We start from the raw sequence: 115,343 nt of genomic DNA on the forward strand, positions 1-115,343 counted from the left end.
AGCTCTTGGAGCGCCGGCCCTCGGCGGACATGCGCGCCGGCTGGAGCGCGGTGAAGATGCTGGAGCGAGCCATGGTGTGACCTCTTCCTTCTCGGTGTGGTGGGGCGCGTCAGCGCCGGGGTGACGTCAGGGGGAGCGTCAGTTGGAACGGCTGCGCGAGCGGCCGCTGCGCGAGCGGTTGCGCCGCTTCTTGCGACGGCGACGACGCTTGCGGTCGTCGGAGCTCTTGGAGCGCCGGCCCTCGGCGGACATGCGCGCCGGCTGGAGCGCGGTGAAGATGCTGGAGCGAGCCATGGTGCGACCTCTTCCTTCTCGGTGCCCGGGACCTCCCCGGGCTGTGAGAAGAACTCTGACCGTCGTGTGTGAGGTCCCTGTGAGACCCGGATGAGGGCTCTCTCATGGACGTTCGGAGGTGGTGGGAAACTGGCGACGTGCCCCGCGCCGAGCTCGACAAGCAGCCCGCAGACGTCCAGAAGATGTTCGACGCCGTCGCCCGGCGCTACGACCTGACGAACGACGTCCTGTCCCTGGGCCAGGACCGCCGCTGGCGCCGCGCGGTCACCGACGCGGTCGACCCCCGGCCCGGGGAGCGCGTGCTCGACCTCGCCGCCGGCACCGGCACCTCGAGCGTCCCGTTCGCCGCCGCCGGGTCGTACGTCGTCCCGTGCGACTTCTCGCTCGGCATGCTCGCCGAGGGCAAGCGGGCCCGCCCGGGCCTGCCGTTCGCCGCGGGTGACGCCACCCGGCTGCCGTTCGCCGACGACACCTTCGACGCGGTGACGATCTCCTTCGGCCTGCGCAACGTGGTCGACCCGCACGCCGGCCTCGCCGAGATGCGTCGCGTGACCCGGCCCGGCGGTCGGATCGTGGTCTGCGAGTTCAGCCACCCCACGTGGACGCCGTTCCGCACCGTCTACATCGAGTACCTGATGCGTGCACTGCCGTCGGTCGCGCGGGCGGTCTCCTCTGCCCCCGACGCCTACGTCTACCTGGCCGAGTCGATCCGGGCCTGGCCCGACCAGGCCGAGCTCGCGGGCTGGCTCGCCGAGGCCGGGTGGGGCGCCGTCGAGTGGCTGGACCTCTCCGGCGGCATCGTCGCCCTGCACCGCGCCCGCGCCTGAATTAGCCAACACCGCCGTGCGGAAAATCCGCAGGTCAGACCGGGAATAAGGGGCCCCCGCCCCGGGTCGCGAGTGCCCCGGACGCGGCGTAGGGTGAGCCCCGCACCACTTCGTGAAGGTGTTCACAAGGTCACAAACACCCTCGATCCGGCGGGACTCCCCAGCGGTCACGAGGGGTACCGCAGGTGGGTCCGAGGAGGGATCGAGGATGGAGCTCTACACACCCGTCCTGGTGCTGGCGGCGCTCGCCGCGGGGTTCGCAGTCTTCTCCGTGGTGATCACCAGCGTCACGGGGCCGGCGCGCTACAACCGGGTGCGCCTGGACTCGTACGAGTGCGGCATCGAACCGACCCCGCAGCCCCTGGGCGGCGGCCGGATCCCGGTGAAGTACTACACGGTGGCGATGACCTTCATCATCTTCGACGTCGAGATCATGTTCCTGGTCCCGTGGGCGGTCTACTTCGACCAGCTCTCGTGGTTCGGCCTGCTCGCCGTCGTCCTGTTCCTCTTCAACATCACGATCGCCTACGCCTACGAGTGGCGTCGGGGCGGTCTCGACTGGGACTGAGAAGTCCCGAGGGAGAGACACCATGGGACTCGAGGAGAAGCTCCCCAGCGGAGTGCTGCTCACGACCGTCGAGGGCGTGGCCGGCTACATGCGCAAGGCCTCGTTCTGGCCCGCGACCTTCGGGTTGGCGTGCTGCGCGATCGAGATGATGACGTCGGGCGGCCCGAAGTACGACCTCGCCCGCTACGGCATGGAGGTCTTCCGCGCGAGCCCGCGCCAGGCCGACCTGATGATCGTCGCCGGCCGCGTGAGCCAGAAGATGGCCCCCGTCCTGCGCCAGATCTACGACCAGATGGCCGAGCCCAAGTGGGTGCTCGCGATGGGCGTGTGCGCCAGCTCCGGCGGCATGTTCAACAACTACGCGATCGTGCAGGGCGTCGACCACGTCGTCCCCGTCGACATGTACCTCCCCGGCTGCCCGCCGCGGCCCGAAATGCTCATCGACGCGATCCTCAAGCTGCACGACCAGGTGCAGCACAAGAAGTTCGGCCCGCACCGCGCGGCCGAGGTCACCGAGCTCGAGACGGCGGCGCTGAACGCGGTGCCGACCGGGGACCAGCGGGGCCTGCTGCGATGACGAGCCAGACCCCCGAGGACAAGGGCGGGCAGGCCCCCGACCAGCGGGCCACCGCCCAGACCCCCGAGAACGCGCCCAGCACGGTCAGCGACCGCGAGGGCTCGGTCGAGTCCCACCCCGGCGCCGGCGAGGTCGACACCACCCGCCGCGTCGAGCACGTCGGAACCCGCGTCGGCATGTTCGGCGTCCGCGGCTCCGGCGACACCTCGGGGTACGGCGGCCTCGTCCAGGCCACGATCCTCCCCGGCGCCGCGCAGCGGCCGTTCGGCGGCTGGTTCGACGAGGCGTACGACGCCCTGGCCGCCGCGTGGACGGCCGGCCCGCTGGAGCAGGCCGTCCCCCACGTGGTGATCCACCGCGGCGAGCTGACGCTGCACGTGCACCGCGACCACCTGCTCGAGGTCGCCCGGCTGATGCGCGACGACGCACGGCTGCGGTTCGAGCTGTGCTCCGGCGTGAGCGGCGTGCACTACCCGCAGGACGCCGGCGCCGAGCTGCACGTGGTGGTCCACCTGCTGTCGATGACGCACAACCGCCGGCTGCGCCTCGAGGTCACCTGCCACGACGCCGACCCGCACGTGCCGAGCATCGTGCCGGTGTACCCGACCGCGGACTGGCACGAGCGCGAGACCTACGACATGTTCGGCGTGATCTTCGACGGCCACCCGTCGCTCACGCGGATCCTCATGCCGGACGACTGGCCCGGCCACCCCCAGCGGAAGGACTACCCCCTCGGGGGGATCCCCGTGGAGTACAAGGGCGGCACCGTCCCGCCGCCCGACCAGCGGAGGGCCTACAACTGATGACCACCGAGCAGCAGGACATCTTCGCCGAGCCCGGCGCCGCGCCCGAGGAGGGCCGGGTCTTCACCGTCACCGGCCAGGACTGGGACGAGATCGCCGCCTCGCTGTCGAACGACGACGACGAGATCGCCGAGCGCGTCGTCGTCAACATGGGTCCGCAGCACCCGTCCACCCACGGCGTGCTGCGCCTCATCCTCGAGCTGGAGGGCGAGACGGTCACCGAGGCCCGCGCGGGCATCGGCTACCTCCACACCGGCATCGAGAAGAACATGGAGTACCGGACCTGGGTCCAGGGCGTCACGTTCTGCACCCGGATGGACTACCTCTCGCCGTTCTACAACGAGATGACCTACTCCCTCGGGGTCGAGCGGCTGCTCGACATCGAGGACCAGATCCCCGAGCGCGCCCAGGTCATCCGCGTGATGATGCTCGAGCTGAACCGCGTCTCCTCCCACCTCGTGGCCATCGCCACCGGCGGCATGGAGATCGGCGCGCTCACCGTCATGACCTGCGGGTTCCGCGAGCGCGAGCTGGTCCTCGACCTGTTCGAGCTGATCACGGGCCTGCGGATGAACCACGCCTACATCCGTCCCGGCGGCGTCGCGCAGGACCTCCCGCACAACGCCCTCGACGAGCTGCGCGACTTCCTGCCGCTGATGCGCAAGCGCCTCACCGAGTACGCCGCCCTGTGCAACGCGAACCCGATCTTCCGCGCCCGCCTCGACGGCGTCGGCCACCTCGACCTCGAGGCGTGCCTCGCGCTCGGCGTGACCGGTCCGGCGCTGCGGTCCACGGGCTACCCCTGGGACCTGCGCAAGACCCAGCCGGTGTCGGGCTACGAGACGTACGACTTCGACGTGCAGACCTGGGACACCGCCGACTCCTACGGCCGCTTCCGCATCCGGCTCGCCGAGATGCACGAGTCGCTGCGCATCGTCGAGCAGTGCATGGGCCGCCTGGAGAAGTCCGAGGGCGCCCCGGTCATGGTCGCCGACAAGAAGATCGCCTGGCCCAGCCAGCTCGCGATCGGCAGCGACGGCATGGGCAACAGCCTCGACCACATCCGCCACATCATGGGCGAGTCGATGGAGGCGCTGATCCACCACTTCAAGCTCGTCACCGAGGGGTTCCGGGTCCCGCCCGGCCAGGCCTACGTGCCGCTGGAGTCCCCGCGCGGCGAGCTCGGCTGCCACCTCGTCTCCGACGGCGGCACCCGGCCGGCGCGGGCGCACTTCCGCGACCCGTCGTTCGTGAACCTGCAGGCCACGGGCCTGATGAGCGAGGGCGGCATGGTCTCCGACGTCATCGTCGCCATCGCGTCCATCGACCCCGTCATGGGAGGCGTCGACCGATGACCCAGCAGCAGTCGAGGCAGGTGCAGACCCCGCCGATCAGCGAGGACGTCCGCGCCGAGCTCGTCGAGATCGGCACGCGCTACCCGCAGGCCCGCTCCGGCCTGCTCCCGATGCTTCACCTCGTGCAGAGCGTGCAGGGGCGCGTCACCGCCGAGGGCATCGAAGCCTGCGCCGAGGTGCTCGGGCTGTCGACCGCCGAGGTGTCGGGGGTCGCGACCTTCTACACGATGTACAAGCGCCGCCCGGTCGGCGACTACCACGTCGGGGTGTGCACCAACACGCTCTGCGCGGTGATGGGCGGCGACGAGATCTTCGAGCGCCTCAAGGACCACCTGGACGTCGGCAACGACGAGACCACCGAGCCCGTCGACGGGCTGAAGGACATCACCCTCGAGCACGTCGAGTGCAACGCGGCCTGCGACTACGCGCCGGTCGTGATGGTCAACTGGGAGTTCATGGACCATCAGACCCCGGAGTCCGCGGTCCAGCTGGTCGACGACCTGCGGCAGGGCAACGAGGTCCGTTCCACCCGCGGGCCCCGCATCTGCACCTTCCGCCAGGCCGAGCGCGTGCTCGCCGGCTTCCCCGACGGCCTCGCCGACGAGGGTCCCTCCGCGGGGATCGCGTCCCTGAACGGCCTGCAGCTCGCCCAGCTCAACGGCTGGGGCCCGCCGCCCGGACGCGTCGGCACCGACGCCGACCGCGCCCAGGCCGTGGCCGACCAGGACCGCGCGGCCGCCCAGGCCACCGCGGAGGACGGTCAGGAAGGTGCCGCGGCGACCCAGGCGTCGCCCGCCGGCACGAAGCACGACGACGCACCCGGCACCGGAGACGAGGCCCAGTGAGCACCACCAGCGAGCCCACCACGCAGCACCCCGAGATCGACCCCCTGACCCCGGTCCTGTCCGCGGACTGGGGCGAGAAGCGCAGCTGGACCCGCGCGGTCTACGAGACCGGCGGCGGGTACGACGCGCTGCGCCGCGGCCTGCGGGAGATGACCCCCGAGCAGGTCCTGACGGAGGTCAAGGAGTCCGGCCTCCGCGGTCGCGGCGGCGCCGGGTTCCCCACCGGCATGAAGTGGGGCTTCATCCCACAGGAGAACCCGAACCCGAAGTACCTCGTCGTCAACGCCGACGAGTCGGAGCCGGGCACCTGCAAGGACACCCCGCTCATGATGGCGAGTCCCCACCTGCTGGTGGAGGGCGTCATCCTCGCCTCCTACGCCATCAACGCCCACCACGCCTTCATCTACGTGCGCGGCGAGATCCTCCACGTCGTACGACGCCTGCAGCAGGCCGTCGCCGAGGCCTACGAGGCCGGCTACCTCGGCCGGGACATCCTCGGCACGGGCTACGACCTCGAGGTCGTCGTCCACGCCGGCGCCGGGGCGTACATCTGCGGCGAGGAGACCGCGCTCCTCGACTCCCTCGAGGGACGCCGCGGCCAGCCCCGCCTGCGCCCGCCGTTCCCGGCGGTCGCCGGTCTCTACGCCAGCCCGACGGTGATCAACAACGTCGAGTCCATCGCGTCGGTGCCGGGCATCGTCCGTCACGGCGCCGAGTGGTTCGCCTCGATGGGCACCGAGAAGTCGAAGGGCTACGTCCTGTACTCGCTGTCCGGCCACGTCCGCGAGCCCGGCCAGTTCGAGGCGCCCCTCGGCATCACGCTGCGCGAGCTGATCGACATGGCCGGCGGCATCCGCGAGGGCCACGAGCTCAAGTTCTGGACGCCGGGCGGCTCGTCCACCCCGATCCTCACCGCGGAGCACCTCGACGTGCCCCTCGACTACGAGGCCGTCGGCGCCGCCGGGTCGATGCTCGGCACGCGCGCGCTGCAGGTCTTCGACGAGACCACCTCGGTGGTCCGGGCCGTGCTGCGGTGGACCGAGTTCTACAAGCACGAGTCGTGCGGCAAGTGCACCCCGTGCCGCGAGGGCACCTGGTGGCTCGTCCAGACCCTCAAGCGCCTCGAGGCCGGCCAGGGCGAGGAGGGCGACATCGAGAAGCTCGTCGACCTCTGCGACAACATCCTCGGCCGGTCGTTCTGCGCCCTCGGGGACGGCGCCACGAGCCCCATCACCTCGGCGATCGAGCACTTCCGCGGGGAGTTCGAGGCCGGCATGCACACCCCGGCGTGGGAGCTGTTCCCCTACCGCGCCTCGTCCGTCTTCGCCCCGGAGGTCACCCCGGCATGACCGCGACCCAGCAGCCCGGCAAGGGCGCCGTCGAGAAGAGCGACCTCGTCACCGTCACCATCGACGGCGTCGAGACGTCCGTGCCGAAGGACACCCTGGTGATCCGCGCCGCGGAGCAGGTCGGCGTCCAGATCCCCCGGTTCTGCGACCACCCCCTGCTCGCCCCCGTGGGCGCGTGCCGCCAGTGCCTGGTCGAGGTGCCCGACGCGGGCAACGGCCGGGGCATGCCGAAGCCGCAGGCGTCCTGCACCCTGCAGGTCGCCGAGGGCATGGTCGTCGAGACCCAGGCCACCAACGCGAAGGCCGACAAGGCGCAGCAGGGCGTGATGGAGCTGCTGCTCATCAACCACCCGCTCGACTGCCCCGTCTGCGACAAGGGCGGCGAGTGCCCCCTGCAGAACCAGGCGATGTCGAACGGCCGCGGGGAGTCCCGGTTCGAGGGCGTCAAGCGCACCTTCCCCAAGCCGATCAACATCTCCGCCCAGGTGCTGCTCGACCGCGAGCGCTGCGTGCTCTGCGCCCGCTGCACGCGGTTCTCCGAGCAGATCGCCGGCGACCCGTTCATCGCGCTGATCGAGCGCGGCGCCCTGCAGCAGGTCGGGATCTACGAGAAGCAGCCCTTCGAGTCGTACTTCTCGGGCAACACCATCCAGATCTGCCCGGTGGGCGCGCTGACCAGCGCCGACTACCGCTTCCGCTCGCGCCCCTTCGACCTCGTCTCCACCCCGGGCGTCGGCGAGCACGACGCCTGCGGCGCCGCGATCCGGATCGACCACCGCCGCGGCAAGGTGATGCGCCGCCTGTCGGGCAACGACCCCGAGGTCAACGAGGAGTGGATCACCGATAAGGACCGCTTCGCGTTCCACTACGCGCGCGGCGACGACCGGCTGACCCACCCGCGCGTCCGCGACGCCGAGACCGGTGCGCTGCGTCCCGCCTCGTGGCCCGAGGCGTTCGCCGTCGCCGCCCGCGGCCTGGCCGCCGCGAGGGCGGCGGGCGGGGTCGGCGTCCTGCCCGGTGGTCGGCTGACCGCCGAGGACGCCTACGCGTACGCGACCTTCGCCCGTGTCGCCCTCGGCACGCACGACGTCGACTTCCGGGCCCGCCCCCACTCGAAGGAGGAGGCGGAGTTCCTCGCCGCCCACGTGGTGCTCGGCGGACCCGACACCACCCGCGGCGGCCGCGGCGCGACGTACGCCGACCTCGAGGGCGCCTCGACCGTCGTCCTCGCCGGCCTCGAGCCGGAGGACGAGGCGGGCACGATCTTCCTGCGCCTGCGCAAGGCCGCCCGCAAGGGCACGCAGGTCGTCGCCGTCGCCCCCTGGACGACGCGGGGCCTGGCCAAGACGCACGGCCGCCTGGTCCGCACCGCCCCGGGCGAGGAGGCCCGGGCGCTGCAGACGCTGGTCGGCAGCGGCGAGGCCGTCCTCGACCACCGCTCGGTGATCCTCGTCGGCGAGCGCCTCGGCACGGTCCCGGGTGCGCTCAGCGCGGCCGCCGACCTGGCCCGCGCCCACGGGGCGAAGCTCGCCTGGGTGCCCCGGCGCGCCGGTGACCGCGGCGCGGTCGAGGCCGGGTGCCTGCCCAACCTGCTGCCCGGCGGCCGTCCCGTCGGCGACGCCGCCGCCCGCGTCGACGCCGCCGCCGAGTGGGGGATCGACTCCCTGCCCGAGACGCCCGGCCGCGACGGCGACGCGATCGTCGCCGCCCTGCTCGACGGGACCCTCGGCGGTCTCGTCGTCGGCGGGGTGGACCCCGACGACACCGCCGACCCCGCGGCGTTCCGCGCGGCCCTCGACGCGGCGTCGTTCGTGGTCGCCCTGGAGCTGCGTGAGACCGACGTGACCCGCGCCGCTGACGTCGTCCTCCCCGTCGCCCCGACGACCGACAAGGCCGGCACGTTCGTGTCGTGGGAGGGCCGCACCCGGCCCTTCGAGGCGGTCTTCACCGCGCCGGGCTCCCTGCCCGACGCCCGGGTGCTCGCGGGGATCGCCGAGGAGCTCGGCCGTCCGCTCGGCTTCCGGCAGACCGTCGAGGCCCGTGCCCGGATGCAGCAGATGGGCGCCTGGGACGGCCCGCTGGCGACGATGTCGGTGCACCGCCCGGCCGCGCCGCTGACCGCGGACCAGCGCTCCGCCCCCTCGGGGAGCCTCCGGATGCGGCTCGCGACCTGGAAGCCGATGCTCGACCTCGGCTCGATGCAGGACAACGAGAAGCACCTGCGCGCCACCGCCCGCACCCCGGTCGCGCGGCTGCCCCACGACGTGGCGGCCGCCCTCGGGGACCACGTGACCCTCACCGGCGACCGCGGGTCCATCGACCTGCCCGTCGAGGGCGCCGACCTGCCCGACGGCGTCGTGTGGGTGCCGTCGCGGTCCACCGGACGCGGCGTGCTGGCCGACCTGGCCTCGCCGGGGGCCACTGTCGTGGTGAAGGGAGCTGTCGTGGAGGGTGACCTGTCGTGACCGACCTCTCGGCCTTCGGCCAGGACCCCTGGTGGCTCGTCGGCATCAAGGCCGTCCTGATCTTCGTCGTCCTCGTGCTCCTCACCCTGTTCAACATCTGGTGGGAGCGCCGGGTCGTGGCGCGCATGCAGCACCGCATCGGCCCCAACGTGCACGGGCCGTTCGGCCTGCTGCAGTCGCTGGCCGACGGCGTGAAGCTCGCGCTGAAGGAGGACATCATCCCGAAGGCGGCCGACAAGGTCGTCTTCATCCTCGCCCCGGTGCTGACCGTGGTGCCGGCGTTCGTGACCTTCTCGGTCATCCCGTTCGGCCCCGAGGTGTCCGTCCCCTTCACCGACATCACGACCCCGCTGCAGCTGACCGACATGCCGGTCGCCGTGCTGTTCATGATGGCGATCGCCTCGATCGGCATCTACGGCATCGTGCTGGGCGGCTGGAGCTCCGGGTCGACGTACTCGCTGCTCGGCGGCCTGCGCTCGAGCGCCCAGATGATCTCCTACGAGGTCTCGATGGGCCTCGCGCTCGTCACGGTGTTCCTGTACGCCGGGTCGGTCTCCACCTCGGAGATCGTGGCCGCGCAGGAGAACATCTGGTTCGGCATCGTCCTGCTGCCCTCGTTCGTGATCTACGTGATCTCGATGGTCGGCGAGGTCAACCGCGCGCCGTTCGACCTCCCCGAGGCCGAGGGCGAGCTGGTCGGCGGCTTCCACACCGAGTACAGCTCGCTGAAGTTCGCGCTGTTCTTCCTCGCCGAGTACATCAACATGGCGACGGTCTCCGCGATCGCGACCACGCTGTTCCTCGGCGGCTGGCGTGCGCCGTTCGGGCTGGGCACGCTGTTCCCGTCGCTGAACGAGGGCTACTGGCCCGTGCTGTGGTTCTTCGGCAAGGTCCTGGCCTTCATCTTCATGTTCATCTGGCTGCGCGGGTCGCTGCCGCGGATGCGCTACGACCAGTTCATGAACTTCGGCTGGAAGGTCCTCATCCCGATCGCCCTGGGCTGGACCGTCATGGTCGCGGTCATCCGCATGGTCACCCTGGAGGGCGGCATCGACCGCCAGTACCTCTACATCGGGTTCGCCGTGCTGGCCGCGGTCTTCGTCGCGTTGTTCTTCCTCGGCGGCGACGACAAGGCCGACGCGAAGGACGCGGAGGACGCCGAGCCGGTGATCGGCCCCGACGCCGGCGGCACCAGCCGCGGCGCCCCGGGGCAGGGCCGTTTCCCCGCCCCGCCGATGCCGAAGGGCGGCGCCGTCCGCGGCTCCGCGAAGGACCTGAGCTTCCCGGGGTCCTCCCGCACCACCCGCGGCACCGCGACCACGAGCTCCACCCCGGGCTCCACCACGACCTCCGAGAAGAAGGACTGAGATGGCCACCCTCCGTGACCAGGTCGCCGGCTTCGGCGTCACCTTCAGGACGATGTTCAAGAAGGTCGTCACCGAGCAGTACCCGTTCCAGAAGGAGCCGACGGCACCCCGCTTCCACGGCCGCCACCAGCTGAACCGCTGGCCCGACGGCCTGGAGAAGTGCATCGGGTGCGAGCTGTGCGCCTGGGCCTGCCCGGCGGACGCGATCTACGTCGAGGGCGCCTCGAACGACGACGCCTCCGGGGAGCGCTTCAGCCCCGGCGAGCGCTACGGCCGCGTCTACCAGATCAACTACCTGCGCTGCATCCTGTGCGGGCTGTGCATCGAGGCGTGCCCGACGCGTGCGCTGACGATGACCAACGAGTACGAGCTGGCCGACGACAACCGCGCGGACCTCATCTACGAGAAGTCCGACCTCCTCGCCCCGCTGCTGCCCGGCATGGAGCAGCCGCCGCACCCGATGCGTCTCGGCGACGACGAGGGCGACTACTACCGCGGAGCGACCCGGCCCCCGGCCTCGGGGTCGGAGAAGGTGGACGAGAAGCAGGAGCCGGTGACGTGATCGCGTTCTGGGTGCTGGCACCGATCATGGTGCTGGCCGCGCTGGGGGTGCTGTTCGTCCGCAAGGCCGTCCACGCCGCCCTGCTGCTGGCCGTCGTGATGATCAGCCTCGCGTGCCTGTACGCCGTGCTCGAGGCGCCGTTCCTCTTCGCGGTGCAGATCATCGTCTACACCGGCGCGATCATGATGCTGTTCCTGTTCGTGCTGATGCTGGTCGGCGTCGACTCCAGCGACTCGGTCGTGGAGACGATCCGCGGCCACCGCGTCACCGCGACGGTGCTCGGGGTGCTGTTCGCCGGCGTCCTCGCCGTCGGGCTGGGCCAGGTCTCCCTCGCCCCGGCCGTCGGGCTGACCGAGGCGAACGCCGACGGCAACATCGAGGGCATCGCGGCGATCCTGTTCTCCGACTACGTCCTGATCTTCGAGGCCACCGCGGCCCTGCTGGTCACCGCCGCGCTCGGCGCGATGGTGCTGGCCCACCGCGAGCGGATCGAGCCGAAGGCCACCCAGGCCGACCTGGCGTCGCGCCGCATGGCGGCGTACGCCGACCGCGGGGAGCACATCGCCCCGCTGCCCGCGCCCGGCGTGTACGCCCGGCACAACGCCGTGGACACCCCGGCGCTCCTGCCGGACGGCAGCCCCGCCCCGACCTCGGTGTCGCGGGTCCTCACCGCGCGTGGCACCGTACGGTCCGCGCCCGACATGGCCGACGACATCGACGCCGTCCGCCGGCAGATGTCGGGCCGCGCCGAGCCGGAGACCGACACCAGCCGCGAGGCGGTGCAGGGCGACGGGGTCCCCGGTGACTCCCAGCGCCCGGACAGGGGAGGGGAGTCGTCGTGACGCCGTACATCGTGCTCTCGGCGATCCTCTTCGCCATCGGGGCCGCGGGCGTGCTGATCCGCCGCAACGCGATCGTGGTGTTCATGTGCGTCGAGCTGATGCTCAACGCCTCGAACCTGGCGCTGGTGAGTTTCGCTCGGCAGAACGGCAACCTCGAGGGGCAGGTCGCGGCGTTCTTCGTCATGGTCGTGGCCGCCGCCGAGGTCGTCGTCGGGCTCGCGATCATCATGACCATCTTCCGGACCCGTCGCTCGGCCTCGGTCGACGACGCGAGCCTGCTGAAGTACTGAGGTAGCACTGATGAGCTTCGTGTCCGTGGCCGCGGCCGGTCCCCTGTCCATGGCCGCCTCCGGCGGCGAGGGGATCCCCGTCGTCGACCCCCTCCAGGCGACCGGCGCCTTCTCGCTGATGTGGCTGCTCATCGCGCTGCCGCTGGCCGGCGCGGTGGTCCTGCTGCTCGGCGGCCGGGCGACCGACAAGTGGGGCCACCTGCTCGGCACGGCGACGTCGTTCGCCTCGTTCGGGCTCGGGATCTACCTGTTCGTCGAGATGCTCGGCCTGTCCGAGGAGGAGCGCCAGCACGGCCTGCGGCTCTTCGACTGGATCACGGCCGGCAGCTTCACGGTCGGCTTCGACCTCCTGCTCGACCCGCTGTCGATCCTCTTCGTGCTGCTCATCACCGGCGTCGGCTCGCTGATCCACCTCTACTCCATCGGCTACATGGCGCACGACGACCGGCGGCGCCGGTTCTTCGCGTACCTGAACCTCTTCGTCGCGGCGATGCTGATGCTCGTGCTCGCGGGCGACTTCCTCGGCCTGTTCCTCGGCTGGGAGGGCGTCGGCCTGGCGTCGTACCTGCTGATCGGGTTCTGGCAGCACAAGCCCTCGGCGGCCGCGGCGGCGAAGAAGGCGTTCGTCATCAACCGCGTCGGCGACATGGGCCTCTCGCTCGCGATCATGCTGATGTTCGTCACGTTCGGGACGAGCTCCTTCGCCGGCGTCTCCGCCGTCGCGGGCGAGGCGAGCGAGGCCACGCTGACCACCATCGGGCTGCTGCTGCTCCTCGGTGCCTGCGGCAAGTCGGCCCAGGTGCCGCTCCAGGCGTGGCTGCTGGACGCGATGGAGGGCCCCACCCCGGTCTCCGCGCTGATCCACGCCGCCACGATGGTCACCGCGGGCGTCTACCTCGTGGTCCGCGCGAACTTCATCTTCGAGAACGCCCCGATCGCCCAGACCGTCGTGGTCGTCGTCGCCTGCGTGACCCTGATCTGGGGCGCGGTCATCGGCTGTGCGCGCGACGACATCAAGAAGGTCCTCGCCGGCTCGACCATGAGCCAGATCGGCTACATGATGCTCGCCGCCGGCCTCGGCACCGCGGGTTACGCGTACGCGATCTTCCACCTCATCACTCACGGCTTCTTCAAGGCCAACATGTTCCTCGGCGCCGGCTCGGTGATGCACGGCATGGACGACGAGGTCGACATGCGCAGGTACGGCGCCCTGAGCCGCGCCATGCCGATCACGTTCGTCACCTTCGGCCTCGGCTACCTGGCGATCATCGGCTTCCCGTTCTTCTCCGGGTTCTTCTCGAAGGACCGGATCATCGAGACCGCGCTGCTGGAGAACCCGGTCGCCGGGGTCGCGGCGCTCATCGGGGCGGGCGTCACCGGCTTCTACATGACCCGGTTGATGCTGATGACCTACTTCACGAACAAGCGCTGGGCGGAGAAGGCCCACCCGCACGAGTCGCCCGCGACGATGACGACGCCGCTGGTCGTGCTCGCGGCGCTCTCGGTGTTCGGCGGCGTGCTGATCCTCAGCGACTGGATCAAGTACTGGCTGGCACCCGTCGTCGGCGAGGCCGAGGAGCACTCGATGCCGGTGCCGCCGATCGTGTTCTCGATCGTCATCACCGTGGTCGTCGCGATCGGCGTGGCCCTGGCGTTCTTCCTGGTCGGCCGCCGCGACGTGCCCCGCGAGGCGCCGACGGACGTGTCCCCGCTGACGCGGGCGGCCCGCGCCGACCTGTACGGCGACGCCATCAACGAGGGCCTCGTGGTCGGACCGGGCCGGGTCCTGGTCGAGGGGGTCACCCTCACCGACGCGAAGGTCGTGGACGGCCTGGTCGAGGGCGGCTCCTACGGGATCGGCGGCCTGTCGGGCCGTCTGCGCCGGCTGCAGAACGGCTTCGTCCGCTCGTACGCCGCCGCGGTCCTGCTGGGCGTGCTCGTCGTCGTCGGCGTCCTGCTGGTGGTGGCGCTGGCATGACCGCACCCGCACCCGCACCCCTGACGGCACCCACCCCCACCACCACGACGCAGCGAGAGGACGAGCGATGAGCAGCGCCGCCCCCTGGCTCACGATCCTGATCCTGGTGCCCCTCGTGGGCGCCGTGGCCACCGCCGTCCTGCCCCGTGGGGCGCGCCGCGAGAGCGGCACGCTGCCCCGCGTGGTCGGCCTCGGCTTCTCGCTGGTCACCCTCGGCCTCGCCGTCGCGCTCGGGCTGAGCTTCGACAACACCGGGGGGATGCAGTTCTCCGAGACCTACGAGTGGATCGGCGCCTTCGGGGCCAGCTACGCCGTGGGGCTCGACGGGCTCGGCCTCGTCCTGCTGCTGCTGACGACGCTGCTCGTCCCGGTGGTGCTGGTCGCCTCCTGGGACAGCGTCGGTGGCGCCGACGGACGCAGCCCCCACGCCTTCGTCGGCTGGGTCCTGGCCCTCGAGGCGGCGGCGGTCGCCGTCTTCCTCGCGCAGGACGTCTTCTTCTTCTACGTCGTCTTCGAGGCGACGCTGATCCCCGCGTACTTCCTCATCGGCGGCTTCGGCCGCCCCGGCGCCGCCCGCGCCGCGGTGAAGTTCCTGGTCTTCCAGCTCGTCGGCGGCCTGATCCTGCTGGGCGGCGTCATCGGCCTGTACGTCGAGTCGGCGTCCGCAGGCGACCCGTCGTACCTGGTGAGCGACCTCGCCGGCCTGGACCTGACGACCGGCGCGGAGCGGTGGCTGTTCGTCGCCTTCTTCGTAGCGTTCGCGATCAAGGCGCCGATGTTCCCGGTCCACACCTGGCTGGCGGACACCACCGAGAAGGCCACCCCGGGCACGAGCGTGCTGTTGGTCTGCGTGCTCGACAAGATCGGCACCTACGGGATGATCCGCTTCTGCCTGGGGCTCTTCCCCGAGGCGTCGCAGTGGGCCACCCCGGTCGTGGTGATCGCCGCGCTCGTCTCGATCGTGTACGGCGCGCTGCTCGCCATCGGCACCGACGACCTGATGCGCCTGATCGGCCTGACCTCGCTGTCGCACTTCGGCTTCATCGTGCTGGGCATCTTCGTGCTCAACACCCAGGGCGGCACCGGCTCGATCCTCTACATGCTCAACCACGGCCTCGCGACCGCGGCGCTCTTCCTGGTCGGCGGCTACCTCGTCCGACGGCGGGGGACCAGCCTCATCAGCGAGCTCGGCGGCGTCGAGAAGTCCGCACCGGTCCTCGCCGGGCTGCTCCTGGTGGCCGGCCTCGCGACCCTCGGCCTGCCCGGCCTGTCGACGTTCGTCTCCGAGTTCCTCGTGCTGGTGGGCGCCTTCGTCTACGCCCCCTGGGCGGGCGTGGTCGCGGTGACCGCCATCGTGCTGGCCGCGATCTACGTGCTCTGGGCCTACCAGCGCACGATGACCGGGCCGTCGCCGGTGGCGGGCGCCGCCGCGGACGCGGTGACCCCCGACCTCACGCGCCGCGAGATCGGCGCGGTCGCCCCGCTCGTGCTCCTCATGGTCCTGCTCGGCTTCTACCCGATGCCGGCGCTGGACGTGATCAACCCGTTCGTCGAGGACACGCTCGCGCAGGTCGGCGTGGTCGACGACGCACCGACAGTGCCGGCGGACACCGCCGGTGAAGGGACCGAGTGATGGAGTTCTCCGCCCCCCAGATCGCCCACGAGGTGCTGTGGCCGGCGTACGTCGTCTTCGGCGCCGCCCTGCTCGGCGTCCTCGGTGAGGCTTTCCTGCCCCGCCGCCGACGCTTCGTCGGCCAGGTGGCCATCGCCACCCTCGGGCTGATCGGCGGCCTCGTCGGGACCGCCCTCGTCGCCCTGGACCTCCCGTCGGTCGGCTCCGACGACGTGGCGGCGTACGGCGTCACGACCGTCGGCGACACCGTCGCCCTCGACGGCCCCACGATGTTCCTCTGGGGCCTCGTGCTGCTCCTCGGCCTCGGTGGTGTCGGCCTCTTCGCCGAGCGCCGGCTCGAGTCGGGCCTGTCGGCGTTCGCCGGCCAGGCCGCGGCGCTGCCGGGCACCGAGGCGGAGCGCAAGGCCTCGACCGAGGGGCTCGACCACACCGAGGTCTACCCGCTGCTGATGTTCGCCGTGGTCGGCATGATGCTGTTCCCCGCCGCGAACGACCTGCTGACGCTCTTCGTCGCCCTCGAGGTCCTCTCGCTGCCGCTGTACCTGCTGTGCGGCCTGTCGCGTCGTCGCCGCCTGCTCAGCCAGGAGGCGGCCATGAAGTACTTCCTGCTCGGCGCCTTCTCGTCCGGGTTCGTCATCTACGGCATCGCCCTGGTCTACGGCTTCTCCGGCTCGATGTCGTACGCCGCGGTCACCGAGGCCGTGCGCGCGGGCGACTCCGGGTCGGTGCTGCTGCTGACCGGGCTCGGGATGATCACGGTCGGCATGCTCTTCAAGGTCGGCGCCGTGCCGTTCCACGCCTGGACGCCGGACGTCTACCAGGGCGCCCCGACCGCGGTCACCGCGTTCATGTCGGCGGCGACGAAGGTGGCCGCCTTCGGCGCCACGCTGCGGCTGTTCTACGTGGCCTTCGGCTCCGAGCGCTGGACGTGGCAGCCCATGCTGTGGGTCGTCGCGATCATCACGATGCTGGTCGGCGCCGTCCTCGCGGTGTCGCAGACCGACGTGAAGCGGATGCTCGCCTACAGCTCGATCGCGCACACCGGGTTCATCCTGACCGGCCTCATCGGCCTGCGCGACACGGCCGAGGTCGGCCCCGCGGAGATCACGTCCCTGCAGGCCGTGCTCTTCTACCTGGTCACCTACTCGTTCGCGACGCTCGGCGCGTTCGCGCTGGTCGGCGTCGTCCGTGACGACTCCGGCGAGGTCACCGCCATGGCCCGCTGGGCCGGGCTGGGCCGGCGGTCGCCGGTCGTGGCGGGTGTCTTCGCGCTGTTCCTGCTCTCGATGGCGGGCATCCCGCTCACCGCGGGCTTCGTCGGCAAGTGGGCGGTCTTCGCGGTCGCCGTCTCGGCCGGCGCCTGGCCCGTCGTCGTGGTGGCCCTGGCGAGCAGCATGATCGCGGTCTTCTTCTACGTCCGCGTGATCCTGCTGATGTACTTCACCGCCGACCCCGACCCCTCGAAGGCCGGCTCGGCCGACGTCGGTGTGGGCGGGGACGCGGCGCTGGCGGGTGCGTCGTCCTCGACCGAGGCGGAGCGCGGCACCGTCACGGTGCGCTCGCGGGCCCGGGTCGCGGACGCCGTCCGCGTCGAGACGCCGTCGCTGGCCACCGTCGTCGTGATCGCGGTCTGCGTGGGCGTGACCGTCCTCCTCGGCGTGATGCCCGGACCGGTGCTCGACCTGGCCGGGTCCGTGGGTACCTTCATCCGGTGACCACGAGCGCCTCGCAGGAGCTCGCGCTGCCGGTCCTCGACGCGGAGCTCGCCTCCCGTCTGGGGGCACGCATGCAGCGCGTGGAGACGCTGCTCGCCGGGCACGTGCAGGGCCGCGCGCCGTTCGTCACCGAGGCGGCCAGCCACCTGCTGCGGGCGGGCGGCAAGCGGCTGCGCCCGCTGCTGGTCCTGCTGACCGCGGAGACGGGGGAGACGCCCGACTCCGACGACGTCCTCGTCGCCGCGTGCGTCGTCGAGCTGACCCACCTGGCGTCGCTGTACCACGACGACGTCATGGACGAGGCCGACCTGCGGCGCGGTGCGGACGCCGCCCACGCCCGCTGGGGCAACCACGTCGCGATCCTCACCGGCGACTTCCTGTTCTCGAAGTCGTCCGAGCTGACCGCGGTGCTCGGTGCCGACGCGGTGGGCATCCAGGCGCGGACGTTCACGCGGCTCGTCGAGGGCCAGATCCTCGAGACGGTCGCCCCGGGGCCCGACGAGGACCCGGTCGAGCACCACCTCGAGGTCCTCGCCGGCAAGACCGGCTCGCTGATCGCCACCTCCGCCGAGTACGGCACGATCTTCGGCGGTGCGAGCCCGGAGGTGCGCGCCGCGCTGACGGCGTACGGCGAGATCGTGGGGGTGGCCTTCCAGCTCTCCGACGACATCCTCGACATCGCCTCCGACGCCTCGGAGTCCGGCAAGACGCCCGGCACGGACCTGCGTGAGGGCGTGCCGACGCTGCCGATCCTGCTCGCGCAGGCCTCCACCGACCCGGCCGACGCCCGCCTGCAGGAGCTGCTCGCCTCCGACCTCGCCGACGACGTCCCCCACGCCGAGGCCCTGGCGCTGCTGCGGGCCCACCCGGCGATGGACGAGGCCCGGCGGTACGTCGTCGCCCGCGCGGCCGAGGCGAAGGAGCTCCTCACCGCCCTGGACGCCGGACCCGTCCGCGACGCCCTCGAGACCTTCGCCGACATCGTCGCCACCCGCTCCGCCTGAGGCTGCTTCCGGGATCTCGTGGCTCGGCCGTGGCCGGCCTCGCACCTCGATCTCCGGGGTGTCGTCCGGTGGTCGAGGTGCGACGAGCGCCAGCGAGGAGCCTCGAGACCCGGTGGGTTGCCGTCGGGTCCGTCGCGGGATCTCGTGGCTCGGCCGTGGCCGGCCTCGCACCTCGATCTCCGGGGTGTCGTCCGGTGGTCGAGGTGCGACGAGCGCCAGCGAGGAGCCTCGAGACCCGGTGGGCTGCCGTCGGGTCCGTCGCGGGATCTCGTGGCTCGGCCGTGGCCGGCCTCGCACCTCGATCTCCGGGGTCTCACCGGGTCTCGAGGCTAGGGCCCGGCGGCCCTCACACCCCGACCGGCGTGGTGGGCCGGACGCGCCGGAGCCCGGCCCCGCTGGGTGCGGGGCCGGGCTCCGGGTCAGGGGTGGTGCGGGTCAGGCCTTGCGGTAGGCGACCGCCACCGACGGGCGGGGGAAGTCGTCAGTGTGGGGCCAGGTGCTGCCGGGGGTCTCGAACGACGCGTCGTCGAGCTCGCCCGGGTGCTGGACGGCGACGAACAGCGACTTGTCGTCGGCCGTGATGAGCGGGCCGCAGGCCTCCGCGCCGCGGGGCACGGAGAGGAACTGCTGCACGTTGCCCCGCTGGGCGCCCTGCGTCGGCACCCGGAAGATCCCGTCGTTGCTGCCCAGCGCGTTGCCGTCGGTGGAGACCCACAGGTTGCCGGCGCTGTCGAAGGCGACGTTGTCGGGGCAGCTGATCGGGCTGACCTGCGACTTGTCGAAGCCGCCGAAGTAGGTCTCCTGCGCCTCCGGGTCGCCGCAGACGAGGAAGAGCTTCCAGCGGAACGTGGTGGCGGTGTGGTCGCCACGGGTGGCGATCATCTCGAGCACGTAGCCGTTGTTGTTGCCGGCGGTGGGGGTCAGCTCGCCGTTGACCGAGTCCTTGGTCATGGACGTCCCGACCGGGTTGGCCTCGTCGACCGCGAAGGTCGTGCCGCGCCGCGAGTTGTTCGTCAGGGCGGCGTACACGCGGCCGGTGACGAGGTTGGGCTCGACGTCCTCGGGACGGTCCATCCGCGTCGGGCCGTCTCCGGCCTCGGTCGTGGCGCGGTCGGAGGCGAGGCGGGTGTCGATGAGGACGTCGGCGAGCTCCATGCCCTCCACGAAGGACTCGGTGTCCGAGGCCAGCGGGATCCAGGTGCCGGTGCCGTCGCAGTCGGCGTTGGTGGTGGCGTCGTACCCGTTGCCCTCGAGGCGGGCGACGTAGAGCGTGCCCTCGGTCAGCAGCGACAGGTTGCGGCGGCGGGCGTTCGCGCCGGTGCCCTTCGCGACGGTCCGCTTCGAGACGAACTTGTAGAGGTAGTCGCCGCGCTCGTCGTCGCCCATGTAGGCGACGGCGTGGCCGTCCTTGCTGAGGATGATGTTGGCGCCCTCGTGCTTGAAGCGGCCCAGCATCGTGTGCTTGCGGGGGGTGCTCTCCGGGTCGGAGGGGTCGACCTCGACGACCCAGCCGAAGCGGAACGGCTCGTTGGGCTCCTTCGCCAGGTCGAAGCGGTCCTTCACCGTGTACCAGCCGCGGGAGCCGGCGGCGGCGAGGCCGTAGCGGGCGTACGACGCGGCGTACTCGGAGCTCGGCGTGCCCTCGGTGCCGAAGTACTGGTTGAAGTTCTCCTCGCCCGACAGCACCGTGCCCCAGGGGGTCATGCCGCCGGAGCAGTTGTTCAGGGTGCCGAGCACGGTGCGACCGTCGGGGTCGTCGGTGGTGCGGAGGCGCTCGGTGCCCGCGGCGGGACCAGTCACCTCGAACGCGGTGTCGAGGTGGATGCGGCGGTTCAGCGGGGCGAAGCGGGGCTGGACCCGCAGCCACGAACCGGCGACCTGGCCGCGCTTGATCTCAACCACGGACATGCCGTGGTTGTACATCGAGATCTCCTTCTTGGCCTCGTCGTCGTAGGAGGCGGGGAACATGATGTCGTCGGAGGTGTACTCGTGGTTGACCACGAGCAGGGACTTCTTCGCGGCGGTCGGGTGGGGCAGCACGCCGACGTAGTCGCAGTTGTAGCCGAACTGCTGACGGGCGGCGTCCGGCGTCATGTTCTGCGGGTCGAACCGCGGGGCGCCGCGCAGGACCGGGTCGCCCCAGCGGATGACGACGTCGCGGCGGAAGCCGTCCGGCACGACGAGCGCGTCGCGCGTGTTGGGCGGCACCGTCGTGAACGACGTCGTCGACAGGTCGGCGGTGGGGGGCGCGGCCGCGAGGGGCGAGGCCGCACCGGGTGCCGCGGCGGCGGGACGCAGCGCGCCCCCGCCGAGGACCATGGCCCCGGCTCCGGCGGCCGCGGCGCCCTTGAGGACGGAGCGACGCTGCACGACCTTCGCGATCTCGTCGCGGATGTGGCCGTGGTCGGTGCGGTTGGGCTCGGGCTTGAAGCAGGCGTCACCGCAGCGGTTGCGACAGGTCATGGCGCTCCGCGAGGACCGCTGCTCGTAGCCGATCGCGGTGATCGGCAGCGGGGTGCGGTGGAGGGGGGTGGTCGTCATGCGAGGAGTACTCCCGTGATCGAGGGGGTCGACGCCGTGACGCTAGGTCGCCCCGGTGAGCGTGAGGGGGTCTGCACGTGACGACGCGGTGAACGGGCCCCGGTCACGCCGTCCGAGCGCCGACCCGGGACCAGCGCTAGCAGGACCCCTCGGGGACGACGGGACGTCGGCGCGACCGGTGCCGGTGGCCCAGCGTCTCGGCCGTCAGCAGGACCAGGGCCAGCCAGACCAGGCCGAACCCGATCCACCGCTCGGCGGGCATGTCCTCGCCGAACACGAAGAGGCCGAGGAGGAACTGCAGGGTGGGGGCGACGTACTGCAGCAGGCCGATGGTGACCAGCGGGACCCGGGTGGCGGCGGCGCCGAAGCAGAGCAGGGGGACGGCGGTGACCAGCCCGGCGGAGGCGAGCAGCAGGGCGTGGACCGGGCCCTCCGTGCCGAACGTCGACGCGCCGGTGATGACGAGCCACCCGACGTACCCGCCGGCGAGGGGGGCCAGCGCCAGCGACTCGAAGGTCAGGCCCTCGATGGCCCCGACCCCGGCGAGCTTGCGGACCAGCCCGTAGGTGCCGAACGAGCAGGCGAGGGTGAGCGAGACCCAGGGGGGCCGTCCGTAGTCGAGGGTCAGCAGCAGCACGGCGACCCCGGCGAAGGCCAGCGCGGCCCACTGCAGCGACCGCAGGCGCTCACGCAGGACGAGGACACCGATCAGGACGGTCACCAGGGGGTTGATGAAGTAGCCCAGGGAGACCTCGATGACGCGGCCGTTGGTGGTGCCCCAGATGAAGACGCCCCAGTTGACGGCGATCACGCAGGCGGCGACCAGCAGCAGGCCCACCTGACGCCGGTCGCGCAGGATCCGGCGCAGCGACGACACCTTCCGCAGCCCGACGAGCAGCAGCACCATGGTCAGCGCGGACCACAGCACGCGGTGGGCGAGGAGCTCGACGGCCCCGGCGGGCGCCAGCAGCGGGAAGTAGAGGGGGAACGCACCCCACATGGCGTACGCAGCGAGCCCGAGGAGGAAGCCGCGCCGCAGCTCGACCGGGTCGGTGCCGGCGGCCGAGGCGTCCGGGGCCGTGCGCGGGATGCCGGTCACCAGACGAGCATAGGAATCCGCACCTTCGGTGTTTCGGGTGGGGCGGATGTGGGAAAGTCATGCGCGTCCCGCTTTGTCTTGCAACGGAGGAACGAATGAAGCGTCTGATCACCGCGGCCGTCTCGACCGCACTGCTCGGTCTCGCCCCGCTGGCCCTCACCTCGTCGGCCTCGGCCGACTCGATCGCCCCTGCTCCCAGCGTGTCCGCGCCGGCGGCCGGCGACGCCGACGTGCAGGCCAAGCAGCGCCGGAAGGTGACCGCTCGCGGCAAGGAGAAGAGCAGCGGGCTGTTCCTCACCGGCCGGGTGACCCCGAACTACCCGAACAGCGAGGTCCTCATCAAGCGCAGCTCGCGGGCGAGGAGCGGCTACAAGGTCTACAACCGCGTGAAGACCAACGACAACGGCTACTACAGCTCCAAGGTCGTCGCCCCGGCGCGCACGGGCCGGAAGTTCTACTACTTCGCCCAGGTCAAGCCGCGCGGCAACTACACCGGCGACAAGTCGCAGGTCCTGGTCGCCACCCGCGGCTGACCGACGCACGGTCGCACCGACGCACGAGGCCCCCACCGCATCGCGGTGGGGGCCTCGTCGTGTCGCGGGCGAGGCGTCGCTCAGACGACGGTCCAGGTGTCGCCGCCGCCGATGAGCGCGGACAGCCGCTCGTCGCGGCCGCCGGTGCGCTCGCCCTGGGCGAGGGTGACCTGGGCGCGCGCCTGGTCGTCGTACGTCGGGCGCTCGACGCTGCGGAAGATGCCGATCGGGGCGCGGTGCAGGTAGCCCGCGTCCGTGAGCCGGCTGATCGCGAACGCCGTCGTCGGGTCGTCGGCGTGGGCGTCGTGGACCAGCAGGTCGGAGGCGTCGACGTCGGAGACCTCGACCACCTCGACGCCGCCGGAGGCGCTGCGGACGAGGCCCTTGGGGCCGAGACCGTCCTCGCCGGGGGTGCCGAACCGGATGGCCTCGCCGTGGACGAGCGGGATGATCGCCTCGTCCTTGGTGTCGCGGTCCTTGATCGCGTCGAACGCGCCGTCGTTGAAGATCGGGCAGTTCTGGTAGATCTCCACCAGCGACGTGCCGCGGTGCGCGGCCGCCGCGGACAGCACCGCGGTGAGGTGCTTGCGGTCCGAGTCGATCGTGCGGGCCACGAAGGTGCCCTCGGCGCCCAGCGCCAGCGAGATCGGGTTGAACGGGTGGTCCACCGAGCCCATCGGCGTCGACTTCGTGACCTTGCCGGCCTCGGAGGTGGGGGAGTACTGGCCCTTCGTCAGGCCGTAGATCCGGTTGTTGAACAGCAGGATCGTCATGTTCACGTTGCGGCGCAGCGCGTGGATGAGGTGGTTGCCGCCAATCGACAGCGCGTCGCCGTCCCCGGTGACGACCCAGACCGACAGGTCCTCACGGGCCGTCGCCAGGCCCGTGGCGATCGCGGGCGCACGGCCGTGGATGGAGTGCATCCCGTAGGTGTCGAGGTAGTACGGGAAGCGGCTGGAGCAGCCGATGCCGGAGACGAACGCGATGTTCTCGCGGCGCAGCCCGAGGTCGGGCAGGAAGGACTGCACCGCCTTGAGCACGGCGTAGTCGCCACAGCCGGGGCACCAGCGCACCTCCTGGTCGGAGGTGAACTCCTTGCCGGTCTGCTTGGGGGCGTCCGCGTCGAGCGCGGGGACGCCGTCGGTGCCGGTGCGGGTGGGGAACCCCAGGTCGGTGGTGCTCATCGGGTCGCACTCTCCTTCGAGGAGGTCTCGTGGTCGCGCGTGACGTGGCCGACGCCGGACAGGTCGAGCTCGACGCCGTCGACCGAGGAGACGAGCTCACCGATCGCCTCGGCGAGCTCGGCGGCCTTGAGCGGCAGCCCGCGCACGTGGTTGTAGCCGATGGCGTCGACGAGGTACTTCGCGCGCAGCAGCGTCGACAGCTGTCCGAGGTTCATCTCGGGCACCAGCACGCGGTCGTAGCGGCCGAGGATCTCGCCGAGGTCCTTCGGGAACGGGTTGAGGTGACGCAGGTGCACCTGCGCGACGTGGCCGCCGGCCCGGCGTACCCGACGGCAGGCGGCGCCGATCGGGCCGTACGTCGAGCCCCAGCCGACGACCAGCACGCGGGCCTGGCCGGTGGGGTCGTCGACCTCCAGCGGGGGCAGCGAGTCGGCGACACGGTCGACCTTCGCCTGGCGGGTGCGGACCATGAAGTCGTGGTTCGCCGGGTCGTAGGAGATGTTGCCGTGCCCGTCGCCCTTCTCGAGACCGCCGATGCGGTGCTCGAGGCCGGCGGTGCCGGGGATCGCCCACGGACGGGCCAGCGTCTCGGCGTCCCGCAGGTACGGCATGAAGGCGTCGCCCTCGTTGGGGCCGGTCGCGAAGGCGGGGTCGATGACGGGCAGGTCGTCGACCTCGGGGACGCGCCACGGCTCGGAGCCGTTGGCGATCATCCCGTCGCTCAGCAGCAGCACCGGGGTGCGGTAGGTGATCGCGATCCGGGCCGCCTCGATCGCGGCGTCGAAGCAGTCACCCGGGGACTGCGGCGCGACGACCGGCACGGGCGACTCGCCGTTGCGGCCGTACATCGCCTGCAGCAGGTCGGCCTGCTCGGTCTTCGTGGGCAGCCCCGTCGAGGGGCCGCCGCGCTGGACGTCGATGACGAGCAGCGGCAGCTCGGTCATCACGGCCAGCCCGATGGTCTCGGACTTGAGCGCGAGGCCGGGGCCGGAGGTGGTGGTGACGCCGAGCTGGCCGGCGAAGGAGGCGCCGAGGGCGGCGCCGACGCCGGCGATCTCGTCCTCGGCCTGGTACGTCGTCACGCCGAGGTCCTTGTGCTTGCTGAGCTCGTGCAGCACGTCGGAGGCCGGAGTGATCGGGTAGGAGCCGAGGAACACCGGGAGGCCGGACTGCACGCCGGCGGCGACGAGACCGTAGGCGAGCGCGAGGTTGCCGGTGATGTTGCGGTAGGTGCCCGGCGCCATCGGGGCGGGCTTGACCTCGTAGGAGACGACGAACGCCTCGGTGGTCTCCCCGAAGTTCCAGCCGGTGCGGAACGCCGTGATGTTGGCGTCGCGGATGTCGGGGACCTTCGCGAAGCGCTTGGCGAGGAACTCCTCGGTGCCCTCGGTGGGGCGGCCGTACATCCAGGACACGAGGCCGAGCGCGAACATGTTCTTCGCGCGGGCGGCGTCCTTGCGCGACAGCCCGAACTCCTTGACCGCCGCGACCGTCATGCCGGTCAGGTCGACGGTGTGGACGGCGTACTCCGCGAGGTCGTCGCCGTCGAGCGGGTTGTCGGTGTAGCCGGCCTTCGTGAGGTTCCGCGCGGTGAAGTCGTGGGTGTCGACGATGACGGTGGCGCCCTTCGGCAGGTCGCCGAGGTTGGCGCGCAGCGCGGCCGGGTTCATCGCCACCAGCACGTCCGGGGCGTCGCCCGGGGTGAGGATGTCGTGGTCCGCGAAGTGCACCTGGAACGACGAGACGCCGTGCAGCGTGCCCTGGGGCGCGCGGATCTCGGCCGGGAAGTTCGGCAGCGTCGACAGGTCGTTGCCGAACGAGGCGGACTCGGAGGTGAACCGGTCACCGGTGAGCTGCATGCCGTCACCGGAGTCGCCGGCGAACCGGATGATGACGCGGTCGAGTTGCTTGACCTGCTTGGCGGATGCCACGGGGCTCCCTGTCGTTGACGTGCCTGACTGATCCACGATAACGACACGGGGGCGTGACCTAATCCCGACGACGGCCCGTGGACGTCGAGGACCGGGTGAGGCTGGTCACGTGACCCCCCTCGGGGCGCCGCCCCGGCCGCGGTCAGCGGTAGTTGGTGAACTGCACCGCGAAGTCGTAGTCCTGCTCCTTGACCAGCGCCTGCACGGCCTGGAGGTCGTCGCGCTTCTTCGAGCTGACGCGCAGCTCGTCGCCCTGGATCTGCGCCTTGACGCCCTTGGGGCCCTCGTCGCGGATGAGCTTGGAGACCTTCTTCGCGTCCTCGGAGGAGATGCCCTCCTTGAGCGCGATGCCGATCTTCGACTGCTGGCCCGAGGGGCGGGGGTCGCCGGCGTCGAGGATCTTGAGGCTCTGGCCGCGCTTGACGAGCTTGCCCTGGAAGACGTCCAGTACGGCGGTGGCGCGGTCGTCGGCGGAGGCGGTGATCTCGATGGCCTCCTCGCCCTTCCACTCGATGGTGGCGCCGGTGCCCTTGAAGTCGTAGCGGGTCGCGATCTCCTTGGCGGTCTGGCTCAGCGCGTTGTCGACCTCCTGGCGGTCGATCTTGCTCACGATGTCGAACGAGGAGTCGGCCACGGGTGCCTCCAGAGGGTCGGGTGCGGGTTGGGAGCGTGCGGAACGGCTGCGCTATTGTCTCGGGGCGTCGGAGTACCACTCAACACGGTCCCCGATCATCCCCGGCAGGTTGCCCGAGCGGCCAAAGGGAGCTGACTGTAAATCAGCCGGCACAGCCTTCGTTGGTTCGAATCCAACACCTGCCACATCCGGCCCCCGACCTGCAGCGATGCGGGTCGGGGGCTGATTTGTCGGGGCCTGGTCCGTCGGTGCCGGCCGTGTCTCGCGAGCGGCTACGGAGCCGTCGACCGCAGCTCCGCGACGTACTCGGCGAGCGGGTCCAGTCCGGCGCTCTCGCGGCGTTCGTCGACGTCGGCCCGGTCCTCGATGGGGGTGCGCGGGATCCAGCGCCCCGAGCGGGTCAGTGACCACTGGGTGCCGTAGAGCTGCGGCTCGCCGTCCGCGACGCGCACCCGGTCGGTGAGGTAGGCCAGGTCCCCCTCGGAGGCGTCCCCGGCCTCGACCGCGGCCTGCAGCAGCTCCAGACCCCGGCGCTGCAGCTCCGGGTCGAGGTCGGCGTGCTGCACGATCGTCCAGGCTGCGGTGGATCCCCGCCTGCCCACCAGGCTCCAGCCCGGCCAGCCGTGCTCGTCGAGCACCTCGGCGATCCGGGCCTGGTTGCTCGCGTCGACCTCGTCGATGCGCGGCACCTCGTCGGCGGTCATGCCGTCCGGCGGTGGTCCGCCGCGCACGGCCTGGTCGAGGGCCGCGCGACGCAGGAGGTCCTCGCGGAGCTCGACGTCCGGCTCGACGTCCGGCTCGGCGTCCGCCGCCGACCCGACGGAGTGGCTCGGCGGCACCTGCTCGTCGGGGGCCCTGGCCGAGCAGCCGACGAGGGTGAGCGCGACGACGAGCGTCATGACCCCGTAGCCCTCACGCATGGTCGACCACCCGTCGTCCCTCCGCGACGCACGGTACCGGGGTCGAGGGGCCGGTGGCGTCGGTCAGCCGCGCCCGGCGAAGAGCTGCGCGAGGGTGCCGTCGGCGCACTCGCAGGCGTGGAGGGCCCACGTGGCACCCTCGTCCTCGGCCTCGGTCCAGCTGGCCACCGCGCCGTCGCGCGAGCTCTGCTTGCCCATGCTGAGCTCGACCGCGAGGGAGACCTCGACGTGGATCTCGGCGGGGGTGCCCCAGTACTCGAACGCCGCGCCCATGACGGCGTCGACGGCGCTCGCGGTGGTGTCGAACGTGGGCCGACGGGTCGGGTAGGGCAGGACGTGGTCGCCGCCCACCTCGTGCGGGACGTCGCCGATCTTGGACTCGGTGACGTGGAAGTGCATGGCCCTCACTTCCATCCTGGCTGGCTGCCCCATCGCTGCGCCGCGGCGCGGGACCTTGTCTGTAGGTGCCCACCGCCGTCGCTCGTAGACGGGGGTGGGTCCGCCGGGCTCGTCGTGGCCCGGGTCGCGCCGCGGGTCAGCCTAGATCAGCGGGGCCCCCGTGGTCGGGCGCCGGTGGTCGGGCGGCTGGCGCGCCGGATCGCCACCTGCGCCCGGGTCCGCTAAAGTCGTCAAAGTCAGTGGTGTTTGATGGATTGGAGCCCGGGCATGCGAACCGTCTCGATCGTCGGCGGGGGCGCCAGCGGCACCCTCACCGCCGCGAACCTCCTGCGGATGAGCCGCGGCACCGACCTGCGGGTCGTCCTCCACGAGCGTGCGGCCGCCGTCGGGCAGGGGCTCGCCTACAGCACCACCGACGAGCGTCACCTCCTCAACGTGCGCACCCGTGACATGAGCGGTCTCGCCGACGAGCCCGGCCACCTCGTGGCGTGGGCCGAGCGCCACGGCCACCCGGCCGACCCCATCGGCTTCCTGCCCCGGGCGACGTACGCGCTGTACCTGCGCGACCTGCTCACCGACCTCGACGACGGCCGGCTGGAACGCCGTCGCGAGGACGTGACCGACGTCGAGCCCCGCGACGGCGGTGGGTACGCCGTCCACGGCAGCGAGGGCGTCACCGACGCCGACGCGGTGGTGCTCGCCTACGGCAACCTGCCCTCCGGCACCCTCGCGGTCGACGGGCGCCCCCTCCCGGACGCCGGGTGGCACCTGCCCAGCGCGTGGGACGTCGGCGCGCTGCGGTCGCTGCCCGCCGACGCCCGCGTCGTCCTCGTCGGCAGCGGGCTCACCGCGGTCGACGCCGCGGTGACCCTGCTCGGCGACGAGCCCGGCCGTGAGGTGTGGATGGTGAGCCGGACCGGGATGGTCCCGCACCGCCACCTCCCGCTGCCGTGCTCCACGAGCTGGGTGCGCCCGATCTCGGACGACGCGTGCACCGCCGACATCTACGCCGCGCACGTGCGGGAGCAGGTGGACCGCGCGGCCGCCTCCGGGGTCTGCTGGCGCTCGGTCATCGACGGCATGCGGGGCCTCACGCAGCGGCTGTGGCAGCGCCTCGACGTCACGGAGCGGCGCCGCTTCCTCGCCGAGCACGCCCGCGACTGGGAGGTGGCGCGCCACCGCATGGCCCCCGAGGTCGCTGCCGCGATCCAGGGCTTCCGGGCCACCGGACGCCTGCACGTCCTGGGCGGCGGCCTCGCCGCGGTCGAGGACCACGGCGACGCCGCGGGGGTCACCCTCGCCGACGGGACGGCCGTCGACGCCGACGCGGTCGTGAACTGCACCGGCCCCTGTCCGGACCTCGACCGCACGGACATGCCGCTGGCGGTGCGGCTGCGCGAGCGCGGGCTGCTGAGGCGGGACCCGCTCGGCCTCGGTGCACACTGCGAGCCCGACGGCCGCGTCGTCGACGCCTCCGGCGAGGTCCGCGAGGACCTGCTCGTGGTCGGCCCGCCCCGCAAGGGGGCGCTGTGGGAGACCACCGCCGTGCCGGAGATCCGGGCGCAGGCCGCGGACCTCGCGGCCCGGCTGGCCGACGGTGCGGGCGTCGTACGACGACCCGACCTGGCGCGTCGCTGATCCTCGCGCCGGCCCGTTCGGTCCCGGCGGCAGAATGTCGGGCATGAGCGCCGCGCAGGACACCCCGACCGTCTGGACGCCCTCGGGCGAGTGGACCGACATCGCCTACGAGACCACCGACGACGGGATCGCCAAGATCACGATCTGCCGCCCGGAGGTCCACAACGCCTTCCGGCCGCAGACCCTCGTCGAGATCTCCCACGCCCTCGAGCTGGCGCGGGAGGACGAGTCGGTGGGCGCGATCATCCTCACCGGGCAGGGGGAGAAGGCGTTCTGCTCCGGCGGTGACCAGCGGGTGCGCGGCGACTCCGGCTACAAGCTGGACGAGGGCGCCACCGGACGCTTCCACGTCACCGACCTGCACGTCGCGATGCGTCGTTGCCCCAAGCCGATCGTGGCGATGGTGGCCGGCTGGGCGATCGGCGGCGGGCACGTGCTCCACCTGGTCTGCGACCTCACCATCGCTGCCGACAACGCCCGCTTCGGGCAGGTCGGGCCCCGCGTCGGGTCCTTCGACGGCGGGTACGGCGCCGGTCTGCTCGCCGACCTCGTGGGGCCGAAGAAGGCCAAGGAGATCTGGTTCCTCTGCCGCCAGTACGACGCCGCCGAGGCCGAGCGGATGGGCCTGGTGAACACCGTGGTCCCGCTCGCGGAGCTCGAGGCCACCACCGTGGCGTGGTGCCGCGAGATGCTCGCCCTCTCGCCGTGGGCGCTGCGGCTCTACAAGCTCAGCGTCAACGCCCACGAGGACGGGTACGCCGGCATCCAGCAGCTCGCCCACGACGCGAACCTGCTCTTCTACGGCAACCCCGAGGCCCAGGAGGGCCGCAACGCGTTCCGCGAGAAGCGCACCCCCGACTTCGGGCAGTTCCCGCGCCGTCCGTGACCACCCTCGAGATCGTGCTGCTGGTCGCGGTGGGCGGCCTCGGGGCCTCCACCGCGACGTTCGCCGGGCTGTGGCTGGGTGCCCGGCGCAGCCGTCGGGTGCTCCGGGCCCGCCTCGAGGCGCTGTCGGAGGGTCGCCGTCGGCGCCGCCGCGTGCCGTCGCCGCAGGAGACGGTGAAGGCGGTCTGGGAGACCGCGTCGCTGGTGCGTGAGCGGGGCGTGACGGGAGCGCTGCGCAGCTCGGTCGAGGAGCTCGCCGACTGGGCCCGGGTGGAGCGGCCCGACCTGGTGCGCATGGCCGCCCACGACGGCACCGTGACCATCCTGTTCTCCGACCTCGTCGGGTCCACCGAGCTGAACTCCGAGCTCGGCGACCGGGCCTTCGTCCGGCTGCTCGCCCGTCACGACCGCGTCGTCCGACGCTGTGTCGAGCGTCAGGACGGCCACGTCGTGAAGACGCAGGGCGACGGCTTCATGGTCTGCTTCGCGACCGGTCCGCAGGCGGTGCGCTGCGCGGTCGCCGTCCAGGAGGCCCACACGCGCGGACGCGCGGCCGACCTCGCCGTCCGCATCGGCATCCACCGCGGCGACGTCGTCCACCGGATGGGTGACATCTTCGGCCGCAACGTCGCGCAGGCCGCCCGCGTGGCGGGCGTGGCGGAGGGCGGAGAGGTGCTGGTCACCGACGCGGTCGTCGAGACGCTCTCGGACGACGACGTCGCCCTCGCCGAGCCCCGCACGGCCGAGCTCAAGGGGCTGTCCGGCCGCCACGCCCTCCACCCCGTCCTCTGGGGCCCGGACCGCGACCGGGAGCGCACCCCGCGCGAGCTCACCCCCTGACGCCGAGTCGGCAGATCTGCGCAGCTGCACGGCGTCGAGTCGGCACGTCTGCGCAGCTGTACGGCGTCGAGTCGGCACGTCTGCGCAGCTGTACGGCGACTCGGCGGCCTAGCCGACGACCCGTCCCGCGACCTCCCCGAGGGTGAGGCGGCCGCCGGTGGCCGACGGGGCGGAGTAGCGCAGCACGACCTCCTCGCCGTCCTCGAGCCAGGTCCGGCCGGCCGCGGAGCCGTCCGCGCCCGGCCGTGGGCGCGTGCCGTCCGCGGTGAGCTCCAGCAGCGAGCCGACCTGGTCCGGCACCGGGCCGCTGATGGTGCCGGAGGCGAAGAGGTCCCCGGTCCGCAGCGCCGCCCCGTTCGAGGTCAGGTGCGCGAGCATCTGCCCCGGCGACCAGTACGTCGACGCGTACGGCGGTCGCGAGACCACCACGCCGTCCACCTCGACCTCGACGGCGAGGTCGAGCCCGACGGCGGCGTCCGCGCCCGCGGCGTGCGCGAGGTGGGGGAGCGGCGCGGGGGACTGACCCGGCAGCGGCACCCAGGCGGCGTCCAGCGCCGCCAGCGGCGTGACCCAGGCCGACACCGAGGTGGCGAACGACTTGCCGAGGAAGGGACCGAGTGGCCGGTACTCCCACGACTGCACGTCCCGCGCCGACCAGTCGTTGAGACCGACCACGCCGAACACGTGCTCGGCGAGGGCGTCCGGAGCCACCGTCGACCCGGGGGCCGAGGGTGCGCCGACGACGAAGCCGAGCTCCGCCTCGAGGTCCAGCCTCCGGCTCGGTGCGTACGACGGCCGCTCGCCGCCGGCCTCCACCTGCTGGCCCCACGGGCGGGCGACCGGGGTCCCGGAGACCACGACCGAGCCGGCGCGGCCGTGGTAGCCGACCGGCAGGTGGCGCCAGTTCGGCAGCAGCGGCTCGGCGTCCGGCCGGAAGAGCCGGCCGACGCCGGCGGCGTGGTGCTCGGAGCAGTAGAAGTCGACGTAGTCGGCGACCTCGAACGGCAGGTGCAGCGTGGCCGACGACAGCGGCAGCAGCTCGAAGTCGTCGTCGCGGACCAGTGCGCTGACCTCCTCGCGCGCCTCCGCCCACGCCCCCGGGCCAAGGGCCATGAACGGGTTGAGCGACGGTGCGGCGAAGTGCTCGCGGCCGGTCTCGAAGGCCAGGTCCAGCACGCCGTCGCCGAGCCGCACCCCGACCCGCGGCGGCGTGCCGGGGGTCGAGAAGACGCCGTAGGGGAGGTGGTCCGGTCCGAAGTCGCTCATGCGAGGCCCTCCAGGTGGGTGACCGCCGCGACGGTGTCGTCGGTCAGCCAGGACAGGACGAAGCGCCGGCCGACCGCCGCGTCCCCCGGGTCCCCCCACAACCGGGCGGCGACCAGGACGGCGTCCGCTGCCTGGGCGGGCGTCCCGGACACCAGCGAGACCGGTACCTCCCGGTCCAGTGCCGCGTCCAGCCACCCCTCGAGCGCGGACAGGTCCGCCGGGAGCACGGCCACCGCCTCCAGCACCGCCAGCTCGTCGAGGGCGGCCAGGCCCGCGGGGGTCGGTGGACCGTCGACGGGGAGCCGCACGTGCACCCGGGCCCCGTCCGGCAGCGGGGCCGCGTCGAGCGCGGCGGCGACCCGGCGGGCGTTGCCGGCGGGGTCGGCGGCGTCCCGGAGAGCCGTGTCGAGAGCGCCGAGCGACAGCCCGCGCCGCTCGGCGAGCGCCACCGGACCGGCCACCTGCGCGGCACCGCCGGTGAGGACCACCCGCAGCGGACCCGCCCCCTCGGCCACCGAGGGCAGGTCGGTGTCGCGCACCGCCCGCAGCCCGACGTACGGGGTGTCGAGAGGCGGCGAGGCCGCGGGGCGGAGGTCGTCGAGGAAGCCGTGCCAGGTGCTCACGGCACCAACCTGCCACGCCGGAGGCCTTGTGTCGGGCGTCACACCCTCCTTACGGTTCTCCCGCCGTCCCCCGCCGACCGTTCGGTCGGAAAAACGGTGTCGCGTGACGACGCGGCCGCCCCCCTGATCTCGGAACCGACTCGGAGACCCTGCATGAGCCGTACCTCGCCCACCCCTGCCAAGACACCCGTCACCCGCGAGGAGCGGAAGGTCCTCGTCGGCACCCTCGCCGGCACCACGATCGAGTGGTACGACTTCTTCATCTACGCCCAGGCCGCGACGCTGGTCCTGGCACCGCTGTTCATCGAGCCGATGGTGACCGACAACCCCGGCCTCGGCACGCTCGTCTCGCTGGCCACGATCGGCATCAGCTTCCTGTTCCGCCCGCTCGGCGCGATCGTCGCCGGCCGGTACGGCGACCGGCTGGGCCGCAAGAAGATGCTCGTGCTGACCCTGCTGCTGATGGGCGCCTCGACGGTCGCGATCGGCCTGCTGCCGACGTACGCCTCGATCGGGGTCGCAGCGCCGATCCTGCTGATCCTCTTCCGTGTCGTGCAGGGCTTCTCGGCCGGCGGCGAGTGGGGGGGTGCCGCCCTGATGTCGGTCGAGCACGCCCCGGTGCACAAGCGGGGCCTGTTCGGCGCCTACCCGCAGATCGGCGTCCCCTGCGGCCTGATCCTGGCCACCGGCATCCTGCTGCTGATCACGAACATCACCACCCCCGAGCAGTTCCTGGCCTGGGGCTGGCGCGTGCCGTTCCTGCTGTCGATCGTGCTGATCGTCATCGGCTACCTGATCCGCCGCTCCGTCGAGGAGAGCCCGGTGTTCGCCGAGCTGCTCCAGCGCCGCCGGGAGTCCTCGGCCCCGCTCGCCGAGCTCTTCCGCCACCACACCCGCACGGTGATCCTGACCGCGCTCGTGTTCGTGTCCACCAACGCCGCCGGCTACCTCGTCATCGCCTACTTCATCGGCTACGGGACGACGGCCCTCGGCTTCGGCCAGGTCCCCGTGCTCGCCTCGATCGTCATCGCCTCGGCCGTCTGGCTGCCGACGACGCTGGGCGGGGGTGCGCTGTCGGACCGCATCGGCCGCGTGCGCACGTTCCAGATCGGCCTCGCCCTCACCTTCGTGTGGTTCATCCCGATGTTCTGGCTCATGGACAACGGCGGCGTCGTCACCTTCTGCGTCGTCATCTGCCTCCTCAACGTGGGCCTGGGCCTGAGCTACGGCCCGATGACCGCCCTGTTCGCCGAGCTGTTCCCCGCCCGCGTCCGCTACTCCGGGGTCTCCATCGGCTACGCGCTCGGCGCCGTCCTCGGCGGTGCGTTCGCGCCGCTGATCTCGGAGCTCCTCGTGCAGCGCACCGACACCGGCGTCTCCATCGCGGTCTACATGATGGTGCTGACCGCCATCTCGTTCGTCGCCGTGACGATGGTGGGGGAGACCCGCGGCACCGACCTCGGCGTCGACGCCGACGACACCCCGACCGCGGAGCGCACCCCCGCCTGACGCCGACCCGGCGACGTGCCGACTCCAGGGCCCGCCGTCAGCCGCCGTGGGTCGGGAAGTCGGGACGACGCCGCTCGAGGAAGGCCGCCTGCCCCTCGGCGAACGCGCTGCCCGCGAGCAGGCGCACCTGCGCCTGCTTCTCGGCCTCCAGCACGTCGTCCAGGTCGCGGTGGCCGGCGTCGAGGACCGCGCGGGTCGCGGCCAGGGCGTCGCGGGAGTACGCCGCGAGCCCGGTCGCCACCTCCACGGAGCGTTGCAGAGCCTCCCCGTCGGTGACGACCTCGTCGACCAGCCCGGCGCCCAGCGCCTCGGCGGCGTCGAGGGTGCGGGCCGTCAGCAGCAGCGCCCGGGCGCGGCCGGGGCCCACGCGGCGGGGGAGGGTGTGCAGCAGCCCGGTGTCCGCGGTGAGGCCGATCTTCACGAACGACGCCGCGTAGCGCGCGCCGGCACCCGAGACGACGACGTCGCACGCGCAGGCCAGCGCGAGCCCCAGGCCGTGGGCCCCGCCCTCGACAGCGGCCACGACCGGCACCCGGCCGCGCACCAGTCGACGGGCGAGATCGTTGACCAGACCCAGTCGGACGTTCGCGACCTCGCGGTCGGGGGACATCGAGGCGATGTCGCCGCCGGCGGAGAAGACCGGTCCCGCGCCGGTCAGGACGAGCGCCCGCACCGACTCGTCGGACTCGACTGCGGCCAGGGCCGCCAGCAGCTCCCGACGGTCGTCGAGGTCGAGGGCGTTGCGTCGGGCAGGTCGGTCCATGGTCACGACCCGGACGGCGCCGACGTCCTCGGTCCGGACGGCGGGACCGGCGGCGGTCGCCCCGCTCACGCGCCGCGCACCATCTGGTTCGCGATGATGACCCGCTGGATCTCGCTCGTGCCCTCGTACAGGCGGAAGAGGCGCGCGTCGCGGTAGAAGCGCTCGGCAGGGACCGAGCGCATGTAGCCCAGACCGCCGTGGATCTGGACGGCGCGGTCGGCGACGCGGCCCACCATCTCGGAGCAGAAGAGCTTGCAGCTCGACGGCGCGAGGCGCCGGTCGCTGCCGTCGTCCCAGGCGCGGGCGCCCTCGATGACCATGGCGCGGCCGGCGTACGTCTCGGCCTGGGAGTCGGCCAGCATCCCCTGCACGAGCTGGAAGTCGGACAGGTGCGTCCCGCCCTGGGTCGCGGTCGTCGCGTGTGTGAGGGACTCGTGGACGAGGCGCTGTGCGAGGCCCACGCAGAGCGCCGCGATGTGCAGCCGGCCCTTGGCGAGCGAGCGCATCGCGGTGCTGAAGCCCTCCCCCTCCACCTCGCCGACCAGGTGGTCGGCAGGGACCCTCACGCCGTCGAGGGCGACCTCGCAGGTGGTGGTGCCCCGCTGGCCCATCTTGGCGTCCTTGGGGCCGAGGGTGATGCCCTCGGCGTCGGTGGGTACGACGAAGACCGAGATGCCCTTGCCGGGTGCGGCGTCGGGGTCGGTCCGCGCGAACACCATGAGCAGGTCGGCGTCGCCGGCGTTCGTGATGTAGCGCTTCTGGCCGTGCAGGACGTAGTCGTCCCCGTCGCGGACGGCTCGGGTGCGCAGCCGGCTCGGGTCCGACCCGGCCTCCGCCTCGGTCAGGGCGAAGGAGGCGACCTGCTCGCCGGTCGCGAGCGCGGGCAGCCACCGCTCGCGCTGCCGCTGGGTGCCGGCGTTGACGAGCACCTGGCCGGCGATGCCGTTGTTCGTCCCGAACATCGAGCGGAACGACGGGGTCGTCCACCCCAGCTCGAGCACGAGCCGGACCTCCTCGGACATGCTCAGGCCCAGGCCGCCGTACTCCTCGGGGATGGCGAAGCCGAACAGCCCCATCTCCTTGGCCTGCTCGCGCAGACGGGCCGGGATCGTGTCGGTCTCCTCGATCTCGTCCTCGGCGGGCACGACCTCCTTGCGCACGAACGTGCGGACGGCGTCGAGGACGGCCTCGAACTCCTCGCTGAGTGCTCCGGCGGGGGCTGCGGTGCTCTGGGTCACGGTGGTGGGTCCTCTCTCAGGCGGTGGCGGGCTCGGGGACGCCGACGGCGCCGGTCGCGGCGAGGGCGTCGAGGTCCCCGTCGAGGCCGACCTCGGCCAGCAGGGCGGCGGTGTGGGCGCCGAGGGCGGGCACGGCACCCATCGGCAGCTCGACGTCGCCGAAGGTCATGGGAGGCAGCACGCCGCGGACGGTGGCGCCCGGGATCTCGACGTCCCGCCACCGGTCGCGCTCCGCGAGCTGGGGGTGGGCGACCAGGCCGGCCACGTCGTTGAGGCGTGCGGCCGCGACCCCGGCGGCGGCCAGGCGGTCGTCGAGCGTCGCGGTGTCGAGGGTGCGGGTGAGCGAGGCGACGACGCCGTCGCACTCCTGGCGGTGGGTGACACGAGCCATGTTGGTGGCGAAGCGGGGGTCGTCGACGAGGTCGGGTCGGTCGAACACCTCGGTGACGAGCGCGCGCCAGCCGCGGTCGTTCTGCACCCCGACGAGCAGCTCGCCGTCCGCCGTCGGGTAGGCGTCGTACGGCGCGATCGCGGCGTGGGACAGGCCCATGCGGGGGACCTGGCGCCCGGCGTACATCTGCAGGTACATCGGGTGACCGAGCCACTCGGCCGTCGCGTCGAACATCGACACGTCCAGCGTCGCGCCCTCCCCGGTGCGCTCGCGACGCAGCAGGGCCGCCAGCACCGCCTGGACGGTGTACGTCGCCGCGGCGATGTCCGCGGTCGGGATGCCGGTCTTGGTGGCCGTCGTCGGGGTCCCCGTCACCGACACCAGGCCGGTCTCGGCCTGCACGAGCATGTCGTAGGCCTTGCGGTCGCGACGGGGCCCGGCGGTGCCGTACCCGGTGATGGAGGCGTGGACGAGCCGGGGGTCGGCCGCGCGGAGCTCGTCGGCGCCGAGACCGAGGCGGGCGGCCGCGCCCGGGGCGAGGTTCTGCACGCACACGTCGGCGCGCGCGACGAGCCGCCGGACGACGTCCCGGCCGGCGGGGGTCTTCAGGTCGACCGCGAGCGACTCCTTGCCCCGGTTCAGCCAGACGAAGTGGCTGGCCTCGCCGTGGACCGCGTCGTCGTAGTGGCGTGCGAAGTCGCCCTCGCCGACGCGCTCGACCTTGACGACCCGGGCGCCCAGGTCCGCGAGGTGACGGGTGGCCAGGGGGGCGGCGACCGCCTGCTCGAGCGCGACGACGGTCGTGCCGGCGAGGGGCAGGCTCGAGGGGGACGACGGAGCGACGGGCGGCATGACCCTCAGGATGCGCGGAGCCATTGGGTCGCGTCCAATACCCAATACGTCGCCGATCGTTGCCACAGGTGCAACAATCCGGGATGGAGATCGCACAGCTGCGGGCCTTCCTCGCCGTGGCCGAGGAGCTGCACTTCGGACGCGCCGCCGAGCGCCTGCACGTGGCGCAACCGCCCCTGAGCCGCACGGTGAAGCAGCTCGAGAGGGACCTCGGCGCCCAGCTGTTCGACCGCACCACGCGGCGGGTCCGGCTCACGACCGCCGGCGAGGCCCTGCTCGGTCCCGCCCGGGACGTGCTCGAGGGCTGCCGCATCGCCCGCTCCGCCGTCGAGACCGCCGGGCAGGGGGAGACCGGCCGGGTCGCGCTGGGCTTCGCGGGCCCGTCGTCCTACCTGCTGGTGGGCCAGCTCGGCCGCCTCGTGCGGCAGCGCCACCCCGGCATCGAGCTCAGCCTGCAGTCCACGACGTACGCCTACGAGGGGCTGCGCCAGGTGATCGCGGGGGAGCTCGACCTCGCCATCGTCCGCTGGGAGCGCGAGCCGCCCGGCATCGAGCACCGGGTGGTCGCGGCCGAGCACTACGTGCTCGTCGTCCCCGAGGGCCACCGGCTCGCGGGCCGGGAGTGGGCGAGCATGGCCGACTGTCGTGCGGAGCCCTTCGTGTCGCTGCCGGCCGACCCCGGCTCCAGCGTCCGCGACGCGTTCCTGCGGACGGCGTACGAGGCGGGCTTCGCCCCCGACGTCGTCCAGGTCGCCCCGGACTCCTGGACGATCATGGCGCTCGTCGCGGCCGGGGTCGGGATCACGTTCACCATCGACACCGCCCTCGCCGGGGTGCGCCAGGAGGGCATCGCGGTCGTGCGGCTCGAGGAGGGACGGGAGCCGGCGTACTGCCGGATCTGCTGGCGCCGGGGCGACGACAACCCGGCGTTGCGCGAGGTGCTGCGCGCCTCGGAGGAGGCCCTGCCGACCCCGCCGGGCGCCTGATCCCGACGAGGGAGCCGTCCCCGCGCCGCCGGGTTTGTTGCACCTGAAGCGCCTGATCAGGACGCATTGATCCGCTGAGAGGAACAATCAGGGCCGGAACAGGTATTGGCCCCCGGCCTCGGGGTGGCGGCACAGTGACGGGGACCACACCGAGGAGGTCCCCATGCCCGCGTCCCCCCGACGCCCCGCCCGAGCCGTCGCAGCAGCGGCCGCGGCCGGCTGCCTGGCGCTCGCCGGCTGCGCGTCGCCGAGCTCGATCGCCGCCAACGGCCTGCCCGAGCAGATGGTGTGGGCCACCTACGGCACCGGCACCTCGACGTACGCCGACGTCGCCGCCGTCTCCGACGCCATCACCACGAACGAGGGCACGCCCGTCCGCGTCATCACCTCCGACACCGCGATCGGCCGGATGGCGCCGCTCAAGGAGGGCCCGGCCCAGTTCGCCCGGACCGGTGACGAGTACATCTTCGGCTTCGAGGGCAGCTACGACTTCACCACGGAGCGCTGGGGCCCCCAGGACGTGCGCGTCGTCTGGGCCCCGATCGCCCCCCACGGGCTGATGGTCCTGGAGGAGTCCGGGATCGACAGCTTCGAGGACCTGCGGGGCGCCAAGTTCCCCGACATCATCGCCAACCCGTCGGTCAACGAGAAGCTCGACGGCTTCCTGGCCTACGGGGGCCTGACCCGCGACGACGTCGAGACCGTCCCCGTCGCGTACGGCGACCAGACCGCCGCGCTGCAGTCGGGAGCGATCGACGTGCAGTTCCAGCAGGTCTACGGCTCCTCCCTGTACGAGCTCGACGCCACGGACCCCGTGCAGTGGCTCGACATGACCGAGACCGACCCCGAGCGCATCGAGGCGCTGACCGAGATCGCCCCGTCCATCGAGATCGGCGAGTTCTCCGGCGCCGCGGGCCAGGAGGAGGGAGAGTCCGCCCACGGGATGCTCTACTCCGTCCCCGTCGTGACCTACGCCGACACCGACCCCGACGTCGTGTACCGCCTCGTCCGGGCGATCGCCGACAACTACCCCGACTACGCGGACGTCACCGCCACCACCGAGGCATGGGCCGCCGAGAAGGTCTGGCACGCGCCGAAGCAGGTCCCCTTCCACGAGGGCCTGGTGCGGTTCCTCGAGGAGGAGGGCTACTGGACCGAGCAGGCCGAGGAGGTCAACGACGACCTCGTCGAGCGCGGCGAGACGCTGCGCGAGCGTTGGCCCGAGGTCCTCGAGGACACCGACCCCGACGACCTCGACGACGCCTGGTCACAGGTCCGCGCCGAGGTCCCCGCTCCCGAGCCGATCGAGCAGGAGGGCGCCCGATGAGCGCACCCACCACACCCCCACGCGCCGATGCCGACGCCGACGCCCGGGGGGCAGCCCACGACGAGGAGGTCCCCGGCGGCCCCACGGCGGCACCGGAGGCCGCGGCGCCGTCCCGGGTCACGGGACCCTGGCGGGCCCTCGTCATCGCGCTGACCCTCGTCGGTCTGGCCGTCACCGTCAGCCAGACCTTCTTCGTCAACCCCTTCGGCGGGACGCTGCTGGCCAACCAGTACCTGTACGTCGTCCTGGCCTGCTTCCTGCCGATCGTCTTCCTCTCCTTCCCGGCCACGAGCCGGCACGGCCAGGACCGCGTGCCGGCGTACGACGCCGCGCTCGCCGCCGTCGCCGTGGTGGTCTGCGGCTACTTCGCCGTCCACGCCGAGCTGATGCTCACCGAGGGCTGGGACTACGTCTCCCCGGGCCTCGCGCTGGTGGCGGCCTTCGTGCTCTGGGTCCTCGTGCTCGACGTCCTGCGCCGGACGGCGGGGGTCGTGGTCACCGTCATCGCCGGCCTCTTCTCCGTCTACCCGCTGTTCGCCGGCGGCGTGCCGATCGGCTTCCTCGAGGGGATCCAGTACGACCTGCCCGGCGTGGCCCGCAAGCACGCGATGGGCGTCGAGTCGATCCTCGGGCTGCCGCTGTCGACGGCCGCCTCGATCCTCATCGGCTTCCTGGTCTTCGGCGTCGTGCTGCAGCGCACGGGCGGCGCGGCGTTCTTCCACGACTTCGCGCGGTCGGTCTTCGGCACGGCCCGCGGCGGACCCGCGAAGGTCTCCGTCGTCTCGTCGGCCTCGATGGGCATGATGAGCGGCAGCGCGGTCTCCAACGTGCTCACCACCGGCCCGATGACGATCCCGGCGATGAAGCGGTCCGGCTTCTCCGGCGAGTACGCCGCCGGCGTTGAGGCCACCGCGTCCTCCGGCGGTTCCATCACCCCGCCCATCATGGGCACCGCCGCGTTCCTGATGGTCGCCTTCATCGGCGTCCCCTACGGCGAGATCGCCCTCGCCGCGGCGATCCCCGCCCTCCTCTACTACATCGGCATCTACACCCAGGTCGACGCCTACGCGGCCCGACAGCGGCTGCGGGGCGATCTCCGGGCCGACCTGCCCCGACTCGGCGCGACCCTGCGCGTCGGGTGGCCGTACCTCGTCGCGCTGGCGGTGCTGCTCTACCTGCTCGTCGCCGTCGGCAACGAGGCCCAGGCGCCGTTCTGGGTCGTGGCCGGCCTGCTCGCCTTCGCGCTGCTGCGCCCCTCGGGCCGGATGAGCCTGGGCGACCTCGCCGACACCGTCGCCCACGTGGGGCGGACGCTGGCCGAGATCCTCGGCATCATCGCCGGGGTCGGCCTCATCATCGGCGGCCTGTCGATGACCGGGGTCTCGCTCTCCCTGGCCCGCGAGCTCGTCAACGCCGTCGGCGGGTCACTGGCGCTGATCCTGATCGCCGGCGCCGTCACGTCGTTCGTGCTCGGCATGGGCATGACCGTCTCGGCCGTCTACGTGCTGCTCGCCATCGTCATGGCGCCCGCCCTGGTCGCGCTCGGCATCGACCCCATCGCCGCGCACCTGTTCGTCATCTACTGGGCCACCGTCTCCTACATCACCCCGCCGGTGGCGCTGGCGTCGTTCGCTGCGGCCGGCATCGCCGGCACCAGACCCATGCGCACCTCGGTGGTCGCGATGCGGCTGGGGATGGTCAAGTACGTCATCCCCTTCTGCTTCGCGCTCAACCCGGCCCTGGTCGCCCAGGCGCCCTGGCCGCAGGTGCTCACCACGCTGGTCTTCGCGATCGTCGGCGTCGTCGTCATGGCCGCCTGCTTCGAGGGGTACGCCGTGGGTGTCGGCCGGGTGCTGCCGACCTGGATCCGGGTGCTCGGGGTCCCCGCCGGTTTCGCGATCCTCCTGCCGGAGCTCACCACGAGCCTGCTCGGCCTCGCGGTCGCGGCCGGCCTCGCCGTCGCCGCGCGCCTCACCGGGGGACGGGTCGACGAGCCCGCCGCCCCGGTCGCGCAGGAGGTGCCGGCGTGACGCTGACCGACCTCGCGAGCGCGGTCCGCGAGCACGTCGAGGACGGGATGACCGTCGCGCTGGAGGGCTTCGGCCACCTCATCCCGTACGCGGCGGGCCACGAGATCATCCGGCAGCGACGGCGCGACCTGACGCTGTGCCGGATGACGCCGGACCTGCTCTACGACCAGATGATCGCCGCGGGGTGCGCCCGCCGGCTCGTCGCCTCCTTCTTCGCCTCCGGCTCCGCCGGCGGGCTGCACGAGATCCGCCGCCGCGTCGAGCACCACGACCCCGAGCCGCTCGAGGTCGAGGAGTACAGCCACTACGGCATGGTGTGCCGCTACACCGCCGGCGCCTCCGGCCTGCCCTTCATGCCGCTGCGCTCGTACGCCGGGTCCGACCTGCCCCGCCTGAACCCCCGGATCCGCCGGGTCGCCGACCCGTACGGCGGTCCCGACGTCCACGTGGTGCCCGCGCTGCGCCCGGACGTGGCCTTCCTCCACGCCCAGCGAGCCGACGCGGACGGCAACGTGCAGATGTGGGGGATCCTCGGCGCGCAGCAGGAGGTCGCGTACGCCTCGCGGCGCGTCGTCGTGACGGTGGAGGAGGTGGTGCCGTCCGAGGTCGTCCGCGCCGACCCGAACCGCACCGTGATCCCCGCGCACGCGGTCGACGCCGTCGTCGAGTGCCCCGGCGGCGCGTACCCGTCGTACGCCCAGGGGCACTACGACCGCGACAACCTCTTCTACCGCGACTGGACGGCGATCTCCCGCGACCCGGCGCGCCTCGCCGCCTGGCTCACCGAGTGGGTCCACGACCTGCCGGACCGGGCGGCGTACCTGGAGCGGCTGGGCGCCGAGCGCTGGGCGAGCGTCGGGGTCGACCCCCGGCCGTCCGGCGAGGTCGACTACGGCGCCCGCCGCGTCCCGGCCGGCCTCGGTGACCGGGCCGGCGACCTGACGGGCGAGGTGGTGGGCGGATGACCGCCGTGGACACCGGCCTCTCCGACGTGGCCGTCGACAGCACCGAGTTCCTCGCCGTCGTCGCGGCCCGGGAGCTCGCCGGCGCCCGCCGCGTCTTCGCCGGCGTCGGGCTGCCGACCCTCGCGGTCGACCTCGCCCGGCGCACCCACAGCCCGGACATCGACCTCGTCTACGAGTCCGGCGTCACCGGGGCCGCCCCCGAGGCGATGGCCGAGGGCATCGCGGACTCGGTGCTCGTCTCGGGCGCGGCCTCCGTGGTGTCCATCGGGGCGCTGTTCGGCTACGTCCTGCAGGGCGGCCACGTCGACGTCGGCTTCCTCGGTGCGGCCCAGGTCGACCGCTGGGGCAGCCTGAACACCAGCCTGATCGGCGACTGGGAGCGTCCGACGGTGCGGCTCCCGGGCGGGGGAGGCGCACCCGAGATCATCGCCAACGCGGGCCGCTGCGTGGTCGTGATGCGACGCCACGACCCCGGCGCGCTCCCGGCAGCGCTGGACTTCTGCACCTCGCCCAGCCCGGCCCGGGCGCACGCCGAGGACCCGCGCCTCGTGCCGCCCGGCCACGGCCTGGCCACCCTCATCACCCCGCTGGGCGTGCTGCGCCGGCCCGACCCGCTGGGCGAGCTCGAGCTGGCCCAGGTCCACCCCGGCGTCCGCGTCGACGACGTGCTCGCGGCCACCGGGTGGCCCCTGCGGGTGGCGGAGGACCTCACCGAGACGCCGCGACCCGCGGCGTCCGACGTCCGGCTGCTCCGCGAGGAGATCGACACCGTGCGGCTCTACCTGCGGTGAGCGACCCGCAGGTGGCGCCCGGGAGGACGGCGTACGTCGTGCTGCTCGCCAGCACGAGCCTCGGGACCCTGACCAGCACCGTCGTGACCGCGCCGGTCAACGTGATCGCCGACGGTGTGGGCGCGAGCGCCGCGGGGATCGTGGTCGCGGTCAGCGCCTTCACGGTGGCGATGGTCGTGCTCTCACCGGTGGCCGGCTGGCTCTGCGAGCGGTACGGCGCCCGCCGGGTGCTGGCTGCCTCGCTGCTCCTGATGCTGCTCGCCGGGCTCGGCGCCTCCACCTCGACCTCGCTGGCGCAGCTCGTGGTGTGGCGGGCGCTGCAGGGCGTCGCGTGCTCCGCGACCCCGCCGGCGGTGCAGCAGGTCCTCGGCGCGCTCTGGCCCGGACGACGTCCACAGGCGATGGCGGCCTGGGCGTCCGCCGTCGGCGTCGGCCAGGCGGTGGGTCCGCCACTCGGTGGTGCGATCGCCGACCTCCTCGGCTGGCGGGCGGTGTTCTGGGTCCACGGACTGCTGAGCGTCCTGCTCGCGGTGCTCATCCGCTGGCGGGTGCCCGACGTGCCCCCCGGCCGCCCCCCGATGCACGTCGCGGGGATGGCGACCCTCGTCGTCGGGGTCGGGACGCTCGCGGTCGCCGTGACCTGGGCCGGCCAGGGCGGCGCGCCGGTCCTGCTGGTCCCCCTCGGGGCCGTGGGCGCCGCCGCGCTGGTCGCCCACGCCCTGGTGGCTCGGCGGAGCCCCCGCGCGCTGGTGCCGCCCCGGCTGCTGGTCGAGCGCCGCTACCTCCGGTCGACCGCGGCCGCCGGGGCCGTGATGGCGACCCTGGGCGTGGTCGTCGTCGCCACCCCCCTCCACCTCGGACGCGACTGGGACCTCGGACCCGGCCCCATCGGCCTGGTGATGCTGTCCCTGGCGGGGTCGATGGCGCTGCTGGCGCCCCTGACCACCCGGCTGGGACGCCGCGCGCCCCGCGCCGCGCTCGCGGTGTCGGCGCTGGCCCTGCTCCTCGGCGTCGCGGCCGTCGGCGCCGTCGGCAGGGTCGACTACCGCCCGGCCGCCCTCGTCGCCACCGTCGTCGTCCTCGTCCTGACCGGCGCCGCGATCGGCGCCGTGCAGTCGCGGGCCGCGCTGGGCGTGATGCGGTCCGAGGTCGCGGCGACGCCGTCGGCGGGCGCCGCCCTGGGGATCCACAACACGGTCCGCTTCGGCGGTCTCGCGACCGGCTACGCCTGGGTGGCGCTCACCTGGCCCACCGGCGAGCTCGCGCTGGTCCACCTCGGGCCCGTCGTCCTGCTGCTCGGGCTGCTCGCGCTCCTCGCCGGGCGGCCCGCCGCCCCGCCGCCGGCCGAGCGCCGCACGACCCCTGCCGCCCCGTCACCCGTCACCACCACCACCCGAGGAGAGTCATGACCCTGCTGGACCGTCGTACCGCTGTCGTCACCGGAGGGGCCCAGGGCATCGGCCTCGCCATCGCCCAGGCCTTCGTCGAGGCCGGCGCCCGCGTCGTGCTGGCCGACCTGGACGGCGCCGCGGCCGAGACCGCCGCCGAGGGCCTCAACGCTTCCGCTGGGCGGGAGGTGGCGCTCGGGGTCGCCTGCGACGTGGTGCAGGCTGACGCCGTGGAGTCGGCGTTCGCGACCGCCGCGTCCACGTTCGGCAGCCTGGACGTCGTCGTCAACAACGCGGGCATCACCCGTGACGCGACCATGCGGACCATGACCGAGGAGGCGTTCGACCAGGTGATGGCGGTCCACGTGAAGGGCTGCTGGAACGGCACCCGGCTCGCCGCCGCCCGGATGCGGGAGGCGAGGTCGGGGTCGATCGTCAACATCTCCTCGCTGTCCGGCAAGGTCGGCATGGTGGGGCAGACGAATACTCGGCCGCCAAGGCCGGGATCGTCGGCCTCACGAAGGCCGCCGCGAAGGAGATGGCACACCACGGTGTGCGGGTGAACGCGATCCAACCGGGCCTGATCCGCTCGGCGATGACCGAGGCCATGCCCCAGAAGGCCTGGGACGCCAAGATGGCCGAGATCCCGATGCAGCGGGCGGGCGAGCCCGCAGAGGTCGCCTCGGTCGCGCTGTTCTACGCCTCGTCCCTGTCGTCGTACATGACCGGCACCGTCGCCGAGGTCACCGGCGGGCGGTTCATGTGAGCCGCCGCTTCCCCACCACCAGGAGGACAACCAGATGAACCAGCTGCGCGAGGCCGTGATCTGCGAGCCCGTCCGCACCCCCGTCGGCCGGTACGGCGGCTCCCTCAAGGCGCTGTCCGCGGCGGAGCTCGGCGTCGTCGCCCTCAAGGGCCTGCTCGAGCGGACCGGGATCGACGCCGACGCCGTCGACGACGTCGTCCTCGGCAACTGCTACCCGACCATGGAGGCGCCGGCCATCGGCCGTGTCGTCGCCCTGGACGCCGGTCTCCCGATCACCACCGGGGGCTACCAGCTCGACCGCCGCTGCGGTTCCGGGCTGCAGGCCGTCCTCAACGCCGCGATGAGCGTCCAGACCGGCGGCGCCGACGTCGTGGTCGCCGGTGGGGCGGAGTCGATGAGCAACGCCTCCTTCTACTCCCTCGACATGCGGTGGGGCGGCGCCCGGACGGGTGTCCGGATGCACGACGCGCTCGCCCGAGGCCGCACGACCGCCGGCGGCGAGGGCTTCCCGGTGCCCGGCGGCATGCTGGAGACGGCCGAGAACGTGCGCCGGGAGTACGGCATCGGACGCGAGGAGCAGGACCGCCTGGCCGTGCAGTCGCACGCCCGCGCGGTCGCGGCCCAGGAGGCCGGGATCCTGGGCGAGGAGATCGTCCCCGTCACGATCGCCTCGCGGAAGGGCGACGCCGTCGTCGACCGCGACGAGCACCCCCGTGCCGACACCACGATGGAGTCGCTCGCGGGGTTGCGTCCCATCCTCGGCAAGGACGACGACGGCGCCACCGTGACGGCCGGGAACGCCTCCGGCCAGAACGACGCCGCCGCCCTGTGCCTCGTCACGACCCCCGAGCGCGCCGAGCAGCTCGGCCTGACCCCGTTGGTCCGTCTCGTGAGCTGGGCGGTCGCGGGCGTCCCGCCCGCCACGATGGGGATCGGCCCGGTCCCGGCCACCGCCGCGGCCCTCGGCCGCGCCGGGCTCACCCTCGCCGACATGGACCTGATCGAGCTCAACGAGGCCTTCGCCGCCCAGGCGCTGGCCGTGATGCGCGACTGGGACTTCACCGAGGCCGACCACGAGCGCACCAACGTCCACGGCTCGGGCATCTCCCTGGGTCACCCCGTGGGTGCCACGGGGGCGCGCATGCTCGGCACCCTGGCCCGCGAGCTGGGCCGCCGGGAGGCCCGCTACGGCCTCGAGACGATGTGCATCGGCGGCGGCCAGGGCCTCGCCGCGATCTTCGAGCGGGTCTCCTGATGCGGCGGTTCGTGAGCGTCGAGGAGATCGAGGGCGCCGTCGGCGAGGCGCTGGGGACCACCGACTGGGTCGAGGTCGACCAAGCGCGCGTCGACGCGTTCGCCGACCTCACGGGCGACCACCAGTGGATCCACGTCGACCGCGAGCGCGCCGCCGCGTCGGCGTTCGGCGGGACGATCGTGCACGGCTACCTGACCCAGTCGATGATCCCGGCCTTCAGCACGTCGCTGTACGCCGTGGAGGCCGGCTCCGCCCGGCTCAACTACGGCTCGGAGAAGGTGCGCTTCCCGGCCCCCCTGCCGACCGGGTCGCGCATCCGGGCGAGCGCGGAGTTCGTCGACGTCACCACCGGCGGTGCCGGGACCCGGGTCACGACCCGGTGGACGGTGGAGCGCGAGGGCGGGGACAGACCGGTGTGCGTCGCGGAGGTCGTCACGCTCGTCGTGCCCTGACGGCCCTCGGCCACGGGCTCAGCCGTCGGACAGCTCGACCCCGAGCAGGTGGTGACCCAGGGTCTTGCCGTGACCGTCCAGGCCGAGCGAGCCGGTCACCCCTCCTCCCAGCACGCCGGCCAGGGTGAGGACCAGGGCGGGCAGGTCGGGCAGGACCTGCCGCGACACCCGGTCGGCCGCGAGCCCGAACCGGGCCGCCACCGTCGCCTCGGTCAGCTCCGCGCGGAGCCGACCGAGGTCGGCCGGGTCCCGCGGCAGCACGGCCAGGATCAGGGTGTCGCCCTTGTCGCCGGCGCGGACGTCGGCGAGGTCGTCGAGCGTGGTCATGGCACCTCCGTGATCTCGACCTGCGGGGTGACCAGCGTGCGGGGGAGCAGGCAGGAGCGGACCGAGACCTGCGAGGTCGCGCCCGACCGGGCGCCGCCGCCCCCGGCCGGACCGTTCGTGTAGAGCGACTCGACCTCGTGGCCGACCAGCAGGGCGAGCTCCTCCTCCCCGACACGGGCGGCGACCCGCAGGCGCACCTCCTGCGCGTCCTCGGCGGGCACCGCGAGGCCGCGGAACGCCGCACCGGCGCCGATGAGCTCGATCCCGACGTCGTCCGGGTCGAGGCCGTGCAGGTCGGTGAGGCGCTCGAGGACGATGTCGCCGGCCAGTCGTGCGCGCGCGAGGCAGCGTGGGCCCGCGTAGCTGATCTGGCCCTCGCCGACCCAGCCGCCGTCGTGGCCGAGGGTGACCTTGAGGCTGTCCGGACGTGGCCGGCCGGTCGCCCCGGAGGCGCTCACCCTGTCCGGCCCCACGTCGAGAAGGCGGACGCCCGAGAAGTCGGCGACCACGTCGGGGGTGAGGTAGCCCGCGGGGTCGCCGACCTCGTACAGCAGCTGCTCGCGGCAGGTCCGCCGGTCGAGCAGGCCACCGCTGCGGGCCAGCTTGCCGAGCAGGACGGCACCGTCGGGCGTCACGTCCGCGAAGGGGAACCCCAGGCGGGCCATGCCGGGCACCGGCTTGGTGACGGGGTCCGCGAAGTAGCCCCCGGTGAGCTGTCCGGCGCACTCGAGCAGGTGTCCGACCATCGTGGCGGTGCCCATGGCCTCCCAGTCGTCGGCACCCCAGCCGTGCTCGTGCCGCAGGGCGGCGAGGTACAGCGAGGGGTCGGCGACCCGGCCGGTGATCACCACGTCCGCGCCCTCCGCCAGGGCCTGGGTGATCGGCTCGTGGCCGAGGTAGGCGTTCGCGGACAGGGGGACCGGGCCCGAGGAGACCGGAGCGCCCGTCTCCCAGACCAGGGGGTCCTCGGCCAGGACGGCGTCGAGGACGTCGTCCCCGGTCACCACGGCCACCCTGAGGCCGTGCAGCCCGAGGTCCGCGGCGACGGCGACGGCCAGGTCCCCGGCGGCGAGCGGGTTGGCGGCGCCGCTGTTGGTGATGATCGTCGTCCCGTGCTGCCGGCACGCCGGGAGCACGGCGCGCAGACGGGCGGACAGCATCGGGTCGAAGCCGGTCCGGGGGTCGGCGCGCCGCCGGGCCTGCCCGGCGGCGACGGTGCGCTCCCCGAGGCACTCGAAGACCAGGTAGTCGAGCGCGCCGTGGGTGGCGAGCTCGACGGCGGGATCGATCCGGTCGCCGGCGAAGCCTGCGCCCGCGCCGAGCCGCACGGAGGGGCCCGAGGAGGCGCTCATGCCCACAGCCTGACCGCCCCGGTCAGCGCCGCCACGGCCAGCATGACCAGGCTGAGCAGCCAGACGTAGCCGATCAGGTGCCGGATGTGTCGTCCGATGTCCACGCCCGCGAGCCCGGTCAACAGGTAGAAGCTGCCGGTCAGCGGACTGATCGGGAACCCGACCGTCTCCTGGCCGACCAGTGACGCCCGGGCGATGTCGACGTCCGCGACGCCGAACTCGGCGCCGACCCCCATGAGCACGGGGAGCACGGCGAAGTAGTAGGCGTCCGGGCCGAAGAGCAGGCTCAGGGGAACCCCCAGCACGCCGACGATCAACGGGAGCGCCGGTCCGGCCGCGTCCGGGACCACGCTGGCCGCCGACTCCGCCATCGCGGTGACCATCCCGGTGGCGTCGAGGATCCCGAGGAAGACGCCGGCGGCGAGCAGGGTCGAGGCCATGAGCATGGCCCCCTCCGCGTGGGCCTGGATGCGCGCCGTCTGCTGGCTGATCCCTGGGTAGTTGACGAGCAGCGCCACGATCGCCCCGAGGACGAACACCACCTCGGGGGTCGCCACGGCGGCGACGAGCAGGCCGATCAGCACGACCGTGAGCGCGGCGTTGAACCAGAACAACCGAGGACGCCGCAGCGCGGCCTCCTCCGCGCTGAGCGTGACCGGCCCGGCCCCCGGGCCCTGTGACGCGTCCCCGGCGTCGGACCCGGGCGCGCTCCCCGCCGCGGACCCACCGGCACCGCCGGCAGCGGCGGCCACGGTCTCGGGTGCGCGTGAGAGCCGGCGCGACTCCTTGCGGCCCAGCAGGAAGGCGATCAGCAGGGCGGCCACCACGCCGGCCACCTGCGCGGGGATGAGCGGGACCCAGAGCTCGTTCGCGTCCGTGCCGGTGGTCGTCGCCGCGCGGGCGGTCGGACCACCCCACGGGAGCAGGTTCATCACCCCGGCGCCCATCCCCACGCAGGCGGTGAGGGTCACCCGGGACATGCCGAGCCGGTCGAAGAGCGGCATCATCGCCGGGATCGTGATGAGGAAGGTCGTGGCACCGGCCCCGTCCAGGTGGGCCACGCAGGCGAGGGCCGTCGTGGCGACGCAGACCGTCGCCGGGGTGTCACCCGCGAGCGAGACGATGCGCCGGATGATCGGGTCGAAGAGGCCCGCGTCCCGCATCACGCCGAAGTAGACGATCGCGAACACGAACATCGTCGTCACCCCGGCGACCCCGGTCAGGCCGGTGGTGACCGCCTCGCTGACCTCGGTCGGCGTGAACCCCGCCAGCAGGGCCGCGAGGATCGGGACGCCGGCCAGCGCCACGACGGCGGCGATACGACGCGTCAGCAGCAGGACGAGGATGACGGCGATCGTGAGGAATCCGGCGAGAGCGAGCATGCGGACGAGTGTGATCGCCGTCATATGCGCAGGTCCAACATCATCAGGGCCTAGATTGATGTCCCATGGCTATAGACGTGGGTGTCCGGCACCTCCGCGCCGTGGTGGCCGTGGCCGACGCCGGATCCTTCACCGCCGCGGCCGCGCGTCTCGGCATGACGCAGCCCTCCCTGAGCCGGTCGGTGGCGGAGGCGGAGCGCCGCACCGGCGTGCGCATGTTCGACCGCAGCACCCGACGCGTCCGCCTCACCGCCGACGGGGCGCCGATCGTCGACGTGGCCCGCCACGCCGTCGCCGAGTTCGACCGCGCGCTCGCGCACGTCGAGGGCTACCTCGCGGGTGCTCGGGGGACCGTGGTCGTCGGCGCCCTGCCGTCCCTCGCCGCCACCCTGCTGCCTGCCGTCGTGGCCAGCTTCCGCCCCGCGCACCCGGACGTGGACCTGCAGGTCCGTGACGGTCTGGCAGGCGAGGTCACCGACCGTCTGCGGGCGGGCGCCGTGGACCTCGCCCTGCTCGGTGGGGGCGGTGACCTGCGGTCGCTCGACGTCGTCCCCGTGGCGGACGAGTCCTTCGCCTGCGTCTTCGGCGGTGACCACCCCTTCGTCGCGCGGCCGCCCCGCGGCCTGGCGGACCTGGCGGGGCAACCGTTCGTGCACTTCGACGAGACCTCCTCGATCCGCCACCACGTCGACCGGGTGCTCGGCGAGGCGGGGGTCACGACCGGCGTCGTGACCCAGGCCCGCAACATCACCTCCGTCGCCGGACTGGTCGCCGCGGGGGTCGGGGCCTCCCTCGTCCCCGGCCTGGTGCTGCCACTGACCGGCTTCGCCGGCCTGCGGCACCGGTGGCTCGAGGACGCCGGTCGACGGCGTGTGCACCTCGTCCGCTCGCCGTCGCGGCCCCTGTCGCCGGCCGCGCGGGCCCTCGTCGAGGTGATCGAGGGTGCCCGGTCCCGGGGGATCGACCTCCCCGAGGGATGTCGCTGGGCCACACACTGAGCGCCGACCGCCGGGGCCGCCGTCTGCTCCGGGCCCTGACGGGGCACCTGCGGGGTGGTTGCCACCTAGGGGAGGATGAAGGACATGGCGAGACGAGCACCGACCCAGGACGTCGACGAGACCGAGCTGAAGGTCGGGAGTCCCAGCCGCAGCGCGGCCGGGGTGAAGGCCGTCGCGGTCTCGATGAAGCTGGCCTGGGAGCAGATGGGGGTCACGCGCACGGCGCGCACCCTGCTGAAGCTCAACCAGGTCGGCGGCTTCGACTGCCAGGGCTGCGCGTGGCCCGACCCCGCGCCCGGCCACCGGCACCCCGCGGAGTTCTGCGAGAACGGTGCGAAGGCCGTCGCCGAGGAGGCGACCGTCCGGCGCGTGGGGCCGGAGTTCTTCGCCGAGCACTCCATGGACTCGCTCAAGGGGCGCAGCGACTACTGGCTCGGCCAGCAGGGCCGCATCACCCAGCCCATGGTCTACCGCGAGGGCGCGACCCACTACGAGCCCATCAGCTGGGACGGCGCCTTCGGGATCATCGCCGAGGAGCTGAACGCGCTCGACAGCCCCGACGAGGCCGTCTTCTACACCTCGGGGAAGACCTCCAACGAGGCCGCGTTCGTCTACCAGCTGTTCGTCCGGGCGCTCGGGACGAACAACCTCCCCGACTGCTCCAACATGTGCCACGAGTCGACGTCCGTGGCCCTCGCGGAGTCGATCGGCATCGGCAAGGGCTCGGTCCACCTGACCGACATCCACACCGCCGACCTCATCGTGATCGCCGGGCAGAACCCCGGCACGAACCACCCCCGCATGCTCTCCGCGCTGGAGATCGCCAAGCAGAACGGCGCGAAGATCATCGACATCAACCCGCTGCAGGAGGCGGGGCTGGTGCGGTTCAAGAACCCCCAGAGCGTCAAGGGCGTCGTCGGCGGCGGCACCGGGATCTCCGACCTGCACCTGCCGGTGCGGGTCAACGGCGACCTCGCGCTCTACCAGGCCATCGGTGCGCTGCTGCTCGAGTGGGACGCCATCGACCACGAGTTCGTGGAGCGCCACACGGTCGGCTACGAGGACTGGGCCGCCACGGCCCGCGCGCTCGACTGGGACGCCGTACGCCGCGCCACCGGGCTCGAGCGCAGCCAGATCGAGGATGCCGCGCGGATGATCGCCGACTCCTCGGCGACCGTGCACTGCTGGGCGATGGGCGTGACCCAGCACCGCAACGCGGTGGCGACCATCAAGGAGATCACCAACGTCGCGCTCATCCGTGGCGACATCGGGAAGCCCGGCGCCGGCCTGTGCCCCGTGCGCGGCCACTCGAACGTCCAGGGCGACCGCACGATGGGCATCTGGGAGCGGTCCCCGGACCACTTCCTCGACGCCATCCGCGACGAGTTCGGCTTCGAGCCGCCCCGCGAGCACGGCTTCGACACCGTCGCCGCGATCGGCGCGCTGCGCGACGGCAAGGCCCGGACGTTCTTCGGCATGGGCGGCAACTTCGTCTCCGCCGTCCCCGACACCGAGGTGGTCGAGGAGGCCATGGCGAAGGCGTCGCTGACCGTGCACGTCTCGACCAAGCTCAACCGGTCGCACGTGACCCACGGCCGGACCGCGCTGATCCTGCCGTCGCTCGGTCGCTCGGAGAAGGACCACACCGGCGGCACCGAGCAGCGGGTCACCGTCGAGGACTCGATGTCCGCGGTGCACGCCTCCAAGGGCCCGCTGAAGCCCGCGTCGCCGCACCTCAAGAGCGAGGTCGACATCGTCTGCTCGATGGCGGAGGCGACCCTGAAGGGCCGCCACGACATCCCGTGGCACGAGTTCCGGTCCGACTACACGACCATCCGCCACCGCATCGCCCGGGTCGTGCCCGGCGCGGCGGCGTACGCCGAGAAGGTCGACCAGCCCGGTGGCTTCACGCTGCCGCACCCGCCGCGCGACACCCGTGACTTCCCGACCGCGGAGGGCAAGGCCGTCATCGTGGCGAACGAGACCGACATGCTGCACGTGCCGGAGGGGCGGCTGCTGATGCAGACGCTGCGCAGCCACGACCAGTTCAACACCACGATCTACGGCCTGGACGACCGCTACCGCGGCATCCACCACGGCCGCCGCGTGGTGTTCGTGCACCCCGACGACATCACCGCCCTGGGGCTCTCCGAGGGCCAGTACGTCGACCTGGTCAGCGAGTGGACGGACCCCGACGACGCGTCGGCGGAGGTCTGCTACCGCAAGGCGCCCCTGTTCCGCGTCGTCGGCTACGAGCAGCCCCGCGGCTGCGCGGCGGCGTACTACCCGGAGACGAACCCGCTGATCCCGCTGGACTCGAAGGCGCTGCGCAGCAACTGCCCGACGTCGAAGTCGGTCATCGTGCGGCTCGTGCCGACCGACGAGGTGCCGGTCGAGGGTGGCGAGTCGGCGTACCTCACGGGCTACGGCCGCGTCGAGGGCGCCGGCGACCACGGCGGCGACGCCCAGAAGTCGTACGTGCAGCCGAACCAGCTGAGCTGACCGACCCGGGGAGGGCACGGCCGTGAGCAACCTCGACACGCGTCCCGACGAGGTGGTCTGCGCCAGCGGCGGCGCGGACCTGGAGGTCCTCACCCCGCGCGAGGTGCCGCTCGGGGGACCGCGGGCGATGCGGGTGCGCCGGACGCTCCCGCAGCGCTCGCGGTCGCTGATCGGCGCCTGGTGCTTCGTCGACCACTACGGACCCGACGACGTGGCCGACACCGGCGGCATGGTGGTGCCCCCGCACCCCCACACGGGCCTCTCGACGGTGTCCTGGCTGTTCACCGGCGAGATCCAGCACCGCGACTCGGCGGGCCACGCGGCGCTCGTGCGGCCGGGCGAGCTGAACCTCATGACCGCCGGGCACGGCATCAGCCACTCCGAGGTCTCCACCGAGGGCACCGACGTGCTCCACGGGGTCCAGCTGTGGCTGGCGCTGCCCGACGCCGCGCGGGACGGTGAGCCCGGCTTCGTGCACCACGCGCCCCCGGCCGTCGAGCGCGACGGCCTGACCGCCCGGGTCTTCCTCGGCTCGCTGCTGGGGGAGACCTCCCCGGTCGGGACCCACACGCCGCTGCTCGGCGCCGAGCTGCTCCTCGCCGCCGGTGCCCGTGTCGTCCTGGACGTCGACGCGTCGTACGAGCACGGGGTGCTGGTCGACACCGGGTCCGTCTCGGCCGCCGGGGCCCCGCTCGCCGCGAACGACCTCGGCTACCTCGCCCCCGGCCGCTCCACGCTGGAGCTCGTCGCCGGCGACGAGCCCGCGCGGCTCCTGCTGCTCGGTGGACCGCCGTTCGGCGAGGAGATCGTCATGTGGTGGAACTTCGTCGGCCGCACCCACGAGGAGGTCGTCGCCTACCGCGAGGTCTGGCAGTCCCAGCTCGTCGACGGCACCCAGCACGACGGCCGCTTCGGTGTCGTCGCCGACGAGCCCCTCGCCCCCCTCCCCGCCCCCGAGCTCCCCAACGCCCGCCTCCGCACGCGGTCCTAGGGGCCGAGTCGGCACGTCTGCGCAGCTCTCCGGGGTCGAGTCGGCAGTAACGTGCGCCGAGACCGGGTACGTCGGCCGCTCGCTGCCGCTTCTGCTCGCCGGCTCACCCGGCGTGCAGACCAACCCTCCCTGACCGGTTGTCCCGCCGTTCCGCGCCACTCCTCCCGATCGCCGAGTCGGCAGGAGCCGCCCTCGCTCGCCAAGGCTCGCTCGGTGCGTTCCAGCCGACTCGGCTCGTGGTGCCGCTCGACGCGGTCCTTCTTCTCACCGGGTGCCGCCCGGGGCGGGCGGTCCGTCCACCGGGGATGATGGGCGGGTGGACGCGGTGGTGGGGGAGGACGGGGTCGCGCGGTGCGTGTGGGCGGCGACGCCCGGGGAGATGCGGGACTACCACGACACCGAGTGGGGCGTGCCGGTCACCGGCGAGTCCGCGCTGTTCGAGCGGCTGACCCTCGAGGCGTTCCAGTCGGGGCTGTCGTGGGCGATCATCCTGCGCAAGCGCCCGGCCTTCCGGGAGGCGTTCGCCGGCTTCGACGTCGACGAGGTCGCCGGCTGGGGCGAGCCCGAGGCCGGGCGGCTGCTGGCGGACGCCGGCATCGTCCGCAACCGGGCCAAGATCGAGGCCACCCTCGCCAACGCCCGCGCCGCCGTGGACCTGCGCCCCGACGGTGGACTCGAGGCCCTCGTCGAGCAGCACCGCCCGCCGCCGGAGCGGCAGCCGGCGCCGCGGACCCTCGAGGAGGTCCCCACCACGTCCGAGGAGTCCACCGCCCTCAGCAAGGCCCTCAAGAAGCGCGGGTTCCGCTTCGTCGGCCCCACCACCATGCACGCGCTGATGGAGGCGCTCGGCGTGGTGGACACCCACCTGACCGGCTGCCACCGCCGCGGCGTGGCAGCGTACGGCGGATGAGCGACGCAGCAGCCGGCCCGCCGGTCCACGCCTTCAGCGACGACGCCCTCGGCACCCACGACGCGGTCGGGCTGGCCGCCGAGATCGCGGCGCGGCGGGTGTCGGTGCCCGAGGTCGTCGAGGCCGCGATCGCCCGCAGCGACGGCGTCGCCGCGCAGCTCGGCGGCATCGCCCACCCGGCGTACGACGAGGCGCGGCGGCTCGCCCGCGACCCTGCCGGCGGGTTCTTCGCCGGGGTCCCGTTCTGGGTCAAGGACAACGCCGACCTGGCCGGCAGCCCCACCATGGAGGGCACCGACGCCTGGGATCCCGAGCCCGCCCGCGGCGACGGCGACTACGCCCGCATGGCCCGCGCCACCGGCCTGCTCCCGCTCGGCAAGAGCCAGCTCAGCGAGTTCGGCTTCTCCGCCTCCGCCGAACACCCCCGCCTCGGGCCGGTCCGCAACCCGTGGGACCCGACCCGCACCGCCGGGGCGTCGTCCGCCGGTGCCGCGGTCATGGTCGCCACGGGGGCCGTCCCGCTGGCCCACGCGAACGACGGCGGCGGGTCGATCCGGATCCCCGCCTCGTGCTGCGGCCTCGTCGGGCTCAAGCCCACCCGCGGCCGCCTCGCCCAGGACAAGGCCCTGCGCGAGATGCCGGTGCGGATCGTCCACGACGGCGTCCTGAGCCGCACCGTCCGCGACACCGCGGCGTTCTACCGGGAGGCCGAGAAGGTCTACCGCGACCTGGCGCTGCCCCCGGTCGGCGACATCACCCGCCCCGCCCACGCGAGACTGCGGGTCGCGCTGGTCACCGAGAGCCCCGCCGGTCCCGTCGACGACGAGGTGCTGCGCCTGACCCACGAGACGGCGGCGACCCTGGAGCGGCTCGGCCACCACGTCGAGCCCGCCGTCGCGCCCGTGCCCGACAGCTTCGTCGACGACTTCCTCGCCTACTGGGCGTTCCTCGCCCTCGCCTCCCTGGGCCGCGGGCCGCGCGCCCACGGCCCGTCCTGGGACGCCGACCGCCTGGACGCCCTCACCCACCACCTCGCCCGCTACGCCAAGCGGCACCTCCCGAGGCTCCCGTTGGCGATCGCCCGGCTCCGGGCCTCCCGCCGGCGCAGCGCCCGCTTCCTGTCCTCGTACGACGTCGTCCTGACGCCGACGCTGGCCCACCCGACGCCGCCGGTCGGCCACCTCGACCCGACCCAGGACGGCGCGCTCGTCCTCGAGCGGCTGCTGGCCTGGGTGGGCTTCACGCCGCTGCAGAACGCGACCGGCGACCCGGCCCTGTCCCTGCCGCTGGCCCGGACCTCCGAGGGTCTCCCGGTGGGCATGATGCTCAGCGCGGGAGCCGGTCGTGAGGCCCTGCTCCTGGAGCTCGGCTACGAGCTGGAGGAGGCCGTCGGCTGGCCGTCGACGGCGTCCTGACGGGCCCGGGGAGCGCAGGTCGGAGGCCGATTTCGCAGCCCTCCGACCCCGTGTGTATCGTTCTTCCGCGTTGCCCCTTTAGCTCAGTCGGCAGAGCGTCTCCATGGTAAGGAGAAGGTCTACGGTTCGATTCCGTAAAGGGGCTCTGGGTGGGAGCCGTCGACGACGGCCAGTCCACATGCCCATGGCGGGGTAGCTCAGGTGGTTAGAGCACACGACTCATAATCGTGGTGTCGCGGGTTCGAGTCCCGCCTCCGCTACCACCCTCCTAGCACCATCCGATCCAGTTCCGACCAGAGGACACTCACGTGGCCAGCAAGAGCTCCGACGTCCGCCCGAAGATCACTCTCGCCTGCGTGGAGTGCAAGGAGCGGAACTACATCACCAAGAAGAACCGGCGCAACGACCCGGACCGTCTGGAGATGAAGAAGTTCTGCCCGCGCTGCCGCACGCACACGGCGCACCGCGAGACGCGCTGACGCAGCCACCGGCTCAGCGCACGACGACACCGCACGAGGCGGCCGCCCCACTCCGGGGCGGTCGCCTCGTCGCACGTCCGGCGGATAGGTTGAGGGACATGGCACTCACGGACGACCTCGTCGGTCGCACCTATGCGCCGACGGCGCCGTACGAGGTGACCGCGGTGAAGGTGCGCGAGTTCACCGCCGCCACGCAGGGCGAGGTCCCGGACGCCGACCGCGACGCCCCGGCCATCGCGCCGACGTTCCCGATCGTGCTGGCCTTCGACGCGATGAACGCGTTCCTCGCCGCCGAGGGCATCGACCTGGCGCGGATCGTGCACGGCGACCAGGGCTTCCGCTACGACCGCCCCGTCCGCATCGGCGACCGCCTGGTCGCGACCCTCGAGGTGGCCTCCGCCCGCCGGGTGCGCGACATGGACATCATCGGCACCTCCAGCGTGATCACCGACGCGGACGGCGAGCGCGTCCTGGTCGCGACCGCCACCCTCATCCACCGCGGAGGCGACGCATGAACCCCGGCGACGAGCTCAGCCCCCGCACGTTCACGATCACCCGGGCCGACCTGGTCCGGTACGCCGGCGCCAGCGGCGACCTCAACCAGATCCACTGGTCCGACCGGGTCGCGACCGCGGTCGGGCTGGACGGCGTCATCGCCCACGGCATGCTCACCCTCGGCCTCGTGGGCCGCGCGGTCACCGACTGGACGGACGACGCCGAGGTGGTCGAGCTGGCCGCCAAGTTCACGGCTCCCGTCGCGGTGCCGGACGACGACGACGGGGTCGAGATCGTCGTCGCCGGCACCGTGAAGGGCGTGGAGGACGGGCTGACCACCCTCGCGCTCGTCGTCACGTGCGGGGACAAGAAGGTGCTGGGCAACCCCCGGGCGGTCGTGCGTGCCTGAGCCCCGGCTCGCGGACCGGACCACGCTGCGCCTCGGCGGGCCCGCCCGCCGCTGGGTGACGGCCACGACCACCGACGCCCTGGTCGAGACCGTCGCGGACGCCGACGAGCGCGACGAGCCCGTCCTGGTGCTCGGCGGCGGCAGCAACCTCGTCGTCGCCGACGACGGGTTCGACGGTCTGGTCGTCGAGGTCGCGACCACCGGCGTCCGCACCGACACCGACCCCACCGGCGCGCCGTCCACCGACCCGGCCTGCGGAGGCGAGCTCGTCACCGTGGCGGCGGGGGAGGACTGGGACGCCCTCTGCGCCCGCGCCGTCGCCTCCGGGTGGGTGGGCATCGAGGCCCTCTCCGGCATCCCCGGCTCGGTCGGCGCCACCCCGGTGCAGAACGTCGGCGCCTACGGCCAGGAGGTCGCGCAGACGATCTGGAGCGTCGCCACCTGGGACCGCCTCGAGCGGCGCCGCCGGACGCTCGCCGCCGCCGACTGCGGCTTCGGTTACCGCGACAGCCGCTTCAAGCGCGAGCCCGGCCGCTGGGTCGTGCTCGAGGTGACCTTCCAGCTGCGCCGCGGCGACGTGGGCACCCCCGTCCGGTACGCCGAGCTGGCCCGCACCCTCGGCGTCGACGAGGGCGCGCGTGCGCCGCTGGCCGCGGTCCGCGACGCCGTCCTCGGCCTCCGCCGCGGCAAGGGCATGGTGCTCGACGACACCGACCCCGACACCTGGAGCGCCGGTTCGTTCTTCACCAACCCGGTCCTCGCCGACGACGCCGCGGCGCGACTGCCCGAGGACGCCCCGCGGTGGCCCGTCGAGGGCGGCGGCGTGAAGACGTCCGCGGCCTGGCTGATCCAGCACGCCGGCTTCGACCGCGGCCACGGGCTCGACCGGCCCGACGCCCACGTCGGGCTGTCGACCAAGCACACCCTGGCGCTGACGAACCGGGGCGGCGCCACCGCCGACGAGCTGCTCGCGCTCGCCCGCGAGGTCCGCGACGGCGTCGAGGCGGCGTACGGCGTCCGGCTGGTCAACGAGCCGGTCCTCGTCGGCTGCACGCTGTAGGCGGGCCAGCCGGTCTGGACCTGCTGGCCCGGCGGTCCGGGGCTGCCTACGCTCCGGACGCATGACCCCCTCCCGTGTCCGCCGCAGGGTCCTCGCGCCCCTCTGCCCCGTCGTCCTCACCGCCCTGCTGGTGAGCCCCTCGGCGGTCGCCGTCGCCGCCGAGGACGTCCGTGGCACCGAGGTCCCCGGTGCGTCGACCCGGGCCGAGGCCCTGGACGCCTACCGCACCGTGCAGGACGCCATCGCGGTCCCGGCCGGGTGGACCGGGTCGGTCGACGGCTGCCGGGTCGGCACCGAGTCGGCGGAGTCGAAGGCGGCCACGCTCGCGAGCATCAACGCGCTCCGGTCGATGGTCGACGCGGCGCCGGTGCGGCTCGACGCCGACCTCGACCGCAAGGCGCTCGCCGCCGCGCTGATGATGCGCGCCGAGGGCAACCTCAGCCACGACCCCGGTGAGGACTGGGCCTGCTGGAGCGACGAGGGAGACGAGGCTGCCGGTAACTCCAACCTGTTCCTCGGCTACTCCGGCGCCCAGGCGATGGAGGGCTTCGTCGACGACTCGGGCATCGACTCCCTCGGCCACCGGCGGTGGCTCCTCAACCCGGGAGCCCGGACGTTCGGCACGGGCTCGACCGGCTCGACCAACGCCCTCTGGGTCTTCGGCCCCGGCTCGGTGACCCCGCCCGAGCGCACCACCGTGGCGTGGCCGCCCGCCGGCTACGTGGCCGAGCCGTGGGTCTTCCAGGAGTGGTCGCTCGAGATCATCGAGGCCGACCTCACGGGCCTGGACCGCGCCCGCGTCGAGGTGAGCATCGACGGGGAGCCGACCGCGGTCACCCGGGTGCAGCCGATCGACAGCTACTACACCATCGGCAGCGGCCTGCAGTGGCGCGTGCCGGCCGCCTCCTCGCTCCCGGGTGGCGACCACGACGTCACCGTCACCGTCAGCGGCATCACCGTCGACGGCGACAGCACGCCGATCACCTGGAGCACCACGGTGGTCGACCCGGACGGCGGCGACCCGCCGCCGGTCGTCGACCCGCCGAGCTTCACCTCCCGGCCCACCGTGAAGCCCGCCCGCGGCAGCACCGGCGCCGTGGGCCCCGGCACGAAGCTGGTGGCCCGGTGGGGCGTGGAGGGCTCCGACGGCGAGACCGTGACCTGGACCCGCGACGGGCGGGCGATGAGCGGCGCCACCGGCAGGTCGTACGTCGTCCGCCGCGCCGACCGCGGCCACGCCCTGCGCGCCGTCGTGGTCGCCACCGGCGAGGGCGGCACCGCGACGAAGCGCTCGAACGTCGTCCGCGTGGGCTGAGCGGCCTCGGACGGTCAGGCGCTGAAGGCGAGCCCCGCGAAGAACAGGAAGAACAGGACGACCCCGATCACGCCCAGCGCCAGCAGCACGGTGCCGATGATCCCCATGACGTACCCGGCCTGTGCCTCGCCGCGACCCGAGTACTGACCGGGGTTGGCGTCGATCTCCTTCATCGCCCTCGAGCCGGTCACCCACGCGAAGGGGGAGACGAGGACGGGCAGACCGCAGAAGAAGAAGCCGCCCAGGCCGATGAGGCCGAGGACCAGGGCGGTGGTGGACGACGGGTGCTTGGGCGGCAGCCCGTAGCCGTAGCCCTGCTGGCCGTACGGCGACGGCTGGTACCCCGCGCCGTACTGGGGCTGCTGGCCGTAACCCTGGCCGTAACCCTGCTGGTACGGCGACTGGTCGTACGACGGCTGGTCGCCCGGCTTGGACAGGTTCGGTCGGTCGCCGGACGGCGGCTGCTGGTCGCTCATGGCCTCATTCTGACTCGTGGTGCCGGTCGGACGCTGTCGCCTGTTCAGGTGGAGGAGAGCACGCCGAGGAAGCCGGCGAACAGGCCGATGACCAGGATCACGTACAGCAGGACGAAGAGGGACCCGAGCACGAGCAGGACGGTGCCGACGATCCCCATGACGTAGCCGGCCTGGGCGTCGCCGCGCCCGCCGAGCGTGCCGCCGGAGGCGTCGATCTCCCGCACGGCCCGGCCGCCCGTCACCCAGGCCCACGGCGCGACGACGAGGGGGAGCCCGCACATCAGGCCGCCGCCGAGCGCGACGATGCCGAGCACCATCGCCGTCGTCGCCGACGGGTGCTTCGGTGGCAGGGGGTGCCCCGGGGCGAACCCCGGCCCGGGGGGACCGGGGTACGCCGGTGGGCCGAAGCCCGGCTGCTGGAAGGGCTGCTGGTACGGCACCTGCTCGTACGGCGACTGCGGGTACGGCCTGGTCCGCCGGTCGTCCTTGGCCAGGGTCGGCCGGTCGTCGGGCGGTGGCTGCGAGTCGTTCACGGGGACGTCCTCCTCGGGTGCGGGACCGGGCTCACGGGCTCGCGACCCAGTAGACGAGCGCCGCCACCAGGAGGGCCAGCACCGCGGACCCCAGGGACCCGAGCACGAGGCCGGCGACCGCGGCCCCGCGGCCGGTGAGGGCACCGCCGGAGGCGTCGATCTCCCGGACCACGCGGCGTCCGGTGAGGACCGCGACGGGCGCGGCGAGCAGCGGCACGTAGCAGAGGACCCCGCCGGCGAGGCCGATGACGCCCAGGGTGAGGGCGACCGACGCCGAGGGGTGCTGCACCGGGACGGCGGCGGGCGTCGACAACGGCCCGCGGTGCGGTCCGGCCGGGAACGGCGGGTACGACAGCGGCAGCGGGGAGCCGTCCACGGCGCCCCAGGGGTAGCTCTCGTACGGCGACGGGCCGGACGACGGCGCCGGCTCGTCCCGGGCCCGGTCCGACCGGCGGTCGGACGCGTCGAGCTCACGCCACCGCTCGGAGGGGTCCAGGTCGCTCACGTCGGGGAGTGTGCCTCCTCGGCGGCGGGCGAAACCTCCCACGCGTCCACCTCGGCGAGCAGGCGGGTGCGCAGGTCGTCGGGCATGCGGGCGGCGCGGATGGACATGCGTCCCAGCTCGGCGAGGGTGGCGTCGTCGAGGTCGTGGGCGGCGCGCATCGTGGCGTACTGCGCCGCGAGGCGGGACCCGAACAGCAGGGGGTCGTCGGCCCCGAGCGCGACGGTCGCCCCGGCGGCCAGCAGCTGCGGCAGGGGCACCGTCCCGAGGTCCGGGTAGACCCCCAGCGCCACGTTCGACGTGGGGCAGACCTCGAAGGCCACCCCGGCGGACACGGCGCGGTCCAGCAGCGCGGGGTCCTCGGTGGCCCGGACCCCGTGGCCGAGGCGGTCGGCGTGGAGCTCGTCGAGGCAGGTGCGCACCGAGGCCGGTCCGAGCAGCTCGCCGCCGTGGGGCAGCAGGGCCAGCCCGGCGCGCTCCGCGATGGCGAAGGCGCGGGAGAAGTCGGAGGTGCTGCCGCGGCGCTCGTCGTTCGACAGGCCGAAGCCGACGACGCCCTGCCCGGCGTACGCCGCCGCGAGGCGCGCCAGCGTCCGCGCGTCGAGGGGGTGACGGGTGCGGTTGGCGGCGATGACGACGGCGACCGGGAGGCCGGTGGCGGCGGTGGTGTCGGCCGCGGCGTCGAGCACCAGGTCGGTGAACGCGGTGATCCCGCCGAAGCGGGCGGCGTACCCGCTCGGGTCGACCTGGATCTCCAGCCAGCGCCCGCCGTCGGCGACGTCGTCCTCGGCCGCCTCCCGGACCAGCCGGCGGACGTCGTCGGGGGTGCGCAGCACCGACCGCGCCACGTCGTAGAGGCGCTGGAAGCGGAACCAGCCCTTCTCGTCGGCCGCCGACAGCTGCGGGGGCCACGCGGAGACGAGCGAGTCCGGCAGGTGGATCCCGTCGCGCGCCGCCAGCTCGAGCAGGGTGCCGTGCCGCATCGACCCGGTGAAGTGCAGGTGGAGGTGGGCCTTGGGCAGCGTGTCGAGCCGGCGGCGCGGCGGGCTGTCGGTCACGGGCTCGACTCAGCCCGCCAGCTTCTCGGCCGCCGCGAGCCGGGCGCAGACGCAGAAGGCCTCCATCGCCTCGACGACCGACGGCAGCGACGGGAAGGTGGGGGCGAGGCGGATGTTGCGGTCCTCGGGGTCCCGGCCGTACGGAAAGGCCGAGCCGGCGGGGGTCAGGGCGACGCCGGCGTCCTTCGCCAGGGCGATGACGCGGCTCGCGGTGCCGGGCAGGACGTCGACGCTGACGAAGTAGCCGCCGAGGGGGCGGGTCCACTCCGCGATGCCCAGCCCGCCGAGCTGCTCGCCGAGCACGCGGTCGACCTCGGCGAACTTCGGCGCCACCAGGTCGCGGTGCTTCGCCATGTGGTCGCGGACGCCCTGCGCGGAGCCGAACAGCTGCGCGTGGCGCAGGTGGTTGACCTTGTCGGGCCCGATGGCGCCCTGGCCGAGGTGGTGCAGGTACCACTCGACGGTCGCGGGGGAGCCGGCGAGGAAGCCGACCCCGGCGCCCGCCCAGCTGATCTTCGAGGTCGAGGCGAACATCACGACCCGCTCGGGGTTGCCGGCCGCGGCCGCCGCGGCGAGGAGGTCGGCGCTGGCGACCTCGTCGTCGGTGAGGTGGTGCAGGGCGTAGGCGTTGTCCCACAGCACGGTGAAGTCGGGCGCGGCGGTCGGCATCGCGGCGAGCCGGTCGGCCGTCGCCTGGGAGACGACGGTGCCCGTCGGGTTCGCGTACGTCGGGACCACCCACATGCCCTTCACGGACGGGTCGTCGGCGACGAGCCGCTCGACGACGTCCATGTCGGGGCCCTCGTCGGTCTGGGGGACGGCGACCATGTCGATGCCGAACCAGTCCAGGAGGGTGAAGTGGCGGTCGTAGCCGGGGGAGGGGCACAGGAAGGTGACGCGCTCCTCGCGTCCCCAGGGGCGCTCGCTGGTCGGGCCGCCCTTGATCCACAGGTCGGCGAGGACCTCGCGCATCAGGACCAGGCTCGAGTTGCCCGAGGCGACGAGCTGCGCGGTCGGGACGCCGAGCAGCTCCGCGAAGATGGAGCGCAGGTCGGCGAGGCCGGCCAGCCCGCCGTAGTTGCGGACGTCCGTGCCGGACGAGTCCTTCGTGGCGCTCGGCAGGCCCAGCAGGCCGTCGGCGAGGTCGAGCTGCTCCGGCGCGGGCTTGCCGCGCGTGAGGTCGAGGGACAGTCCCTTCGCGGCGAGGGCGTCGTACGCCGCGCGGGCGTCGTCACGGAAGGCGGCGAGCGCCTCGGGGGAGCGGTCGGTGAGGGCGGGGGTCTCGGCGGTCACGGGCCCATCGTCGCACCGTCGCCGAGGCCGGTTCGACTTGGTCCGAGCGCCCCCGTACAGTAAGGGTTTGGTGTCCGAGGGACGGGGATGCAGCGCGCTGCGAACCCCCCAGGACCCGGAGGGCACTAGCTCAACTGGCAGAGCATCGGTCTCCAAAACCGAAGGTTGGGGGTTCAAGTCCCTCGTGCCCTGCGACACGACGACGAAGCGGAAGGTGGACGAGCGTGGCCGACAGCAGCGCAGTGCGCAGCTCCCGGGACGACTCGCGCGGTGACGGCCCCGGAGGCAAGCGCACCGACCCGATCACCTTCCTGAAGCAGGTCGTCGCCGAGCTCCGCAAGGTGGTGTGGCCGACCCAGCAGCAGCTGGTCACCTACTTCATCGTGGTGATGGTCTTCGTGCTCTTCATGATCGCGTTGGTCTCGGTGCTGGACCTCGCCTTCGGGCAGCTGGTCTTCGAGATCTTCGCGCGCGACGGCTCCTAGCCGCCCCCGCACCCACACCACCGGGGCCAGGCCCCACACCCGATCAGATCCGAGGTAGCACAGCCGTGTCCGAGCAGTACGACGCAGACGTCGAGACCGACGAGTCCGAGGCCGACGAGGCCGAGGCCCAGGTCATCACGGACCCCGAGAGCCCGGACGGCGCCGAGTCGACCACCATCGTGGAGCCGATCGAGCCGCTGGAGCCCCTTGAGGACGTCGAGACCGAGACCGTCGAGGACGCCGTCGGCGGTGACTCCGACGACGACTCCGACGACGAGGAGGCCGGTCCCGAGGACCCCCTCGAGGCCTTCCGCCGCGAGCTGTGGGCCAAGCCCGGTGACTGGTTCGTCGTGCACACCTACTCCGGCATGGAGAACAGGGTCCGCGCGAACCTCGAGAACCGGATCATCTCCCTCAACATGGAGGAGCTGATCCACGAGATCGTCGTGCCGACCGAGACGGTCGCCGAGATCAAGAACGGCCAGCGCAAGATGGTCCGCCGCACGGTGCTCCCCGGCTACGTCCTGGTCCGCATGGACCTGACCGACGAGTCCTGGTCCGCCGTCCGCCACACCCCGTCCGTGACGGGCTTCGTGGGCCACAGCCACCAGCCGGTGCCGCTGAGCATGAGCGAGGTCGAGAACATGCTCGCCCCCGCCGTCCTCGCCGCCGCCGAGTCCGAGGCCGCCGCCGCGGGTCAGGGCTCCGGCTCGGGCTCGGGTGGCTCCGCCACGACCGCGCGCAAGCCGGCCATCGAGGTCGCCGACTTCGACGTCCAGGACTCCGTCATGGTCGTCGACGGCCCGTTCGCCACGCTCCACGCGACGATCACCGAGATCAACGCGGAGTCGCAGCGGGTCAAGGCGCTCGTCGAGATCTTCGGCCGGGAGACCCCGGTCGAGCTGAGCTTCAACCAGATTCAAAAGGTCTGAGCGACTTTCCCGAGCCTGCGAGGGAAAGTTCGGCGAAGAGGTCGAGGAGCGTCGACGCAGCCAGGAGCTTGCGACGGGCTGCGTGACGCGTCTCGAGACCCGGTGAGGCGAGAAGCATCCCGGGGAATCGCCCGAAGCACAGGCGTCCGGCACCATAGGACGCTGCACGAAGGAAACCGTGGCAGGGGCACCCGCCCCGACATGACCACACGAGAGAGAGGGCGACATGCCTAGCAAGAAGAAGGTCGCTGCGCTGGTCAAGGTGCAGCTCCAGGCCGGTGCTGCGACGCCGGCTCCGCCGGTCGGTACCGCGCTCGGTCCGCACGGCGTGAACATCATGGAGTTCTGCAAGGCGTACAACGCCCAGACGGAGTCCATGCGCGGCAACGTGATCCCCGTCGAGATCACCATCTTCGAGGACCGTTCGTTCACGTTCGTCACGAAGACCCCGCCGGCCGCCGAGCTGATCAAGAAGGCCGCCGGTCTCGCGAAGGGCTCCAGCACGCCGCACACCGACAAGGTCGGCAAGCTGACGAAGGACCAGGTCCGCGAGATCGCGACGACCAAGCTCCCCGACCTCAACGCCAACGACGTCGAGGGCGCCATGAAGATCGTCGAGGGGACCGCCCGCTCCATGGGCGTCACCACCGAGTGATCTCCACCCCCTAGCTCCACCCCCAGCTCAGATCCGCACGACCGTGGGAGAGCCACGCGCTGGCTCACGCACCACGCCGTCCAGGAGGGACGTTTCCTATGCAGCGCAGCAAGACCTACCGGGCCGCCGTCGAGACCTACGACCGCGACGCCATCCACTCGCCGTACTCCGCGATCGCGATCGCGAAGGACGTGGCCAAGAAGAAGTTCGACGAGACCGTCGACGTCGTCATGCGTCTCGGGGTCGACCCCCGCAAGGCCGACCAGATGGTCCGCGGCACGGTCAACCTGCCCCACGGCACCGGCAAGACCGCCCGCGTGCTCGTCTTCGCGAACGCCGAGAAGGCCGACGCCGCCCGTGAGGCCGGCGCCGACTTCGTCGGTGGCGACGACATGATCGAGAAGGTCAACGGCGGCTGGCTCGACTTCGACGCCGTCGTCGCGACTCCCGACATGATGGGCAAGGTCGGTCGCCTCGGCCGCGTGCTCGGCCCCCGCGGCCTCATGCCGAACCCGAAGACCGGCACCGTGACCCCCGACGTCGCGAAGGCCGTGTCCGACATCAAGGGCGGCAAGATCGAGTTCCGGGTCGACCGCCACTCGAACCTGCACTTCATCATCGGCAAGGCGTCGTTCGACCAGGCCCAGCTGGCCGAGAACTACGCCGCCGCCCTCGAGGAGGTGCTGCGGCTCAAGCCGGCCAGCTCCAAGGGCCGCTACATCCGCAAGATCACGGTGTCGACGACCATGGGCCCCGGCGTCCAGGTCGACCCGAACCGCACCAAGGACGTGGCGTCGGCCGACGAGACCGACTGACCCTCACCTCCCGCACGTCGTACGACGGCCCGCCCCGACCCCGTGGCGGGCCGTTCGTCGTCCTGACAGCGTCGGAGATCGACGTGCGAGGCCGGCCACGGCCGAGCCACGAGATCCGGTGAGGGGCGGGGCCGGCGTTCGTGGCGCGGGGTCTCGTGGCTCCTCGCCAGGGCTCGGAGCGCCTCGACCTCCGGGGGTGGGGAGATCGAGGTGCGAGGCCGGCCACGGCCGAGCCACCAGATCCGGTGAGGGGCGGGGCCGGCGTTCGTGGCTCGGGGTCTCGTGGCTCCTCGCCGGGGCTCGGAGCGCCTCGACCTCCGGGGGCTGCGGAGATCGAGGTGCGAGGCCGGCCACGGCCGAGCCACGAGATCCGGCGAGGGCCGTTCGTCGTCGCGGGTTCTGCCGGTGGTCTCGACGACACGGACCCGCCGGCGCGGGTCTGCTGCTCGACCGGCGGTGGGGCTGGGCGTTCGTGGCGCGGGGTCTCGTGGCTCCTCGCCGGGGCTCGGAGCGCCTCGACCTCCGGGGGTTGCGGAGATGGAGGTGCGGGGCCGGCCGCGGCCGAGCCACGAGATCCGGCGAGCGACGTTCGTCAATGCGGCTGTCCCACGGTGGTCTCGACGACGCGGACCCGCCGGCGCGGGTCTGCTGCCCGACCAGCGGAGCTGGGGGACCGTCCGATTTGGCCCGCCCCGCACCACGCCCGTACTGTTGTCCGCTGTAGCCGAAGACCGCCGGTCGGCCGCCCCGCGAGGGGAGGCCCGAAGGCCCCGGGAGACCGGGCGACCCGCGCAGGTGACACCGAGTGAGTGGCGCTCCGCGCCGTACGCCCTGTGCACCTGCACGGGGCGTTCTGCATTCTCACGGGTCCTCCGCCGGGCGGGACGCGGCCGGGTACGGGCAGCCGCCCGCACCTCACGCACCGACCACGACGAAGGAGACCCATGGCGCGAGCTGACAAGGACGCCGCGGTCGCCGAGATCACCGACTCGTTCACCAACGCCTCCGGCGCTGTGCTGACCGAGTACCGGGGTCTCGACGTCAAGCAGCTGCAGGATCTGCGCCGCGCGCTGGGCGACAACGCCAGCTACGCGGTCGTGAAGAACACCCTCGCCAAGATCGCCGCCAACCGCGCGGGGATCCAGGGGTTCGACGACCTCCTCACCGGCCCGACCGCCATCGCCTTCATCAGCGGTGACGTCGTCGAGGCCGCCAAGGGCCTGCGCGACTTCGCGAAGGCCAACCCGGCCCTCGTGATCAAGGGCGGGATCCTGGACGGCAACCCCGTGGACGCTGCCGAGGTGGCCAAGCTGGCCGACCTCGAGTCCCGCGAGGTGCTCCTGGGCAAGATGGCCGGCGCGATGCTGGCCTCGCTGTCCCAGGCCGTCTACCTGCTCAACGCCCCGATCTCCCAGATGGCCCGGCTCGCCGGGGCGCTGGAGGCGAAGGCGACCGAGGACCCGTCGGTCCTCGCGGGCGGAGCCGGTACGCCGGCCGAGGAGCCCGCCGAGCAGCCCGCCGAGGAGCCGGCCGCCGAGGCGACCAGCGACGACAGCGACAGCAGCAGCGACGACAGCGACACCGGGGCCGAGTCCACCGAGGCCTGAGCACCACCCCCACCCACACCACGCACCACCCACGGAAGGAAGCCACCATGGCCAAGCTCTCCACCGCAGACCTCCTCGACTCCTTCAAGGAGATGACCCTTCTCGAGCTCAGCGAGTTCGTGAAGGAGTTCGAGGAGACCTTCGGCGTCACCGCCGCCGCTCCGGTCGCCGCCGCCCCCGCCGCCGGCGCTCCCGCCGCCGGCGCCGAGGCCGCTGCCGAGCAGGACGAGTTCGACGTCGTCCTCGAGGCCGCCGGTGACAAGAAGATCAACGTCATCAAGGAGGTGCGCGCCCTGACCTCCCTCGGCCTGAAGGAGGCCAAGGACCTCGTCGAGTCGGCCCCCAAGCCGATCCTCGAGAAGGTCGCGAAGGACGTCGCCGAGAAGGCCAAGGAGTCCCTCGAGGGCGCCGGCGCCACCGTCACCCTCAAGTGACGCACGCCGGCCACGGCCGGCACTGACACACCGCGCACGAGGGCGGTCACCCCATCGGGGTGACCGCCCTCGTCGTGCGTCCGGACCACGTGAGCGCCCGGGCGCACGTCGCGTCGATGCTCGTGACGCACGTCACGGATCACGGCTCGGCCTCACTCGGTGACTGCCTGTTTACTCACTGGTAACCCGACCACTAGCATTCACCGGCGGACCAGGGTGAGACGGACGTAACCTTGCGCCGTTCGTCACGTTGAAGCATCGGCCGGTTCGGGGGTCCCGGGGATGTCGACCGGGACGACGACGCGCACAGAGAGGGGGACCGGATGGGTGTCGAGATCGCAGTCGAGGGACTGACGAAGTCGTTCGGCAAGCAGCTGATCTGGGGTGACGTCACCCTGACGATCCCCGCCGGCGAGATCTGCGTGATGCTCGGTCCCTCCGGGACGGGCAAGTCCGTGTTCCTCAAGGCCCTCATCGGCCTGCTGAAGCCCGACCGGGGCTCCATCGTCATCGAGGGCACCGACATCGCGACCTGCAAGGAGCGCGACCTCTACGAGATCCGCAAGCTCTTCGGCGTCCTGTTCCAGGACGGCGCGATGTTCGGGTCCATGAACCTGTACGACAACGTCGCCTTCCCGCTGCGCGAGCACACGAAGAAGACCGAGTCCGAGGTCCGCGACGTCGTCATGGAGAAGATGGACCTCGTCGGCCTGCTCGGCTCCGAGGACAAGCTCCCCGGCGAGATCTCCGGCGGCATGCGCAAGCGCGCCGGCCTGGCCCGCGCGCTGGTGCTGGACCCCGAGATCGTGCTCTTCGACGAGCCGGACTCCGGGCTCGACCCGGTCCGCACCGCGTTCCTCAACCAGCTCATCGTCGACCTGAACGCGCAGATCGACGCGACGTTCCTCATCGTCACCCACGACATCAACACCGCCCGGACGGTCCCGGACAACATCGGCCTGCTCTACCACAAGCACCTCGCCATGTTCGGGCCCCGCGAGATGCTGCTGAGCTCCGAGGAGCCGGTGGTCCGGCAGTTCCTGAACGCCCAGCGCGTCGGCCCGATCGGCATGTCCGAGGAGAAGGACGCCGACGAGCTGGAGGCCGAGAAGGACCAGGAGCTCCCGCCCCTGCCTCCCATCCCGCTCCAGATCGAGCCCTCCAACGGCATCCCGCGGCGGAGCCAGCGCGAGCCCGGGGGCTGGTGCCGTGACAACGGCATCACGCCGCCGCCCGGGTCGTTCGAGGACGAGAACGCAGCGGTGGGGGCCTGAGGGTGGCGAGCAGCCTCAACTCCAAGGTCCTCGCCCCGATCGGCACCGCGGGCGGGCTCTTCGCCTTCGGCCTGGACGTCGGGCGCCAGCTGTTCCGGCGACCCTTCCAGTTCCGTGAGTTCCTCACGCAGGCGTGGTTCATCGCGTCCGTGACGATCATCCCCACGGCTCTCGTGGCGATCCCGTTCGGCGCGGTCATCTCGCTGCAGATCGGCAGCCTGATCCAGCAGTTCGGTGCACAGTCGTTCACGGGGTCGGCCTCGGTGCTCGCCGTCGTCCGCAACGCAGGCCCCATCGCCACCGCCCTGCTGATCTCCGGCGCCGCCGGCTCCGCGATCGCCGCGGACCTCGGCGCGCGGAAGATCCGCGAGGAGCTCGACGCGATGATGGTGCTGGGCATCGACCCCATCCAGCGACTCGTGGTGCCCCGCGTGCTGGCCTGCATGCTGATCGCCGTCTTCCTCAACGGCCTGGTCAGCGTCGTCGGCGTGGCCGGCGGCTACGTCTTCAACGTCATCCTCCAGGGCGGCACGCCCGGCGCCTACCTGGCGAGCTTCACCGCGCTCGCCCAGCTCGCCGACGTGTGGCAGGGGATGATCAAGGCCCTCATCTTCGGCCTCATCGCGGCGATCGTGGCCTGCTACATGGGCATGAACGCCGGTGGTGGCCCGAAGGGCGTCGGTGACGCGGTGAACCAGTCCGTCGTCATCACCTTCATGCTCCTGTTCGTCGTCAACTTCTCCATGAGCGCCATCTACTTCCAGCTCGTTCCACCGAAGACGGGCTAGCGGCCGTGGCGACGTTCAAGCAGACGGCGACCGCGCCGCTCCGCAAGCTGGAGGGCCTCGGTTCCGAGCTCTCCTTCTACCTGCGCGCGCTCGCGTGGACCCCTCGCACGATCAGCCGCTACAAGAAGGAGATCCTGCGGATCCTCGCCGAGGTCACCCTCGGCTCGGGTGCGCTGGCGGTCATCGGCGGCACGGTCGGCGTCATCACCGCGCTGTCGTTCTTCACCGGCACGGAGGTCGGCCTCCAGGGGTTCGCCGCCCTCGACCAGATCGGGACGGCGGCGTTCTCCGGCTTCGTCTCGGCGTACATCAACACCCGTGAGATCGCTCCGCTCGTGGCGGGCATCGCGCTCGCGGCGACGGTCGGCTGCGGCTTCACCGCCCAGCTCGGCGCCATGCGGATCTCCGAGGAGGTCGACGCCCTCGAGGTGATGGCGATCCCCTCGCTGCCGTTCCTCGTCACCACCCGCATCATCGGCGGGCTCATCGCGATCGTGCCGCTGTACGTCGTCGGCCTGCTGTCGTCGTACTTCGCGACGAGGCTGACCGTGACGCAGTTCTTCGGGCAGTCGGTCGGCACCTACGACTACTACTTCAACCAGTTCCTGCCACCACAGGACGTGCTCTGGTCCTTCGGCAAGGTGCTCATCTTCGCCGTCGCCGTGATCCTCATCCACTGCTACCACGGCTACAACGCCACGGGCGGTCCCGCCGGCGTGGGGACCGCGGTGGGGTACGCCGTCCGCACCAGCATCGTGACCATCAACGTGCTCGACCTGTTCCTGTCGATGGCGATCTGGGGCACCAACACGACCGTCAGGCTGGCGGGCTGATGAACATCCTGCGCGCGCACAAGACCCTCGGGGTCCTGTTCCTGGTGATGCTCGTGACGGGCGTCTACCTGACCTACGCGATCTTCACCCAGCGCTTCACCGACTTCCAGGAGGTGAAGCTGGAGACCTCGAAGATCGGGCTCCAGCTGCCCGACCGGGCCGACGTGAAGATCCGCGGCATGATCGTCGGCGAGGTCCGCGGCATCGACACCACGACGGACGGCGCCGAGCTCACCCTCGGCATCCTCCCCGACAAGATCGACGAGATCCCGGCCGACGTCACGGGTTCGATCATCCCCAAGACCCTCTTCGGGCAGAAGGAGGTCGAGCTGATCCCCCCTGACGGAACCGTCGACGACGGCCCGTCGCTGGCGGCGGGCGACGTCATCGAGCGCACCGAGGTCGCGACCGAGGTGGAGCGGGTGCTGTCCGACCTGCAGCCGCTGCTCACCGCCGTGCGCCCGGGCGACCTCAACATGACCCTCAACGCGCTGGTCGTCGCGCTCGAGGGACGGGGCGACCGGCTCGGCGACAACATCGAGCGCCTCAACTCCTACCTGGGCAAGCTCAACCCCGAGCTGCCCGCCCTCATGGAGGACCTGCGCCTGACCGCCGAGGTCTCGGACGTCTACAACGACGTCATCCCCGAGCTGAGCAGCATCCTGCGCAACACCGTCACCACGTTCACCACGCTCGAGGGACGCGAGGACCGGCTCCAGGCCCTGCTGGGCGACCTGTCCCGCTTCTCGGACACCGCGCGGGTCTTCCTCGACGAGAACGGCGACAACCTCATCCGGGTCGGCGAGCTCGGCGAGCAGCAGCTGGCGGTCCTCGCCCGCTACTCGCCCGAGTACCCCTGCCTGCTGGGCGGCCTGGTCAACGCCGGCGCCGACCAGGGCGAGGCGTTCCGCGACTTCACGCTGCACATCAACCTCGAGCTGCTGCCGCAGCAGCCCCGGGCCTACACCCCGAACGAGGTGCCGCAGCTCGGCGCGGACAACGCCCCCTTCTGCGGGGAGCTGCCGAACCCGTCGTACACCCAGCAGAACCGGTTCACGGACATCCCCGACTTCGACGACGGCGTGGACGACTCGACCCTGCGCAGCGGCACCGCCGAGCGCGTCGCCCCCGGCCGTGCCGCGTCGGGCGGTACGTCGACCGCCGCGCCGAGCGCCGACGAGCTGTCCGGCACCGGGCCGACCCCGTCGTACGTCGGGACCTCGCAGGAGGCCGAGATGCTCCGCAGCATGATGGCGCCCGCCCTCGGCACCAGCGCGGAGGACGTCCCCGACCTGGGCGTCGTCCTGCTCGGCCCCATGGCCCGCGGTGCGGAGGTGGAGCTGCGATGAGGAACCGCGAGCTGATCCTCGCCGGCGTCAAGCTGGTCATCTTCATCGTCGTGACGTCGCTGGCCACCAGCCTGCTCGTCATCACCATCGGCAACCTGACCTTCGGCGCGCAACGGGAGTACAAGGCGGACTTCACCGACGCCACCGGCGTGGTCAAGGGCGACGACGTCCGCGTCGCCGGGGTGAAGGTGGGCGTGGTCAAGGACGTCCAGGTCGTCGACGAGACCGACCGGGCGCGCGTGACCTTCACCGTCGCGGAGACCACGGCGGTCACCGGGGCCACCAACGTCGAGATCCGCTACCGCAACCTCGTCGGCCAGCGCTACCTCTCTCTGAGCCAGGGCATCGGGAGCACCGACCGGCTCCCGGTCGGCGACGTGATCGGTGAGGACCGGACCTCGCCCGCCCTCGACCTCACGGTGCTGTTCAACGGCTTCAAGCCGCTGTTCCGCGCCCTCAGCCCGGCCGAGCTGAACCAGCTCTCCGGCGAGATCATCCAGGTCTTCCAGGGCGAGGCCGGCACGGTCGAGTCGCTCCTGGCCAGCACGGCCTCGGTCACCACGGACCTCGCGAACCGTGACCAGCTCATCGGCGACCTCATCACCAACCTCAACCAGGTCCTGACCACGGTCAGCGACCGCGACGAGGAGCTGTCGGACCTGATCATCAACTTCCGACGCCTGGTCTCGGGGCTGCGCGACGACCGTGAGCCGCTGCTGGCGTCGCTCGACGGCATCTCCGAGCTGTCGGTCGAGACCGCGGACCTCGTCTCGGGCGTCCGCCCGCCGCTGGTGGAGGACATCCGTGAGATCCGACGCCTCGCCGGCAACCTGGACCGCCCCCGCGACACCGCCGAGATCGACCGCTCCCTGAGCGTGCTGCCGATCAAGCTCCGGAAGATCGGGCGCACCGCGGTCTACGGGTCGTACTTCAACTTCTACCTCTGCAACTTCCAGGGACGTCTCGACATCTCCGCCCTGCCGAAGCCGATCCGCGACCTGCTGGGCCTCGGCAACAACGTGCAGCTCGAGTACCCGCTGCCCGGCACCGACCTGGGACCGAGGTGTGACCTCGGATGAAGCCGTTCCGTGAGCGCAACCCCGTCATCATCGGCGCCATCGGGTTCGCCCTGATCGCTGCGATCATGACCGCCGCCTTCCGCGCCAGCGACCTGCCGATCATCGGTGGCGGGGACATCTACTACGCCGCCTTCTCCGAGGCCGGCGGGCTCCAGGCCGACGACGAGGTCCGTGTGGCCGGCGTCCGGGTCGGCGTGGTCGAGGACGTCTCCGTCGAGGACGACGAGGTGATCGTCCGCTTCCGGATCGAGGAGGACACCGGCTTCGGCGAGGACACCGGCGCCTCGATCCGCATCAAGACGCTGCTCGGGTCGATGTTCCTCGCGCTCGAGCCGGCGGGGGAGGGCCAGCTCGACGCCGAGTCCACCATCCCGCTGGAGCGGACCGTCGCGCCCTTCGACGTGGTCGAGGCCTTCGAGGGACTCGGTGACACCACCCTCGAGCTCGACGCCGACCAGCTGGGGGAGTCCTTCACCGTGCTGTCGGACCTGACCCGCAACACCCCGGCGTCGTTCCGGCGCACGCTGCGCGGGGTCTCCGAGATCTCCGAGACCATCGCGTCCCGCGACGACGAGCTCGACGAGCTGCTCGGCAACCTCGAGGACGTCTCGGGCACCCTCGAGGCCCGGGACGACGACATCGTGACCCTCATCGACGACGCGGACGTGCTGTTCCGCGCCATCGTCGCGCGACGCCAGGCCATCAGCGACCTGCTCGACGCGACCTCGGAGCTGTCGGTGGAGCTGACCACGCTGGTGCGGCAGACCCGCGGCGACCTCAAGCCGGCGCTGACGAAGCTCGGCAACGTCGAGGACACCCTGCTGCGCAACGGCGACAACCTGGACGAGAGCCTGCGGCTGATGGTGCCCTTCTACCGTGTCTTCCAGAACACGCTCGGCACCGGACCCTGGTTCGACACCCTCATCGAGAACTTCCCCAACGCCGTGCCCGACCTCATCCCCGAGGGCAACGGGCGGGTGGCACCCGGCACGGGCCGCGGCGTCCAGGGACAGGGACAGGGACAGGGACAGGGACAGGGAGCGACCCGATGAGGTACCTCGCCGGGCTGGGCCGCTTCGTCGTGCCGGTCATCATCCTCGCGCTCGTCGCCGGCGCGGCCGTGCTGATGTTCCGCACGCCCGACCGCACCGAGATCACCGCCTACTTCCCGCGCACCATCTCGATCTTCGAGGGCAGCGACGTCCGCGTCCTCGGCGTGCCGGTCGGCAAGGTCGAGACGGTGGAGCCGGAGGGCACCCGGGTGAAGGTGCAGATGTACGTCGACGAGGAGGGCGTCCAGGTCCCCGAGGACGCCGGCGCGGTCATCATCGCCCCGTCCGTGGTCGGCGACCGCTACGTGCAGCTGACCCCCGCCTTCACCGAGGGCGACACGGCGATGGCGTCCGGGACGGTGCTCGACGAGGACCGCACCGAGGTGCCCCTGGAGCTGGACCAGATCTACGACGGCCTGAACGACCTGAGCGTCGCGCTCGGTCCGGAGGGGGCCAACTCGAACGGCGCGCTGTCCGACCTGCTGACCCAGACGGCTCGCAACTTCGGCGGCCAGGGGGAGCGGTTCAACCAGACCGTCACCGACCTGGGGGCCCTGACCCAGACGCTGGACAACAACAAGGAGAACCTGTTCGACAGCGTCGACAACATCGACGGCTTCGTGCAGACCCTGGCCGACAACGACCAGACCGTCCGGGACTTCTCCGACTCCCTCGCCGACGTCTCCGACCTGCTGGCCGACGAGCGGGAGGACCTCGCGGAGGCCCTCGACAACCTGGGCACGGCGACGACCGCGGTGTCCCGGTTCGTCCGGAACAACCGCTCCCAGCTCGGCCGCAACATTCGTGGCCTGCGCGACGTCACCCAGATCCTGGTCGACCGTCGCGTCGAGCTGGACGAGGTCCTGCGGACCGCTCCCATCGCGCTGAACAACCTCGGCGGCACCTACAACCGTGACGCCGGCACCCTCGACACCCGGGCCAACCTGCAGAACGGTCTGGAGGACCTGATCAAGGACCCGGCGAACGCGATCTGCAGCCTCGCCAACCTGGAGGGCCCGGACTCGGTGGATCGCTGCAAGGACCTGCTCGGCCCGATCATCCCCGAGCTGCCGGCGGCGCGGACGGCGCCGCTGGGTCAGGGCGGCGCGGCGCGAGGTCTGACGACGCTCGCCGAGCGCGAGACCTCCGACCCGACCCTCGGCGGTCTCGTGGAGGTGACCCGGTGACGCGACGGACGACACGGCGGACGACACGGCGGCCCTCCCGCCTGCGCGCCCTCGTGCTGGCCCTGGCCGGCATGCTCCTGCTGAGCTCCTGCGACTTCAGCATCTACTCGATCCCGCTGCCCGGTGGCCCCGACACCGGCGACGACCCGATCACGGTCACGGCCGAGTTCCGGGACGTCATGGACCTGGTGCCGCAGACCAACGTCAAGGTGGACGACGTCGACGTCGGGCGCATCACCGACATCACCACCCGCGACTACCGCGCGTTCGTGACGATGGAGCTGCAGGGTGACCTGGACCTCCCGACATCGACGTTCGCCCGCATCCGCCAGACCAGCCTGCTCGGGGAGAAGTTCGTGTCGCTGGAGCCGCCGGCCGGCAGCGAGAACACCGTCTCGGGCGACGTCCTCGAGTCCGGCGACGAGATCCCGATCGAGCAGACGGGCCGCAACCCCGAGGTCGAGGAGGTCTTCGGCGCGCTCAGCCTGCTGCTGAACGGCGGCGGCATCGGCCAGCTCGAGGTGATCACCAACGAGCTGAACCAGGCACTCGGGGGGCGCGAGCCCGAGCTGCGCTCGGCCCTGCGCCGGCTCAACCGGTTCGCGACGGTCGCCGACGAGAACTCCGACGACATCATCGACGCCATCGACTCGCTCAACGAGCTGTCGAAGTCGGCCAACGCCCAGACGGACACCATCAACCTGGCGCTCGACGAGATCCCCTCGGCCACGCTGTCGCTGGACCGCCAGCGCGACGACCTGGTTGAGGCCCTCACCTCGCTGGACGAGCTGAGCGACGTCGGCGTCCAGGTCATCCGTGACTCGAAGCAGGGCACGATCCGCTCGCTGGAGCTGCTGGAGCCGGTGCTGCGCGAGCTGGCGAACGCCGACGACGACTTGGCGTTCTCGATCCAGACCTTCCTCACCTTCCCGTTCGTCGACGAGACGGTCGGCCGCGACCCGCAGGTCGCGCGCTCGATCGAGATCGGCGACTACGTCAACCTCGACATCCAGCTCGACCTCAAGCTCGGGAGCGCGGGTGACCTCATCGACGTCGTCTGCGACGAGATCGACTCGCTCGTGCTGAAGCGACTGATCGAGAGCGGGCTCCCTCTGGACCAGGTCCGCGAGCTGATCAATGCGATCTGCGACAGCGGTGCGGTGGACGCGATCCAGGACTGCCTCGACGACCTCGGCACCGGGCAGCCCACGCTCGAGGAGATCCTCAGCTGCGTGGGTGACGTCGGAGCCGAGATCCCCGACCTCATCCAGTGCGACATCCTCGGTTCCATCTTCCCCGGCCTCTGCGACGAGGACGGCGGCGGTGGCGGCGGAGGAGGTGGAGGCGGCGGCCTTCCCCTCGATCCGACCGAACCACTCCTCCCTGACCTGCCAGGGCTCCCCGGCGGGGGCGGCGGCGGTTCCGGCGGCGGCGGCAACGGCGGTGGCGGCGGCCTCCTCGGTGAGGACGGCCTCGGCGGTCTCCTGCCGCGCGCGGCCCCGATGTCACCCGTGTACGGCGGCGAGCTGGCCGACGACTGGGTCGACATGGCCGACCTCGCCCGGGCCTACGACGCGGACCTGACCGGCCTGCTGGTCCCCGGCGTCACCCGTGCCGCGCTCCCCGGAGGTGGATCCCGGTGATCACCCGTCGTACCAAGCTGCAGCTGCTCGTCTTCGCGATCATCACCCTGCTCGGCGTCAGCTTCGTCGGCGCCCGCTACGCCCAGCTCGACCGGCTCGTCGTGGACCGCAGCTACAACGTGACGGTCGACCTCGCCGACTCGGGCGGGTCGTTCACCGGCAGTCTCGTGGCCTACCGCGGCGTCAAGATCGGCCAGGTCGGGGAGCTGACTCTCACCGAGCGCGGCGTGGAGGCGGAGCTCGTCATCGAGGACACCTACGACGACATCCCGGCGGACACGACCGCGGTCGTGGGCAACAGGTCGGCGCTGGGTGAGCAGTACATCGAGCTCCAGCCCCAGACGGACGAGGAGCCCTTCCTCGCCGACGGGGACGTCATCCCCGAGGAGCGGACGTCGACCCCGCTGCCGGTCGAGACCCTGCTGTCGAACGTCTCCACCACCGTGGGCTCGGTCGACGACGACGACCTGCGGACCGTGGTCAGCGAGCTCGGCGACGCCTTCGCCGGCACCGGCCCGGACCTGCAGCAGATCATCGACACCGGCAACTCGTTCATCGAGACCGCCGACGACAACTTCGCGACCACGGCGAACCTCATCGAGAACGCCAACACCGTGCTGTCGACGCAGCTGGACAACCAGGAGAACATCCGGTCCTTCGCCACCGACCTCAGCCTGTTCTCGGGGACCCTGGCAGGAGCGGACGACGACCTCCGCCGCGTCATCGACACCGGCGGCGCGACCGCCAACCAGCTGCGGACCTTCCTCGAGGACAACGACGTCGCGCTCGGGCGGCTGCTCGACAACCTGGTCACGACGGGCGAGATCGTCGTCCGCCGGCTGCCGAACATCCAGCAGTTCCTCGTGCTCTACCCCTACGTCGTGTCCGGCAGCTTCACCGTGGTCACCCAGGACCCCCGGGACGGCCTGAAGGACGCCCACTTCGGGCTCGTGCTCACGTCGGAGCCGCAGTTCTGCACCCAGGGCTACAAGCTGGCCGACCGTCCCATCACCAGCCCGTTCCCCCCGACCGAGCGGCAGCGGGACCCGCAGACCGAGCGCGGCGACATCCCGATGGAGCAGGACGCCCGCTGCACCCTGTCGCCCGAGCAGGGCAACGTGCGCGGGCAGCAGAACAACCCGCCGCGGATCGTGCCCTGGGACTCCCGCCCGACGGTGGCGTCGTACGACCGCGACTCGGGACGGGTCCGCTGGGGCTCGCAGGTGGGCGAGGAGCCGACCTCCAGCCGCGCGCCCGAGGCGCTCGGCGACAACGCCTGGTCGTGGCTGCTGATGCACCCGCTGACCAGCACGGAGTGACCCGGCGCCCGGCCACCGGCCGAGCCGGCCGCCGCCCCGGCGAGGGGCGCGTCGTCGTCGTGCCCCGGGCGGCTAGCCTCGCCGGGACCGAGGGAAGGAGCCGTGGTGGCTGCAGGTGAGACCGCGTCCGGCGCGACCGCGCCGACGCGCCGCCGTACCGTGCCCGCCCGGCTGGCGAGGGCGCTGGTCGTCGTCGCCGTGGTCCTCGCGCTCCTCACGGCGGGCGTCCTCGTCTGGACCTTCACGTCCCGCTCCTGGGTGGTCGGGGACCGCGAGGTCGCCGGCGACCAGGAGCAGGTCCAGGCGCAGCGCGACGAGCTCATGGAGGTCGGGCGGCAGTTCGTGCTCCGCCTGGGGACGTACGGACCCGACGGCCTCGACGCCGAGGGCAAGCTGACGGAGTACGGCGAGAGCGTCGGCGAGCTGCTGACCCCCGGCTTCCGCGACGGCTTCGAGCAGTCGCTCCCGCTCGTCGAGCAGCAGGTCGCCGACTCGCGGGTCTCGCGGTCCGCCGAGGTGCTCGGCACCGGCGTGGCCGAGATGAGCGAGGACGACGCCGCCGTCCTCGTCGCGGGGACGTTCACCGACTCGCTGGAGGGTGAGCCCGTGGGCCAGCCGGTCCCGCTGCGCCTGCGCGTCGAGCTCGTCCGCGTCGACGGGGAGTGGCTCGTGGACGACTTCGCCGGGGTCTCCCCGCCGGCCGAGGAGGAACAGCCGATCGACCCCGACCTCCCGATCCCGTCCCAGGAGCCCGGCGGCCAGCAGGGCCAGGACGGCCAGCAGGGCCAGGACGGCCAGCAGGGCCAGGGCGGCCAGCAGGGCGGCCAGCAGGGCGGCCAGCAGGGGGGTGGCCGGTGACCCCGAGCTGGTACGACGTCCTCGACGTCGCTCCCGACGCCTCCACCGAGGAGATCCGCGCCGCCTGGCGGGCCTCCGTCGCCGACCTCGACCCGACCGACCGCCGCTTCGCGGTGCTGAACCGGGCGGCCAAGGTCCTGCTCGACCCCGACGCCCGCGCCGCGCACGACGCCGAGCTCGCCGAGCAGGCCGACGCCGAGGACGACCCCGAGGACGAGCCCGGGTCCGCGGAGGCAGCGCCGGTCGTCCCGGTCCCGGTGGCCGAGAAGGCCCCGGCGACGAGGGCCCCGGCGAAGAAGACGACCGCGAAGAAGACGACGGCCAAGAAGACGACGGCCAAGAAGACGACGGCCAAGAAGGCGCCCGCCGAGAAGGCGACGGCGAAGGAGGCCCCGACCGCGAAGGCCGACGGCCCGAGCCTGGCCAAGGACTCCGACACCGCCCCCGACGCGCCCGCCGAGCACCCGGCGCAGCCGGCGCGCGACGGTCGTTCGCCGCTGTGGGTCGCCCTCGTGGCCGGCCTGGCCGCCGTCCTGCTCGCGATCGTGACGGTCGCGGCCCTCGTGGGCTCGACGTCCACCGCGCAGCTGGACGAGGACGTCACCGACGCGCAGGCGGCCGCGGAGCAGGCCATCGAGCCCGTGCTCTCGTACGACGCCACCGACCTCGAGGCCGGCCGGTCGACGGCGCTGTCGTACATGACCGAGGACTTCGGGAAGGACTACGCCGAGATCTTCGACGGCCTGATCGAGGGCAACGCCCAGGAGATCGGCGCCCAGGTGCAGGCGACGCTGCTGGCCTCGGCCGTCGTCCGGACCGATCCCGAGGTCGACCGGGTGCAGGTGCTGGTGTTCGTCGACCAGCAGACGACCAACGACCAGCTGGCGACGCCGCGCACCGACAGCAACCAGGTCACGGTGACGATGCAGCGGGTCGGCGACGAGTGGCTCGTCGACGACCTCGACACCGGTACGGCGGGCTGACCGGGCGGGGGGACGGGCACTGCGCGCCCCCGCCCCGCGCCGCGGAGGTGCTTGACCTGGGGCCGCGTGGCGGTCATCATCGTGCAGACGTCGAGTTTCAGCGCCGCTGTCTTGTGGTGCTCTCGATTGCCATGTACTGTGACCAGTTGCGTCTGCCCTCAGATGCCTGATCGCCTGTCCGGTGGCTGATCTCGTGGTGGGCAGGGACGCACACACGTTCAGATCAATCCTGAGGACGGATCTTGGCTGCGCGCACCAACGCCAACGGCACCCGCCGTATTTCTTTCGCGAAGATCACCGAGCCGCTGGAGATCCCCCAGCTCCTCTCGCTGCAGACAGACAGCTTCGACTGGCTCGTCGGCAACGAGAAGTGGGAGCTGGAGGTCGCCCGCCGCGAGGCTGCTGGGCAGGACGTCTCCCCGAAGTCCGGCCTGACGGAGATCTTCGAGGAGATCTCTCCGATCGAGGACTTCTCCGAGACGATGTCGCTCTCGTTCGAGAACCCGGTCTTCTACGACCCGAAGTACACGGTCGAGGAGTGCAAGGAGAAGGACTTCACCCACTCCGCGCCCCTCTACGTCTCCGCCGAGTTCACGAACAACGAGACCGGCGAGATCAAGGGCCAGACGGTCTTCATGGGCGACTTCCCGCTCATGACCGACAAGGGCACCTTCATCATCAACGGCACCGAGCGTGTCGTGGTCTCCCAGCTGGTCCGCAGCCCGGGTGTCTACTTCGAGCGCTCCGCCGACAAGACCTCCGACAAGGACGTCTACACCGCGAAGGTGATCCCCTCGCGCGGTGCGTGGCTCGAGTTCGAGGTCGACAAGCGTGACCTGGTCGGCGTCCGCCTCGACCGCAAGCGCAAGCAGAACGTCACCGTCCTCCTCAAGGCGCTCGGCTGGACCAACGAGCAGATCCGCGAGGAGTTCGGCGAGTACGAGTCGGTCATGCTCACCCTGGAGAAGGACAACACCGCCAACCAGGACGAGGCGCTGCTCGACATCTACCGCAAGCTGCGTCCGGGCGAGCCCCCGACGCGCGAGGCCGCGCAGACGCTGCTGAACAACTACTACTTCAACCCCAAGCGGTACGACCTCGCGAAGGTCGGTCGCTACAAGATCAACAAGAAGCTGGGGCTGGAGGAGGCGTTCGACACCCAGACGCTGACCGTGGACGACATCGTCGCCGCGATCAAGTACATCGTCGCGCTGCACGACGGCCGCGCCCAGCTCGAGCGCGGTGACGCCGGCACGCTCGACCTGTCGGCCGACGACATCGACCACTTCGGCAACCGCCGCATGCGCACGGTCGGCGAGCTGATCCAGAACCAGCTCCGCACCGGCCTCGCCCGCATGGAGCGGGTGGTCCGCGAGCGGATGACGACCCAGGACGTCGAGGCCATCACGCCTCAGTCGCTGATCAACATCCGCCCGGTGACCGCGGCGCTGAAGGAGTTCTTCGGCACCTCGCAGCTGAGCCAGTTCATGGACCAGACCAACCCGATCGCCGGGCTGACGCACAAGCGTCGTCTCTCGGCCCTCGGCCCCGGTGGTCTGTCCCGTGACCGCGCCGGCATGGAGGTCCGCGACGTCCACCACAGCCACTACGGCCGCATGTGCCCGATCGAGACCCCGGAGGGCCCGAACATCGGCCTGATCGGGTCGCTGGCCTCCTACGGCCGGATCAACCCGTTCGGGTTCGTCGAGACGCCGTACCGCAAGGTCGTCGAGGGCACCGTCACCGACCAGGTCGACTACCTGACCGCGGACGACGAGGACCGCTACGTCATCGCGCAGGCCAACGCGCCGCTCGACGACAGCAACCACTTCGTCGAGGAGCGGGTGCTGGTCCGCCAGAAGAACGGTGAGGTCGACGCGATCCTCGCGGACGAGGTCGACTACATGGACGTCTCGCCGCGCCAGATGGTGTCGGTCGCGACCGCCCTGATCCCGTTCCTCGAGCACGACGACGCGAACCGCGCGCTCATGGGCGCCAACATGCAGCGTCAGGCCGTGCCGCTGATCCGCAGCGACAGCCCGCTGGTCGGCACCGGCATCGAGTACCGCTCCGCGGTGGACGCCGGCGACGTCGTCGTCGCGGACAAGGCGGGTGTCGTCCAGGACGTCTCCGCCGACGCGGTCGAGACGATGAACGACGACGGCACGTACTCGACGTACCGGATGGCGAAGTTCCGCCGCTCGAACCAGGGCACCTGCATCAACCAGCGTCCGCTGGTGAGCACCGGTGACCGTCTCGAGGCCGGCTCGCCGATCGCGGACGGCCCGTGCACCGACGACGCCGAGATGGCGCTGGGCACCAACCTCCTCGTGGCCTTCATGCCCTGGCAGGGCCACAACTACGAGGACGCCATCATCCTGTCCCAGCGCCTGGTGCAGGAGGACGTGCTCACCTCGATCCACATCGAGGAGCACGAGGTCGACGCCCGCGACACCAAGCTCGGCCCGGAGGAGATCACCCGCGACATCCCGAACGTCGGCGAGGACATGCTCGCCGACCTCGACGAGCGCGGCATCATCCGGATCGGCGCGGAGGTCACCACCGGTGACGTGCTGGTCGGCAAGGTCACGCCGAAGGGCGAGACCGAGCTGACCCCCGAGGAGCGGCTGCTGCGCGCCATCTTCGGTGAGAAGGCCCGCGAGGTGCGCGACACCTCGATGAAGGTCCCCCACGGCGAGTCCGGCACCGTCATCGGCGTCCGTGTCTTCGACCGCGAGGAGGGCGACGAGTTGCCCCCGGGCGTCAACCAGCTGGTGCGCGTGTACGTCGCGCAGAAGCGGAAGATCTCCGTCGGCGACAAGCTCGCCGGTCGCCACGGCAACAAGGGCGTCATCGCGAAGATCCTGCCGATCGAGGACATGCCGTTCATGGAGGACGGCACCCCGGTCGACGTCGTGCTCAACCCGCTGGGCGTGCCGCGACGGATGAACATCGGCCAGATCCTCGAGCTGCACCTGGGCTGGCTGGCCAAGCAGGGCTGGGACCTCAACCTCTCCGGCGACCCCGACTCCTCGGAGTGGAAGCAGCGGCTCACCAAGATCGGTGTCGGCCAGGCCGACCCCGGCACGAAGGTCGCCACCCCGGTCTTCGACGGTGCCCGCGAGGACGAGATCACCGGTCTCCTCGGGTCCACGCTGCCCAACCGCGACGGCGTGCGCATGATCGCCGAGGACGGCAAGGCCGACCTGTTCGACGGCCGCTCCGGGGAGCCCTTCCCCGAGCCGGTTGCGGTCGGCTACATGTACATCCTGAAGCTGCACCACCTGGTCGACGACAAGATCCACGCCCGCAGCACCGGCCCGTACTCGATGATCACGCAGCAGCCGCTGGGTGGTAAGGCGCAGTTCGGTGGCCAGCGCTTCGGCGAGATGGAGGTCTGGGCGATGGAGGCGTACGGCGCCGCCTACGCCCTCCAGGAGCTCCTGACGATCAAGTCGGACGACGTCCCGGGCCGCGTGAAGGTCTACGAGGCGATCGTCAAGGGTGAGAACATCCCCGACTCCGGCATCCCGGAGTCGTTCAAGGTGCTCATCAAGGAGATGCAGTCGCTGTCGCTGAACGTCGAGGTGCTCAGCCAGGACGGGTCGCGCATCGAGCTCCGTGACGCGGAGGAGGACGTCTTCCGCGCCGCCGAGGAGCTCGGCATCGACCTGTCCCGCCGCGAGCCCAGCTCGGTCGAAGAGGTGTGACCGGGTCCGGCGCGCACCCCCGCGGTGCGCGCCGGCCCGGCCCCACTTCCCGCTACACCACTTATCTAAGAACGACGAAGGGTTGCAGCCATCGTGCTCGACGTGAACTTCTTCGACCAGCTGAAGATCGGCCTGGCCACCGCGGACGACATCCGTACGTGGAGCCACGGCGAGGTCAAGAAGCCGGAGACGATCAACTACCGCACGCTCAAGCCCGAGCGTGACGGCCTCTTCTGCGAGAAGATCTTCGGTCCCACCCGGGACTGGGAGTGCTACTGCGGCAAGTACAAGCGCGTGCGCTTCAAGGGCATCATCTGCGAGCGCTGCGGCGTCGAGGTGACCCGCAGCAAGGTCCGCCGCGAGCGGATGGGCCACATCGAGCTCGCCGCTCCCGTGACCCACATCTGGTACTTCAAGGGCGTCCCGAGCCGGCTGGGCTACCTGCTGGACCTGGCCCCGAAGGACCTCGAGAAGGTCATCTACTTCGCGGCGTACATGATCACGTCCGTCGACGAGGACGCGCGCCACAGCGACCTGTCCTCGCTCGAGGGCAAGGTCGCCCAGCAGCGCGAGCTGCTGGAGAAGCGTCGGGACTCCGGCCTCGAGGACCGCACCAAGAAGCTCGAGGAGGACCTCGCGCAGCTCGAGGCCGAGGGCGCGAAGGCCGACCAGCGCCGCAAGGTCCGCGACGGCGCCGAGCGTGAGCTCAAGCAGATGCGCGACCGCGCGCAGCGCGAGATCGACCGTCTCGACGAGGTGTGGGACACCTTCAAGAGCCTCAAGGTCCAGGACCTCATGGGCGACGAGATGCTCTACCGCGAGATGAAGCAGTGGTTCGGCAAGTACTTCGAGGGCCACATGGGCGCGACCGCGATCCAGAAGCGCCTCCAGGACTTCGACGTCGACGCCGAGGTCGAGAACCTGCGCGACACCATCGCCAACGGCAAGGGTCAGCGCAAGGTCCGCGCCCTCAAGCGCCTCAAGGTCGTCGACGCGTTCCGCAAGACCGGCAACCAGCCGATCGGCATGGTGCTCGACGCCGTCCCGGTCATCCCGCCGGACCTGCGTCCCATGGTGCAGCTGGACGGTGGCCGCTTCGCGACCTCCGACCTGAACGACCTGTACCGCCGCGTCATCAACCGGAACAACCGCCTCAAGCGGCTGCTCGACCTCGGTGCGCCCGAGATCATCGTCAACAACGAGAAGCGGATGCTGCAGGAGGCCGTCGACTCGCTGTTCGACAACGGCCGCCGCGGCCGTCCCGTCACCGGCCCGGGCAACCGGCCGCTGAAGTCGCTGTCCGACATGCTCAAGGGCAAGCAGGGTCGCTTCCGTCAGAACCTGCTCGGCAAGCGCGTCGACTACTCCGGCCGTTCCGTGATCGTCTCCGGTCCGCAGCTGAAGCTGCACCAGTGCGGTCTGCCGAAGCAGATGGCGCTCGAGCTGTTCAAGCCGTTCGTCATGAAGCGCCTCGTCGACCTGTCGCACGCGCAGAACATCAAGTCCGCCAAGCGGATGGTGGAGCGCGCGCGCCCGGTCGTGTGGGACGTGCTCGAGGAGGTCATCACCGAGCACCCGGTGCTGCTGAACCGTGCACCCACCCTGCACCGCCTCGGCATCCAGGCCTTCGAGCCGCAGCTGATCGAGGGCAAGGCCATCCAGATCCACCCGCTGGTCTGCCAGGCGTTCAACGCCGACTTCGACGGTGACCAGATGGCGGTGCACCTGCCGCTGTCCGCCGAGGCCCAGGCCGAGGCGCGGATCCTGATGCTGTCGACGAACAACATCCTGAAGCCGTCGGACGGCCGTCCGGTCACCATGCCCTCGCAGGACATGATCATCGGCCTGTTCTTCCTCACCACGGACCGCGACGACGAGCCCGGCTCCGGCCGCGCCTTCTCGTCGCAGGCCGAGGCGATCATGGCCTTCGACCGGGGCGAGATCTCGCTGCAGAGCACGGTCAAGATCCGGTTCGACGGCGACGTGCTGCCCCCGCTCGGGGCCGACGTCCCCGAGGGCTGGACCGAGGGGTCCCCGCTGACCCTCGAGACCACGCTGGGTCGCGCGATCTTCAACGACACCCTGCCCGCGGACTACCGCTTCGTGAACTACGAGGTCGACAAGAAGGCCCTGGGCCAGATCGTCAACGACCTCGCGGAGCGGTACACCAAGGTCGAGGTGGCGGCGTCCCTGGACGCGTTGAAGGACGCCGGCTTCTACTGGGCCACCCACTCCGGGGTCACCGTCTCGATCGAGGACGTCGTCACGCCCGAGGCGAAGGCCGGCATCCTCGAGGGCTACGAGGCCCAGGCGGCCAAGGTCCAGCAGCAGTTCGAGCGTGGTCTGGTCACCGACGACGAGCGTCGTCAGGAGCTCATCGACATCTGGACCCAGGCCTCGGCCGAGGTCGGGAAGGCGATGGAGGCCAACTTCGACCGCCGCAACCCGATCTACATGATGGTCGACTCGGGCGCCTCCGGAAACATGAACCAGATCCGCCAGGTGGCCGCCATGCGTGGCCTCGTGGCGAACCCCAAGGGCGAGATCATCCCGCGTCCGATCAAGTCCAACTTCCGCGAGGGCCTGACGGTGCTCGAGTACTTCATCGCCACCCACGGTGCGCGGAAGGGTCTGGCGGACACCGCGCTGCGGACCGCCGACTCGGGCTACCTGACCCGTCGTCTGGTCGACGTCTCGCAGGACGTCATCATCCGTGAGGACGACTGCGGCACCGAGCGTGGTCTGCCCAAGCGGATCGGTCAGCGTCTCGAGGACGGTCGCGTGGTCAAGGCGGACAACGCCGAGACCGCGGCGTACGCCCGCACCTCGGCCGTCGAGATCACCCACCCGGAGAGCGGGGAGGTGCTCGCCGGAGCCGGTGAGGACCTCGGCGACGTCAAGATCGCCGAGCTGGTTCAGGCCGGGATCGAGGAGGTCAAGGTCCGTTCGGTCCTGACCTGCGACGCCCGCACCGGTACCTGCGCGAAGTGCTACGGCCGCTCGCTGGCCACCGGCAAGCTCGTCGACATCGGCGAGGCCGTCGGCATCATCGCGGCCCAGTCGATCGGTGAGCCCGGCACGCAGCTGACGATGCGTACCTTCCACACCGGTGGTGTGGCCTCCGCGGACGACATCACGCAGGGTCTGCCCCGCGTGGTCGAGCTCTTCGAGGCCCGCTCGCCCAAGGGCCGCTCCCCGATCACCGAGGCCGCCGGCCGCGTGGAGATCGAGGACACCGACAAGACCCGCAAGCTCGTCATCACCCCCGACGACGGGTCCGAGGTGCAGGAGTTCCCGGTCAGCAAGCGCTCGCGCCTGCTGGTCGAGGACGGCCAGCACGTCGAGGTCGGCCAGATGCTCACCGTCGGTACGCCCGACCCGCAGGACGTCCTGCGGATCCTGGGTGTGCGCAAGGCGCAGGAGCACCTGGTGGACGAGGTCCAGAGCGTGTACCGCAGCCAGGGCGTGGCGATCCACGACAAGCACATCGAGATCATCGTGCGGCAGATGCTGCGCCGGGTCACGGTCATCGAGTCGGGGCAGACCAACCTGCTGCCCTCCGACCTGGTCGACCGGGTGCGCTTCGAGGAGGAGAACCGCCGCGTGGTCTCCGAGGGCGAGACGCCCGCCTCGGGTCGTCCGGTGCTCATGGGCATCACGAAGGCCTCGCTCGCGACCGAGTCGTGGCTCTCGGCGGCCTCCTTCCAGGAGACCACCCGGGTGCTCACGGACGCCGCGATCAACGGCCGCTCCGACAGCCTCCGTGGCCTGAAGGAGAACGTGATCATCGGCAAGCTGATCCCGGCCGGCACCGGCCTGGAGCGGTACCGCAACGTCCGTGTGGAGCCGACCGAGGAGGCCCGCGCCGCGGCGTACTCGGTCACCGGCTACGAGTCGTACGACTACGAGTTCGGCGGTGGCAACCAGGCCGTCGCGCTCGACGACTTCGACTTCGGTTCCTACCGGGGCTGAGCCCAGCACGACCCAGCACGACCAGACGACCCCCGTCGCCCGTCAGGGCGGCGGGGGTCGTCCGCGTCCGGGCCGTCGTGCGCGTCATCGGAGGTGATCGCTGTCTGTGAGCGACAGTGATCGCCTCCGTTGTCGTGTCTGGGTCTCGACGACGCGGACTCGCTGCGCTCGCCGGCTGCTCGTCCACCGGGGCGTCGTGGACGGGCTCTCGACAGCCAGGACGGGCGGTGGTGGGGTGTGCGCATGAGCGACGGGGAGCAGCAGGTGGCGGACGAGGTCGACGAGGAGGAGGTCCCGACCGACGAGGACGGCAACCAGCTCGCCCCCGACGGCGCGACCGTGGAGGAGGTCGAGGCCGACCGTGAGGAGCGGCTCGACCCCGACAACCGCCCCGACGGCGCCGAGATCGACAACACCGACCGGACCTTCAACGAGGAGACCGGCATGTTCGAGGACTCCGAGGGCGCCGACGACGCCGAGCCGGTCTACAGGACGGCCACCGAGGAGGAGTGAGGAGGGCCCGGCCCGGCCCGCTCGTCGCCGAATGGGCGCCGGTTGGGGGATTTGAGAGAATCGGGACGTGAGCGACGTGCTGCCCGAGACGACCGACGTGCTGGTCGTGGGCGCCGGCCCCGCGGGGTCGGCGGCCGCTGCCTGGGCGGCCCGTGCCGGCCTCGACGTGACCCTGACCGACGCGGCGACCTTCCCCCGCGACAAGACCTGCGGCGACGGGCTCACGCCCCGCGCGGTCGGTGAGCTCGAGGGCCTCGGGCTGGGGGACTGGCTGCGGGCGCGGGTCACCAGCAAGGGCCTGCGCGCCCACGGCTTCGGCCAGACGCTCCACCTGCCGTGGCCCGGCGGCACCCTCCCCGAGTGGGGCTCCGCGGTCCCGCGGACCGAGCTCGACGACCACCTGCGCACCACCGCCATCAAGGCCGGCGCCCGCGCCGTCGACGGCGTCCGCGCCCTCGACGTACGACGCGCCGGCGGCCTCGTCACGCACGTCGTGATGGACGACGGGGGCGAGACCCGCGAGGTGGCCTGCCGCCGCCTCGTCGTCGCGGACGGCGTCCGCTCTCCGCTCGGCAAGAAGCTGGGCCGCGAGTGGCACCGCGAGACCGTGTACGGCGTCGCCGGCCGCGCGTACGTCGACTCCACCCGCGCGGACGACGAGTGGATCTCGTCCCACCTCGAGCTGCGGGGCACCGAGGACGAGATCCTGTCCGGCTACGGCTGGATCTTCCCCCTCGGCGCCGCCTCCGGTCCCGACGGCACCGGCGAGGTCAACATCGGCGTCGGCACCCTCGCGACGGCGAAGCGGCCCGCCGAGGTCGCGCTGCGTCCCCTGATGCGGCACTACGCGGACCTGCGCCGCGAGGAGTTCGGTCTCGGCAACGAGCTGCGCGCCCCGACGTCGGCGCTGCTGCCCATGGGCGGCGCCGTGTCCGGGGTCGCCGGTGCCAACTGGGCACTGATCGGGGACGCCGCCGGGTGCGTGAACCCGCTCAACGGCGAGGGCATCGACTACGGGCTGGAGGGCGGTCGCATGGTCGCCGACCTCCTGGCCGACGACCCCTCCGGCGTCGCCGACCTCTCGCAGGCCTGGCCCGCGCTGCTGCGCGAGCACTACGGCGAGGCGTTCTCGATCGCGCGCCGGCTCGCCGGGCTCGTGACCGTGCCCCGCCTGCTCCCGGCCCTCGGCCCCGCCGGGATGCGCTCCGACCTGCTGATGACGCTGGCGCTGCGCTGGATGGGCAACCTCGTCACCGACGAGGACCGCGACCGCGCCGCCCGCGTGTGGCGCTGGGCCGGCCGCCGCTCGCTGGCGGTCGACGCCCGGCCGCCGTTCAGCTGATGGGCACCGGCCCGCGGCGAGGTCCGCGGGAGCCCGTCCACGACGGGGTGCTGCGGGCAGGCGACCTCGCCCTGCGCGCCTGGGGGGTCCACGTGCGGACCAGCGGGCTCGAGCACCTGCCGGTCGACGGCCCGGTGATCCTCGCCGCGAACCACGTCTCCTACCCCGACTTCGTGATGCTGCAGAAGGCCGTGCTGCCCACCGGCCGCCGGGTGCGGTTCCTCTGCCGGGCCGACATCTTCGACGTCCGCGTCGTGGGCGGCCTCATGCGCCGGATGCGACACGTCCCGGTCGACCGGGCCGCGCCCGCGGCGGCGTACCTCCAGGCGCGTCGCGCGCTGCTGGACGGCGAGACGATCGGGCTGTTCCCGGAGGCCGGCGTCTCGATGTCGTACACCGTCCGCCCGCTGATGCGGGGTGCGGCCGCGCTGGCGATCGAGACCGGCGCGCCGCTCGTCCCCGTGTCGACGTGGGGCGGCCAGCGGCTCTGGCGGGCCCACGCCGGCCCCGACGGCCGGCGCCCCCGGCCGGACCTCCACCGCGGGCACGTCGTCGACGTGGCCGTCGGACCGCCGCTGCGCCCGGAGCCGGGGGAGGACCCCACCGCGCTGACGATCCGCCTCGGCCGCCGTCTCGCCGAGGGCCTGGCCAGCCTGTGGGACCTGCCGGAGCACCGCACGCCGCCCGGTCCGCCCGTCCCCTGGCTGCCCGCCCACCTGGGCGGCTCCGCGCCGAGTGCCGCGGCGTCGCTGGGCCGGGAGAACGTCCCGTCGGCCGCCGTCGGTGTCGCCTGGGGCCCGGGGCACGACCCCCACCGCTGAGCGAAACGGCAGGTCAGGGCCCCTCCGCCCGGCGGGCCGTGGCGGCGATGTCACACAGGCGGAATTAAGGTCGAGGGATGGGCGGACTCCCGAGACGACAGCGCGTGGCGGCGTACGCCGTCGTGCTGCGCACGTCCGCCGAACCCGGTGGCGCCACGCCCACCACCAGCATCCTGCTGACGCGCCTCGCGCGACGGATCACCCCCGACGAGCTCTGGACCCTGCCCGGCGGCGGTCTCGACCACGGCGAGGACCCCCGCGACGCCGTACGCCGGGAGATCGTCGAGGAGACCGGCCTCGACGCCGAGGTGGGGGACCGGGCGCGGGTCTACTCCGCCCACCTGCCGCACGCGTGGCGCGACGGCCGCCGCGTCGACGCGCACGCCCTGCGGATCGTCTACGAGGGATGGGTCGCCCCGGACGCCCCGGCGCCGCGGGTGCTGGAGCGGGACGGCTCCACGATGGACGCCGCCTGGGTCCCGGTGACACGGGTGCTCGACGGCACCGTCCCGGTCGTGCCGATGGTGCTCGACGCCCTCGCCGACCACGGCCCCGCGCAGCGCCAGCGGGTCGCGGCGTACGCCGTCGTCGTGCGGGACGGCGCCGTCCTGCTGACCCGCAACTCCGTGCGCGGTCCCCACCCGGGCTCGTGGATGCTGCCCGGCGGCGGGATCGACCACGGGGAGGACCCCCGCGCGGCCGTCGTCCGCGAGGTCGGCGAGGAGACGGGCCTGACCTGCGAGGTCGGCGCGATCCTCGACGTCTCGTCGGTCCACTTCGAGGGCACCGCCCCGACAGGGCGGCAGGAGGACTTCCACGCCGTCCAGCTCGTCTACACCGCCACCGTCACCGGCAGCGCCGGCGACGGACGCGAGCCCCACCCGACCGAGGTCGGCGGCACCACGGACGCCGCCGCCTGGGTCGCGCTGGCCGACGTCGGCAGCGCGGCGTACCCGGTGCGTCCGCTGGTCAGCGCTGCCCTGAGGGCTGTCGGCGGCCGCGCGTAGTCTCGTGGTGTGAGCGAGACGGTCTTCACCTACGCGGCCCCCGCCCTGAAGTTCGGCCCCGGGGCCTCCGACGAGATCTCCCACGACCTCGGCACCTTCGGTGCGAAGCGGGTGCTGCTGGTCACCGACGCGGGCGTCGCCGCCACCGGCCACCCCGCGCGGATCGCCGACCAGGTCCGGGCGGCCGGCATCGAGGTCGTCGTCTACGACCGCGCCCGGGTCGAGCCCACGGACGGCTCCCTGGCCGAGGCGGTCGCCTTCGGGCGCGACGCCGGTCCGTTCGACGCGGTCGTGGCCGTCGGGGGTGGGTCCTCGATCGACACCGCGAAGGCCGTCAACCTGCTCACCACCAACCCCGGCGAGCTCATGGACTACGTCAACGCGCCCGTCGGTGGTGGCCGTGCGCCGACCGAGAAGCTGCTGCCGCTCGTCGCCGTCCCCACCACCACCGGGACGGGCTCGGAGTCGACCACCGTCTGCATCCTCGACGTCGTCGACCAGCACGTGAAGACCGGCATCAGCCACGTCGCGCTGCGGCCCACCCTCGCGGTCGTCGACCCCGCCCTGGCGATGACGCAGCCCGCGATGGTCACTGCGGCCTCGGGGATGGACATCCTGTCCCACGCGCTGGAGAGCCTCACCGCCCGCTGGTACGCCGACCTGCCGGCCAAGCAGGCCCACGAGCGCGTCCCCTACTGCGGCGCGAACCCCGTCGCCGAGATGTGGGCCGAGCGGTCCCTGTCGCTGCTGGCCACCTCCTTCCGCGAGGCCGTCCGCGACGGCGACGACGCCCACGCCCGCGAGCAGATGTCGATGGCGGCGACCTTCGCCGGCCTCGGGTTCGGCAACGCCGGCGTCCACATCCCGCACGCCAACGCCTACCCGATCGCCGGCCGAGTCGGGCCGTTCCGGCCCGAGGGCTACCCGGGTGCGGACGCCTCCGGGAAGGGGCTCGTGCCCCACGGCATGGCCGTCGCGATGACCGTGCCCGCCGCCTTCCGGTTCACCTTCGAGGTCGACCCGCAGCGCCACCTGCGCGCCGCGCGGCTGCTCGACCCGACCGGGGCGCACGGCTCCGACGCCGACGGGCCCGAGGCGCTCCCGGCCGTCGTCACCGCGCTGATGCGCGACGTGGGGATCCCGAGCGGGCTCGCCGAGATCGGCTTCGCCGACGCCGACGTGGAGCCGATCGTGGAGGGCACGCTCAAGCAGCAGCGCCTGCTCGCCACCTCGCCCCGCGAGACCACCCCCGAGGACCTGGCGGGGATCGTGCGCGACTCCCTGGAGAACTGGTGACCGCCACCCTGCCCGACCGGACCACCCGCGCGGCCGCGGCCGACACGTCCGACCTCCTCGCCGCGCTGCGCCGCGCCGGGGTCACCGACGTCGACGACTCGACGCTGACGAAGGCGCTGTACTCCACCGACGCCTCCCTCTACCGGGTCGTCCCGCAGGCCGTCGCCCGGCCGCGGACCACCGACGAGCTGCTCGCCGTCGCCGAGACCGCCCGGACGCTCGGGGTGCCGGTGACGATGCGCGGCGCGGGCACCTCGATCGCCGGCAACGCCGTCGGCCCCGGCCTCGTCGTCGACACCGCGAAGCACCTGAACCGGGTGCTCTCGGTCGACCCCGAGACGCGGTCGGCGGTCGTCGAGCCCGGCGCCGTCCACGCCACCCTGCAGCGCGCCGGCGCGCCGTACGGCCTGCGCTACGGGCCCGACCCGTCGACCCACACCCGCTGCACCATCGGCGGGATGATCGGCAACAACGCCTGCGGCTCCCGCGCCCTGGGCTACGGGCGCACCGTCGACACGGTCCGCTCGCTCACCGCCGTCCTCGGCACGGGCGAGGTCGTGACCGCCGGCGCGGACACCCCCGCCACGGGCGTCGCGGCGGACGCGCTGACCGCGCTCGTCGGCGGCGAGCTCGAGCACGTCCGGACCCACTTCGGCCGCTTCACGCGCCAGGTCTCCGGCTACTCCCTCGAGCACCTGCTGCCCGAGAAGGGGCGCCGCCTCGACAGGTTCCTCGTCGGCTCCGAGGGCACCCTCGGGCTCGTCACGCAGGCCGAGGTCGCCCTCGTCCGCGACCCCCCGGTGCGCACCCTGGTCGTGCTCGGCTACCCGTCGATGGCGGACGCCGCGGACGCCGTACCGGCGCTCCTGGCGCACCCGCTCGTGGCGTGCGAGGGCCTCGACGCCCGCATCGTCGACTGCGTGCGACGCGCCGGCAAGGCCGTGCCCGAGCTGCCGAAGGGCGCCGGGTGGCTGTTCGCCGAGGTCACCGGCGAGACCCCCGCCGAGACCGAGGCCCTCGCCGACGCGATCACGCTGACCGCCGGGGCGCTGGAGGCGCGGACGGTCCACGACGCCGGCGAGGCCGCCGCCCTGTGGCGCATCCGCGAGGACGGCGCCGGGCTGGCCGCCCGGTCGCTGAGCCGCCCCGCGCACTCGGGCTGGGAGGACGCCGCCGTCCCGCCGGAGCACCTCGGCGCCTGGCTGCGCGACTTCGACGCGCTGCTGAAGGACCACGACCTCGACGGGGTGCCCTACGGCCACTTCGGCGACGGCTGCGTGCACGTGCGCATCGACTTCACCTTCGACGAGCCCGGCCGCCGGACCTTCCGCTCGTTCCTGGAGGCCTCCGCCGACGCGCTCCGCGGCTACGGCGGCTCGCTGTCCGGCGAGCACGGCGACGGCCGCGCCCGCTCCGAGCTGCTCGGCCGCATGTACGACGCCGACTCGATGCGCCTCTTCGCCGCGGCGAAGGCGGTCTGCGACCCCGACAACCTCCTCAACCCCGGCGTGCTGGTCGACCCGGACCCCTTCGACGGCTCGCTGCGCCCGGGCCGCCCGCGCCACCGCGAGCCGCTCCCGCTGCTGCGGCTGACGCACGACGGCGGCTCGCTGGGCACCGCCGTGAACCGCTGCACCGGCGTCGGCAAGTGCGTCGCCGGCCCCACCCCCGGCACCGTGATGTGCCCGTCGTGGCAGGCCACGCGCGACGAGAAGGACTCCACCCGCGGCCGCTCCCGCGTGCTGCAGGAGGCCGTCGACGGCACCCTCGTCGACGGGCTCGCCGACCCGGCCGTCCACGACGCGCTGGACCTCTGCCTGTCCTGCAAGGGCTGCGCGCGCGACTGCCCCACCGGCGTCGACATGGCGACGTACAAGTCGGAGGCGCTGCACCAGACGTACGCCGGGCGGCGTCGTCCCCGCAGCCACTACACGCTCGGGCGGCTGCCGCTGTGGTCCCGCCTCGCCGCGCCGATGGCGCCGGTCGTGAACCGCGCCATGAAGGTCGGGCCGCTGGCCCGGCTGGCGAAGGCCACCGCGGGCATCGACCAGCGCCGCGACGTCCCGACGTTCGCGCCGCGGACGCTGCGCCGTACCGCTCCCCGGGCGGCGGCCGGTGCGTCGACGCCCGACGTGTGGGTCTGGGCGGACTCCTTCACCGACCACTTCCTCCCGCAGACCGCGCGGGCCGCGATCAGCGTCCTCGAGGGCGCGGGCCTCACGGTCCGCGTGATCGACGAGAAGGCCTGCTGCGGGCTCACCTGGATCACCACCGGCCAGCTCACCCAGGCGCAGAAGATCGTGGGGCGCACCGTCGCCACCCTCGCGCCGTACGCCGACTCGGGAGCGCCGATCCTCGGTCTCGAGCCGTCCTGCCTCGCCGCGATCCGGACCGATGCCGTCGAGCTCACCGACGACCCGGCCGCGCTGCGCGTGGCCGACGCGATGGTGACCTTCGCCGAGCTCGTCACCCGCCTCGACCTGCCGGTGCCGGACCTCTCCGGGGTCCGGGTGGTCGCGCAGCCGCACTGCCACCAGGCCAGCGTGCTCGGGTGGGCCGCCGACAAGGCGCTGCTCGAGAAGGCTGGCGCCGAGGTCACCGCCGTCGGCGGTTGCTGCGGCCTGGCCGGCAACTTCGGCGTCGAGCAGGGGCACTACGAGGTGTCGGTCGCGGTCGCGGAGACCCAGCTGCTCCCCGCCGTCCGTGAGGCGCGGGCCACCGACCCGGAGACCGTCGTCCTCGCCGACGGCATGTCGTGCCGCCTGCAGCTCGACGACCTCGCCGACGTCCCCGCGATCCACCTCGCGGAGCTCTGGCAGCGGTCGCTGCGCTGAGGGTCGCCGACTCGGCACGTCTGCGCAGCCCCAGGGCGTCGAGTCGGCACGTCTGCGCAGTCCCAGGACGTCGAGTCGGCACGTCTACGCAGGCCCAGGGCGTCGAGTCGGCACGTCTGCGCAATCCCAGGGAGTTTCGAGCCTCTCCGGGTACGCAGATGTGCCGACTCGAGTCTGTCTGGGTGCGCAGACGTGCCGACTCGAGCCTGTCCGGGTGCGCAGACGTGCCGACTCGGCGCCGGTCGGTAGGCTCGAGAAGTGAACCCCCGGCACCGCCGCCTGGTGATCCCGGTGGCCCTCGTGGCGCTGCTCGTGATCGTGCTGGTGGCGGCCCTGACCTGAGACCCACCGACCCGGACCCGCGAGGAGCGCCGTGCCGACCGTGCCGTTGACCGAGGCCCTGGCCGACGTCCGCGCGGACCTGCTCGACGCCGACGGTCTGCTGCGGGCGGTCGCGTCCGGGCGTCGCAAGGGCCTCGATGCGCCGCCGTGGCGCCGGGTCGAGCTGCGGTGGGTCGACCTCAAGGCCGGGCGGCGCCTGCAGGTGACGTCGTACGACGCCACGCAGGCGCACACCGCGAACCACGCCGTCGGCGACGAGGCCGAGCGGGCCGTGGCCGACCTGGTCGGGACGCCGTACGGGCACTGGAACCTCGAGACCGCGGTCCGCACCGTGCAGCTGCGGGTGACCAAGAGCGGCGAGGCCGCCGTCACCACGAAGCAGCGGGAGGCGGCGGTGACGCCGGACCGCAGCCACGACCGGTCGAAGTCCCGCCTGCTGCCGTACGACGACCCGGTGCTCGCCGCGCTCGGCATCACCGACGCCGAGGGGCGGGTCAAGCCCAGCCGCCAGGCCAAGCTGCGGCAGGTGGAGGAGTTCCTCCGCCTGCTCGACGCCACCCTCACCGAGGCCCTCGACGCAGGCCACCTGCGCACCCCGACCGAGGACGCGCCGCTGCGGGTCGCGGACCTGGGCTGCGGCAACGCCTACCTGACCTTCGCGGCGGAGCGGTACCTCAGCGCCGTCCGCGGGCTCCCCGTCGCGCTGACCGGGGTCGACGTGAAGCAGCAGTCCCACGAGCACAACACCGAGCTCGCCGGGCTGCTCGACGCGCGGGCGTCGTTCGCGGTCGGGACCATCGCCGGGGTGGAGCTCGACGAGCCCCCGGAGGTCGTCCTCGCGCTGCACGCCTGCGACACCGCCACCGACGAGGCCCTGGCCCGGGCGGTGACCTGGCAGTCGGCCGTCGTGCTCGCCGCGCCCTGCTGCCACCGCGACGTCGGTGCCCAGCTGCGGCGCGCGACGCCGCCGGCGCCGTACGGACAGCTGACCCGGCACGGGATCCTCCGCGAGCGCCTCGCCGACACGCTCACCGACGGCCTGCGTGCCTCCCTGCTGCGGGCGCTCGGGCACCGGGTGGACGTGGTGGAGTTCGTGGACCCGGCGTACACGCCCCGCAGCACGATGCTGCGCGCCGTCCGCACGGGCGTGGTCGACGACGCCGCCCGAGCCGAGCACGACGCACTGGCCGCCGACTGGGGCGTGCGGCCGCGGCTCGCCGAGCTGCTGGGGGTGCCCGGTGGTGGTTGAGCGGTGGCGCCTCGGGGCGCTCCTGGTCGCGATGGCCTGCTTCGTGCTCCCGTCGCTGGTGGGCCTCGGGGTCGAGGCGCGGGCCGACGACGAGCTCGAGGAGGGCTCCGAGCAGGCGGTGTCGTCGCGCGAGGAGTTCCGCTTCACCGACCCGCGCATCACGGAGTCGAGCGGGCTCGTGGTCGCCGACGGGTACTTCGTCACGACCAACGACTCCGGTGACGCGGGCCGGATCTACACCGTCGACCCGGCGACGGGCGACACCGTCGGGACCACGACGTACGCCGAGGAGGCGACCGACGTGGAGGCGCTCGCGCCCGCCGGCAACCGGGAGGTGTGGGTCGGCGACATCGGCGCCAACGCCGCCCCGCGCCGGACGGTCTCGGTGACGAAGGTGCCGTTCGGTCCGGACGACGAGACGGTCGACGTGCCGTCGTACGAGCTCGTCTACCCCGACGGCCGCTCCCGCGACGCCGAGTCGCTGCTGGTCGAGCCGGACACGGGGCGGCTGCTCGTGCTGACCAAGGAGGTCTTCGGCGGCGCGCTCTACCGCGCCCCCGTGGAGCTGTCCGAGGAGAGCCCCAACCGTCTCGAGCGCACCGGCGACCAGCGCCTCATCGGCATCGCGACCGACGCCGCCTTCTTCGACGACGGCGACCACCTGGTGGTGCGGGACTACTCCCGCGCCGTGTTCTACACCTGGCCCGACCTCGAGCAGATCGGTGAGGTCGTCCTGCCGGACCAGCCGCAGGGGGAGGCCATCGCCGTCGACGCCGACGACCGCGTCCACCTCAGCACCGAGGGCCAGGACTCGCCCGTGCTGTTCATCTCGCTGCCCGAGGAGCTCCGCGCGGCGCTGGACGCGCCGGTGCGGGGCAACGGCCCGACGATCGTCGAGACGCCGGAGGGCTTCGAGCCCCCCGAGGCGAACGACGAGCAGGGGCTCAGCCTCGGCCCCGGCCGCATCAACTGGCTGGTGGGCGGCCTGCTCGGCATCGGCGTCGTGGTCCTGCTCGTGCGGGCCCTGCGACCGCGCTGACCCCACCCCGTCGAGGTCCGCCCCGTCGAGGTCTGCCCGTTCGAGGTCTGCTCAGTCGTCGAGCACCATGAACAGCACCGACTCCTCGGAGTCGGGGAGCCACGGCGGGCGACCCCGGCCGATGGTGCGCCACCCGCCCCGCTCGTAGAGCCGGACCGCGGCGGTGTGGGCGGGGACGACGTCCAGCACCGGCAGGCGGCCCCGCTCGCGGATCCACGCCACGGCCGCGTCGAGCAGCGCACGGCCCACCCCCAGCCCGCGGAGGTCGGGGAGCACGAAGAACGACGACACCACCGCCAGACCGTCCCGGTCGCGGCCGGTCCCCTCGGTCCAGGTCCGGGCGAAGTCCTCGTCGGGCACGGACACGACCGCGACCTGGCCGACCACGACGTCGTCCACGACCGCCGAGAAGGCCGTCTCCTCGCCCGCCCGGACGACGAACTCCTCGGCCGGGAACGGCAGCGGCCAGCGGAAGGGGTAGCCCGACGTCCGCTGCTGCGCGGCGAGCACCTCGGCCAGGCGCGGGACGTCCCCGGGGACCCGGGGGCGGATGGTCGTGGTCACGTCGGTCGAGGGTAGTCACGGCAGCGCACTCGCGGCGGGCGCCGTTCCCGGGACTCCGGTGCGAGGGCGTCGGATCGGGGTCGGGGTCTCGACGACGCGGACTCGCTGCGCTCGTCTGCTGCTCGACCAGCGGGGGTCGCGAGCGCGCGTCGCACGGGGTGAGGACGTGCCGACTCGGCGGGCGGGGGGCTGGGTACCGTCGCGGCCGTGGTGCGACTGCGGAGGACCTCGCCGAGCCAGCCGGGCTGGACGCGGCTGAAGCACGGCGCGGGGTTCCGTTACCTCGACCAGCACGGCGAGCGCCTCCCCGACCCGGACGTCGAGCGGGTCAAGGCCCTCGTCATCCCGCCGGCCTGGCGGGACGTGTGGATCACCCCGCACGAGCACGGCCACCTGCAGGCGGTCGGCACGGACGACGCCGGGCGCAAGCAGTACCTCTACCACCCGCAGTGGCGGCTGCGGCGCGACGCCGCGAAGTTCCGGCGCATGGAGGAGTTCGGTGCAGCGCTGGCCTCGGCCCGCGAGGTCGTCGTCACCGACCTCGGGCGACGCGGGATGCCGCTCGAGCGGGCCTGCGCGGCCGCCGTACGGCTGCTGGACCTGGGGTACTTCCGCATCGGCAACGACGTGTACGCCGACTCCCACGGCAGCTTCGGCCTCACCACTCTGGAGCGGCGACACGTCCGGCGGCGCCAGGACCTGCTGGTCTTCACGTTCACCGGCAAGTCCGGCGTCGACCACCGCATCGAGATCGACGACGCCCTGGTGATCGGGGCGGTCGACGCGATGCGCCGCCGCCGCAGCGTCGAGGACCCGCGGCTGCTGGCCTACAAGCGGGACAGGTCCTGGCGCTCGATCCTCCCCGAGCTCGTCAACGACTACGTCCGCAGCACCACCGGCCTGGACGGCACCGCGAAGGACTTCCGGACCTGGCACGCCACCGTGCTCGCCGCGGCCGCCCTCGCCGAGACCGAGGAGCCCGGCGAGACCCAGGCGTCGCGGAAGCGGGCGGTGTCGGGGGCGATGAAGGAGGTCGCGGCCTTCCTCGGCAACACCCCGACCATGGCCCGCAGCTCGTACGTCGACCCGAGGGTCGTGGCGGCGTACGAGGAGGGGCGCACCATCGCGGAGGCCACCGCGGCGAGCTACGACACCGTCGACGAGCGCCAGCTCGCCCTGGAGCGGGCGACGCTCGCGCTGCTGCGGGACGAGGACGCATGAGGCTCACCGTCGTCCGCGGCGACATCACGGCTCAGGAGGTCGACGCGGTCGTCAACGCCGCCAACACCCGGATGCGGGGCGGGGGAGGGGTCGACGGTGCGATCCACGCCGCCGGTGGTCCGGCGGTCCTCGAGGACTGCCGACGTCGCTTCCCCGACGGCCTCGCGGTGGGCGACGCCGGCTGGACCACCGCCGGTGACATGGCGGCGACCTGGGTGATCCACGTCGTCGGGCCAAACCACCGCGCCGGTCAGAGGGACCGCTCGCTGCTCACGTCCTGCTACGCCCGCGCCCTGGCCGTCGCCGACGAGCTCGGCGCCCGCACCGTCGCGTTCCCGCTCGTCAGCGCCGGGATCTACGGCTGGCCGCTGGACGACGCCGCGGCCGCCGCCGTGGGGACGCTCCGCGCCGCGAGCACCGCGGTCGAGAAGGCCACCCTCGTCGCGTACGACGCCTCCGCCGAGCGATCACTGCGCGCGGCCCTCGCTGCCACCCCCGGCGGGGAATAGACCTGGCTCCCGCGAGGTTCGGTGACATGTCAACACATCGAACCTCTCGAAGGAGCGTCATCACATGACCTCGCTGTTCGACCCGATCACGCTGGGCGCCTGGCAGCTCCCGAACCGGCTCGTCATGGCCCCGCTGACGCGCAACCGCTCCCGCGGCACCGTTCCCGGTGACCTCGCGGTCGAGTACTACGCCCAGCGCGCCACCGCCGGCCTCATCACCACCGAGGGCAGCCAGCCCAGCGCCCGCGGCCAGGGCTACCTCGACACCCCCGGCTTCCACTCCGACGAGCAGCTCGCGGGCTGGCGCCGCGTCGCCGACGCCGTGCACGCGGAGGACGGGCGCATCGTCGCCCAGCTGATGCACGCCGGTCGCATCGCGCACCCCGACAACACCGGCGGCCAGGAGATCATCGCGCCGAGCCCGCTCGCCGCGCCCGGTGAGATGGTCACCGCCGACGGCCAGAAGCCGCACCCCGAGCCGCGTGAGCTGCGCGCCGACGAGATGGACGCCGTCGTCGCCGAGTTCGTCACCGCCGCCCGCAACGCCGTGGACGCCGGTCTCGACGGCGTCGAGGTCCACTCGGCCAACGGCTACCTGCTCCACCAGTTCCTCGCTCCCGGCGCGAACCACCGCACCGACGAGTGGGGCGGCTCCCCGGAGAACCGTGCCCGACTCTCGATCGAGGTGACCCGCGCGGTCGCCGCCGAGATCGGCGCCGACCGCGTCGGCATCCGCATCTCGCCGGCCCACAACATCCAGGGCTGCACCGAGGAGGACCCGGCCGACGTCGAGGCGACGTACACCGCGCTCGTCTCGGGCATCGCCGACCTCGGGCTGGCTTACCTCAGCATCCTCGGCGACCCGCGCTCCGAGCTGTTCGCGCAGCTGCGTCGCGACTTCGGTGGCCCGGTGCTGGCGAACGACGGCTTCAGCACCGTCACCAGCAAGGACGACGCCCAGAAGATCCTGGACGACGACCTCGCCGACGCGGTCGTCGTCGGTCGTCCGTTCCTGGCCAACCCGGACCTCGTGAAGCGCTGGGAGATCGACGCCCCGCTGAACGAGCCCAACCCGGACACGTTCTACGGCGGCGGCGCCGAGGGGTACACGGACTACCCGTTCCTCGACGACGCCTCCTGACCCGGGGTCGACCGGAGCCTGGGGGGGAGCTGGTCGACATCCGAGGGCCTCGCGCCCCGATCGCTCACGCGGTCGGGGCGCGAGTTGCGTCCGGGGCGGTGTGCGTCCACCGGTGGTCGAGGTGTGCGTCCACCGGTGGTCGAGGTGTGAGGCCGACCGCGGCCGAGCCTCGAGACCCGGTGAGAGGTCGGCGGTCGTCGTGCGGGGTCTCGTGGCTCCTCGCCGGGGCTCGGAGCACCTCGACCTCCGGTGGTCGAGAGGCGAGGGTCTACAGCGCCGCGACCACGTGGTCGACGCAGGCGAGCAGCGCGCGGACGTCGTCCGGCTCGACCGCGGGGAACGTCGCGATGCGGAGCTGGTTGCGGTGCAGGCCGCGGTAGCCGTCGACGTCCACGACACCGTGACGGCGCAGCACCGCGGTGACGTCGGCGACCGCGACGGCGTCGTCGAGGTCGACGGTCGTGACCACCTGCGAGCGCAGGGCGGGGTCGGTCACGAACGCGGTCGCGTACGACGACGCCTCGGCCCAGGCGTGGACGATCCCCGACGACTCCGCCGTGCGCGCGACCATCGCGTCGAGGCCGCCGGCGGCGTTCATCGCGTCGAGCTGGTGGGCGAGCAGGAACAGCGTCGCGACCGCGGGGGTGTTGAGCGTCTGGTCCTTCGCGCTGTTCGCGATCGCCGCGGACAGGTCGAGGAACGCCGGCACGTAGCGGTCGGAGGCGGTGATCTCCGCCGCGCGCTCGAGGGCAGCGGGGGAGAGGACCGCGATCCACAGCCCGCCGTCCGAGGCGAACGACTTCTGCGGGGCGAAGTAGTAGGCGTCGACCTCACGCAGGTCGACGGGCAGGCCGCCGGCGCCGGACGTCGCGTCGACCAGCACCAGGGCGTCGTCGCCGATCCCGTCGGGGCGTCGTACGGGCAGCATCACGCCGGTCGAGGTCTCGTTGTGGGGCCAGCAGTACGCGTCGACGCCGTCCTCGGCCACCGGGGTGGAGGCCGACCCGGGGTCCGCCGGCCGCAGCGACGGCTCGGCCAGCCACGGGGCGGCGTGCACCGCGCCGGCGAACTTCGAGGAGAACTCCCCGTGCACGAGGTGCTGGCTGCGCTCCCGCACGAGGCCGAACGCCGCGACCTCCCAGAACGCCGTCGACCCGCCGTTGCCGAGCACCACCCGGTGACCGTCGGGGACGTCGAACAGCGCCTCGAGGCCCTCGACGACCCGGTGGACCAGCCCACGGACGGGGGCCTGCCGGTGGGAGGTGCCCATCAGCGAGGTGCCGGTCGCGGCGAGCGCCTCGAGGGCGCCGGCGGGGATCTTGGACGGTCCCGACCCGAAGCGCCCGTCGGACGGCAGCATCCCGGCCGGGATCTGGACCTGGACGGCGGCGTCGGGACCCTGGCTCACGCCCCCATCCTCCCAGGCGGCACGATGGAGCCGTGCTGGACATCCGACGGGTGACGTACGACCACCCCGACGTCGCGAGGCTGGTCGACGAGGTGCAGCAGGAGTACGTCCGCCGCTACGGCGGGCCGGACGCCGTCCCCCTCGACGAGACGATGTTCGTCGACGGCCTGGGCGGCTTCTTCGTGGGCTACGAGACCGCGCCCGACGGTGACGACGTCGCCGTCGCGATGGGCGGGTGGCGGGTCCGCGCCGAGGTCGTCCGGCTCGGTGCACGGAACGCCGCCGAGCTGAAGCGCATGTACGTCGCGCCCGCCGGCCGCGGTCGCGGCCACGCCCGCGCGATCCTCGCCCACGTGGAGGCCGACGCCGCCGCGAACGGCCACGACGTGCTCGTGCTGGAGACCGGGACGGCGCAGCCGGAGGCGATCGCGCTCTACCTCGCCTCCGGCTACGAGCCGGTCGCCCCGTACGGCTACTACGCCGACGAGCCCGACTGCCGCTGCTTCGCGCGGCGCCTGCGTCCCGCCGGCTGAGGCCCGGGCCCTCAGCTGACGTCGCGCCGGGCGACGACGGCGAGCGTCACCGCGGGCAGCGCGACGACGTAGACCAGCACGGTCACGAGGGCCACCGGCCCGGACAGGGTGTCGAGCACGCCGGGCGCGCCGCCCACCCCGCCGAGGGAGCCGACCAGCGACCCGGCCGCCGTGCCGGGCATGACCTCGGTGAGGGTCGCGACCTCCTCCAGCAGGGCGCCGACGCCGCGCAGCAGATTCTCCACGACGAGCGCCCACACCAGGCCGAGGCCGACCGACAGCGAGGTGCCGCGCGTGACGGTGCCGAGGGCGAACCCGAGCAGCGCCCACATGCCCATCACGGCCAGCCCGGTCCCCACCGCGGCGGCGAGGTCGCCGAGCGCCGGCCACGTCACGGCCTGGGACTCCAGCGCGGCCACCCCGAGCGACGCGGCGACGCCCACGGCGAGCGAGGCCGCGACGGCGGCGACCACCAGCACCGCGAGGGCGAGCAACGAGCCGCCCGCGACCGTCGTACGACGCACGCCGGAGGTGTACGCCGTCTTCCACGTGCCCCAGCCGTAGCCGCTGCCCGCGACCATCGCGCCGAGCACGAGCATCAGGGCGCCGCCGAACATCGGCATCCCCTGCACCAGGACCGATGGGACGGACGCCGGCAGGATCCCGGCCAGCAGCTCCCGGGCCGGGACGCCCTGGGCGGGTCCGAAGCCGTCGCCGGTGGTGTAGGCGAGGTAGTCGAAGACGTAGCCGAACAGCACCGACAGCAGCAGCCAGGCGCCGATCGTGACCCAGACCGCCGGCCAGCGGCGGAGCCGGAACAGCTCCGCGCGGGTGGCCCGGATCATGCCGGGAGTGCTGGTCCGCAGGGTGGCGGGGCCGGTCGTGCTCGTCGTCGCGCTCATGCCGCGACCTCCGTCCGGGGTGTGGTCATCTCGAAGAACACCTGCTCGAGGCTGCGCTCGACGTGCCGCACCTGGTGGACCTCCACGTCCGCCTCGACGAGCGCGCGGACCAGCGCCGGACCGCGCGCGGCCGGCAGGTCCACCTCCAGCACGGCGGGGCCCGAGGCGTCGGAGGTGTCAGGGACGTCGGGGGCGTCGGGGGCGAGGCGGACGCCGTCGTCCCCGGCGAGCCGCATGGCGACCGCCAGCGCGGCGTCGGTGGGGGTGGCCGTGACCCGCAGGACGGCGCGGCCGCGGAGCTCGTGGACCGCCCCCTCCCGCAGGAGCCGCCCGTCGGCGACGACACCGACGCGGTCGCAGATCTCCTGCACCTCGCCGAGCATGTGGCTGGACAGCAGGACGGTGCGACCCTCGGCGGCGAGCCCGACGAGCAGGCTCCGCATGTCGGCCATGCCCGCCGGGTCGAGGCCGTTGGTGGGCTCGTCGAGGACGACGAGCTCCGGGTCGCCGAGGAGCGCGGCGGCGACGCCGAGGCGCTGCTTCATGCCCAGCGAGTAGGCGCGGAACCGGTCCCGGGCGCGGTCGGCGAGTTCGACCCGCTCGAGCACGCCGGTGACGTCGGAGTCCGGGAGCCCGCGCAGCCGGGCCAGGGACCGGAGGTTGTCCCGACCGGAGAGGTACGGGTGGAAGCCGGGTCCCTCGATGAGGGCCCCGGCGCGGGCGGTGGCCGCCGGCGACCCGGCGGGGCGGCCGAGGACGGTGGCGGTGCCGGAGGTGGGCCGCACGAGCCCCAGGACCATGCGCAGCGTCGTGGTCTTGCCGGCACCGTTGGGCCCGAGGAAGCCGTAGATCTCCCCGCGCCGCACGGTCAGGGTGACGGCGTCGACGGCCGTGCGGTCGCCGTACGTCTTGGTCAGGGCGCGGGTCTCGACGGCGAGGTCCGCGCGGGGCGGTGCGTCGGTGCGGGGTGTGTCGGGGTGGTGGGTCATGGCTCCACCGTGCGTCGCCGAGGCCCCGCGGGGCGTCCGCCCGGGGGAGTGGGTGGTCCGGGGCCGTCTACGCGGATCCGCGTACGCCGGGTGCGCCGTCGCGCGGAGGACGAGGACCGCAGGCGGGGCCTAGCCTCCTCCGGTGACCTCCCCGACCCCCGCCGCCGCGGGCGACGTACGCCCGCTGCGGCCGTGGCTCGCCGCGCTGGCGCTGCTGGTGATGGCGGGCACGGCGGGCAGCAACGCGGCCGACGGGCGCACGCGGCTCGGGCTGGCCCTGGTCCTCGCGGCCGTCGCCGTGCTGCCGGTGCTGGTGGCCTCGCGCCGGCCGGGGCCTCCGCTGGTCCTGAACGGTCTCGCGCTGGCGGCGTACCTCGGTCTCGGGCTGGCGTCGGGACCGGTCTTCCTCACCGTCTCGCTGACGACGTACGTCGTGGCGCGCGACCACCGTCCGCGGGTCTGGGCGCCGTGGGCGGCGGTCGCCCTCGTGCTCGTCGGCGTCGGCGGCGTCGTCGGCGTCGTCCGCGGGGTCCGGGACGCGGTCTCGACGGGGTGGCCGTGGCTGGTGATGGTCGCCCTCGTGGTGGCCGCGGGGGCGCTGGCGTCCCTGACCCGGGCCCGGGCCGACGCCCGCCGCGAGCGGGCCGACCGCACCGCCGCCGAGGAGCGGCTGCGCATGGCGCAGGACCTGCACGACGGCGTCGGCCACGGCCTCGCCGTGGCGGCGATGCAGGCCGGGGTGGCGCTGCACGTCCTCGAGAGGGACCCCGCGGCGGCCCGCGCGAGCCTGGAGGCGATCCGCGACGCCAGCCGCGAGTCGCTGGACCGGCTCCGCGCCGAGCTCGACCGACTCTCCGGCCTCGGGCAGGGCGCTCCCCGGCGCCCCGAACCCGGCCTCGCGGACATCGCCGCCACCGTCGAGCGCGTACGCCGCGGCGGCCCCGAGGTGGACCTCCGCGGCGAGGCCGACGGCCGCGCCGAAGGCGTCGAGCGGCTCGTCGTCCCGCCCGAGGTCGGGGAGGCCGCCCACCGCGTCGTCCAGGAGGCGCTCACCAACGTGCTGCGCCACTCGGGCGCCCGACGGGTCGTCGTCCGGCTGGCCACCGGGGACGAGGCCCTGGTCGTCGAGGTCACCGACGACGGTGTCGGGCCGCCGTCCGGGCCCGGCCCGACCGGCCTGGGGCTGAGCGGCCTGCGCCGCCGCGTCGGGTCCCTCGGTGGCACCCTCGAGGCGGGCGCCGGGGCGACCGGGGGCTTCCGGGTGCTCGCCCGGGTCCCGCTGGACGCCGTACCGATGACGACCGGGGAGGCCGGATGAGCCAGGACGCACCGGAGCGCCGCATCCGTGTGGCCGTCGTGGACGACCAGGCGCTGGTGCGGATGGGGCTCACGACCCTGTTGGGCAGCGAGCCCGACCTGGAGCTGGCGGGCGAGGCGGCCGACGGCCGGGCCGGTCTCGAGCTGGTCCGGCGCACCCGCCCGGACGTGGTGCTCTGCGACATCCGCATGCCGGTCCTCGACGGGCTCGGCCTCCTCGAGGCAGTCTCCGCGGACCCGACGCTGGCGGGGGTGCGGGTGGTGGTGCTGACGACGTTCGAGCTCGACGAGTACGTCTTCACCGCCCTGCGCCTCGGCGCCAGCGGCTTCCTGCTGAAGGACGCCGACCCCGCCCGGCTGCTCGAGGCGGTGCGGGTCGTCGCGGACGGCGGGTCCCTGCTCGCACCGACCGTGACCCGGCGGGTCATCGAGCACTTCGGCGGGACGGCGGCCGCACCGGCCGCGAGGCCGCACCCCCGGCTCGGCGACCTCACCGAGCGGGAGCGGGAGATCGCCGGCTGGGTCGCCACGGGCCGCTCGAACGCCGAGATCGCGGACGCGCTCGTGGTCAGCCCGGACACCGTGCGCACCCACGTCAGCCGGGCGATGGTCAAGCTCGGCGCCCGCGACCGCGCCCAGCTCGTGGTCTTCGCGCTCGAGTCGGGGCTCGGTACCTGACGCCGCGCCCCCGCGGACCCTCTTGAGACGACAAAGCAAAGTTCTTGAGCAAAATGCGTGTTTCCAGGACACGGCCCTCGAGGGCTTCCTACATTCCTTCACATGAGCGCGATCCACCACTCGGTCCCGACCCAGCAGGCCCTGCCCTCGCTGGTGGGGGGACAGCCGACCACCGGAGTCCGTCTCGTGCAGGCCTTCGGGCTGCTCGTGGCGGCCCTGCTGGTCGGCCTCGCCCTGATCGTCGGCGCCTGACCCGCACCGTCCGACCCACCGTCTGACCCACACCGCCGGACCCGTCCGCGGTCCGTCGGACACCCGGCTCCGGCCGGCCCTGCCCTCGAGCGGGCACCTCCTCCACCCCCCCGGAGCCCCCCGTGCTGTCACGTCGTCGCGCTGCCGCGCGCCCCCTGAGCCTCGCGTCCGTCGCCGGCTCGGCCGTCTCGTCCACCGCCACCGCGATGCTCCTCAGCGCCGCGCTGCTGTTCGCGACCGTGTGCGCGGCGGTCCTGCCCGGCACCCTGCAGGGGGCCGAGCTGGCCGCGGCCCGACCGCTCGAGCCCTACGCGGCGTACGACGGCCAGTCGACCTGCGCCCCGGCCGCGAAGCCCGGCACGAAGGTGCTGCAGAGCTGGATGGTGCGCACGTACGGCGGCTCGAAGGGCCCGATCTCGCGGCCCTGCAGCAGCGGTGGTCAGTCGGAGCACAAGGAGGGTCGGGCGCTCGACTGGACGATGGACGCCACGAAGACCGCCGACAAGGCCGCCGTCCGCCGCTGGCTGGACGACGTGTTCGCCGCCGACGGCCAGGGTCGTCCCCACGCGAAGGCGCGGCGGATGGGGATCATGTACATCATCTGGGACGACAAGATCTGGCGCTCGTACGACGAGTTCGCCGTCGGCGCCTACACGCCGTGCAAGCCGGTCACCGACTGCTCGAAGACCGCCCGCCACCGCGACCACGTGCACGTGTCGCTGAGCCGGGCCGGTGGTCGCGGCGACACCAGCTGGTACGCCGGCCGCGTCTGAGCCACCCGGACGACCCGGCCGCGGGTCGGGCGCGGGTCGGGCGCGCGTCAGGGGGTGAGGTCGTAGCGGACCTCGCCGGCCTCCCAGCCCTCGACGGGGTCGTCCCACCGCTGCACCCAGGTCTCGGTCTCGACGAAGCCGAGCCGCTCGAGGACGCGGCGGGAGCCGATGTTCACGGCCATGCTGCTGGCCCACACGCGGACCAGGCCGAGTGTCTCGAAGGCGTGGTCGATGAGGGCTTGGCAGCCCTCCGTCGCGAGCCCGCGACCCCACATCGCCCGGGGGAGGCGGTAGCCGAGGTGGGCCACGCCCTCCTCGCCGGGGGTGACGCCGAGGCCCCACCAGCCGGCGAAGTCGCCCTCGTCGGGTGCGCCGTCGCGGAGGAAGCCGACCCAGTAGCCCAGGCCGCGCGTCGGGTCGGAACGGAAGCCGCGCCGCTCGGTCCACTCGTCGGCGGTGTCGGCCGCGGTCGCCGGGCGCCCGGTCAGGTAGCGCATCACCTCGGGGTCGGCGTTGAGCCGCGCGAGGTGCGGGAGGTGCTCGGGGGAGGCCGGGACCAGCCGGAGCCGCTCGGTGAGCAGCTCCGGCAGGCCCGCCGTCACCTCAGGCCTCCCACCCCGCGTCCCAGCCCGGGACGTCACCGGCGGGCCGCTCGCCGTCCCCGACGTACACCGCCGAGGGCCGGATCAGGCGTCCGGTGCGCTTCTGCTCGAGGATGTGCGCCGACCAGCCGGCCGTGCGCGCGCAGGTGAACATCGAGGTGAACATGGGCGCAGGGACCTCGGCGAAGTCGAGGACGATCGCCGCCCAGAACTCGACGTTCGTCTCCAGGACCCGGTCCGGACGCCGCTCCCGCAGCTCCGCCAGGGCGGCCTTCTCGAGCGCCTCGGCGACCTCGTAGCGCGGGGCGTCGAGCTCGCGCGCCGTACGACGGAGCACCCGGGCGCGGGGGTCCTCGGCGCGGTAGACGCGGTGGCCGAAGCCCATGAGCCGCTCGCCGCGGTCGAGGAGGTCCTTGACGTAGGCCTCCGCGTCGCCGGACTTCTCGACGTCGCCGATCATCCCGAGCACGCGGGACGGCGCCCCTCCGTGCAGCGGGCCGGACATCGCCCCGATCGCCCCGGAGAACGCGGCGCCGACGTCCGCGCCGGTCGAGGTGATGACGCGGGCGGTGAAGGTGGAGGCGTTCATGCCGTGCTCGGCGGCCGACGACCAGTAGGCGTCGATCGCCTTGACGTGGTCGGGGTTCGCCTCGCCCTTCCAGCGGATGAGGAACTTCTCGGCGAGCGTGCCGCCCTCGTCGACCTCCGCCTGCGGGACGACGGGCTGGTTCAGCCCGCGCGCCGACTGCGCGGCGTACGACAGGACCATGACGGCGACCCGCGACAGGTCCTCGCGGGCCTGCTCGTCGCTGATGTCGTAGGTCTGGCGGAACCCGAACGCGGGCGCGAGCATCGCGATCGCGGCCTGCACGTCCACGCGGACGTCGCCGGTGTGGACCGGGATGTTGTAGGCCTCGGCGGGAGGCAGGCCCGGGTCGTAGCTGCCGTCGATCAGCAGCCCCCAGACCTTCTCGAAGGGGACGCGCCCGACGAGCTCCTCGATGTCGACACCGCGGTAGCGCAGCGCGCCGCCCTCGCGGTCCGGCTCGGCGATGTCGGTCTCGAACGCGACCACGCCCTCGAGCCCGTGGTGGACCTCGGTCATCTGCACTCCCTCCGACCCGGCCCCAGTGCCGGGTCTGCCGTGCGCAGCCTGCCTCACCGGAGGCTCTCGCGCGAGGGATCGCCGAACGTGGCGGTAGGTTCGGCCGGGTGACCCAGCCCCACCTCGGTGACCTGGCCGCCATGCGCGAGGAGTACGCCGCGAGCGGGCTCGACGAGTCCGACCTCGCCGGCGACCCCTTCGCGATGTTCGACCGCTGGTTCGCCGAGGCCCGCGACGCCGGGCTCCACGAGCCCAACGCGATGGTGGTCGCCACCGTCTCGGCCGAGGGCCGCCCGTCCGCCCGGACGGTGCTGCTCAAGGGCGCCGACGACCTGGGCTTCCGCTTCTACACCAACAGCGAGTCCCGCAAGGGTTCCGACCTCGCCGCCGTCCCGGCCTGCTCGCTGCTCTTCCCGTGGCACCCGCTGGAGCGGCAGGTGCGCGTGGACGGCGTCGCCGAGCCGTTGGGCCGCGACGAGGTGGCGGCGTACTTCGCATCCCGCCCGCGGGGCTCCCGGCTGGGGGCGTGGGCCTCCGACCAGTCCCGGCCCGTCGCCTCCCGGGCGGAGCTGGAGGAGGCGTGGGCCGCGGCCGAGGAGCGGTTCGAGGGCTCCGACGACGTTCCCGTCCCGCCGCAGTGGGGCGGCTACCTCGTCCGCCCCTGGCGCTTCGAGTTCTGGCAGGGCCGCCGCAACCGCCTCCACGACCGCCTCGTCTACGAGCGCGACCACGTCGGCTCCACCAGCTGGACCGTCACCCGGCTGGCCCCGTAGAGCTCCCGGGCTGCGCAGACGTGCCGACTCGGCGTCCGCGGGAAAACTCCCTTGTGGACGTCGGGGCGCCGACCTACCGTGGAGGGACACGAGGAAGGAGGTGGTCCGACAGATGAGTTCTGACAGGACACGTGAGGTGGCTGCTCGCTAGCAGCTCCACCCAGGAGCGGATCGTGCGCGTGGGACCACCCACCGCGACCCGCCGCCAGCGGTGTGGCAGCAGCTGGCACTACCGGGCAGTCACCCGGCCCGCAGGCGCTCCGGCCCGTCCGACCGGAGTCCCTCGTCACCGACGAGGGGACCACGCCTGCGGGCCGTTCCCGTCTCCGGGGACGACGCCTCAGCCCGTGCGCACCCAGGTGGCGGTGTCCGGGGAACCCGGGGTGGGGCCCGAGCAGACGACGACCTCGCCGGCCGGCGGCTCGACGGCCGAGTCGCCGCAGTTGAGGTGGCAGACCAGGTCGCCGCGGCGCAGCGTCAGCACGTCGTCGTGCGTCTCGACCGAGACCTCCCGCGGCACACCCGGCAGCACCTCGCGCCGTGCCGCCAGGGCCCGGCGGTAGAACGCGAGCGTCGAGTCCTCGTCGGCCTGCTGAGCGGCGACGGACAGCCCGGCCCACTCCTCCGGCTGCGGCAGCCACGGCTGGCTGCCCGGCGCAACGGGACCGAAGCCGTACGGCGGCTCGTCGCCCTCCCAGGGGATCGGCACGCGGCAGCCGTCCCGGCCGACCTCGCCGGTGCGGAACCACGACGGGTCGGTGCGGTCCTCGGGGGCGACGTCGACCTCGGGCAGGCCGAGCTCCTCGCCCTGGTAGAGGTACGCCGACCCGGGCAGCGCCAGCATCGTCAGCGTCGCGGCCCGCGCCCGGGCGAGACCCCGCTCCGGGGTCGCGCCGGCGGCGTACCGGGTCGCGTGGCGGACGACGTCGTGGTTCGACAGCACCCACGTCGCGGAGGCGTCGACCCGGCCGACGGCCTCGAGGGTGTCGGTGACGACGTCCGCGAAAGACGACGCCGACCACGGCGCGAGCAGCCAGGCGAAGTTGAAGGCCTGCTGGAACTCGTCGGCCCGCACGTAGCGCGACATCGACTCGGCGTCCGGTGTCCACGCCTCGGCGACCATCATCCGGTCCCCGCCGTACGCGGCGAGGACCTCGTGCCACCGGCGGTAGACGTCGTGGACGCCGGGCTGGTCCCACATCGGCTCGTCCGCGCGGTCGCGGGCGACCATCGAGTCGTCGCGACCCGGCGCGGGCAGGTCGGGGTCGTCGTGGTCCGGCAGCCCCGCGGCCTTGATCAGCCCGTGGGCGACGTCGACCCGGAAGCCGTCGACGCCGCGGTCGAGCCAGAACCGGAGGACGTCGACGAACATGTCGCCGACCTCGGGGTGCTGCCAGTCGAGGTCGGGCTGGGTGGAGTCGAAGAGGTGCAGGTACCACTCGGGCTGCTCCGAGCCGTCGTCCACGCGCGACCAGGCGGCGCCGCCGAAGACCGAGCGCCAGTTGTTCGGCGGCTCCGGGCTCCACGGCCGGAAGTGGTAGCGGGCGCGCTCCGGCGAGCCCGGCCCGGCGGCCACCGCGGCCCGGAACCACGCGTGCTCCGACGAGGTGTGGTTCGGGACCAGGTCGACGATCACCCTCAGCCCGAGGCCGTGCGCGGCCTCGACGAGCCGCTCGGCGTCACCGAGGTCGCCGAACAGCGGGTCGACGTCGCGGTAGTCGGCGACGTCGTACCCGTGGTCGTGCTGCGGTGAGCGGTAGAACGGGGTCAGCCACACCGCGTCGACGCCCAGGTCGGCGAGGTGGGGCAGGCGGGCCGTGATGCCCGGCAGGTCGCCCACCCCGTCGCCGTCGGCGTCCGCGAAGCTGCGGACGTAGACCTGGTACACGGTGGCGTCGCGCCACCAGGGAGCCTGCTTGGAACGATCCAAAGACATGCTGTCGAGTCTCTCACGGTGAGCCGTGCCGTACGTCGGGGTGCG

Annotated in this window: 103 protein-coding genes, 4 tRNA genes and 1 pseudogene; 80 read left to right on the forward strand and 28 right to left on the reverse strand. The window is 72.7% G+C overall.

Features of this window, described 5'->3' with window-relative positions; translation table 11 throughout:
- Positions 1-138: 138 nt before the first annotated feature.
- On the reverse strand, positions 139-294 hold the full coding sequence (locus Q0858_RS00005; protein ID WP_299049718.1) for a hypothetical protein: 156 nt from the start codon (positions 292-294) through the stop codon (positions 139-141).
- Between the two features lie 137 nt (positions 295-431).
- On the opposite strand from Q0858_RS00005, the gene Q0858_RS00010 reads away from it, so the two are divergent.
- From Q0858_RS00010 to Q0858_RS00085, 16 genes are all read left to right on the forward strand, one after another.
- Positions 432-1,121, forward strand: a complete 690-nt coding sequence (locus Q0858_RS00010) for a demethylmenaquinone methyltransferase (RefSeq protein WP_299049719.1) — start codon at positions 432-434, stop codon at positions 1,119-1,121.
- Positions 1,122-1,329: 208 nt separating this feature from the next.
- Entirely contained in the window at positions 1,330-1,689 is a 360-nt protein-coding gene (locus tag Q0858_RS00015; protein WP_299049721.1) for an NADH-quinone oxidoreductase subunit A, read from the forward strand.
- Between the two features lie 22 nt (positions 1,690-1,711).
- On the forward strand, positions 1,712-2,266 hold the full coding sequence (locus Q0858_RS00020) for an NADH-quinone oxidoreductase subunit B family protein (protein WP_299049723.1): 555 nt from the start codon (positions 1,712-1,714) through the stop codon (positions 2,264-2,266).
- Positions 2,267-2,442: 176 nt separating this feature from the next.
- Positions 2,443-3,069, forward strand: a complete 627-nt coding sequence (locus Q0858_RS00025; RefSeq protein ID WP_299051704.1) for an NADH-quinone oxidoreductase subunit C — start codon at positions 2,443-2,445, stop codon at positions 3,067-3,069.
- The gene (locus Q0858_RS00030) at positions 3,069-4,424 is read left to right on the forward strand and encodes an NADH-quinone oxidoreductase subunit D (RefSeq protein ID WP_299049725.1); all 1,356 of its coding nucleotides are present in this window, start codon (positions 3,069-3,071) and stop codon (positions 4,422-4,424) included. The genes Q0858_RS00025 and Q0858_RS00030 overlap by 1 nt, the downstream gene beginning before the upstream one ends.
- A complete protein-coding gene (nuoE, locus tag Q0858_RS00035) occupies positions 4,421-5,269 on the forward strand; it encodes an NADH-quinone oxidoreductase subunit NuoE (RefSeq protein ID WP_299049727.1) in 849 nt (282 codons plus the stop codon). Before Q0858_RS00030 ends, nuoE begins: the two co-directional genes overlap by 4 nt.
- 35 nt (positions 5,270-5,304) lie before the next feature.
- Positions 5,305-6,618 (forward strand): NADH-quinone oxidoreductase subunit NuoF, encoded by a 1,314-nt coding sequence (gene nuoF, locus Q0858_RS00040; RefSeq protein WP_299051706.1) that lies wholly within the window; start codon positions 5,305-5,307, stop codon positions 6,616-6,618.
- Entirely contained in the window at positions 6,615-9,083 is a 2,469-nt protein-coding gene (locus tag Q0858_RS00045; protein WP_299049730.1) for an NADH-quinone oxidoreductase subunit G, read from the forward strand. The genes nuoF and Q0858_RS00045 overlap by 4 nt, the downstream gene beginning before the upstream one ends.
- Positions 9,080-10,450 (forward strand): NADH-quinone oxidoreductase subunit NuoH, encoded by a 1,371-nt coding sequence (gene nuoH, locus Q0858_RS00050; RefSeq protein ID WP_299049732.1) that lies wholly within the window; start codon positions 9,080-9,082, stop codon positions 10,448-10,450. Before Q0858_RS00045 ends, nuoH begins: the two co-directional genes overlap by 4 nt.
- A gap of 1 nt (position 10,451) precedes the next feature.
- Entirely contained in the window at positions 10,452-11,012 is a 561-nt protein-coding gene (gene nuoI, locus Q0858_RS00055) for an NADH-quinone oxidoreductase subunit NuoI (RefSeq protein ID WP_299049735.1), read from the forward strand.
- Positions 11,009-11,854, forward strand: coding sequence for an NADH-quinone oxidoreductase subunit J (locus Q0858_RS00060; RefSeq protein ID WP_299049737.1), 846 nt, complete (start codon positions 11,009-11,011; stop codon positions 11,852-11,854). The genes nuoI and Q0858_RS00060 overlap by 4 nt, the downstream gene beginning before the upstream one ends.
- Entirely contained in the window at positions 11,851-12,144 is a 294-nt protein-coding gene (nuoK, locus tag Q0858_RS00065; protein WP_240234266.1) for an NADH-quinone oxidoreductase subunit NuoK, read from the forward strand. The genes Q0858_RS00060 and nuoK overlap by 4 nt, the downstream gene beginning before the upstream one ends.
- 118 nt (positions 12,145-12,262) lie before the next feature.
- Positions 12,263-14,122, forward strand: a complete 1,860-nt coding sequence (nuoL, locus tag Q0858_RS00070; RefSeq protein ID WP_299051708.1) for an NADH-quinone oxidoreductase subunit L — start codon at positions 12,263-12,265, stop codon at positions 14,120-14,122.
- Positions 14,123-14,189: 67 nt separating this feature from the next.
- The gene (locus Q0858_RS00075) at positions 14,190-15,755 is read left to right on the forward strand and encodes an NADH-quinone oxidoreductase subunit M (RefSeq protein ID WP_299049742.1); all 1,566 of its coding nucleotides are present in this window, start codon (positions 14,190-14,192) and stop codon (positions 15,753-15,755) included.
- Entirely contained in the window at positions 15,755-17,470 is a 1,716-nt protein-coding gene (gene nuoN / locus Q0858_RS00080; RefSeq protein WP_299049744.1) for an NADH-quinone oxidoreductase subunit NuoN, read from the forward strand. The genes Q0858_RS00075 and nuoN overlap by 1 nt, the downstream gene beginning before the upstream one ends.
- The gene (locus tag Q0858_RS00085; protein WP_299049747.1) at positions 17,467-18,474 is read left to right on the forward strand and encodes a polyprenyl synthetase family protein; all 1,008 of its coding nucleotides are present in this window, start codon (positions 17,467-17,469) and stop codon (positions 18,472-18,474) included. The genes nuoN and Q0858_RS00085 overlap by 4 nt, the downstream gene beginning before the upstream one ends.
- 435 nt (positions 18,475-18,909) lie before the next feature.
- Here the strand turns inward: Q0858_RS00085 and Q0858_RS00090 are convergent, their stop codons facing one another.
- Together Q0858_RS00090 and rarD are read right to left on the reverse strand one after the other, a co-directional pair.
- Positions 18,910-21,015 (reverse strand): PhoX family phosphatase, encoded by a 2,106-nt coding sequence (locus Q0858_RS00090; protein WP_299049749.1) that lies wholly within the window; start codon positions 21,013-21,015, stop codon positions 18,910-18,912.
- Between the two features lie 136 nt (positions 21,016-21,151).
- Positions 21,152-22,114, reverse strand: coding sequence for an EamA family transporter RarD (rarD, locus tag Q0858_RS00095; protein ID WP_299049750.1), 963 nt, complete (start codon positions 22,112-22,114; stop codon positions 21,152-21,154).
- A gap of 95 nt (positions 22,115-22,209) precedes the next feature.
- Here rarD and Q0858_RS00100 point away from each other — a divergent pair, with 95 nt between their 5' ends.
- Complete coding sequence (locus tag Q0858_RS00100) at positions 22,210-22,647, forward strand: hypothetical protein (protein WP_299049752.1); 438 nt, start codon at positions 22,210-22,212, stop codon at positions 22,645-22,647.
- A gap of 80 nt (positions 22,648-22,727) precedes the next feature.
- On the opposite strand, the gene Q0858_RS00105 is transcribed toward Q0858_RS00100, so the two are convergent.
- From Q0858_RS00105 to Q0858_RS00115, 3 genes are all read right to left on the reverse strand, one after another.
- The gene (locus Q0858_RS00105; protein WP_299049754.1) at positions 22,728-23,831 is read right to left on the reverse strand and encodes a 2-oxoacid:ferredoxin oxidoreductase subunit beta; all 1,104 of its coding nucleotides are present in this window, start codon (positions 23,829-23,831) and stop codon (positions 22,728-22,730) included.
- A complete protein-coding gene (locus Q0858_RS00110; RefSeq protein ID WP_299049756.1) occupies positions 23,828-25,762 on the reverse strand; it encodes a 2-oxoacid:acceptor oxidoreductase subunit alpha in 1,935 nt (644 codons plus the stop codon). The genes Q0858_RS00105 and Q0858_RS00110 overlap by 4 nt, the downstream gene beginning before the upstream one ends.
- A gap of 142 nt (positions 25,763-25,904) precedes the next feature.
- Entirely contained in the window at positions 25,905-26,396 is a 492-nt protein-coding gene (locus Q0858_RS00115) for a YajQ family cyclic di-GMP-binding protein (protein ID WP_299049758.1), read from the reverse strand.
- Between the two features lie 103 nt (positions 26,397-26,499).
- Here Q0858_RS00115 and Q0858_RS00120 point away from each other — a divergent pair.
- A tRNA-Tyr gene (locus Q0858_RS00120) sits at positions 26,500-26,581 on the forward strand.
- A gap of 87 nt (positions 26,582-26,668) precedes the next feature.
- On the opposite strand, the gene Q0858_RS00125 is transcribed toward Q0858_RS00120, so the two are convergent.
- Entirely contained in the window at positions 26,669-27,316 is a 648-nt protein-coding gene (locus tag Q0858_RS00125; RefSeq protein ID WP_299049759.1) for a DUF6624 domain-containing protein, read from the reverse strand.
- A 63-nt stretch (positions 27,317-27,379) separates the two neighbouring features.
- Positions 27,380-27,724 carry a hypothetical protein gene (locus Q0858_RS00130; RefSeq protein WP_299049760.1) on the reverse strand — a complete coding sequence of 115 codons (345 nt, stop codon included), beginning with the start codon at positions 27,722-27,724 and terminating at the stop codon, positions 27,380-27,382.
- Positions 27,725-27,982: 258 nt separating this feature from the next.
- Here Q0858_RS00130 and Q0858_RS00135 point away from each other — a divergent pair, with 258 nt between their 5' ends.
- Genes Q0858_RS00135 through Q0858_RS00145 form a run of 3 tightly spaced genes read left to right on the forward strand, consistent with a single transcriptional unit; the run spans position 27,983 to position 31,078 of the window.
- Positions 27,983-29,353: an FAD/NAD(P)-binding protein gene (locus Q0858_RS00135; protein ID WP_299049762.1), complete on the forward strand. Its 1,371-nt coding sequence runs from the start codon at positions 27,983-27,985 to the stop codon at positions 29,351-29,353.
- A gap of 43 nt (positions 29,354-29,396) precedes the next feature.
- Positions 29,397-30,239: a 1,4-dihydroxy-2-naphthoyl-CoA synthase gene (gene menB, locus Q0858_RS00140; protein ID WP_299049764.1), complete on the forward strand. Its 843-nt coding sequence runs from the start codon at positions 29,397-29,399 to the stop codon at positions 30,237-30,239.
- Positions 30,236-31,078, forward strand: coding sequence for an adenylate/guanylate cyclase domain-containing protein (locus Q0858_RS00145; RefSeq protein ID WP_299049765.1), 843 nt, complete (start codon positions 30,236-30,238; stop codon positions 31,076-31,078). Before menB ends, Q0858_RS00145 begins: the two co-directional genes overlap by 4 nt.
- A gap of 108 nt (positions 31,079-31,186) precedes the next feature.
- On the opposite strand, the gene Q0858_RS00150 is transcribed toward Q0858_RS00145, so the two are convergent.
- The gene (locus Q0858_RS00150; protein ID WP_299049766.1) at positions 31,187-32,344 is read right to left on the reverse strand and encodes a fumarylacetoacetate hydrolase family protein; all 1,158 of its coding nucleotides are present in this window, start codon (positions 32,342-32,344) and stop codon (positions 31,187-31,189) included.
- Positions 32,341-32,967, reverse strand: coding sequence for a hypothetical protein (locus Q0858_RS00155; protein WP_299049769.1), 627 nt, complete (start codon positions 32,965-32,967; stop codon positions 32,341-32,343). Before Q0858_RS00155 ends, Q0858_RS00150 begins: the two co-directional genes overlap by 4 nt.
- Positions 32,968-33,120: 153 nt before the next feature.
- Between Q0858_RS00155 and Q0858_RS00160 the strand changes: the two genes are divergently transcribed.
- Entirely contained in the window at positions 33,121-34,476 is a 1,356-nt protein-coding gene (locus Q0858_RS00160) for an MFS transporter (protein WP_299049772.1), read from the forward strand.
- Positions 34,477-34,513: 37 nt separating this feature from the next.
- Here the strand turns inward: Q0858_RS00160 and Q0858_RS00165 are convergent, their stop codons facing one another.
- Genes Q0858_RS00165 through Q0858_RS00175 form a run of 3 tightly spaced genes read right to left on the reverse strand, consistent with a single transcriptional unit; the run spans position 34,514 to position 37,720 of the window.
- Positions 34,514-35,308: an enoyl-CoA hydratase/isomerase family protein gene (locus tag Q0858_RS00165; protein ID WP_299049774.1), complete on the reverse strand. Its 795-nt coding sequence runs from the start codon at positions 35,306-35,308 to the stop codon at positions 34,514-34,516.
- On the reverse strand, positions 35,305-36,477 hold the full coding sequence (locus Q0858_RS00170) for an acyl-CoA dehydrogenase family protein (RefSeq protein WP_299049776.1): 1,173 nt from the start codon (positions 36,475-36,477) through the stop codon (positions 35,305-35,307). Before Q0858_RS00170 ends, Q0858_RS00165 begins: the two co-directional genes overlap by 4 nt.
- A 16-nt stretch (positions 36,478-36,493) precedes the next feature.
- A complete protein-coding gene (locus Q0858_RS00175; RefSeq protein WP_299049777.1) occupies positions 36,494-37,720 on the reverse strand; it encodes a CaiB/BaiF CoA-transferase family protein in 1,227 nt (408 codons plus the stop codon).
- An 83-nt stretch (positions 37,721-37,803) separates the two neighbouring features.
- Here Q0858_RS00175 and Q0858_RS00180 point away from each other — a divergent pair, with 83 nt between their 5' ends.
- The 9 genes and pseudogenes from Q0858_RS00180 to Q0858_RS00220 all read left to right on the forward strand — a co-directional run bounded on the left by Q0858_RS00180 (position 37,804) and on the right by Q0858_RS00220 (position 47,680).
- Positions 37,804-38,706 carry a LysR substrate-binding domain-containing protein gene (locus tag Q0858_RS00180; RefSeq protein WP_299049780.1) on the forward strand — a complete coding sequence of 301 codons (903 nt, stop codon included), beginning with the start codon at positions 37,804-37,806 and terminating at the stop codon, positions 38,704-38,706.
- Between the two features lie 163 nt (positions 38,707-38,869).
- Positions 38,870-40,033: a TAXI family TRAP transporter solute-binding subunit gene (locus Q0858_RS00185; RefSeq protein ID WP_299049781.1), complete on the forward strand. Its 1,164-nt coding sequence runs from the start codon at positions 38,870-38,872 to the stop codon at positions 40,031-40,033.
- Positions 40,030-42,063 (forward strand): TRAP transporter fused permease subunit, encoded by a 2,034-nt coding sequence (locus Q0858_RS00190; RefSeq protein ID WP_299049782.1) that lies wholly within the window; start codon positions 40,030-40,032, stop codon positions 42,061-42,063. The genes Q0858_RS00185 and Q0858_RS00190 overlap by 4 nt, the downstream gene beginning before the upstream one ends.
- A complete protein-coding gene (locus tag Q0858_RS00195) occupies positions 42,060-43,028 on the forward strand; it encodes a CoA-transferase (protein ID WP_299049784.1) in 969 nt (322 codons plus the stop codon). The genes Q0858_RS00190 and Q0858_RS00195 overlap by 4 nt, the downstream gene beginning before the upstream one ends.
- A complete protein-coding gene (locus Q0858_RS00200) occupies positions 43,025-43,819 on the forward strand; it encodes a CoA-transferase (RefSeq protein ID WP_299049787.1) in 795 nt (264 codons plus the stop codon). Before Q0858_RS00195 ends, Q0858_RS00200 begins: the two co-directional genes overlap by 4 nt.
- Positions 43,816-45,228, forward strand: a complete 1,413-nt coding sequence (locus Q0858_RS00205) for an MFS transporter (protein WP_299049790.1) — start codon at positions 43,816-43,818, stop codon at positions 45,226-45,228. The genes Q0858_RS00200 and Q0858_RS00205 overlap by 4 nt, the downstream gene beginning before the upstream one ends.
- A pseudogene (gene fabG, locus Q0858_RS00210) lies at positions 45,225-45,973 on the forward strand (3-oxoacyl-ACP reductase FabG). The gene Q0858_RS00205 and the pseudogene fabG overlap by 4 nt, the downstream one beginning before the upstream one ends.
- Before the next feature lie 34 nt (positions 45,974-46,007).
- Entirely contained in the window at positions 46,008-47,228 is a 1,221-nt protein-coding gene (locus Q0858_RS00215) for an acetyl-CoA C-acetyltransferase (protein WP_299049792.1), read from the forward strand.
- An 11-nt stretch (positions 47,229-47,239) separates the two neighbouring features.
- Positions 47,240-47,680: a MaoC family dehydratase gene (locus Q0858_RS00220; RefSeq protein WP_366915979.1), complete on the forward strand. Its 441-nt coding sequence runs from the start codon at positions 47,240-47,242 to the stop codon at positions 47,678-47,680.
- Between the two features lie 18 nt (positions 47,681-47,698).
- Here Q0858_RS00220 and Q0858_RS00225 read toward each other — a convergent pair whose 3' ends face one another.
- The 3 genes from Q0858_RS00225 to Q0858_RS00235 are packed head-to-tail and all read right to left on the reverse strand — an operon-like array spanning position 47,699 to position 50,741.
- On the reverse strand, positions 47,699-48,007 hold the full coding sequence (locus Q0858_RS00225) for a hypothetical protein (protein WP_299049796.1): 309 nt from the start codon (positions 48,005-48,007) through the stop codon (positions 47,699-47,701).
- Positions 48,004-49,359: an acyclic terpene utilization AtuA family protein gene (locus tag Q0858_RS00230; protein ID WP_299049798.1), complete on the reverse strand. Its 1,356-nt coding sequence runs from the start codon at positions 49,357-49,359 to the stop codon at positions 48,004-48,006. The genes Q0858_RS00225 and Q0858_RS00230 overlap by 4 nt, the downstream gene beginning before the upstream one ends.
- Positions 49,356-50,741 (reverse strand): citrate:proton symporter, encoded by a 1,386-nt coding sequence (locus tag Q0858_RS00235; protein ID WP_299049800.1) that lies wholly within the window; start codon positions 50,739-50,741, stop codon positions 49,356-49,358. The genes Q0858_RS00230 and Q0858_RS00235 overlap by 4 nt, the downstream gene beginning before the upstream one ends.
- Positions 50,742-50,806: 65 nt before the next feature.
- On the opposite strand from Q0858_RS00235, the gene Q0858_RS00240 reads away from it, so the two are divergent.
- The 12 genes from Q0858_RS00240 to Q0858_RS00295 all read left to right on the forward strand — a co-directional run bounded on the left by Q0858_RS00240 (position 50,807) and on the right by Q0858_RS00295 (position 61,315).
- Positions 50,807-51,739, forward strand: a complete 933-nt coding sequence (locus Q0858_RS00240) for a LysR family transcriptional regulator (RefSeq protein WP_299049801.1) — start codon at positions 50,807-50,809, stop codon at positions 51,737-51,739.
- Between the two features lie 84 nt (positions 51,740-51,823).
- A complete protein-coding gene (locus Q0858_RS00245; RefSeq protein ID WP_299049802.1) occupies positions 51,824-54,241 on the forward strand; it encodes an FdhF/YdeP family oxidoreductase in 2,418 nt (805 codons plus the stop codon).
- Between the two features lie 22 nt (positions 54,242-54,263).
- Complete coding sequence (locus Q0858_RS00250; RefSeq protein ID WP_299049803.1) at positions 54,264-55,232, forward strand: pirin family protein; 969 nt, start codon at positions 54,264-54,266, stop codon at positions 55,230-55,232.
- A 316-nt stretch (positions 55,233-55,548) separates the two neighbouring features.
- Positions 55,549-56,142, forward strand: a complete 594-nt coding sequence (locus tag Q0858_RS00255) for a DNA-3-methyladenine glycosylase I (RefSeq protein WP_299049805.1) — start codon at positions 55,549-55,551, stop codon at positions 56,140-56,142.
- Positions 56,139-57,557 carry an amidase gene (locus Q0858_RS00260; protein WP_299049807.1) on the forward strand — a complete coding sequence of 473 codons (1,419 nt, stop codon included), beginning with the start codon at positions 56,139-56,141 and terminating at the stop codon, positions 57,555-57,557. The genes Q0858_RS00255 and Q0858_RS00260 overlap by 4 nt, the downstream gene beginning before the upstream one ends.
- Positions 57,558-57,629: 72 nt before the next feature.
- A tRNA-Thr gene (locus Q0858_RS00265) sits at positions 57,630-57,702 on the forward strand.
- Between the two features lie 41 nt (positions 57,703-57,743).
- A tRNA-Met gene (locus Q0858_RS00270) sits at positions 57,744-57,820 on the forward strand.
- Between the two features lie 45 nt (positions 57,821-57,865).
- On the forward strand, positions 57,866-58,036 hold the full coding sequence (rpmG, locus tag Q0858_RS00275) for a 50S ribosomal protein L33 (protein ID WP_221024354.1): 171 nt from the start codon (positions 57,866-57,868) through the stop codon (positions 58,034-58,036).
- A 98-nt stretch (positions 58,037-58,134) separates the two neighbouring features.
- On the forward strand, positions 58,135-58,551 hold the full coding sequence (locus Q0858_RS00280; RefSeq protein WP_299049812.1) for a MaoC family dehydratase N-terminal domain-containing protein: 417 nt from the start codon (positions 58,135-58,137) through the stop codon (positions 58,549-58,551).
- A complete protein-coding gene (locus Q0858_RS00285; RefSeq protein WP_299049813.1) occupies positions 58,548-58,940 on the forward strand; it encodes a MaoC/PaaZ C-terminal domain-containing protein in 393 nt (130 codons plus the stop codon). Before Q0858_RS00280 ends, Q0858_RS00285 begins: the two co-directional genes overlap by 4 nt.
- On the forward strand, positions 58,933-60,000 hold the full coding sequence (locus tag Q0858_RS00290; RefSeq protein WP_299049815.1) for a UDP-N-acetylmuramate dehydrogenase: 1,068 nt from the start codon (positions 58,933-58,935) through the stop codon (positions 59,998-60,000). Before Q0858_RS00285 ends, Q0858_RS00290 begins: the two co-directional genes overlap by 8 nt.
- 61 nt (positions 60,001-60,061) lie before the next feature.
- On the forward strand, positions 60,062-61,315 hold the full coding sequence (locus Q0858_RS00295; protein WP_299049818.1) for a CAP domain-containing protein: 1,254 nt from the start codon (positions 60,062-60,064) through the stop codon (positions 61,313-61,315).
- 14 nt (positions 61,316-61,329) lie between these two features.
- Here Q0858_RS00295 and Q0858_RS00300 read toward each other — a convergent pair whose 3' ends face one another.
- Genes Q0858_RS00300 through Q0858_RS00320 form a run of 5 tightly spaced genes read right to left on the reverse strand, consistent with a single transcriptional unit; the run spans position 61,330 to position 65,177 of the window.
- Positions 61,330-61,791: a DUF4190 domain-containing protein gene (locus Q0858_RS00300; protein ID WP_299049819.1), complete on the reverse strand. Its 462-nt coding sequence runs from the start codon at positions 61,789-61,791 to the stop codon at positions 61,330-61,332.
- 44 nt (positions 61,792-61,835) lie between these two features.
- Positions 61,836-62,324, reverse strand: coding sequence for a DUF4190 domain-containing protein (locus tag Q0858_RS00305; protein ID WP_299049822.1), 489 nt, complete (start codon positions 62,322-62,324; stop codon positions 61,836-61,838).
- A 31-nt stretch (positions 62,325-62,355) separates the two neighbouring features.
- Positions 62,356-62,829 (reverse strand): DUF4190 domain-containing protein, encoded by a 474-nt coding sequence (locus Q0858_RS00310; protein ID WP_299049824.1) that lies wholly within the window; start codon positions 62,827-62,829, stop codon positions 62,356-62,358.
- Complete coding sequence (locus Q0858_RS00315; RefSeq protein WP_299049827.1) at positions 62,826-63,884, reverse strand: adenosine deaminase; 1,059 nt, start codon at positions 63,882-63,884, stop codon at positions 62,826-62,828. The genes Q0858_RS00310 and Q0858_RS00315 overlap by 4 nt, the downstream gene beginning before the upstream one ends.
- Positions 63,885-63,893: 9 nt before the next feature.
- Entirely contained in the window at positions 63,894-65,177 is a 1,284-nt protein-coding gene (locus tag Q0858_RS00320) for an aminotransferase class I/II-fold pyridoxal phosphate-dependent enzyme (protein WP_299049830.1), read from the reverse strand.
- 119 nt (positions 65,178-65,296) lie between these two features.
- On the opposite strand from Q0858_RS00320, the gene Q0858_RS00325 reads away from it, so the two are divergent.
- The 28 genes from Q0858_RS00325 (at position 65,297) to Q0858_RS00460 (ending at position 100,595) form a co-directional block, all read left to right on the forward strand.
- Positions 65,297-65,369: transfer RNA gene (locus Q0858_RS00325), tRNA-Trp, on the forward strand.
- Between the two features lie 32 nt (positions 65,370-65,401).
- Positions 65,402-65,662: a preprotein translocase subunit SecE gene (gene secE, locus Q0858_RS00330; protein WP_299049833.1), complete on the forward strand. Its 261-nt coding sequence runs from the start codon at positions 65,402-65,404 to the stop codon at positions 65,660-65,662.
- 65 nt (positions 65,663-65,727) lie between these two features.
- The gene (locus Q0858_RS00335; protein WP_299049835.1) at positions 65,728-66,594 is read left to right on the forward strand and encodes a transcription termination/antitermination NusG family protein; all 867 of its coding nucleotides are present in this window, start codon (positions 65,728-65,730) and stop codon (positions 66,592-66,594) included.
- 226 nt (positions 66,595-66,820) lie between these two features.
- Positions 66,821-67,249 (forward strand): 50S ribosomal protein L11, encoded by a 429-nt coding sequence (rplK, locus tag Q0858_RS00340; RefSeq protein ID WP_240234309.1) that lies wholly within the window; start codon positions 66,821-66,823, stop codon positions 67,247-67,249.
- A 98-nt stretch (positions 67,250-67,347) separates the two neighbouring features.
- Positions 67,348-68,064: a 50S ribosomal protein L1 gene (gene rplA / locus Q0858_RS00345; RefSeq protein WP_299049841.1), complete on the forward strand. Its 717-nt coding sequence runs from the start codon at positions 67,348-67,350 to the stop codon at positions 68,062-68,064.
- A gap of 944 nt (positions 68,065-69,008) precedes the next feature.
- Positions 69,009-69,671 carry a 50S ribosomal protein L10 gene (rplJ, locus tag Q0858_RS00350; protein WP_299049843.1) on the forward strand — a complete coding sequence of 221 codons (663 nt, stop codon included), beginning with the start codon at positions 69,009-69,011 and terminating at the stop codon, positions 69,669-69,671.
- Between the two features lie 47 nt (positions 69,672-69,718).
- Positions 69,719-70,105 carry a 50S ribosomal protein L7/L12 gene (rplL, locus tag Q0858_RS00355; protein WP_299049845.1) on the forward strand — a complete coding sequence of 129 codons (387 nt, stop codon included), beginning with the start codon at positions 69,719-69,721 and terminating at the stop codon, positions 70,103-70,105.
- A gap of 323 nt (positions 70,106-70,428) precedes the next feature.
- Positions 70,429-71,379 carry an ABC transporter ATP-binding protein gene (locus Q0858_RS00360; RefSeq protein ID WP_299049847.1) on the forward strand — a complete coding sequence of 317 codons (951 nt, stop codon included), beginning with the start codon at positions 70,429-70,431 and terminating at the stop codon, positions 71,377-71,379.
- A 2-nt stretch (positions 71,380-71,381) separates the two neighbouring features.
- Positions 71,382-72,167, forward strand: a complete 786-nt coding sequence (locus Q0858_RS00365; RefSeq protein ID WP_299049850.1) for an ABC transporter permease — start codon at positions 71,382-71,384, stop codon at positions 72,165-72,167.
- 5 nt (positions 72,168-72,172) lie between these two features.
- Positions 72,173-73,000 (forward strand): ABC transporter permease, encoded by an 828-nt coding sequence (locus tag Q0858_RS00370; RefSeq protein WP_299049854.1) that lies wholly within the window; start codon positions 72,173-72,175, stop codon positions 72,998-73,000.
- Positions 73,000-74,349, forward strand: a complete 1,350-nt coding sequence (locus Q0858_RS00375; protein WP_299049856.1) for an MCE family protein — start codon at positions 73,000-73,002, stop codon at positions 74,347-74,349. Before Q0858_RS00370 ends, Q0858_RS00375 begins: the two co-directional genes overlap by 1 nt.
- Complete coding sequence (locus Q0858_RS00380; protein ID WP_299049859.1) at positions 74,346-75,428, forward strand: MCE family protein; 1,083 nt, start codon at positions 74,346-74,348, stop codon at positions 75,426-75,428. Before Q0858_RS00375 ends, Q0858_RS00380 begins: the two co-directional genes overlap by 4 nt.
- On the forward strand, positions 75,425-76,480 hold the full coding sequence (locus Q0858_RS00385) for an MCE family protein (RefSeq protein WP_299049861.1): 1,056 nt from the start codon (positions 75,425-75,427) through the stop codon (positions 76,478-76,480). The genes Q0858_RS00380 and Q0858_RS00385 overlap by 4 nt, the downstream gene beginning before the upstream one ends.
- Positions 76,477-77,667 (forward strand): MCE family protein, encoded by a 1,191-nt coding sequence (locus Q0858_RS00390; RefSeq protein WP_299049864.1) that lies wholly within the window; start codon positions 76,477-76,479, stop codon positions 77,665-77,667. Before Q0858_RS00385 ends, Q0858_RS00390 begins: the two co-directional genes overlap by 4 nt.
- Complete coding sequence (locus Q0858_RS00395) at positions 77,664-79,310, forward strand: MCE family protein (protein WP_299049866.1); 1,647 nt, start codon at positions 77,664-77,666, stop codon at positions 79,308-79,310. The genes Q0858_RS00390 and Q0858_RS00395 overlap by 4 nt, the downstream gene beginning before the upstream one ends.
- Positions 79,307-80,629 carry an MlaD family protein gene (locus Q0858_RS00400; protein ID WP_299049868.1) on the forward strand — a complete coding sequence of 441 codons (1,323 nt, stop codon included), beginning with the start codon at positions 79,307-79,309 and terminating at the stop codon, positions 80,627-80,629. Before Q0858_RS00395 ends, Q0858_RS00400 begins: the two co-directional genes overlap by 4 nt.
- Positions 80,630-80,734: 105 nt before the next feature.
- Positions 80,735-81,487 carry a hypothetical protein gene (locus tag Q0858_RS00405; protein ID WP_299049871.1) on the forward strand — a complete coding sequence of 251 codons (753 nt, stop codon included), beginning with the start codon at positions 80,735-80,737 and terminating at the stop codon, positions 81,485-81,487.
- Entirely contained in the window at positions 81,484-82,470 is a 987-nt protein-coding gene (locus tag Q0858_RS00410) for a DnaJ domain-containing protein (RefSeq protein ID WP_299049873.1), read from the forward strand. Before Q0858_RS00405 ends, Q0858_RS00410 begins: the two co-directional genes overlap by 4 nt.
- Positions 82,471-82,712: 242 nt before the next feature.
- On the forward strand, positions 82,713-86,180 hold the full coding sequence (gene rpoB / locus Q0858_RS00415; RefSeq protein WP_299049876.1) for a DNA-directed RNA polymerase subunit beta: 3,468 nt from the start codon (positions 82,713-82,715) through the stop codon (positions 86,178-86,180).
- A 93-nt stretch (positions 86,181-86,273) separates the two neighbouring features.
- Positions 86,274-90,152 carry a DNA-directed RNA polymerase subunit beta' gene (locus tag Q0858_RS00420; RefSeq protein ID WP_299049879.1) on the forward strand — a complete coding sequence of 1,293 codons (3,879 nt, stop codon included), beginning with the start codon at positions 86,274-86,276 and terminating at the stop codon, positions 90,150-90,152.
- A gap of 243 nt (positions 90,153-90,395) precedes the next feature.
- Positions 90,396-90,665, forward strand: a complete 270-nt coding sequence (locus tag Q0858_RS00425; RefSeq protein WP_299049881.1) for a hypothetical protein — start codon at positions 90,396-90,398, stop codon at positions 90,663-90,665.
- Positions 90,666-90,732: 67 nt separating this feature from the next.
- A complete protein-coding gene (locus Q0858_RS00430; RefSeq protein WP_299049883.1) occupies positions 90,733-92,007 on the forward strand; it encodes a geranylgeranyl reductase family protein in 1,275 nt (424 codons plus the stop codon).
- Complete coding sequence (locus Q0858_RS00435) at positions 92,007-92,828, forward strand: lysophospholipid acyltransferase family protein (RefSeq protein ID WP_299049886.1); 822 nt, start codon at positions 92,007-92,009, stop codon at positions 92,826-92,828. Before Q0858_RS00430 ends, Q0858_RS00435 begins: the two co-directional genes overlap by 1 nt.
- A gap of 77 nt (positions 92,829-92,905) precedes the next feature.
- A complete protein-coding gene (locus Q0858_RS00440) occupies positions 92,906-93,835 on the forward strand; it encodes an NUDIX domain-containing protein (protein WP_299049888.1) in 930 nt (309 codons plus the stop codon).
- Between the two features lie 9 nt (positions 93,836-93,844).
- The gene (locus tag Q0858_RS00445) at positions 93,845-95,131 is read left to right on the forward strand and encodes a hydroxyacid-oxoacid transhydrogenase (RefSeq protein ID WP_299049891.1); all 1,287 of its coding nucleotides are present in this window, start codon (positions 93,845-93,847) and stop codon (positions 95,129-95,131) included.
- Positions 95,128-97,965, forward strand: a complete 2,838-nt coding sequence (locus tag Q0858_RS00450) for an FAD-binding and (Fe-S)-binding domain-containing protein (RefSeq protein ID WP_299049893.1) — start codon at positions 95,128-95,130, stop codon at positions 97,963-97,965. Before Q0858_RS00445 ends, Q0858_RS00450 begins: the two co-directional genes overlap by 4 nt.
- A 373-nt stretch (positions 97,966-98,338) precedes the next feature.
- Positions 98,339-99,556, forward strand: coding sequence for an SAM-dependent methyltransferase (locus tag Q0858_RS00455; RefSeq protein ID WP_299049895.1), 1,218 nt, complete (start codon positions 98,339-98,341; stop codon positions 99,554-99,556).
- Complete coding sequence (locus tag Q0858_RS00460) at positions 99,546-100,595, forward strand: hypothetical protein (protein ID WP_299049897.1); 1,050 nt, start codon at positions 99,546-99,548, stop codon at positions 100,593-100,595. Before Q0858_RS00455 ends, Q0858_RS00460 begins: the two co-directional genes overlap by 11 nt.
- Before the next feature lie 51 nt (positions 100,596-100,646).
- Here the strand turns inward: Q0858_RS00460 and Q0858_RS00465 are convergent, their stop codons facing one another.
- The gene (locus Q0858_RS00465) at positions 100,647-101,159 is read right to left on the reverse strand and encodes a GNAT family N-acetyltransferase (protein ID WP_299049899.1); all 513 of its coding nucleotides are present in this window, start codon (positions 101,157-101,159) and stop codon (positions 100,647-100,649) included.
- A gap of 207 nt (positions 101,160-101,366) precedes the next feature.
- Here Q0858_RS00465 and Q0858_RS00470 point away from each other — a divergent pair, with 207 nt between their 5' ends.
- The 3 genes from Q0858_RS00470 (at position 101,367) to Q0858_RS00480 (ending at position 104,030) form a co-directional block, all read left to right on the forward strand.
- Positions 101,367-102,380 carry a DNA topoisomerase IB gene (locus Q0858_RS00470; RefSeq protein WP_299049902.1) on the forward strand — a complete coding sequence of 338 codons (1,014 nt, stop codon included), beginning with the start codon at positions 101,367-101,369 and terminating at the stop codon, positions 102,378-102,380.
- A complete protein-coding gene (locus Q0858_RS00475) occupies positions 102,377-102,889 on the forward strand; it encodes an O-acetyl-ADP-ribose deacetylase (protein ID WP_299049904.1) in 513 nt (170 codons plus the stop codon). The genes Q0858_RS00470 and Q0858_RS00475 overlap by 4 nt, the downstream gene beginning before the upstream one ends.
- A 64-nt stretch (positions 102,890-102,953) precedes the next feature.
- Positions 102,954-104,030, forward strand: a complete 1,077-nt coding sequence (locus Q0858_RS00480) for an alkene reductase (RefSeq protein ID WP_299049906.1) — start codon at positions 102,954-102,956, stop codon at positions 104,028-104,030.
- Between the two features lie 268 nt (positions 104,031-104,298).
- Here the strand turns inward: Q0858_RS00480 and serC are convergent, their stop codons facing one another.
- On the reverse strand, positions 104,299-105,390 hold the full coding sequence (gene serC / locus Q0858_RS00485; RefSeq protein WP_299051710.1) for a phosphoserine transaminase: 1,092 nt from the start codon (positions 105,388-105,390) through the stop codon (positions 104,299-104,301).
- An 80-nt stretch (positions 105,391-105,470) separates the two neighbouring features.
- Between serC and Q0858_RS00490 the strand changes: the two genes are divergently transcribed.
- Positions 105,471-105,971 carry a GNAT family N-acetyltransferase gene (locus tag Q0858_RS00490; protein WP_299049908.1) on the forward strand — a complete coding sequence of 167 codons (501 nt, stop codon included), beginning with the start codon at positions 105,471-105,473 and terminating at the stop codon, positions 105,969-105,971.
- 11 nt (positions 105,972-105,982) lie between these two features.
- Here Q0858_RS00490 and Q0858_RS00495 read toward each other — a convergent pair whose 3' ends face one another.
- Positions 105,983-106,873, reverse strand: a complete 891-nt coding sequence (locus Q0858_RS00495) for an ABC transporter permease (protein ID WP_299049910.1) — start codon at positions 106,871-106,873, stop codon at positions 105,983-105,985.
- Positions 106,870-107,862, reverse strand: a complete 993-nt coding sequence (locus Q0858_RS00500) for an ATP-binding cassette domain-containing protein (protein WP_299049912.1) — start codon at positions 107,860-107,862, stop codon at positions 106,870-106,872. The genes Q0858_RS00495 and Q0858_RS00500 overlap by 4 nt, the downstream gene beginning before the upstream one ends.
- Before the next feature lie 142 nt (positions 107,863-108,004).
- On the opposite strand from Q0858_RS00500, the gene Q0858_RS00505 reads away from it, so the two are divergent.
- The 4 genes from Q0858_RS00505 to Q0858_RS00520 all read left to right on the forward strand — a co-directional run bounded on the left by Q0858_RS00505 (position 108,005) and on the right by Q0858_RS00520 (position 110,882).
- Complete coding sequence (locus tag Q0858_RS00505) at positions 108,005-109,180, forward strand: histidine kinase (RefSeq protein ID WP_299049914.1); 1,176 nt, start codon at positions 108,005-108,007, stop codon at positions 109,178-109,180.
- Positions 109,177-109,857, forward strand: a complete 681-nt coding sequence (locus Q0858_RS00510; RefSeq protein WP_299049916.1) for a response regulator transcription factor — start codon at positions 109,177-109,179, stop codon at positions 109,855-109,857. Before Q0858_RS00505 ends, Q0858_RS00510 begins: the two co-directional genes overlap by 4 nt.
- 102 nt (positions 109,858-109,959) lie before the next feature.
- On the forward strand, positions 109,960-110,109 hold the full coding sequence (locus Q0858_RS00515) for a hypothetical protein (RefSeq protein WP_299049918.1): 150 nt from the start codon (positions 109,960-109,962) through the stop codon (positions 110,107-110,109).
- 122 nt (positions 110,110-110,231) lie between these two features.
- Complete coding sequence (locus tag Q0858_RS00520; protein WP_299049919.1) at positions 110,232-110,882, forward strand: hypothetical protein; 651 nt, start codon at positions 110,232-110,234, stop codon at positions 110,880-110,882.
- Between the two features lie 47 nt (positions 110,883-110,929).
- Here Q0858_RS00520 and Q0858_RS00525 read toward each other — a convergent pair whose 3' ends face one another.
- Entirely contained in the window at positions 110,930-111,484 is a 555-nt protein-coding gene (locus tag Q0858_RS00525; protein WP_299049921.1) for a GNAT family N-acetyltransferase, read from the reverse strand.
- A 1-nt stretch (position 111,485) separates the two neighbouring features.
- Positions 111,486-112,589, reverse strand: a complete 1,104-nt coding sequence (locus Q0858_RS00530) for a citrate synthase 2 (RefSeq protein WP_299049923.1) — start codon at positions 112,587-112,589, stop codon at positions 111,486-111,488.
- A gap of 107 nt (positions 112,590-112,696) precedes the next feature.
- Between Q0858_RS00530 and pdxH the strand changes: the two genes are divergently transcribed.
- The gene (pdxH, locus tag Q0858_RS00535; RefSeq protein WP_366915980.1) at positions 112,697-113,362 is read left to right on the forward strand and encodes a pyridoxamine 5'-phosphate oxidase; all 666 of its coding nucleotides are present in this window, start codon (positions 112,697-112,699) and stop codon (positions 113,360-113,362) included.
- Between the two features lie 340 nt (positions 113,363-113,702).
- Here the strand turns inward: pdxH and Q0858_RS00540 are convergent, their stop codons facing one another.
- Positions 113,703-115,298, reverse strand: a complete 1,596-nt coding sequence (locus tag Q0858_RS00540) for a glycoside hydrolase family 13 protein (RefSeq protein ID WP_299049925.1) — start codon at positions 115,296-115,298, stop codon at positions 113,703-113,705.
- Between the last annotated feature and the right edge of the window lie 45 nt (positions 115,299-115,343).

The organism is uncultured Nocardioides sp., from assembly GCF_947489365.1.
In the GTDB taxonomy this organism is placed as follows: domain Bacteria; phylum Actinomycetota; class Actinomycetes; order Propionibacteriales; family Nocardioidaceae; genus Nocardioides.

Bases quoted from the DNA above. Each gene is read 5' to 3' on its own strand.
- Q0858_RS00005 (WP_299049718.1), bottom strand. From the start codon at position 294: ATGGCTCGCTCCAGCATCTTCACCGCGCTCCAGCCGGCGCGCATGTCC.
- Q0858_RS00015 (WP_299049721.1), top strand. From the start codon at position 1,330: ATGGAGCTCTACACACCCGTCCTGGTGCTGGCGGCGCTCGCCGCGGGG.
- Q0858_RS00020 (WP_299049723.1), top strand. From the start codon at position 1,712: ATGGGACTCGAGGAGAAGCTCCCCAGCGGAGTGCTGCTCACGACCGTC.
- Q0858_RS00025 (WP_299051704.1), top strand. From the start codon at position 2,443: ATGTTCGGCGTCCGCGGCTCCGGCGACACCTCGGGGTACGGCGGCCTC.
- Q0858_RS00030 (WP_299049725.1), top strand. From the start codon at position 3,069: ATGACCACCGAGCAGCAGGACATCTTCGCCGAGCCCGGCGCCGCGCCC.
- nuoE (WP_299049727.1), top strand. From the start codon at position 4,421: ATGACCCAGCAGCAGTCGAGGCAGGTGCAGACCCCGCCGATCAGCGAG.
- Q0858_RS00045 (WP_299049730.1), top strand. From the start codon at position 6,615: ATGACCGCGACCCAGCAGCCCGGCAAGGGCGCCGTCGAGAAGAGCGAC.
- nuoI (WP_299049735.1), top strand. From the start codon at position 10,452: ATGGCCACCCTCCGTGACCAGGTCGCCGGCTTCGGCGTCACCTTCAGG.
- nuoL (WP_299051708.1), top strand. From the start codon at position 12,263: ATGTGGCTGCTCATCGCGCTGCCGCTGGCCGGCGCGGTGGTCCTGCTG.
- Q0858_RS00075 (WP_299049742.1), top strand. From the start codon at position 14,190: ATGAGCAGCGCCGCCCCCTGGCTCACGATCCTGATCCTGGTGCCCCTC.
- nuoN (WP_299049744.1), top strand. From the start codon at position 15,755: ATGGAGTTCTCCGCCCCCCAGATCGCCCACGAGGTGCTGTGGCCGGCG.
- Q0858_RS00090 (WP_299049749.1), bottom strand. From the start codon at position 21,015: ATGACGACCACCCCCCTCCACCGCACCCCGCTGCCGATCACCGCGATC.
- Q0858_RS00100 (WP_299049752.1), top strand. From the start codon at position 22,210: ATGAAGCGTCTGATCACCGCGGCCGTCTCGACCGCACTGCTCGGTCTC.
- Q0858_RS00105 (WP_299049754.1), bottom strand. From the start codon at position 23,831: ATGAGCACCACCGACCTGGGGTTCCCCACCCGCACCGGCACCGACGGC.
- Q0858_RS00125 (WP_299049759.1), bottom strand. From the start codon at position 27,316: ATGCGTGAGGGCTACGGGGTCATGACGCTCGTCGTCGCGCTCACCCTC.
- Q0858_RS00135 (WP_299049762.1), top strand. From the start codon at position 27,983: ATGCGAACCGTCTCGATCGTCGGCGGGGGCGCCAGCGGCACCCTCACC.
- menB (WP_299049764.1), top strand. From the start codon at position 29,397: ATGAGCGCCGCGCAGGACACCCCGACCGTCTGGACGCCCTCGGGCGAG.
- Q0858_RS00150 (WP_299049766.1), bottom strand. From the start codon at position 32,344: ATGAGCGACTTCGGACCGGACCACCTCCCCTACGGCGTCTTCTCGACC.
- Q0858_RS00160 (WP_299049772.1), top strand. From the start codon at position 33,121: ATGAGCCGTACCTCGCCCACCCCTGCCAAGACACCCGTCACCCGCGAG.
- Q0858_RS00175 (WP_299049777.1), bottom strand. From the start codon at position 37,720: ATGCCGCCCGTCGCTCCGTCGTCCCCCTCGAGCCTGCCCCTCGCCGGC.
- Q0858_RS00180 (WP_299049780.1), top strand. From the start codon at position 37,804: ATGGAGATCGCACAGCTGCGGGCCTTCCTCGCCGTGGCCGAGGAGCTG.
- Q0858_RS00185 (WP_299049781.1), top strand. From the start codon at position 38,870: ATGCCCGCGTCCCCCCGACGCCCCGCCCGAGCCGTCGCAGCAGCGGCC.
- Q0858_RS00190 (WP_299049782.1), top strand. From the start codon at position 40,030: ATGAGCGCACCCACCACACCCCCACGCGCCGATGCCGACGCCGACGCC.
- Q0858_RS00200 (WP_299049787.1), top strand. From the start codon at position 43,025: ATGACCGCCGTGGACACCGGCCTCTCCGACGTGGCCGTCGACAGCACC.
- Q0858_RS00215 (WP_299049792.1), top strand. From the start codon at position 46,008: ATGAACCAGCTGCGCGAGGCCGTGATCTGCGAGCCCGTCCGCACCCCC.
- Q0858_RS00225 (WP_299049796.1), bottom strand. From the start codon at position 48,007: ATGACCACGCTCGACGACCTCGCCGACGTCCGCGCCGGCGACAAGGGC.
- Q0858_RS00230 (WP_299049798.1), bottom strand. From the start codon at position 49,359: ATGAGCGCCTCCTCGGGCCCCTCCGTGCGGCTCGGCGCGGGCGCAGGC.
- Q0858_RS00235 (WP_299049800.1), bottom strand. From the start codon at position 50,741: ATGCTCGCTCTCGCCGGATTCCTCACGATCGCCGTCATCCTCGTCCTG.
- Q0858_RS00240 (WP_299049801.1), top strand. From the start codon at position 50,807: ATGGCTATAGACGTGGGTGTCCGGCACCTCCGCGCCGTGGTGGCCGTG.
- Q0858_RS00245 (WP_299049802.1), top strand. From the start codon at position 51,824: ATGGCGAGACGAGCACCGACCCAGGACGTCGACGAGACCGAGCTGAAG.
- Q0858_RS00260 (WP_299049807.1), top strand. From the start codon at position 56,139: ATGAGCGACGCAGCAGCCGGCCCGCCGGTCCACGCCTTCAGCGACGAC.
- Q0858_RS00280 (WP_299049812.1), top strand. From the start codon at position 58,135: ATGGCACTCACGGACGACCTCGTCGGTCGCACCTATGCGCCGACGGCG.
- Q0858_RS00285 (WP_299049813.1), top strand. From the start codon at position 58,548: ATGAACCCCGGCGACGAGCTCAGCCCCCGCACGTTCACGATCACCCGG.
- Q0858_RS00295 (WP_299049818.1), top strand. From the start codon at position 60,062: ATGACCCCCTCCCGTGTCCGCCGCAGGGTCCTCGCGCCCCTCTGCCCC.
- Q0858_RS00300 (WP_299049819.1), bottom strand. From the start codon at position 61,791: ATGAGCGACCAGCAGCCGCCGTCCGGCGACCGACCGAACCTGTCCAAG.
- rplK (WP_240234309.1), top strand. From the start codon at position 66,821: ATGCCTAGCAAGAAGAAGGTCGCTGCGCTGGTCAAGGTGCAGCTCCAG.
- rplA (WP_299049841.1), top strand. From the start codon at position 67,348: ATGCAGCGCAGCAAGACCTACCGGGCCGCCGTCGAGACCTACGACCGC.
- rplJ (WP_299049843.1), top strand. From the start codon at position 69,009: ATGGCGCGAGCTGACAAGGACGCCGCGGTCGCCGAGATCACCGACTCG.
- rplL (WP_299049845.1), top strand. From the start codon at position 69,719: ATGGCCAAGCTCTCCACCGCAGACCTCCTCGACTCCTTCAAGGAGATG.
- Q0858_RS00360 (WP_299049847.1), top strand. From the start codon at position 70,429: ATGGGTGTCGAGATCGCAGTCGAGGGACTGACGAAGTCGTTCGGCAAG.
- Q0858_RS00375 (WP_299049856.1), top strand. From the start codon at position 73,000: ATGAACATCCTGCGCGCGCACAAGACCCTCGGGGTCCTGTTCCTGGTG.
- Q0858_RS00380 (WP_299049859.1), top strand. From the start codon at position 74,346: ATGAGGAACCGCGAGCTGATCCTCGCCGGCGTCAAGCTGGTCATCTTC.
- Q0858_RS00385 (WP_299049861.1), top strand. From the start codon at position 75,425: ATGAAGCCGTTCCGTGAGCGCAACCCCGTCATCATCGGCGCCATCGGG.
- Q0858_RS00390 (WP_299049864.1), top strand. From the start codon at position 76,477: ATGAGGTACCTCGCCGGGCTGGGCCGCTTCGTCGTGCCGGTCATCATC.
- Q0858_RS00425 (WP_299049881.1), top strand. From the start codon at position 90,396: ATGAGCGACGGGGAGCAGCAGGTGGCGGACGAGGTCGACGAGGAGGAG.
- Q0858_RS00435 (WP_299049886.1), top strand. From the start codon at position 92,007: ATGGGCACCGGCCCGCGGCGAGGTCCGCGGGAGCCCGTCCACGACGGG.
- Q0858_RS00440 (WP_299049888.1), top strand. From the start codon at position 92,906: ATGGGCGGACTCCCGAGACGACAGCGCGTGGCGGCGTACGCCGTCGTG.
- Q0858_RS00475 (WP_299049904.1), top strand. From the start codon at position 102,377: ATGAGGCTCACCGTCGTCCGCGGCGACATCACGGCTCAGGAGGTCGAC.
- Q0858_RS00480 (WP_299049906.1), top strand. From the start codon at position 102,954: ATGACCTCGCTGTTCGACCCGATCACGCTGGGCGCCTGGCAGCTCCCG.
- serC (WP_299051710.1), bottom strand. From the start codon at position 105,390: ATGCTGCCGTCCGACGGGCGCTTCGGGTCGGGACCGTCCAAGATCCCC.
- Q0858_RS00495 (WP_299049910.1), bottom strand. From the start codon at position 106,873: ATGAGCGCGACGACGAGCACGACCGGCCCCGCCACCCTGCGGACCAGC.
- Q0858_RS00500 (WP_299049912.1), bottom strand. From the start codon at position 107,862: ATGACCCACCACCCCGACACACCCCGCACCGACGCACCGCCCCGCGCG.
- Q0858_RS00510 (WP_299049916.1), top strand. From the start codon at position 109,177: ATGAGCCAGGACGCACCGGAGCGCCGCATCCGTGTGGCCGTCGTGGAC.
- Q0858_RS00515 (WP_299049918.1), top strand. From the start codon at position 109,960: ATGAGCGCGATCCACCACTCGGTCCCGACCCAGCAGGCCCTGCCCTCG.
- Q0858_RS00530 (WP_299049923.1), bottom strand. From the start codon at position 112,589: ATGACCGAGGTCCACCACGGGCTCGAGGGCGTGGTCGCGTTCGAGACC.
- Q0858_RS00540 (WP_299049925.1), bottom strand. From the start codon at position 115,298: ATGTCTTTGGATCGTTCCAAGCAGGCTCCCTGGTGGCGCGACGCCACC.